Below are 115,343 nucleotides of genomic sequence, written 5' to 3' on the forward strand. Positions count from 1 at the left end.
ATCGGTAGCCACCGTCTCCCGGGTTATCAATAACTCCCCCAAGGCCAGCGAAGGCTCGCGCGCGGCGGTGCACGCCGCCATGGCGCAGCTGCGCTATCACCCCAACGCCAATGCGCGGGCGCTGGCTCAGCAGTCGACGGAGACCCTGGGGCTGGTGGTCTGCGACGTCTCCGACCCGTTCTTTGGCGCCATGGTCAAGGCGGTCGAGCAGGTAGCCTACGCCACCGGCAACTTTCTGCTGATCGGCAACGGATACCATGAGCAGCACAAGGAGCGGCAGGCCATCGAACAGCTGATCCGCCACCGCTGCGCGGCGCTGGTGGTCCACGCCAAGACCATTCCCGACGATGAGCTGGCGGCGCTGATGCAGCAGATCCCCGGCATGGTGCTGATCAACCGAACGCTACCCGGCTATGAGCAGCGCTGCGTGGCGCTGGACGACCGCTACGGCGGCTGGCTGGCGACCCGCCATCTGATCCAGCAGGGACATCGCCGCATCGCCTGTATCTGCTCCAACCATGCCATCTCCGACGCCCACGACCGCCTGCAGGGGTACCTGGAGGCCATGCGCCAGCACGATCTGCCGATCGATGAACGGCTGATCGTCCATGCCTCGCCCGATGAGCTCGGCGGCGAGCAGGCGATGACCGAACTGCTGGGACACGGGCGTAAGTTCAGCGCCGTCACCTGCTATAACGATCCCATGGCCGCCGGCGCGCTATCGGTGCTGAACGACAACGGCATTGAGGTGCCGGGTGCGGTCTCCCTGATCGGCTTTGACGACGTGCTGATCTCACGCTACCTGCGCCCGCGGCTGACCACCATCCGCTATCCGGTGGTGGCTATGGCGACCCAGGCGGCGGAGCTGGCGCTGGCGCTGGCCGCGGGGAAAACGCCGCCGGAAACCACCAACATGTTCAGCCCCACGCTGGTATGTCGCCATTCCGTCTCTCCCCTGCGGACGCTGTGATACACTGCTGCACGTCATCGCCGTCAGCCAAGGGAGAGAAGGAACTATGATCACCATGCTGGACGTCGCACGCCGCGCAGGCGTATCCAAAGCGACGGTATCCCGCGTGCTCAACGCCACCGGACAGGTCAAGCAAAGCACCCGCAGCGCCGTATTCCGCGCGATGGAGGAGCTGGGCTATCGCCCCAACCTGCTGGCCCAGGCGCTGGCCAACCAGACCTCCAACACCCTGGGACTGGTGATCTCCCACTTTGACGGCCCCTACTTTGGCCGCCTGCTGCGCCAGGCCGCCGCGCAGGTCGAAGCCAGCGGCAAACAGCTGATCGTGACCGACGGCCACGATACGCCCGACGGCGAGCGCCAGGCGGTGCAGATGCTCAGCGATCGGCGCTGCGACGCCATCGTTCTGTATACCCGCTTTATGGCCGAGGCCGATCTGATGAAGCTGGTCTCTCAGTACCCCTCTCTGGTGGTGATCAACCGAGCGCTGCCGCAGGCGGCGCAGCGCTGTATCTTCTTTGAACAGCGCGCGGCGGCGCGCCAGGCGGTGGAGTATCTGATCGGCCGCGGCCATCGTCGCATCGCCTGTATCACCCTGACCATCGACACCCCGACCGGACAGGCGCGCCTGCAGGGCTACCGCGACGCGTTGCAGGCCCATGGCCTCTGCGCACCCGCCCAGCGCGTCGCCCACGGCGATAACAGCGTAGAGGGCGGATACCAAGCCTGCCTGCGGCTGCTGGAGAACCGCGACGCGCCGTTCAGCGCCCTGTTCTGCTGCAACGATGATATGGCCATCGGCGCCCTGCGCGCCCTGCGCCAGGCCGGGCTGCGTGTCCCGCAGGATGTCTCCCTGTTCGGCTTTGACGACCAGCCCATCGCCGCCTACCTGATGCCGGCGCTCTCCACGGTCTACCTGCCCATCGATGCCATGATCGCCGCCGCGATCCAGCAGGCCCTGCGCCTGAGCCGCGGCGACCCCGTCGACGCTCTGCCGCCCTTTTGCGGCGAAATGCGTCTGCGTGAGTCGGTCGCTGACGCCCCCGCGGCGCAGTAACGCATCGTCATAAGTGTCGACATGCCGCATACGCTGTCGACATCGTCACCTTATCGAGCGATGTCGACAGCATCGTCATATTACAATCAATTGATTTAAAACAATAAGCACAGCAACAATCCTCTTGGCACGGTTTATGCTTATCCGGGGCGGATCTTTTTTATAGTCTGTCTTTGAGGACATAACATGAACCGCTTTGTGATTGCGGATCCCCGACTGTGCATCGGGTGCAATACCTGCATGGCCGCCTGCTCGCAGGAGCATGAGGCGCAGGGCCTGCAGGCACAGCCGCGCCTGACGCTGGTCAAGACCAGCCACGAGTCGGCGCCGCAGATGTGTCATCACTGCGAAGATGCCCCCTGCGCCCTGGTCTGCCCGGTCAATGCCATTACTCGCCAGGACGGCGCGATTCAGCTCAACGAAAGCCTGTGCGTCGGCTGCAAACTGTGCGGTATCGCCTGCCCCTTCGGCGCCATCACGCTGGGCGGCAGCAAACCGCTGCATATTCCCGCCAACAGCAATACGCCGCTGGCGCCGCCTGCGCCCCCGGCTCCCCTCAGCGTCGGCCCGTTCCTGGACTGGTACCCCGGCATCCGCAGCATCGCGGTGAAGTGCGACCTGTGTCAGTTTAGCGACGCCGGACCGGCCTGCGTCCGCGCCTGCCCAACCCATGCCATCGTACTGGTGGATGCGCGCCGCCTAGAGGACGCCAGCGCCGCCAAACGCCTGAACGTACTCGATGCCCAGCGCGCCGACCTGCTGGCTCTCGCTCGTATATCCGGGGGAAATGACGCCCTATGAGTATTCTGCAGCTGTTTAATCTGATGCTGGCGCTGTATCTGTGCAGCGCCGTCATCGCGCTGGCGTTCAGCGGCATCGGCCGACTGGGCGCCCGCATCGCCGCCGCCGGCGGGCTACTGGCCGGCCTCTGCGGCAGCGCCGCTGCCGCCGCCCTGTTACTGCAGGCGCCGCAGTTTCCTCCGGCGATCCTGCTGTTCAACCGCCTGCCGGTACTGTTCAGCCCGCTGAATAACCTGATGCTGCTGCTCACCTCGCTTATCAGCCTACTGTGCGCGCTGTCGGCCTTTAGCGTCTCCCGGCACGACACCGGTAAAGCCGCGCGCAGCGGCTGTCTGATGAACCTGCTGAGCGCCGCCATCAGCCTGCTGGTGGTATCGAACGATGCGCCGACTTTTATGGTGATGCTGGAGCTGATGAGCCTGAGCGCCGCGCTGCTGGTCTGCCAGGGCGGCAGCGCCAAGGCGCGCCGCGCCGCCGGACTGTACTGGCTGATGTCCCGCCTGGGCTCGCTGGCGCTGCTGCTCTGCTTCTGGCTGCTGTGGCGCGCCAGCGACACGCTGCTGCTGAGCGAGTTCCATCTGGCCAGCCTGAGCCACGCGCAGCAGAGCATCGTCCTGCTGCTCGGCCTGCTCGGCTTTGGCATCGTCACTGGCCTGGTGCCGCTGCACGGCTGGATCCCGGAGCTGCACGCCCACGCCCCGGCACCGGCGGCTACGCTGTTTGCCAGCGTCATGCTCAAGATAGGCCTGTTCGGCCTGCTGAAGCTCAGCATCGATTGGCTCGGCGTCCCGCCGCTGTGGTGGGGGCTGCTGCTGCTGTGCTGCGGCGCCCTCACCGCCTTTATCGGCGGGCTGTATGCCCTGGCGGAGCACGATCTGCGCCGCCTGCTGGCCTATCACACCGTGGAAAACAGCGGCATCATCCTGCTCGGGCTGTCGGCCTGCGTCATCGGCGTCGCGCTGGGCAGTCCGCTGCTGGCGGTGATGGGGCTGCTGGCCGGGCTGTTCCATCTGATCAACCACACGCTGTTTAAGGGCGGACTGTTCTTCGGCACCGGCGCCCTGACTCACGCCACCGGTCTGCACGACATCGATAAGATGGGGGGCCTACTGCGGCGCATGCCGCTGCTGGGGCTGATGATGCTGCTGGCGCTGATGGCCATGGCGGCCCTGCCGCCGCTGAGCGGGTTTGTCAGTGAATGGTACACCTACCAGTCCCTGTTCAGTCTGAGCCAGCGCGGCGCCGGCGCCCTGCGCCTGCTGGCACCGCTGGCGATGGTGGCACTGGCGATCGCCGGCGCGCTGGCGGTGATGTGCGTAGCCAAAATCTTCGGCATGACCTTCCTGGGGGCCCCGCGCAGCGAGGCGGCGGCCAATCCGGGCGCGACGCCGTGGAATATGCTGCTACCGACCCTGCTGCTCAGCCTGTGCTGCGTCCTGTTTGGGGTCGGCGCCCCCTGGGTGGTTCCCGCCCTGCTGCGCCTCAGCGCTCAGGTGCTGCAGCTGGCCATCGGCAGCGATGCGCTGACGATGGGCGCCATCATGTCGCCGGGCAGCGGTAACCTGACCCTGCTGTCGCCGCCGCTGATGACCCTGCTGCTGCTGGCCTTCCCGCTGCTGCCGCTGCTGCTGAGCGCCCTGTACCGCGGCAGCCGCCTGCCGGCGCGCCGCCACGGCGATGCCTGGACCTGCGGCTACGGCCATGAGGCGGGCATGGTGGTTACCGCCGGCGGCTTTGCCCAGCCGCTGCGCGTCCTGTTCTCCCCGCTGTTTGCCCTGCGTCGGGTCTGCAATCCGGCGCCGCTGTGCGGCGGACTGCTGAGCGAGGGCGCCCTGCGTGTCTACCCGGTACTGGCGCTGTGCGAACTGGCGCTGCTGCTGGTTGCCGTGTTCTCCTGAGGAGATGATGTGATGATGAGTTCACTTTCCATTTTCGCCCTGGCCCTGGGCCAGGCGCTGATCCTGCTGGCGCTGGCGCCGCTGGCCAGCGGTATCACGCGCGTGCTGCGGGCGCGCATGCACAGCCGACAAGGCCCCGGTCTCCTGCAGGAGTACCGCGATATCGCCAAGCTGCTGCGGCGCCAGAACATCGCCCCGCAGTGCAGCGGCGCGCTGTTCCAGATGATGCCCTACGTCATGGTTGGCACCATGCTGACCATCGCCAGCGCCCTGCCGCTGGTCACCCGCAGCACGCCGCTGCCGGGACTGGGTGACGTCATTACCCTGGTCTACCTGTTCGCCGTCGCCCGCTTCTTCTTCATCTTGGCGGGGCTGGACACCGGCAGCCCGTTCAGCGCCATAGGCGCCAGCCGTGAATCCCTGCTGGGCATTCTGGTCGAGCCAATCCTGATGCTGGGGCTGTGGGTGACCGCGCTGCTGGCCGGCTCCAGCAACCTGGGGCTGATGGGGGGCTATGTGTATGACTGGCATCAGCACGCCTCGCTGGCGCTCGGCCTGGCGCTGCTGGCCTGCGCCTTCGCCACCTTCATTGAAATGGGCAAGCTGCCGTTCGATCTGGCCGAGGCCGAACAGGAGCTGCAGGAGGGGCCGCTGACAGAGTACGCCGGCTGCGCGCTGGGCATCCTCAAGCTGGGCATCAGTCTCAAGCAGCTGGTGGTGCTGCAGCTGTTTATCGCGGTGTTCATCCCCTGGGGGCAGAGCGCCACCCTGAGCGGCGGCGCCCTGCTGCTGGCGCTGGTCATCGCGCTGGTCAAGCTGCTGATCGGCATCGTCGTCGTCTCCCTGCTGGAAAACAGCATGGCGCGCCTGCGTTTCCTGAAGACCGGCTACACCACCTGGGCCGGCTTTGGCCTGGCGCTGTTGGCGTTCTTCTCCTGGCTGATCGCGTGAGGCGAACCATGACATCTATCGCCACGACGACCCGTTTTCCCTTTTTTGGCACAACCCATGAGGCCGCAAAGTAAAATGACACAACACACCGGACAACACTACATTGCGGCGCTGCGTCAACAATTCCCCCACGCCATTATCGAGGAGAGCTGGCAGACCGATACCCAGGCCACCCTCACGGTGAAGACCGACATGCTGCCGGAGGTGGTCGAATACCTGTACTATCAGCAGGGCGGCTGGCTTTCCGTCCTGTTCGGCAACGATGAGCGCCCGCTGTGCGGCAGCTACGCGGTCTACTACGTTCTGTCGATGGAGCGCGGGACCAAGTGCTGGATAACCGTCAAGGCGCTGGTCGACGCCGCGACCCGCGAATACCCGTCGGTCACGCCGCGGGTGCCCGCCGCCGTGTGGGGCGAGCGCGAAGTCCGCGACATGTATGGACTGATCGCCGTCGGCCTGCCGGACGAGCGTCGCCTGGTGCTGCCGGACGATTGGCCGGACGATCTCTACCCGCTGCGCAAGGATGCGATGGACTATCGTCAGCGCCCGGCGCCGACCACCGATCGCGAGACCTACCCCTTCGTCAACGACAGCAGCAGCGGTAAAATCGTTCCCATCGGCCCGCTGCACATCACCTCTGACGAGCCAGGTCACTTCCGCCTGTTCGTGGACGGCGAGGACATCGTCGACGCCGACTATCGCCTGTTCTATGTCCACCGCGGCATGGAAAAGCTGGCGGAGACCCGCATGGGCTACAACGAGGTCACCTTCCTCTCCGACCGCGTCTGCGGTATCTGCGGCTTTGCCCACAGCACCGCCTACACCAGCTCGGTCGAAAACGCGCTGGGCATCCAGGTGCCGCAGCGCGCCCAGGCTATCCGCTCCATCCTGCTGGAGGTCGAGCGTCTGCACAGCCACCTGCTCAATCTGGGGCTCTCCTGCCACTTCGTCGGCTTCGATTCGGGTTTCATGCAGTTCTTCCGGGTACGTGAAAAATCGATGAAGATGGCGGAGATCCTCACCGGCTCGCGCAAAACCTACGGCCTGAACCTGATCGGCGGTATCCGTCGTGACATGCTCAAAGAGGACATGATCGCCACCCGCCGTCTGGCCGCAGAGATGCGCGCCGAGGTCAAAACCCTGGTCGATATCCTGTTCAGCACCCCCAATATCGAACAGCGCACCGTCGGTATCGGCCGCCTCGACCCGCAGATCGCCCGCGACTTCAGCAACGTCGGCCCGATGGTTCGCGCCAGCGGCCACGCGCGCGACACTCGCGCCGACCATCCGTTCGCCGGCTACGATCTGCTGCCGATGCAGGTCCACAGCGAGCAGGGCTGCGACGTCATCTCGCGCGTCAAGGTGCGCATTAACGAGGTGTTTACCGCCCTCAACATGATCGAATTCGGGCTGGATAACCTGCCGGGCGGCCCGCTGGCGGTCGAAGGCTTTACCTATGTTCCGCAGCGCTTTGCCCTGGGCTTTACCGAGGCGCCGCGCGGCGACGACATCCACTGGTCGATGACCGGCGACAACCAGAAGCTGTACCGCTGGCGCTGCCGCGCGGCGACCTACGCCAACTGGCCGACCCTGCGCTACATGCTGCGCGGCAACACCGTATCCGATGCGCCGCTGATCATCGGCAGTCTCGACCCCTGCTACTCCTGTACCGACCGCGTCACACTGGTGGACGTCAACCGCCGCAGGTCAGTGACCGTGCCTTACAAAGAGATTGAGCGCTACGGTCTGGAGCGCAAGGACTCACCGCTGAAGTGATCGCCGGAGACGAGAGACTATGCTGAAACTGTTAAAAACTGCCCTGCGTCATCGCCATGCTACCGTCGCCTATCCGGCGCGTCCGCTGGATGTCGACGCCAACTTCCGCGGCAAGCCGCAGTATGATGCCCAGCAGTGCATCGCCTGCGGCGCCTGCACCGCCGCCTGCCCGGCCAACGCCCTGACCATGCAGACCGACGCCGCCAGCGGCGTACGGACCTGGGCGCTCAATCTGGGGCGCTGCATCTTCTGTGCCCGCTGTGAAGAGGTGTGCCCCACCGCCGCCATCGTGCTGTCGCCGGAGTTTGAGCTGGCGGTGTGGCGCAAAGAGGATCTGCAGCAGCGTGCCGAGTTCCGCGTCTGCCGCTGCATCGAGTGCGGCGCGCCTTACGCCGCGCAGAAAGAGATCGACTACGCTATGGCCCTGCTGGTCCAGGCCGGTCACCTGACGGCCGACCAGGCCGAGGCGCGCCGGGCCCAGTTTGAAACCTGCCCGGCGTGCAAGCGTCAACACAACATGATCCCGACGGCGCGCATTGCGCTGGGCCGTCACCTGATGCCGGAGGCGTCACAATGAGCCAGATCATCACTACCCCGCCGGCGGGCGCATTAATCGGTCCGCGCGACGCCAACGGCCAGCCGGTGCCCATCACGCTGGATGCACAGGCCGCCCGCCTGAAGCAGACCCTGCTGAAGGACATCCGCCGCTCGGCCTATGTCTATCGCGTTGACTGCGGCGGCTGCAACGGCTGCGAAATTGAAATTTTCGCCGCCATCTCCCCGCTGTTCGACGCGGAGCGCTTCGGCATCAAGGTGGTCGCCTCGCCGCGCCACGCCGATATTCTGCTGTTCACCGGCGCGGTGACCCGCGCCATGCGCATTCCGGCGATCCGCGCCTACCAATCGGCCCCCGATCCCAAAATCGTGATCTCCTACGGCGCCTGCGGCTGCAGCGGCGGCATCTTTCACGATCTGTACTGCGTTTGGGGCGGCACCGACAAAATCGTCCCGGTGGATGTCTATATTCCCGGCTGTCCGCCGACGCCGGCGGCGACCCTGTATGGCTTTGCCGTCGCCCTCGGCCTGCTGGATCAAAAGCTCAAGGCGCAGCACCACAGCCAGCAGGACGATGAGCAGGCGGCCATCCTGCACCCGGATATCCCGCAGACCCTGCGGGTGCTGATCGATCGCGAGGCTCGGCGCATGTCCGGCTACCGCTATGGCCGCCAGCTGGCCGACAAGTTTATGGCCCTGCTGGCCAGCCGCGACGCCGATACCCTGGAGCAACGCCTCGACCGCTTCCTGGCGGCGGAAAACGATCCGCGCCTGAGCGAGGTCATGGGGCGGCTGATGCAGGTGTGCAGCGATGCGGCCCCCCAGGGAGATCGCCGATGACCGAACGCGCGTCCGCCTACTTTCCCGACCCGACGGTGGTGTTTCACATCCTCAACGCCAAGTTTGTACAGCAGGCTGAAGATGATGCGGCAACGCCGCCGGCGGCGCGAGAGGTTATCTACTACAGCCTGGCCATCGGTCACCACCTGGGGGTGATCGACTGCCTGAAGCCCTACCTCTCCCTGCCCCTGAGCGACTACCGGGCGTGGATAGCGCAGCTGGAGGCCGGCGAGGCGCGGCGCAAGCTGGAAGGCGTGCTGCGCTTTGGCGAGATCGGCATCGATATCAGCCATATTCACACGCTGGCCTGCGCGCTGGATCGGGCGCTGCCGGCGATGACGCCCCCGCAGCAGGCGTGGAGCCGCAGCCTGATCGACGCGCTGCAGCTGATCGAGAATGAACCGACAATCTATCTGATGGTGAAACGACACAATGGCTGACAATCTAATCCTGTGCGTAGGCAACAGCATGATGGGCGACGACGGCGTCGGCCCGCTGCTGGCGGAGAAGCTGTGCGGACACCCTATCCCCGGCTGGCAGGTCATCGACGGCGGCAGCAGCCCGGAAAGCTACGCCCACACCGTGCGCGAACTGCGCCCGCAGAAGCTGCTGATCGTCGATGCGACGGAAATGGGGCTGGAGCCGGGCGAAATCCGCATTATCGACGAGCGCGACATCGCCGAGCTGTTTATCGTCACCACCCATAACCTGCCGTTGAGCTACCTGATAGCCCAGCTGCGCGAGGACGTGGACGATATCACCTTTATCGGGATCCAGCCGGCCATCGTGGCTTTTTACGCGCCGATGATGCAGCCGGTCAAAGAGGCGGTCGAGACGCTGTATCAGCGCCTGCACCGCTGGGGAGACGACGGCGGCATCGCACGTCTGACGGTGCCCTCAGGCGAGATCTGACGCGCGGCGCCGAGCCGGGTGCCAAAATTGTGCGACAGTTTTGTCGAGTCCGTCGGCACTTTGATGCGGATCATCACGGGATTCCTACGCCAGCCTTTATAGTTCAGGCAATTAGGCCACCTGGCTTGATGGGAAAACCTGGCACGCATCATGCATATATAATCGGGAGAGCGCGGCGGACGGCCTCTGTGCCGCCGCCCGTACATGACAGGCGGGACGCACACCGATGCGCCAAGGCTCTCTGTAGATAGTTACGCCGGACGGGTACGCAACGTCCGGTGGTCATAAAAATAGGAGCAATGTTGATGAAGAAAGTCATCACGGTCTGCCCTTATTGCGCCTCGGGTTGCAAAATCAACCTGGTGGTGGATAACGGCAGAATTATTCGTGCCGAAGGGGCGAATGGCGTGACGAACCAGGGCGAGTTGTGCCTGAAAGGGTACTACGGCTGGGATTTTATCCACGATACCAAAATCCTGACCCCGCGCCTGAAGTCACCGATGATCCGCCGCGAGCGCGGCGGCAAACTGGAAGCGGTTTCCTGGGACGAGGCGATCGCCTTCGCCAGCTCCCGTCTGCTGGCGGTCAAAGAGAAGTACGGCCCGGATGCCATTATGACCACCGGCTCATCGCGCGGTCCCGGCAACGAAGCCAACTACGTGATGCAAAAGTTCGCCCGCGCGGCTATCGGTACTAACAATATCGACTGCTGCGCACGCGTCTGACACGGCCCTTCGGTTGCAGGTCTGCAGCGATCGGTCGGTAACGGCGCCATGAGCAACTCTATCGTCGAACTTGAAGATACTGACTGCATTTTTGTCTTCGGCTACAACGCCGCGGACTCTCACCCCATCGTCGCCCGTCGCATCCTCCATGCGAAGGCCAAAGGGGCAAAAATCATTGTCTGCGATCCGCGTCGCATTGAAACCACACGCATTGCCGACATCCACGTTCCGTTGAAAAACGGCTCTAACATTGCGTTCCTCAACGCGATGGCGCAGGTGATCATCGCTGAAAACCTGCACGATCGCGCGTTTATCGAACGGCATACCGAGGAGTTTGACACCTTCCGCGATCTGGTCGCCGCCTACACCCCGGAATCGGTTGAAGAGACCACCGGCATCAGCGCGCAGATGATCCGCGAAACGGCGCGGATGTATGCCAAGGCGCCCAGCGCCACCATCCTGTGGGGCATGGGGGTCACCCAGTTCTATCAGGGGGTGGAGACCGTACGTACCCTGACCAGCATCGCGCTGTTGACCGGCAACCTGGGCAAGCCCCACGTCGGCGTCGGCCCGGTTCGCGGGCAAAACAACGTACAGGGCGCCTGCGATATGGGCGCGCTGCCCAACACCCTCCCCGGCTATCAGTACGTGAATCAGCCGGGCGTACTGGAGAAGTTTGCCAAGGCCTGGGGCGTTGAAAAGCTGAACGACAAGATTGGCTACGCCCTGAGCGAGGTGCCGCACAATATCGATCACGGCCTGATCAAGGCGCACTACGTGATGGGCGAAGATCCGCTGCAAACCGAGCCGGATCTCGCCACGATTCGCCGCACCTTCGAACAGCTCGATCTGCTGATCGTGCAGGACATCTTCATGACCAAGACCGCGGCCATCGCCGACGTGATCTTCCCGGCCACCAGCTGGGGCGAACACGAAGGGGTGTACACCTCCGCGGATCGCGGTTTCCAACGCTTCTATAAAGCGGTGGAGCCGGTGGGCGACGTGAAGCGCGACTGGGAGATCATCGGCCTGATGTCAACGGCGATGGGCTACCCGATGCGCTACAGCGATACCCAGGAGATTTGGGACGAGCTGCGCGAGCTGTGCCCGATCTACTACGGCGCCACCTACGAGAAGATGGCGGATCTGGCCTATATCCAGTGGCCGTGCCCGACGCTGGAAAGCCCCGGCACCCAGTACCTGTACCAGGGCGGCAAGTTCGACACTCCCAATGGCAAAGGCCAGTTCTTTACCTGCGAATGGCGTCCGCCGATCGATCGCGTCAGCGACGACTATCCGCTGGTGCTGGCGACGGTACGCGAAGTGGGCCATTACTCCTGTCGCTCCATGACCGGTAACTGCAAGGCGCTGGCCGCGCTGGCCGACGAGCCGGGCTATATTCAGATCAACACCGAGGACGCCAAGACCTTTGGCATCCGCGATCAGGATCTGGTGTGGATCCGCTCGCGCCAGGGCAAGGTCATCAGCCGGGCGGCCGTCAGCGAGCGCGCCAACCGCGGGGCGGTCTATATGACCTACCAGTGGTGGATCGGCGCCTGTAACGAGCTGGTCGCAGAGAACCTGAGCCCCATTACCAAGACGCCGGAATACAAATACTGCGCGGTCACCCTGGAGGCCATCGCCGATCAGCCGGCGGCGGAAGCCTACGTGGAACGTGAGTATGACAGTATCAAGCGGCATCTGCGCGAAAGCGCAGAGGGGTAACGGGCTGCGGCTCTCAAAACAATAACGCGCCTTTGAACGCCTTATCAACGGGGTGCGCGGCGGATTATCAAACTAACACGCCGCGTATCACTTTTGATAACCGTCCGGCGGGGTCAGCAGCAGCGACTCCGCCGGGGTTCCCCGGCGCGACACTATAACGATATCGGGAGTAATTGAATGAATCGGTTTGTCATTGCGGACCCCAAAACATGCATCGGCTGCCGTACCTGCGAAATCGCCTGCGTCATGGCCCACCGGGAGGAGAGCGAGCTGCATAACCTCAGCCGCGATAACTTCACCCCGCGCATTCACGTCATTAAGGGAGACAACATCAGCACGGCGATCCTGTGCCGCCAGTGTGAAGACGCCCCCTGTGCCAATGTCTGCCCCAATGGTGCCATCAGCCGCCAGCAGGACTTCATCTGCGTTGACCAGGAAAAATGCATCGGCTGCAAGACCTGCGTGGTCGCCTGTCCTTACGGCACCATGGAGGTCGTCACCACCACGGTGACGCAGCGCTACGGCAGCAGCGGCTGTATCAGCAGCAGCAAGGCGGAGGCCAACAAGTGCGATCTGTGCAATCACCGCGCCAACGGCCCGGCCTGCGTGGAAGCCTGCCCGACCAAGGCCCTGAAGCTTATCGATCGCAACGCCATGCAGACGCTGATCCAGGAGCGACGCCAGCGCGCCGCCTTCGATAACCTGGGCGATCTGCTGTAACCGGGCATACGCCCCTCTCCACCGTTCTCGCGGGGGTCTCCCCCGCCACCGGCGCACCGCGGCAAAGCGAGAGCCAACGCTCAGATATGACATGCCGCGTTGCACGGCCCCCGGCCAATTTGCGACAATTTATTCACCGTTCGCTTTATTTAACGCGCTGCGATTTGCGTGTAGGCTGCCTGATATCAATGCGGCCTGGCGCCGCTGCCGCTAGTCTTATTCCCGGTCAACCAGCGCAGCGCCGCTATCCCCGGACAACCCAGGTATCAACGCCAGCCCCGCAGCGCGCTGGCACGGAGTTATTTTTTTGGAACACAACGCCATCGCATTACGGATAAAAGGAAAGGTTCAGGGCGTCGGCTTTCGCCCCTATGTCTGGCAGATAGCCCAGGCGCTGGGGCTACATGGCGAGGTCAGCAACGACGCCGGCGGCGTCTGGCTGGTGGTTCGCCTGCCGGCGGATCTGGACACGCTGATCCAGCGACTGCACGCAGACTGCCCGCCGCTGGCGCGTATCGATACCATCGAACGCCACCCCTGGGCAGAGACGCCCGCGGACGGTTTCCGGATCGTCGACAGCCGCCAGGGTGCCATGGATACCCAGATCGTGCCCGACGCCGCCACCTGCCCACGGTGCCTGGCTGAGATGCGCGATCCGGCCAACCGCCGCTACGGCTACCCGTTTATCAACTGTACCCACTGCGGCCCGCGTTTTACCATCATCCGCCGTATGCCCTACGATCGCCCCTTTACCGCCATGGCCGACTTTCCGCTGTGCCCGGCCTGCGCCCGCGAGTACCGCGATCCCGCCGACCGGCGCTTTCATGCCCAGCCGACCGCCTGCGCCCTCTGCGGCCCGACGATGTGGAGCTGCGGCGCCAACGGCGTCGACCGGCGCGAAGGCGAGGCGGCCTGGCAGGCCGTCACCCGGGCCCTGGATGCCGGACATATCGTCGCCGTCAAAGGGCTGGGGGGATTTCATCTGGCCTGTGACGCCGAAAACGACGCCGCCATCGCCCGCCTGCGCGAACGCAAGCGGCGCCCGGGAAAACCGCTGGCGCTGATGCTGCCCGACCTGAGCTGGCTGGCGCGCTACTGCCGCACCGCGCCGGACGACGGGCTGCAGGCCCTGCTGAGCAGTCCGGCGGCGCCCATCGTCCTGATCCCCGCCTCCAGCGCCGTACCGCCGCGGGTGGCACCCGGCCTGGATGAAGTCGGCGTCATGCTGCCCAGCACGCCGCTGCACCACCTGCTGATGGCGCGGATCGGGCGACCGCTGGTGATGACCTCCGGTAACGCCAACGGCCAACCGCCGGCGCTGGATAACGCCCAGGCGCTGACGGATCTGGTGGACATCGCCGATCTGTGGCTGCTGCACAACCGCGATATCGTCCAGCGCGCCGACGACTCGCTGGTGCGCTACGCGCCGGCGGGGAGTGAGATGCTGCGCCGGGCCCGCGGCTATGTGCCGGATACCCTTGCGCTGCCCGACTCCTTTAGCACGCTCCCAGACGTCGCCGCCGTCGGCGGCGACCTGAAAAATACCTTTTGCCTGCTGCAGCGCGGACGCGCCCTGCTCAGCCAGCATCTGGGCGATCTGGGCGAGGCGCGCATTCAGCAGCAGTTCCTGCAGACCTGGCAGCTACTGCTGCAAACGTACCAGTTCAGTCCGCGCGCTATCGCCTGCGATCGCCACCCCGGCTACCACAGCCACAGGCTCGCGCAGCAGCAGGCCGACGCGCGCGCGCTGCCGCTGATCGCGGTGCAGCATCATCATGCACACCTGGCGGCCTGCATGGCTGAACACGGGATTACGCCGCAGGAGACCCCGCTGATCGGCCTGGCGCTGGACGGCATCGGCTACGGTGAGTCGGGTGAATTCTGGGGCGGCGAGTGCCTGCGGGTCGACTACCGGGGGTACACCCGCCTGGGCGGGCTGCCGGCGGTGGCGCTGCCCGGCGGCGATCTGGCCGCCCGTCAGCCCTGGCGTAACCTGCTGGCCCAGCTGCTGCGCTTTGTCCCCGACTGGCAGCGTTACCCGGAAACCCAGCGGATACAGGCAAAAAACTGGCCGCTGCTGGCCCGGGCCATCGATCGCGACCTGAACTGCCCGCGCGCCTCCTCCTGCGGACGCCTGTTTGACGCGGCGGCGGCGGCGCTGGATCTCTGCCACGAGCAGATAAGCTTTGAGGGCGAGGCGGCCTGCCGTTTAGAGGCGCAGGCCTGGCAGGCTTGGCCCCAGGAGACGCCGGTCACCCTGAGCCTTGACGCGCAGGGTGAGCTGGCCATGGGCGATTTCTGGCGCGACTGGCTCGGCTGGCAGGCACCGGTGCCCCTGCGCGCGCTGGCCTTTCACCGGGCGCTGGCCGACGGTCTCGCGGCGCTGCTGCGCTACCACGCCGAACGCGAAGGGTGCCAAACGCTGGTATTGTCCGGCGGGGTGCTGCACAATCGACTGCTGCGTCAGCTGTTGCTGGCGCGGCTGGCGGACTACCGTCTGCTGCTGCCCCTGCGCCTGCCCGCCGGAGACGGCGCGTTGGCTCTCGGTCAGGCCATCATCGCCGCTCACTGCCTAAAAGAGGCGATAGATCCCGCGCAGGCGTCATGCAGCGCCGAGGAATCGGTGAACTGATGACGGTAATCAAGGTTCAGCCGTCCGCTTTCCCCGAGGATAAGCCCGGCACAACGAAAGAAGAATGACCATGCATGAATTATCCCTTTGCCAAAGCGCATTTGACATCATTGAACGCCAGGCGCGCGACAGCGGCGCCAAGCGTGTCACGTCGGTCTGGCTGGACATTGGCGCCCTCTCCTGCATTGAAGAGAGCGCATTAACCTTCTGTTTTGACATCGTCTGTCGCGGCACCCTGGCCGAGGGCTGCGCGCTGCGAATCAACACCGTTCCGGCCCAGGCCTGGTGCTGGAACTGCAGCCGCCCGATCACGGTAACCAGCCACGACGCGGGCTGCCCGCACTGCCAGAGCCACAATCTGCGCGTCGACGGCGGTGACAGCATGCAAATCAAACAGATTGAGATTGAGTAACCCTAACGCTCAGGAGATCCCCTATATGTGTACCACCTGCGGCTGTGCAGCCGGCGAACTGCATATTGAAGGCGACGAACACCCTCACGCCCACCGTCACGACAGCGACGGTCATGCGCATCACCACGGTCACCACCATCATGGCCATCACCATGAGAGCCAGGACGCCGCGCGCGTCGTGAATGTGCATCATCACTACCACCATAATGGCGATGTGCACCACCACTATCACTATGTCTTCGCTACGCCTGAACAGGCACAGCAGCATGCCCATAGCCATGATAGCCACCCTGCGCATACCCACAGTCATGACCATAACCATGACCATGACCATGACCACGACCATGACCACCATCATGACCATGCGCACGAGCATGAGCATAGCCATGCCCATCGCCATGCCGACGAGACGGCGTTCGCGCCCCACCAGCATCACGACGATCTGGACTATGGCCACGGCGAGGCGGGCGCCCACGCGCCGGGCATCAGCCAACGCCGCATGGTGCAGATCGAGCAGGACGTACTGAGCAAAAACAACGCGCTGGCCGAGCATAACCGCGAACACTTCACTCGCCAGCATATTGCCGCGCTGAATCTGGTCTCCAGCCCTGGCTCCGGTAAAACCACCCTGCTGACCGAAACCCTGAAACGCATCGCCAGCCGCTTCCCGTGCGCGGTGATCGAAGGCGATCAGCAGACCACCAACGACGCCGAACGCATTCGCGCCACCGGCGTCAGCGCGATTCAGGTCAACACCGGCAAAGGCTGCCACCTGGATGCTCAGATGGTACATGACGCCATGCACCGCCTGGCGCTGCCGGACCACAGCCTACTGTTCATTGAAAACGTCGGCAATCTGGTCTGCCCGGCCAGCTTCGATCTGGGTGAACGCCATAAAGTCGCGGTGCTGTCTGTCACCGAAGGTGAAGACAAGCCGCTGAAATATCCACATATGTTTGCAGCCTCCAGCCTGATGATCATCAATAAGATCGATCTGCTGCCCTACCTGCAGTTCGACGTCGACGCCTGCATTGCCAACGCGCGACGCATCAACCCGCAGATCCAGGTGATCCAGCTCTCCGCCACCAGCGGAGAGGGAATGGACGCCTGGCTGGCCTGGCTGGAAACCACGCTGGGAGAAAATCAATAATGTGTCTGGGAATTCCGGGAAAAGTGGTCGCCGTCGGCGACGATATCCACCAGCTGGCGCAGGTCGACGTCTGCGGCGTGAAGCGTGACGTCAACATCGCGCTGGTGTGCGAAGGCGACACCCGCGATCTGCTGGGTCAGTGGGTGCTGGTGCACGTCGGCTTTGCCATGAGCGTGCTGGACGAGCAGGAGGCGCAGGATACGCTGGAGGCGCTGAAGTCCATGGAAGCGGTAGAGGCCGACGTGGCGCACTTTATGCGCGTCGGCGCCGGCGCGGCGCGCAGCGGAGAGTGATAAATGCAGTTTGTTGATGAATTCCGCGATCCCCAGCTGGCGGAGGCGCTGCTGGCGAAGATCCGTCAGCGCGTCAGCCAGCTGCCGGCCAGCTGCCGTCTGCCGCTGCAGATCATGGAGGTGTGCGGGGGGCATACCCACGCCATCTTCAAATTTGGCCTCGATCAGCTGCTGCCCAAAGAGATCGAATTCGTACACGGTCCGGGCTGTCCGGTCTGCGTACTGCCGATGGGGCGTATCGACCAGTGCGTGGAGATCGCCCGCCGCCCCGGCGTGGTGTTCTGCACCTTTGGTGACGCCATGCGCGTGCCGGGTCGCAGCGGCTCCCTGCTCGACGCCAAGCGTCAGGGGGCGGACGTACGCATCGTTTACTCTCCCCTCGATGCGCTGAACCTGGCGCAGCAGATGCCGGATCGCGAGGTGGTCTTCTTCGGCCTTGGCTTTGAAACCACCATGCCCAGCACCGCCGTCACCCTGCAGCAGGCTCGCGCCCAGAACGTGAAAAACTTCAGCGTCTTCTGCCAGCACATCACCATTACCCCGACGCTGCGCAGCCTGCTGCAGCAGCCCGATGTGCGCATCGATGGCTTCATTGCGCCGGGACACGTCAGCATGGTGATCGGCGCCCATCCCTACGCCTTTATCTGCGATGAGTTTCACAAGCCGCTGGTGATCACCGGCTTTGAGCCGCTGGATATTCTGCAGTCTCTGGATATGCTGCTGGCCCAGGTGTGCGAAGGACGCTGCGAGGTGGAAAACCAGTACCGCCGCATCGTACCGGACAGCGGTAATGCCCTGGCGCAGCGGGCGCTGGATGAGGTGTTTGTCACCCGCGACAGCAGCGAATGGCGCGGACTCGGTGAAATCGCACACTCCGGGGTGGCCCTGAGCCCGGCCTACGCCGCGTTTGACGCCGAGCTGCGTTTTCACCCCCAGCGCCAGCGCGTGGCTGACGATCCGCTCGCCCGCTGCGGCGACGTGCTGACCGGCCGCTGCAAACCGGCGGAGTGCCCGCTGTTCGGCACCCGCTGTAATCCCCAGAATGCCTTTGGCGCGCTGATGGTCTCTTCGGAAGGGGCCTGCGCGGCGTTCTACCAGTATCGTCGAGGAATGGAGCAATAAGCATGAGCAAATGGTCTGAAGACGATGTGATTACCATGGCGCACGGTAGCGGCGGCCTGGCAATGCAACAGCTGCTCGATACCCTGTTTTTACCGCTGTTTGACAATCCGGCGCTCAACGCCCGTGAAGATCAGGCGCGTCTGCCGCTGTGCGGCTTCAACCAGCTGGGCGATCGGCTGGCCTTCACTACCGACAGCTACGTGATCGACCCTATCTTCTTCCCCGGCGGTAACATCGGTAAGCTGGCGGTCTGCGGCACGGCCAACGATCTGGCGGTCAGCGGCGCCTATCCCAAGTTTCTCTCCTGCGGCTTCATCCTGGAAGAGGGGCTGCCGCTGCGCGATCTGGAGCAGGTTGTTCAGAGCATGGCCCAGACGGCACGCGACGCCGGGATCCAGATCGTCACCGGCGATACCAAGGTAGTGCAGCGCGGTGCGGCGGATAAGATCTTTATCAATACCGCTGGCATCGGCGCCATTCCGGCGGATATCCGCTGGGCGGCCGCCGAGATCCAGCCGGGCGATCGTCTGATCGTCAGCGGCACCCTGGGCGATCACGGCGCCACGATCCTTAATCTGCGGGAAAAGCTGGGGCTAGAGGCCGAACTGAGCAGCGACTGCGCCGTGCTGGCGCCGCTGATCGCGCCGCTGCGTAACATCCCGGGCGTACGCGCCCTGCGCGATGCCACCCGCGGCGGCGTTACCGCCATTCTGCATGAGTTTGCCCAGGCCAGCGGCTGTGGCATGGATGTCGACGAGAAGTCGCTGCCGGTAAAAGACGCGGTGCGCGGGATCTGCGAACTGCTGGGGCTGGAGCCGCTCAACTTCGCGAACGAGGGCAAGCTGGTGCTGGCCGTCGCGCCCGAGGCGGAGCAGGCGGTGCTGGATTGCCTGCATGCCCACCCGCTGGGGGCGAATGCCGCCACCATCGGCGTCGCCACCGATCGGCGTCAGGTGCGCCTGGTCGGCCTGTTCGGCGCGGCGCGTCTGCTCGACCTGCCGCACAGCGAACCGCTGCCGCGCATCTGCTGAGCGCGGATCGACACCGGGCATCTCCGCCCGGTGTTTTCCCCTGGGGGTTAGGCGGGAACGTTGCCACCCCAGCGGGCGAACAGCACCTCATGCAGCGGACGGCTGTCCTGCATGGCATGGTACAGGGTGTCATACAGCGACTGAATTTTTTCCAGGTAGTGCTCCAGTACGCCGTCGCGATCGCGATTGCTCACCCGGCCATCCAGAATCCCCTCGTCGTCAAAGGTCGCCCGTCCCAGCTCGACAAAGCGATCCTCATCGCCGCCGTTCAGCCGCAGGCCGTACTGAATGGTCTTGCTGTAAAACTCCCCGGCCAGACGGATCTCCACCATAAAGTGGTCAAACACGGTAAAGTTGACGCTGTCGCCGTCACCGCAGCTGAACTCATGGAAAATCTTCAGTCGGGAAGAGGTGGTCGCCTTGATCAGGCTGCTTTTATAGGTCGCCCACTGCGCCATCAGCTTCTCATTTTTATTATGGATAAATAGCGACTTCTCGGTTAGTTCGCTGACCTTCATAGTAATTACTCCACCATACTCCAGAGATTGCGCGCATCGCGATGTGATGCGCCGTGCAGCCGACGCGCGATCGACATAACCGCCCGTCGGTCACCAAAATAAGCAGGATACGTGCCAGTTTTAATTATTAATTATTTGTATGATGTTTTACAGGAAATTAGTAACTTAAATAACGTATTTCAGCGCAGATGATGCGTTTATCGCCAAAGGGGATGCCGCGCGGCGCGGGGCACCCGCGAAAACGACGGCGGCATCGACACTAATGTCGATGCCGCCGTGACACCCCTGGCGACGCCTGAGGCTACAGGGTGGCGTCGTGGGCCGAGATCCCCAGACGCTGCATGCGCGAGATCAGCGTCGTGCGCTTCAGCCCCAGGCGAACCGCCGCGCCGCGCGGTCCAGCGACGATGCCGTTGCATTCGCGCAGCACCTGCAGGATACGCTCTCGCTCGCTCGCCTCCCCCGGCTCCGGCGCCGACGACGCGGACGCGGACGCGGACGCCATCGGCGCCGGGATCGGCATACTGCGGTTAGCCAGCGGCGGGGAAAGATGGTACTGCAGCTCATCCAGCGGTAGATTCAGCACCGGACCACGGCTCAGGATCACCGCCCGCTCGATAATATTCTCCAGCTCACGCACGTTACCCGGCCAGGGCAGCTGGCTCAGCATGCGGATGGTCTCCGTGGGAATGCTGTCGATAGTGCGGTTCATCCGCTTGGCTATCTTGCGGGTGAAGAACTTAACCAGCAGCGGGATATCCTCGGGGCGCTCCCGCAGCGGCGGAATAACGATAGGAAAAACGTTGAGCCGGTAGTAGAGATCGCTGCGGTACTGGCGATCCTGCACCATCTGCTTCAAATCGCGGTTGGTGGCGGCGATCAGCCGCACGTCCACCGGGATCACCCGGCTGCCGCCCAGGCGCTCGATCTCGCGCTCCTGCAGCACCCGCAGCAGCTTGGGCTGCAGCTCCAGCGGGATATCCCCGACCTCGTCCAGAAACAGCGTGCCGTGGTCGGCCAGCTCAAAGCGCCCCATGCGCAGGGCGCTGGCGCCGGTAAAGGCCCCCTTCTCGTGACCGAACAGATCGCTCTCCAGAAGTCCGCTGGGAATGGCGGCGCAGTTCATCTTGACCATTCGCTTCTGATTACGCAGGCTGAGGTTATGGATCGCCTGTGCGATCAGCTCCTTACCAGTGCCGGTCTCCCCCAGGATCAGAACGCTGCAGTCGCTGGCCGCCACCATCTCCACCTGCTCCAGCACGCTGCGCATCGCCTCGCTCTGGCCGACAATCTCGCCAAAGTCGCCCTCCTGGCGGATGCACTCCGTCAGATAGCGGTTCTCATGCACCAGGCTGTCCTTCAGGCGCGAAATCTCGCCGTAGGCCAGCGCATTATCGACGGCAATGGCGATGCGGGCGGCGATCTGACGCAGCAGCTTCAGGTTGCGCGGATTAAACACTCCCGCCTGGCACTGGGCCAGCTTCAGCACGCCCAGCACCTTATTGCCAAAGATCAGCGGCAGCTGGCAGACGGTACGGTTGCCAAAGCTCAGCATCTGAGCCAGCTGACGATCCTGCGGCGCCAGGCGGGCGGAATCGGAGAGATCCATCAGCAGCATGGTCTTATCCCGGATCACCCGCTGGGCCAACGAGCCGGCCAGCGGCAGCAGCTTTTGCTCGCGCAGCACCGCCTTGCCGCTCTGATAGCCGGTGATATAGGACTTAAGGCGCTCGTCACCCTGCTCGATCAGCGACAGCCCGATGTAGTCGATACCGAAGAAGCGGTGGATCTCCTTGGAGACCTCGGCCGCCAGCGCATCCATCTCCAGCTTGGAGGTCACCGCATTGGTCACGTCCACCAAAATACGGAAATGGTCACGCTCGCGGCGCAGCAGCTCCTCCTGCTGCTGGAACTGCTCCCGCTCCAGCAGACGCTCGAAGATCTGCGCCACGATCTCAGCCAGCGGCGCCGCCAGCGCCAGCTCTCCCTCGCTGAAGGCATCGGCTCGATACTTAATGAACTCAATACCGCCCAGACGCTGTCGCTCCGTGGTCAGCGGCAGCTGGCAATAGGCCGTAATCCCGGCATAGTGCGGCAGCGCGGCGACGGCGGCGAAGTCAACGCAGAAATCGGCGCCCGAGCAGCAGACCGGGCGCTGCTCGGTCCAGACTCGCCCGCCGGGGCCATCGGCCAGCAGGACATCGCCGTCCTGGATCACCCGATCCTGCTGCGGATCGTAGCGATACAGGGTGATGCGGTTATGCAGCGGATCCAAGCGCAGAATATTGACGCGATCGAAGCGGATCGCGGAGAAGGAGAGCTGATGCAGGGCACGCATCAGCTCGGGAAGCGAACGCTGAGCCAGCAGACTCTGCGTCGCCTGATGCAACAAATCCTGCCAGATCGGCTCCAGGCGCGATAACGAACAGGTTTTCGTGCTCTTCATACTCGACTGTATCCCATTGCTGTAACGGTGCGTGGCGTCGACGCTGAGCCAGAAATGGGGGGCAAGACGCGAAGGCCAGTGGCTCCGGTCCGACGGTGCAGCGTTCCCATTTCTGGCGCGCATCATGCAGCGGAGCCCGACGCCCAGCGCTGCGCTACTCACGGCGTATTGGGGGTGACGCATCTTGCCGCTCGCGCCTTGCGCTGGGCCAACATGACCGCCGCTGCCGCCCCGCTACGGGAGACGTCCCACCCCAATCACGCAGTAAGAAATCAGGCCGCTGAGTGTAGGCGATCCGCTCTGGGGGAAATATGATCTAATTAGTTAAATAACGTTATTGTTGGCTCGTGAAACATAAGGCAACAATTTAATATGTTTAATTTGAGAGCAATGGCGCAGAACGATTCCTGAAATCATTATATCTGCTCCAGCGCCAATAGCTCATCCATTCGCTGACGACGGCGGATCAGCCGGGCCTTATTCCCCTCCACCAGCACCTCCGGCAGCAGCGGACGGCTGTTATAGTTGGAGGACATCGAGGCCCCGTAGGCGCCGGTATCGTGAAACACCAGCCAGTCTCCCACCTGCGCCGCCGGCAGCGCACACGAGGTCACCTTGCCCCCCTCGCGCTGGGTAAACACATCACCCGACTCACACAGCGGTCCCCCCACCACCGTTTCGATGCACGGCGTCGCGACGTCGCGCCCATCCTGCGGCAGCAGCGAGATATGGTGATGGCTGCCGTACATCGCCGGGCGCATCAGATCGTTAAACCCGGCGTCCGCCAGGACAAAGTGGCGCTGTCCCATCGACTTCACCGCCCGCACCTGCGCCAGCAGCACGCCGGCCTGCGCCACCAGATAGCGTCCCGGCTCGATCTCCAGACGCACCGGATGCCCCAGATGCGCGGCGATACGCCGCCGCGCCGCATCCCACAGCCCATAGTAGTGCCTGACGTCCACCGCGGCGTCGCCGTCGCGGTAGGGTATGCTGAGCCCCCCGCCGGCGGAAATCGCCTGGATATCACGCCCCAGCGCGATCGCCTGGTTGGCCAGCGTATCGCAGACCCGGGCCAGGTGGTCGTAATCCACGCCGGAGCCAATGTGCATATGCAGGCCGACCAGACGCAGGCCGTAGGTATCGATCAGGGCCAGCGCCTGCGCCAAATCCTGATGCCAGATGCCGTGCTTGCTGTTTTCTCCGCCGGTATTGGTCTTCTGGCTGTGGCCGTGGCCAAAGCCCGGATTGATGCGCAGCCAGACCGGGTGCCCAGAGGCTCGGCGGCCCAGCTGGCGCAGCATGTCGCAGGATCCCGCGTTAACCGTGATCCCCAGCGCACAGATCCGATCCAGCGTCGCCTCATCGATCACGTCGGCGGTAAAGACGATCTCCTCATCGTCGCCGCCCGGGCGAAATCCCGCCACCAGCGCCCGCTCAATCTCCCCCAGCGATACCGCGTCTACCTTCACTCCGGCCTGACGCATCAGCCGCAGAATATGCAGGTTGGAGCAGGCTTTCTGCGCGAAGCGAATGGTGTCGAAGGCGCGCAGAGAGGCTATCTGGCGTTCGATCAGCGCCGCGTCATAAACCCACAGCGGCGTACCAAAGCGGCCCGGCAGAGCGGCGAGCAGCGAGTCATTCAGGGCATAACCGGCCTGATTCAGAGGATAGGGCATGGCAAAAGGCTCCGGAAAAATCAGCATTCCTCTTTATGTAGCAGCGCGCTGAGCGAATAAAAAATATCTATTTGTCACGAGTCTATTCATTTATGATATGGAACACGCCCGTTTCCTGTACCGCCGCGCGTCGCCGGAGCCCGCCATGCACCGTATTTCCCTGCGTCAGGTCGCCATCTTTCATGCCGTGATGACCAGCGGCAACCTCACCGAGGCCGCCGCGCAGCTGCACACCTCTCAGCCGACCGTCAGCCGCGAACTGGCCCGCTTTGAGCAGCTGCTGGCGCTAAAGCTGTTCGAGCGGGTGCGCGGTCGTCTGCGGCCAACCGCCCAGGGGCTGCAGCTGTTTGAAGAGGTTCAGCGCGCCTACTACGGTCTTGAGCGTATCGAAGATGCCGCCAGCCAGATCCGCCAGTTTCGTCGGGCCACGCTGGATATCGTCTGTCTGCCGGCATTCTCCCAGTCCCTGCTGCCGCAGGTCTGCCGCCGCTTTCTCGCCCGCTATCCAGAGGTCAGCCTGACCATTACCCCGCAGGAGTCCCCCCTGCTGGAGGAGTGGCTTTCGGCCCAGCGCTACGATCTGGGGCTGACGGAAGAGTGCAGCACGCCGCCGGGCTGCGATCGCCACGCCCTGGCGACGCTGAATGAGGTCTGCGTACTGCCGGACGATCACCCGCTGCTACGCCATGCCATCCTGACCCCGGCCCACTTTGCGGCGCAGCCCTATATCAGCCTGTCGGCCGGCGATAGCTATCGCCATACCTTGGATGCCCTGTTTCAACGGGCGGGGATCGCACGCCGGATGGTGGCAGAAACCCACAGCGCCGCCGCCGTCTGCGCGCTGGTGCGCCAGGGAATCGGGCTGTCTATCGTCAATCCTCTGACCGCGCTGGACTTCGCCGGCCGCGGACTGGCGTGGCGCCCCTTCAGCGTAGCCGTTCCCTTTACCGTCAGCCTGATCCGCCCCCGCCACCGCCCCGGCTCCGCCGCCGTAGAGACCTTTATCGCCTCGCTGCAGGAGGAGATCACGGCCGTCGCCGAACAGCTGCGCGAGCCCCACGACAACAACGAAAACCATTGAAAGCAAAAGATCATTTATTGCACAAACAAGCCACGCAAATACCTTTCGTTTTAGTTTTTATAAAACAGAATGAATGCAATAACATGATTTATCGTTATTTATCTATTAATCACGACGCTTTCGATTGCATGCGTTGCTATTTTCGGTGCGCGATGGTCACCCCCGACGCCGCGGCGGCTCGCCACGGAAATCCTCCCCCGTAACCATCACGATTTCCGTCTGGTCATCGCGCGGTAACGCCTTTAAAAACCGTATGCTACGCGGTAATACCTGTTAAGTACCTCACAGTTTTCTCCCCCCCTCGTCCCCCCCTTCACCGCGCCGTAGTGCATTTAGTGTGATCTTGCTTTTATTTCCATAATTTTCGTTAATTTATGATTTGAGCTGCACAAAAAGTATAAATAAGATGTGTAAAAACCAAACGAAAGAAAACACAAAAACAAGAAGGGGGGTTTGATGTCCGTTACTCGCAGGAGCTTTCTGAAAGGATTGGCCGCCGGAGGTGCAGCCATCTCTGCGCCGGCCGCCCTCGCCGCCACGCTGGGGCAGGAGCAGGGAAAAGGCGCACAGGCCAGACCGGCGGATGCGCCGAATCTGCTGATCGTGTTTCCCGACGAATTCCGCGCCCAGGCGCTGCAGTTTATGGGACAGGACCCCTCGCTGACGCCGAACTTAAACGCCTTCGCCAAGCAGTCTCGCGTGATGCGCCAGGCCGTGTCCAACTACCCGCTGTGTACGCCGTTTCGCGGCATGCTGATGACCGGGCAGTACCCGATCCGCAACGGCATCACCGGCAATGCGCATGACTTTGGCGGCAAGGTCGGGATTGAGCTGTCGCGCTACGCCCAGTGCTGGTCAGACGTACTGAAAAAGCTGGACTACAGCACCGGCTACATCGGCAAATGGCATCTGGACGCCCCCCAGGCCCCCTTTATTGAGAGCTACAACAACCCGATGGAAGGGCGCTACTGGAACGACTGGACCGCCCCGGATCGCCGCCACGGCTTTGACTTCTGGTACTCCTACGGCACCTACGATCTGCATATGCGCCCGATGTACTGGGGCAATAATACCCCGCGTGAATCGCCGATGTATGTCGATCAGTGGAGCGCCGAACACGAAGCCGATATGGCCATTAAGTTCCTGCGCAATGAGAAAGGCAGCTTCCGCGCCGCCGACAAGCCGTTCGCGCTGGTGGTGTCCATGAACCCGCCGCACTCCCCCTACGATCAGGTGCCGCAAAAATACCTGGACCGCTTCCCGGGCAAGAGCTCGCGCGATCTCAACACCCGTCCCAACGTCGACTGGCAGGCCAACTACCAAGAAGGCTATGGCCCGCAGTACTTCAAGGAGTACATGGCGATGGTCAACGGGGTCGATGAACAGTTTGGCCGTATTCTGGCCGAGCTGGACAAGCAGGGGCTGGCGGAAAATACCCTGGTGGTGTTCTTCTCCGATCACGGCTGCTGCCTGGGCGCCAACGGTCAGCCGACCAAGAACGTCCCCTATGAAGAGGCGATGCGCATCCCGATGATGTTCCGCCTGCCGGGCAAAATTGCCCCGGGCAACGATGACGCGCTGATGTCGGCGCCGGACATCTACCCGACCATCCTTGGTCTGATGGGACTGGAGCAGTGGATCCCCGGCACGGTCGAGGGCAGCAACCTGGCATCGCGCATCACCCACGGTAAGGGCGAAACGGCCAGCTCTCAGCTATACCTGTTTGTTCCCTACGGCGAGCCCTCTTTCGGCCGCCGCGGCGTACGCACCACCAGCCACACCCTGGTTATCGATCGCCAAGATGGCCAGCCGCTGAAATACACCCTGTACGATAATGTTAACGATCCCTATCAGATGAAGAATATTGCCGCTGGCAATGATGCACTGATTAAAAAACTCACCGATGAAGAATTAATTCCATGGCTGGAAAAAACCGGTGACTCTTGGCGCCCGGTTGAATTTACCACCGCCACCACCAATAAACTGAACAAAAAAGTGGCTGAGTGCGCTAAAGCCAGCTAACGCCACACATCGTACGTATTTACCCGTCCCCCTTACTGTCGACGCTGTCGACAGTAAGGGCAGCGTTTGGTTTGCGTTCGAAAAATAATCATAACAATACCAGCAAAAGCATTAATTCATCACGGTTGTTATTATCGTAAGGAATGCTATGAACAAGCACAATCAATTACTTCTGGGATCGCTTATTGCGCTGTCGCTGACCTCTCTGAGCGCGCAGGCAGCCAATATTAATACCATATTTTCTTGGGAAACCGCCGATTATGATACGCCGGCTAACTACTCCGGTTACCGCTTAGATATCAATATTAACCCCACGAAATCCAACTGGTATTTTGATGCCGGACTACGTCAGCGTGAAGCCGATAATAACAGTCGCTATCAGCGTCTGGATTTGCAGGCTGGCTATCGCTACAAGATCAATAATGGTTGGATCCAGCCCAGCTTCAAGGTGCGTCAGGACACAACCACGTATGACAACGGCAACCGTATTACCGTTGACTTCTACAGCACCAAGACATCCTATTACTACAACCTCTCGAACAATTGGGCTCTGGCGGGCAGCGCCATGTTCAGCATGGAGAAGAAAGAGAATCTGGCAAAGGGGCTGACCACCAATACCGACTATCTCTCCTGGGAGTTAGAGCCTGGCATCCGCTACTTTATCACCCCGAATATCAATACCACCGTCGCCTATTTCCAAAGTGGCAAGCACGCCAATAAGCAAAATGAGTTTGAGACCCGCGAACTCCAGCGCAACCAGCAGGTGCGTGTTTATCTCAACTGGAATACCCCCATCGGCCTGGTTATCTCGCCATCGACCCGTCAGTCGGTATTTGGTGAGATCACCGAGCGTAATGCCAAGGGCGACTTTATCAATAAAGACATGTCACGTTATACCCTGCAACTGGCCTATCCGATTAATAATCAGTGGCGCGTAATGACCGAGTACTATCACGAAAAAATCAAAACAAAAAATAGCGATTTGAAGACCGAATACGACTATTTCAAGGTCGCCGTACGCGCCAGTTTCTAATCCACTAATAAGAATGCCAACACCGAGGTTATCACGTGAATAAATATAAGCATCTTTTCCTCTATACCGCTATTGCCTCTGCACTCTACAACACCGCCTGGGCGGCAGAGGTTTGCGATCCTGCCAGCGATATCTGCGATACCATGATCATTGGCGGTGGCGGCGCAACGGTCAATAAAAACATCATCGTCAATACTCCAGATACCCCCGCAATGCTGGTTGAAAAAGGCACCACGGTCACCAACAATGTCTATATCAACGGCGTCAACGTTATCAGCAAACAGGGCACCGCTATTCAGGTCGATGGAAGTTTCTCCAGCGGGCGTATCTTCAGTGTCAAAGGCGGTGCGACCGTCCAAGGCGGCAATGGCATCGCCATGGACTTCCGTCAGGCAAGCGGTCCGATGCGCGCAGATATCGTCGATGGCAGTACCATTATCGGCGATATCTTAGGTAACGGTAACACCGAAAAAGGCAACAAGATCAACTTTGCCCTTAACAACAGCACCGCCATCTTCAACGGTAACAATATCAGTGGGTTTAATACGGTCGAAAACTGGGGCACGTTGACCATCATCGGGCAAGACAGCACCATCCACTTTGGCGGAACCTTTGTAAACCAGAAAGGCAGTAATCTGGTCTTTCAGCTCAACGATCGAACCAACCTGGACGAGGCCATCCTGCGGGTCGACAAACTCTCCCTGCATAAAGATGGCAGTACCGTCAGCATGGGCTACAACGGCAGTCAGATTTCGAACATTATCAATAAAGATATCGTGCTGATCGAAGCCACCGAGGGCATCACCAACGCCGACAAAGTCACTATCACCGGCATGGATGGCGCCAAGCTCGACATCTCCCCGCTGCTGACCCAGACCAACTCCTGGATAGAGCCCTCTCCGCCGCAGATGAACGGCGGCGTCAGCGGCAATCAGCTGATCGTCAACTACGGCGTCAGCTACGGCGGCGCCAGCACCTTTGCGGCCCTGGCTGAGCAGGGTGGCGCCTCGGCCAACGCACTGCGCACCACCGCCTTTATCGTCCCCAACGTACTGAATGAATTTAACGGTACCCACAGCGCCGCCTCTGACCAGGCGCTGGCGCTGCTGGTCTCCGCCGGCAGCAACGCCGAAGCCATCGCGACGCTGGCCAACCAGATGACCCCTAACGGCGACGGCAGCGAGATCCGCGCCGCCAACCAGCTGGTCGGCGACATGCGTAACAATATCGCCCAGCGCCAGCTCGGCTATCTGGGTCAGCTGCCGCTGCAGGAGCGCGACAGCGGCTGGAACCTGTGGGTCAACACCCTGTACGGCCACGGTACCCAGAGCGGCAATGACTATGCCAACGGCTTTCGCATGAACCGCTACGGTATCAGCCTGGGCGCCGATCAGGAGATCGACGACAGCGCCATGCTCGGCTTCGCCCTCGGCTATAGCCATAGCCAGGCCGACAGCCGCGGCGTGACCCAGAGTAAACGCATCGATGCGGTCGAGCTGATGCCCTACCTCGGCTGGCGCAGCGGCATACTGTTCGCCGACGGTAACCTCAACATCGGCTATCTGCGCGTCAACAGCGAGCGTCACATCGGCGGCGACAGCGGCTGGCAGGGCGAAACCCAGGCCAACGGCGACTATACCGGCATGCAGGCAGGCTACCAGCTCAACGCGGGCCTGAATCTGGAGCTGGGCGCCCTGCACCTGCGCCCGATGCTCACCTACCAGTACCAGTGGCTCAACTTTGACTCCTGGCGTGAAAATGGCTCCATCCTCTCCCTGAGCAACAGCAGCCAGAAATACAGCCTGAACCACCTGGGCGGCGGCCTGAGCGCCTGGGCACAGTACGCCACCGGCTGGGGCACGCTGACGCCATCGATGCAGGTCAGCTATCTGCACGATCTCGACGGCGATCGCCGCATCCGTCAGCAGCATACGCTGGTCTCCATCACCAACGGCGGCTCGACCTTAGAGACCGTTGGCGCCCGAGTGGGCGGCAATCAGCTGCGCGTCGATGCCAGCGCGCGCATGGATATCAGCGAGTCGCTCAACCTGGGGATCGGTCTGGGCTATAACCGTGATGACCGCTACGGCGAAGGCGTTATCGGCCTGACCCTGGGCAATCGTTTCTAATCGGCGCACTTGGGAAAGGGAATCTACCATGTTATCCATGCATCGCACCCTGCTAGCGGCCGCTATCGCCGCCCTGCTTCTCAACGCGGCGGCCACGGCGGCCCCGGACGCCAACGCCCGCGATCGCGCCGAGATGATGCGCTCGCAGATCTACAGCTTTGATCAGCCGGAAGATCTCCGCGACATCACCACCACGCCCGGCTCGCGCGTCGCCCTGAGCGATAAGCGCGCCATCATGGGGGAACGGGCGCTGGTCTGGGACTGGCAGCGCGGCGGCAGCCTGCTGCTGCGCCACGCCATGAATATTCCAACGGATGCCCAGGTCTCCAAGATCTGGGGACGGGCCGCCACGCCGGTGCTCTCCTTCTGGATCTATAACGAGCATCCCATCGATGATGTCCTGACCGTCGATCTCGGCAATGGCCTGAATGGCACCAATGAGGCCGACGCCGGTACCCAGGTCAAGCTGAACTTCCGCGGCTGGCGCGCCGTCGGCGTCTCGCTGAACAACGATCTGGCCAACCGGGAGATGAGCGGCGCCGGCGTCCGCAGCGACGAGGACGCGGCGGAGCCCAGCGTAGGCCGCACCCTCGGCGATCGTATCGACACCCTTCGTCTGCGCGCCCCCAGCGGGGAGAAATCTGGCCGCCTGTTCATTGACCGGGTGATGATCTCGGTGGATGACGCGCGCTATCAATGGTCCGATTACCACGTCAAAACCCGCTATACCGAGCCGGAGATCCAGTTCCATCGCGCCACGCCGACGCTGGCGATGACGCCCGCCAACCAGGCCGGCGTCGAGCTGATCCGCCAGCGCCTGATCGACGAATTCGTCAACGGCCCGCAGGACAGCACCCTGAAAGCCGAAGCGGATCTGAGCAAACTGCGCGCCGCCTTCGACGCCCTGCAGATCCATCAGGCCGCCGACGGCACCCTTAGCGGCCGTCACCTGATCACCGATAAGCAGAAGATCCTTTACCAGCCGGAGCACCTGAGCGCGCAGGATAAGGCCAAGTTCGATCGCTATGTCATCCTGGGTGACTACACCACGCTGATGTTCAATATCAGCCACGCCTATCGTCAAAGCCACGATCCTGCCGTGCAGCGCCAGCTGGCCGATATGTATCTGCTGATGACCCGCCACCTGCTCGACCAGGGCTTCGCCCAGGGCAGCGGTCTGGTCACCACCCACCACTGGGGCTACAGCGCCCGCTGGTGGTACATCTCGGCGCTGCTGATGAGCCCGGTGCTGGATCAGGCCAAGCTAACGCAGCCGGTCTACGACGCCCTGCTGTGGTACTCACGCGAATTTAAGGCCAGCTTCGACATGAAGGTCGGGCCCGAGAGCAGCAACCTGGACTACTTCAATACCCTGTCGCGTCAGCATCTGGCCCTGCTACTGCTGGAGCCCAATCCCCAGCAGCGCATCGATCTGCTGAACAGCTTCAGCCACTATATCAGCGCCGCACTGGCGCAAACGCCGCCGGGCAGCAATGACGGTCTGCGTCCCGACGGCACCGCCTGGCGCCACGAGGGGAACTACCCGGGCTACTCCTTCCCGGCGTTCAAGAATGCGGCCCAGCTGGCCTATCTGCTGCGCGGCACCCCCTTCGCCCTGCAGCAGGACGGCCTGGACAAGCTCAAACAGGCCATGGTGGCCGCCTGGATCTACAGCAACCCGCAGACCGGTATTTCGCTGGCCGGACGCCATCCGTTTAACTCCCCCTCGCTGGAGAGTCTGACCAATGCCTACTACTGGCTGGCCATGTCCTATGGCAAACGGCCTGACGCCACCCTGGCCGCCATCTACCTACGCCTGGCAAATAAAACGGCGGCGGATGCGAAGACCCTGTTCGGCGAATCGCTTCAACCGGCGGCGCTGCCGCAGGGGTTCTATGCCTTCAACGGCGGCGCCTTTGGCATTCATCGCTGGCGCGACAAGATGGTGACCCTGAAGGCGTTTAACAGCAACGTCTGGTCCTCTGAGATCTATCTTAAGGACAACCGCTATGGCCGCTACCAGAGCCACGGCGTCGTCCAGATCGTCTCTCACGGCCCCCAGGAGGAGCAGGGCTACCGCCAAGCGGGATGGGACTGGAACCGCATGCCGGGCGCCACCACGCTACACCTGCCGCTGGAGGCACTCAACAGCCCGAATCGTCACACGCTGATGCTGCGCGGCGAACATCCCTTCAGCGGCACCTCATCGCTGGATAATCGCTACGGCATGCTGGCCTTCGATCTGCGCCCGTCCCGGGAGCAGCCCAGCTTTGACCAGGGGCTGAGCGCCCTGAAGAGCGTCCTGGCCGTCGATGACCGACTGATCATGGTCGGCAGCGATCTGAACAGCAGCGATGGTAAACATGCGCTGGAGACCACCCTGTTCCAACTGGCCAACTCACCGGGACGCGACAGCGCCATCTGGGTCAACGGTCAGCGCATCGACGCGGCCGCCTGGCAGGGCAGCCTGCAGAACGGCGACTGGCTGATCGACGCCGATGGCAACGGCTACCTGCTGGTGCAGGGGCCGACGGCAGAGGTACGCCGCCAGCTGCAGCGCTCCGCCGACAATAAGAACATGGCCCCGACAGAGGGGGAGTTCAGCGTCGCTTGGCTCAATCACGGTACGGCGGTCAAGAACGGCGCCTATCAGTATCTGGTGGTGCTCGACGCCACGCCGCAGCGCATGCGCGATCTGGCTCAGCAGCTGAAGCAGGGGAATGCCCCCTTCACGGTCCTCCGTAGCCAAGACGGCGTACACGTGATCCGCGACAACGCCAGCCAGGTCACCGGCTATGTCTTTTACCGGACGCCAACCCTGAAGGAGGGCCCGGTGATCGGCGTCAACCGCCCGGCCATCGTGATGACCCGACCACAGGACGGCGGCCTGGTGCTCAGCGCCGTGACGCCGGATCTGAACATGACGCGCCAGAAGGCGGCTAAGCCGGTCACCATCGAGGTCACCCTGCGGGGACGCTGGCAGCCTGCCGCCCCGGTCGACGGGATCGCCTGCGCCGCGCGCGGCGACGAAACCCGCCTGCGGTTCAGCATCGACTTCGGCATTCCACAGCAGATTGCGCTGAAAAAAATGCCTTAACCGGATCGCGGACGGGGCTTCCCGTCCGCTCCGCCCACGTTTGATTACGGGATACCTGCCCATGCACAACCATCACGGCATCAATACCCTCACGCTGGGGCTGCTGACCTGTCTGTCGGCTCCCCTTTACGCCGCCCTGCCCTCGGTCAGCCAGGAGCCGGGCGCCGGCCACGTCTACCTGTTTGAACAGACGCTGCCGACGTCGATCTCCACCCATAATGCCACGCTACGCATCAGCGATCTGCGCGCCAAAGATGGACAGCATGCGCTGCAGTGGCACTATCAGCCCGGCGCCACCCTGACCGTGAAGACCCCGATCCGCTACCGCGACGCCGCCGACAGCGCGACCCCGCTGACCTTTATGGTCTGGGTGTACAACGCGCGGCCCGTGAACGATGCGCTCACCTTCCGCTTTGGCCAAGGCGAACGCAGCGACGCCCAGTTTCAGGCCAGCCTCAACTTTCAGGGCTGGCGCGGCATCGCCGTCCCCTACCGCGATATGCAGGGCACGCCGAGCGCCTCGATGGACCGTCTGACCATCACCGCGCCGGCTCAGGCCGGCACGCTCTATTTTGATCAGCTGATGCCGGCGGTACCGGTGGATAACCGCTGGCCGCTCCCCGACTACACGACGCCGTTTGCCAATCGCGCGGTCAACGACATGGTCAGCAAAAACTGGAGTGCGCTGCTGATGTATGACGAGATGCTGCGTCAGCGCTTCCCCACCCTGAACTTCGATGTCACCTTCAGCGACAGCAGCGGCCCGAGCGCCTCACTGTACCGTCGCTTCGACGACTACCAGGGGATCCGCAGCGACAGCCGCGTCACCCCCGAACAGGTCGAACAGAACCTTGAGGCCTACCGCCGCCTGGGCATCCGTACGCTGGCGGACGGCACCCTCGGCGGAACGCCGCTCGACCACCCAAACCGTCAACACTTTATGAAGGTGAAGGGGGTCTTCACCCCGCAGACCGTCGATGCCCTCACCGCGGGAAATCCCATTCGCGACGTCGGCAAAACGCTGCTGCAAAGCGCGCGCTACCTGCGCAGCGACAGCCTGACGGCACAGCAGCGCGACGCGCTGCAGCGCCAGTTCCTGGATACCACCCGCTATGTGCTCGATCAGGGCTTCGCCCGCGGCAGCGGCTACCAGATCATCACCCACGTCGGCTATCAGACCCGAGAGCTGTTCGACGCCTGGTTTATTCAGCGCAACCTGCTGGCCCAACACCACCTGTTGGCGCCGACGCAGCAGGCCATGATGTGGTACAACGCCACCGGGCGCATCTTTGAGCCTGAGGCCGACATTGTGGATGCCAATGTGGACATCCTCAACACCCAGCTGCAGTGGATGGTGAAGAGCATTCTGATGCTGCCGGATCCCGCCCAGCGCGACGCGCTGCTGGCCCAGACCCGCCAGTGGCTGGCGAAAACCGTCTTGAGCTCCAAGGGGGTCGGCGGCGGCTTTAAGCCCGATGGCGCTATCTTCCATCACTCTCAGCACTACCCGGCCTACGCTAAAGACGCCTTCGGCGGGCTGGCGCCGACGGTCTACGCCATGAGCGGTTCGCCTTTCCGCCTGCCGACGGACGCGCACCAGCGGCTGAAAGAGGTGCTGCTCAAAATGCGCATCTACACCAAAGAGACCCAGATCCCGCTGACCCTCAGCGGTCGACACCCCACCGGCCTGCACAGCATTACCATTGCGCCGTTTAAGTGGATGGCGCTGGCCGGCACCCCGGACGGCAGCCAGTCGGTCGATCCGGAGCTGGCCGCCGCCTATGCCCGCCTGGCCGGAGAGACGCAGTTCGCCGCGATCGCCGCCGAGGCCGAGCCCAGCGGCGCCTGGGCGATGAACTATGCGGCAATGGCCATACAGCGCCGCGCAGGGCAGCAGAACGACGGACGTTCCTGGCTGGCCATCGCCCGCGGCTTCAGCCGCTATCTGGTGGGGAACGAAAGCTATGAGAAGAACAACCGCTATGGCCGCTACCTACAGTATGGCCAGTTGGAGATCATCCCGGCCGATAAGGCACAACAGGGATTCCGCCACGCGGGCTGGGACTGGAACCGCTATCCGGGCACCACGACGGTGATCCTGCCCTATCCCCAGCTCAAGGCACAGCTGAACCAGCTGCCGGGGGCGGGTATTGAAGAGATGCTGCTGTCGACGGAAAGCTACGTCGGCGCCAACGCCCTGGACGGCAACAGCATGTTTGCGATGAAGCTGCACGGCCACAGCAAGTATGGGCAGGAGAGTCTGCGCGCGAATAAATCTTACTTCCTGTTCGATAATCGCGTGATCGCCCTGGGCTCCGGCATCAGCAACAGCGACCGCCAGCACCCGACGGAGACCACCCTGTTCCAGTTTGCCGTTCCGCAGCAGCAGCCGATCGGCGTCAACGGAGAGCAAATCAATCAGCCGGACAGCCTGCGGACGCTGCAGGGCGCGGCCCATCTGGTCGATCCGGCGGGTAACAGCTACTGGCTGCCGGCGGGTCAGCAGGTGCGGGTCAGCTACCGCCAGCAGCACTCTCTCGACGATCGCAACGATGCGCCGACGCAGGGGCTGTTTGCCGTTGCCAGCCTGCTGCACGGCAGCGCACCGCAGCAGCAGGGGTATGAGTATGCCATCGCCATCGATGACCCCGGCACCCAGGCACCCGCTTACCGGGTTCTGCAAAAGGACGACACGCTGCACGCCGTCCGTGACCAGAACAGCGGACAGGAGGGCTACGCCTTCTTCCGCGCCGCCCAGCGTCAGGGCGACGGTCTGCTGCTCGCCGCCGACGCGCCGCTGATGGCCATGCTGGCGCCGCGCGAAGACACCCTGCGCCTGAGCATCGTCAACCCGGACCTGGCGCTGTATCAGGGGGAAGATCCCGAGCAGCGCGACGCCGACGGTAAACAGAAAGAGGTGAGCATCTACTCCCGCCCCTGGCGCAGCAGTGAGCCGGCGCCCCAGCACGCACAGCTGACGCTGAAAGGCCACTGGCAGCTGGCGCAGCCGATCCACGGCGCCAGCCTGATCCGCCAGGGCGATAATACCCTGCTACGCGTCACCACCCGCGCCGCGCAGCCGCTGGTGCTCACGCTCAACCGCGGCTAACGTCCGCGCCGTCGGTAAGCGAGGGGCGACGCCGCCCCTCGCCATCCCGGATACGCTTAACCTGAGGCCCCACTCGGTAAATATATTTTATATATCACTGCCGCAACAATATTTATCAGACTAATCCTCTACGTCCAGCGCGTTATCCTGACAAAATAGAACTTGCTAAAACCCCCCGTGCGTGAGTTAATGCGATGCTGGTTTGCATCCATTGGGCAAACATTTCGCATTTATTCGACCTACGCTCCCGGGATCTTCCCGCCGGCATTCTTCTCTGATGCGCCGTTTACCCGCTAACAGTCGGTTTTATCTGAAAATCAGAGACCAGCGGACATGACCCCCTCCCCCGCGGCGTCGCCATGGCAGGAAACAGGCATAATACAAAAGAAACGTTATAAAACCTGTCAATATATATAGGAAATAAATGCACATTAATTAAATAGATCAAAACACCCAAAGACACAGATAAAAATAACATCAAAAAAGTCATGGCAGCACCATCCTGCTATCGCGATAAAAAGAATACGCAGTCCAATAGATAAAAATAAGGTTTTCCATGAAAAAGCCGTTTCACTTCCGCCAGGCGTTCCTGCATCCCCGCTACTTTAGCCTATGGCTGGGTATCGGCCTGCTCTACCTGCTGGTACAGATGCCCTACCGCTGGATCTGCGCCCTGGGACGCTTTCTGGGTCTGTGCGCCATGCGACTGATGGCCCGACGCGCCTCCATCGCCCGTCAAAACCTGACGCTATGCTTTCCACAGAAAACGCCGGCGCAGATCGAACACATCGTCCGGGAAAACTTTAAGTCCCTGGGGATCTCTCTGTTTGAGCTCGGCATCGCCTGGTTTTGGTCCGATCGCCGCATCCGCCGCTGGTTTGACGTTTCCGGCCTGGAGCATATGCAGGCGGCGCGAGCGAAGGGAAAAGGGGTCTTGGTCGTCGGCGTCCACTTTATGTCGCTCGATCTCGGAGGACGGGTCATGGGACTGTGCAACCCCATGATGGCGGTCTACCGCCCGCATAACAACCCGGTGCTGGAGTACCTGCAGACCCGCGGGCGCTCGCGCGGCAATAAGCAGATGCTGGATCGCAAAAACCTAAAAGGGATCGTCGGAGCGCTGAAAAGCGGCGAGGCGGTCTGGTTCGCCCCCGATCAGGACTACGGCCCGCGCGGCAGCTCCTTTGCGCCATTCTTTGCCGTCAGCAGCGCCGCCACCACCAACGGCACCGCGACCCTGGCCCGGCTATCCAACGCCGTGATACTGACCACCGTCCTGATCCGCAAACCCGGTGCTCAGGGCTACCAGCTGATTATCGAGCCCGAGCTGGAAGGCTACCCGGCGCACGATATGGTACAGGCCGCCACCTTCATGAACCGCATCGTCGAGCGCGAAATCCTGCGTGCACCGGAGCAGTACCTCTGGCTACACCGCCGCTTTAAGACCCGCCCAGAGGGTATGCCGTCGCTGTATACCCGTTAGGTCACACCGCTCACGACATCGTTTACCCGGCAGTCGATATCCTGATATACATCCGCTGCCGGGCCAACAAACGAAGGCTCAGAGCGACGCTCGGTAATGACGCTTAATACGCTAATTTATACAACATAAAATAACAACACGGAATATAATAGAAGAAACCACACAACAGCCATGTAATAAACTGAGAAAACCAAGCCAACATTAAACTAATTTTTATACTATTGCACCCTCCAGCTTGACCATCATCAAATAACCTAACAGTTTATCTATATTGCTAAATTCACGACAAACACATTAACTCTTTTTATATATTACACCTTACCTACCTCAGCGCGGCGAATTAACGCAAATCAATAGTCAGCAATAGCGCACTAAATCAAATGTTAAGTGTTTTCCAAAGCGCAATGCACCAATCTCAGGGTTTACAGCATGAAGCATCGGTCATAGAATCACTTCCGGAAGATAAAAAGCGTTAAATCCAATCAGTTATAAATTAATCTATCGTTCCTTGCGGGCACCAGGGACGATAATCAACGCCTAGAATGTAAATGCATCAGCTTTTATAATCAAACTGGCAGAATAATTCGATTGTCCAATTCCTCTTCCTCTCACTCACCGTCGCAGACGGCGAGAGAACTCTTGCGTAACGATATTCCGCCGCGGCGTCTTGCGCCGTCATGCGTTTTTTGACAGAGAATGGTATATTAAATGAAATTTAACACTTCCTGTGCACTGCTGGCAGTCACCTCCTCTTTATTCCTTTCCGGCTGTATGAATAATGCAGACCAATACGCCGCCGATGTCTATAATCCGACGCAGCTAAATCAGAAGCAGGAGAGTAAAACCGTCAATATTATTTCTATTCTGCCTGCTAAGGTTGCTGTAGATAATAAAGAGAACAAAGAGATGGCTCAGACCGTCGGCGCGATCCTGGGCACCGTTGCCGGCGCCGCCGGCGGCTACAACCTGGGGCATGGTTCCAAGGCCGGCGCCGTTGCCGGTGGTGCCGCCGGCGCCGCGACCGGCGCTGCGGCGGGCTCACTGGTAAAAGACAAGGTCCTGGTGCACGGCGTCTCCCTGACCTACAAAGAGGGCAGCAAGATCTACACCTCGACTCAGGTTGGCGAAACCTGTCAGTTCCAGCCGGGTATCGCACTGGTGATCTCGATGGAACAAGGGGAAACCCGTATCCAGCCGAACGCGGCCTGCCCGAAAAAGTCATAAGCGGGGTCTACCATGCGCAAGCCATTAATCGCCCTGCTGCTGGCTATACCGGCGCTGACCTGCGCCAATCCGCTTTCATCCCAGCTAAACGCGGTTGCCGCCGCCGAACAGCAGGGGGAGAGAGAGGAAGCCAGCAGACAGGCGCAGGAAGAAGCCGCCCGCCAGGCCCATCTACGCCATGAACAGGCCATCGCCGCACAGCGCCAGCGCGCCGCCGCGCAGGCCCGCCTCAAGCGAGAGCAGCAGCAGCTTGCCGCACAGCGAGAGGCGCATCAGGAACGGATAGCCGATAAGCAGCGCGAACAGTCCTACCAAGATCAGCTGCGACAGATAGAACTGGAGAACATGAAAATGGAGATGGACGCTCGCCGCGCAGAGCTGGAGCTGTCCAAAGCCCGTAATCATGCCCGCAGCAAGCTGGTTGATGAAGAGCAGAAAAACCAGATGCAGCTGGATGCGGCTGAACGGCGCGCTGAAATCAGCAACAAATCCGCCGTCGGCGATGCCATTCGCAACGAGAGCGAGGGCGATAAACACCTCAAGGAGCGGATGGGAAGCGGAATTGAGAATGCGGGCAAGGCCGCCGCAGACAAGGCCAGCGGATGGTTTAACTGATCCGCTCTGACGGTATGGGACAGGCGACGGCCTGTCCCTTTTTTTATCGCTTGAAAACCGCGGACTATAGCAGGGGCGGTTATTGAGCGCGCCTGGAACCCCAATAGCAAAAACCCCCGCCGAGGCGAGGGTTTGCAAATCTGGAGCGGGCGAAGGGAATCGAACCCTCGTATAGAGCTTGGGAAGCTCTCGTTCTACCATTGAACTACGCCCGCGATGTGTGAACCATTATAGTCACTTCCCTCGCCGCAGCAAGAGAAAACTGCGCTAAGTGATGAATATTTCAGCAGATATCTTATAAGCCCGCCTATGTGCCGCTTTCTTCGCCATTTCGCGCGCGCCCATCCTCTCCACGGTATACGCTCTGCCTTTTTGTCCCCGCCGCATGATGCCCTCGGCGCGCGGACGAGAGGATGATGATTGAAACATGACCTAAAACATCACCTGAAACAGTAATCACAACGTAATTCATCACCTGAAATAGCCAATAAATGTGTCAGAGAAAACCTTTGCAACCGAAAACTGACACTGGGGGAGCTTATCTAAAAATACAGAGCGCAATTTGCATAAGAAAACGGCAGATTACAAATACAACATCATAATATCTAACAGTTTTAATACTTGAGCCATCATTGATAAAAAAGAGGATATTACGATGTCCCTATTCCGCATCGGTATTATTTCTACAGCCGTTCTCTTGACCCTCTCACCGTTCGACGGCGCCGTCGCGGCGCCAGCGCCGGTACTCCCCAGCGTCGCGCCCGCCCACCGCGGGCTTCTGGATGTGCATTTGGGCAACGACAGTAACTGCGCGGGCGGTAACTATGATACGGCGCTCGGCGCCAGCAGTCGCACCCGCGGCGATGCCGCTACCGCCATCGGCGCCGAATCCTACTCCGGCGGCGCCAACAGCGTCGCCATCGGTAACGAAAGCCGCAGCCAACAGTCTGGGCTGGCCGCCGGTGCCGCCAGCCTGGCAGGACAGCACTCCACGGCGCTCGGCGATGGGGCGCGTGCCACGCCCGATAATGCGATAGCGCTGGGCGACGATGCCCAGGCCAGCGCCAACTACTCCACCGCCATCGGCGTCAGCGGGCGGGCATCCGGGTATAGCAGCATGGCGCTGGGCAACGATAGCCAAGCATCCTATATGAACAGCATCGCCCTCGGTGCCAACAGCCAGACCGCGCGCGTCAACAGCGTCTCTATCGGCGCCCCCGGCAGCACGCGCCAGCTCACCAACCTCAGCGCAGGCACGCAGGCGACGGATGCGGTCAACGTCAGCCAGCTGCAGGGATATAGCCGTAATTTAAGCAATACAGAGCGTAACGATATGCAGGCAGCCAATGCGCGCCTTAACCGATTCGGCCATGCGATAGAAGGACGGGTCAACCGGCTGCAGCAGCAGATGACCGACCAGCATAACGAGAGCAACGGCGGCATCGCCTCCGTCGCCGCGATGGCCGATATTCCCTATACCACCCGGCAGACCTTTAGCGTTGGGGTTGGCGTCGCCAACTATCAGAACGCCAACGCGGTGGCCGTCGGGGCGCAGTACCAGATCACGCCGCGCACCGACATTCGTCTGGCCTCTGCGTGGAACAGCGCCGAGGGGAATGTCGTGGGGGCCGGTATTGCCTATGGCTGGTAACCGGCGAAAACCGGCGTCAGCGGCAACGCGACGGCAAAAAAAAGCCCCGGCATAGCCGGGGCGGATAAGCGATTAAGACCGGCTTATTTCTGCGGACGCATCGCCGGGAACAGGATCACATCACGGATGGTGTGGCTGTTGGTGAACAGCATCATCATACGGTCGATACCCACGCCCAGACCGGCGGTCGGCGGCAGGCCGTGCTCCAACGCGGTCACGTAGTCTTCGTCGTAGAACATGGCTTCGTCGTCACCGGCATCTTTGGCTTTCACCTGATCCAGGAAACGCTCTGCCTGATCTTCGGCGTCGTTCAGCTCGGAGAAGCCGTTACCGATTTCACGGCCGCCGATGAAGAATTCAAAGCGGTCGGTGATGAACGGGTTCTCGTCGTTACGGCGCGCCAGCGGAGAAACCTCTGCCGGGTATTCGGTGATGAAGGTCGGCTGAATCAGCTGGCTCTCTGCCGTTTCATCAAAGATTTCGCACTGTACGCGGCCCAGGCCCCAGCTTTTCTCGATCTTGATGCCCAGAGACTCGGCGATCTTGCAGGCCTTCTCCATATCATCCAGATCGGCAGAGGCGATGTCCGGACGGTAGTGGCAGATGGCCTCTTTCATGCTCATCTTGATAAACGGCTTGCCGAAATCGAAGGTCTGATCGCCGTACTGCACCACGCTGCTGCCCAGAACATCCTGGCTGATGGTGCGGAACAGCTCTTCGGTCAGCACGATCAGGTCTTTGTAGTCCGCGTAGGCCATATAGAGTTCCATCATGGTGAACTCAGGGTTATGACGCGGAGAGACGCCTTCGTTACGGAAGTTACGGTTGATTTCGAACACGCGCTCGAAGCCACCGACCACCAGACGCTTCAGGTACAGCTCCGGCGCGATACGCAGGTACATATCGATGTCCAGCGCATTGTGATGGGTGATGAACGGACGGGCGGATGCGCCCCCCGGGATCACCTGCATCATCGGGGTTTCGACTTCCATGAAGCCTTTGTTGACCATGAAGTTGCGGATAGCGGCCAGGATCTTAGAGCGGGTACGGAAAGTCTCGCGGGAAGATTCGTTGGCGATCAGGTCCAGATAGCGCTGGCGATAGCGGGTTTCCTGGTCAGACAGACCGTGGAATTTGTCCGGCAGCGGGCGCAGGGCCTTGGTCAGCAGATGGATAGAGTGGCAATGAATAGACAGCTCGCCGGTCTGAGTACGGAACAGAGTACCGCGTGCGCCGATGATGTCACCCAGGTCCCACTTTTTGAACTGTTCGCTGTAAACATCGTCTTTCAGATCGTCACGGGCAACATACAGCTGAATACGGCCACCCATATCCTGCAGCGTAACGAAAGAGGCTTTACCCATGATACGGCGGGTCATCATGCGCCCGGCAACGGAAACTTCAACGTTCAGCGCTTCCAACTCTTCCTTGCTCTTACCGTCATACAGGCTGTGCAGCTTATCAGAGGTGGTGTCGCGGCGGAAATCGTTAGGGAAAGCGATGCCTTCCTTACGCAGAGCCGCCAGTTTTTCGCGGCGAGTCTGCATTTCGTTGTTTAAGTCCAGAGCCTGTTCGGCGCCTTGTTGCTGTTGTTCAGACATAGTGTTTCCTCATAACCCGGCTTTTAAACTTGCCTCAATAAACCTATCCAGGTCGCCATCTAACACGGCCTGTGTATTACGTGTCTCAACGCTAGTACGTAAATCTTTTATGCGGGAATCATCCAGCACATAAGAACGGATCTGACTCCCCCAACCGATATCGGACTTGGTATCTTCCATCTGCTGCCGCTCAGCATTTTTCTTTTGCATCTCAAGTTCATAAAGCTTGGCTTTCATCTGCTTCATGGCCTGATCTTTGTTCTTATGCTGAGAACGGTCGTTCTGGCACTGCGTTACCAGCCCGGTCGGAATGTGGGTAATACGCACGGCGGACTCCGTCTTGTTGACGTGCTGACCACCGGCGCCAGAGGCGCGGTAAACGTCGATACGCAGATCCGCCGGATTGATATCGATATCGATATCGTCATCCACTTCAGGATAAACAAAGGCGGAGCTGAACGACGTATGACGGCGGCCGCCCGAGTCAAACGGACTCTTGCGCACCAGGCGATGTACGCCGGTTTCGGTACGCAGCCAGCCGTAGGCATAGTCACCGCTGATTTTGATGGTGGCGGACTTCAGGCCGGCCACTTCACCCTCAGATTCTTCGATAATCTCGGTTTTGAAGCCCTTGGATTCAGCCCAGCGCAGATACATACGCAGCAGCATGCTGGCCCAGTCCTGCGCTTCGGTTCCCCCGGAGCCGGCCTGAATATCCAGGTAGCAGTCGGCGCTGTCGTATTCGCCGGAGAACATGCGGCGGAATTCCAACTGCCCCAGCTTCACGTCCAGCAGATCGAGTTCGGCAACGGCCTCGTTAAAGGTCTCTTCGTCGTCGGCCTCTACCGCCAGCTCCAGTAATCCGGATACATCCTCCAACCCCTGGTGCATTTCATCGATGGTGTTGACGATGATTTCCAGGGAGGAGCGCTCTTTGCCCAGTGCCTGCGCACGCTCCGGTTCATTCCAGACATCCGGCTGTTCCAGCTCGGCGTTTACTTCTTCCAGGCGCTCTTTCTTGGCATCGTAGTCAAAGATACCCCCTCAGAACATCTGTCCGCGCAGACAGGTCCTGAATACGGTGTTTTACCGGATTAATTTCAAACATAGATTGTTATCTTCTTTAAAAGTGCAACGGTCGGGAAACACGGTGCCGTCATACGGCCCCCCGGCCAAAAGGACAAACGCAAAGTAACGGGATATCGCGCCACACGCTGGCAAAGGCATAACTTAAATCCCCATCCCATTACCCCTACAGACTATAGCAACTCGTTTGCAGAAATGGCAGACCCTACGCAGAGATCCTGCACTGTTGCTGTAAAATCCGGCACTTAACGCGGAAGTTCAACGAATTTACTAATCTGCGCGCCCCAGTTATTAATTATGCTAATAAACAAGAGGGGTAACTTTCGTTACCCCTCTACAATACATGATTTTGCTGACCCTACCTCAGCGCGGCCAGAGGTGTTGGATCATTAACTGTACACTGCGATTGCCACGGTACTCATTGATGTCCAGCCGATAGGCCAGCTCCACCTCACGCACGCTGGCGTCCGGCCACAGGGCGGTATCCACATTAAACGCAATGCCGTCCAGCAGCGGGCCGCCGCCCAGCGGCTCCAGCATCAGCTTAAGGTGGCGCTCCCCGACCAGGCGCTGCTGCAGAATGCGAAACTGACCGTCAAAGGTCGGCTCCGGAAACGCCTGTCCCCAGGGCCCACCGTCGCGCAGCAGCTCCGCCACCGGCAGCGTCAGCTCATCGCTGCTCAGCGCCCCGTCCGACCACACTACCCCTTCCAGCTGGGCCGGATCGAGCCATTCGCCCACCAATTCATCAAAGTGATGACGGAAGTCGTCAAAGCGCGTCGCCTCAATGGTCAGCCCCGCCGCCATCGCATGGCCGCCAAATTTCTGCATCAGCCCCGGGTGCTGGGTGTCCAGGCGCTCTAGCGCATCGCGCATGTGCAGCCCTGGCAGCGAGCGCCCCGATCCCTTTAGCAGCCCCTCTCCGGCCGGAGCAAAGGCGATCACCGGACGGTAAAAGCGCTCTTTGATGCGCGAAGCCAGGATCCCCACGACGCCCTGATGCCATTCGGGATGGTAGAGCGCCAGCCCATAGGGCAGCTGCGTCAGGGTACGCTCCAGCCCGGCGCAGATCGCCAGCGCCTCGCTCTGCATCCCCTGCTCTATCTCGCGGCGCGTCTGGTTTAGCGTATCCAGATCGCAGGCCAGCGCACGCGCCTGCGGCATATCGTCGCTCAGCAGCAGCGCCACCCCCAGCGACATATCGTCCAGCCGCCCGGCGGCGTTGAGGCGCGGCCCCAGGGCAAAGCCGAGATCGCTGGCGGTCAGGCGCAGGGCGTCGCGCTTGGCCACCTCCAGCAGCGCGCGGATCCCCGGACGACAGCGCCCGGCGCGAATACGGCTCAGCCCCTGGTGCACCAGGATACGGTTGTTGGTATCCAGCGCGACCACGTCCGCCACGGTGCCCAGCGCCACCAGATCCAGCAGATCGGCCAGATTGGGCGCAGGGCGCCCCAGTTGCTCAAACCAGCCCTGCTCGACCAGGTGACGGCGCAGCGCCAGCATCAGATAGAAGGCGACGCCGACGCCGGCCAGCGACTTGGAGGGAAAATCGCAGTCGGCCAGATTCGGGTTGACGATAGCCTCCGCCGCCGGCAGCGTCTCTCCCGGCAGATGGTGATCGGTCACCAGCACGCGGATCCCGCGCGCGTGGGCCGCCTCGACCCCGGCGTGCGACGACACGCCGTTATCCACCGTCATGATCAGCTCCGCCCCCATGGCGGCGGCCTGTTCGACCACCTCTGGGCTCAGGCCATAGCCATCCTCAAAACGGTTGGGCACCAGATACTGCACGCTATCGCAGCCCATGGCGCGCAGCGCCAGCACCGACAGCGCGGTGCTGGTCGCGCCGTCCGCATCAAAATCACCGACGATCACCAGTCGCAGACGCTGCGCCAGCGCCTCCTGCAGCAGCGTCACCGCCCGCTCAATACCGTTCAGCTGCTGATATGACAGCAGCCCCTTCACTCCGCGCTCCAGCTCGGCGGCGCTGCGCACGCCGCGGTTGCCGTACAGACGGCGCAGCAGCGGCGGTATCTCGTCCGGCAGCTGACACTCCGCCGCCGCCTCTCGCCGGCAAAGCCGTGTCTTAATCGTCAAAACATTAACCTTTCTTCTGGCTCATCTGCGCCTGGGCATCCAGCATCGCCAGCATCTCTTTCGGCCCCTGATAGCCAGGGATCACCATCCCGTTGCTCAGCACGATCGCCGGCGTCCCCTGAATGCCAAACTGCACGCCCAGCTCATAGTGAGACTTGATGTTCACATCACAGGTCGCCGGTGAAATCGCCTCCCCCTTCAGCGCGTCGTCGAAGGCCTTGCGGCGATCCGCCATACACCAGATCGACTGCATATCCTTCTCCGCCTTGGAGTCCAGCCCCTGGCGCGGGAAGGCGAGGTAGCGCACGGTGATCCCCAGATCGTTGTACTCCTTAATCTGGGAGTGCAGCTTATGGCAGTAGCCGCAGGTAATATCGGTAAAGACGGTGATCACATACTTCTGCTTCGGTGCCTTATAGACAATCATCTCCGGCGCCAGCGCGTCCAGGCGCTTCATCAGCAGCTGATTGGTGACGTTTTCCGGCACCGCGCCGCTGACGTCATACATCGGCCCCTGCAGGATATGCTTACCATCGTCCGTGACATACAGCACGCCGCCCTCGCTGAAGACCGTCTTCAGACCGGCCACCGGCGACGCCTGGATCTGCGCCTGCTGGATCCCCAGCTTCTTCAGGGACTGCTGGATCGCGGCATCATCTGCCCGGGCCAGGCCGCTGAAGGATGCCGCCAGTAATGCCAACCAAATCACGCTTTTCTTCATAATGAATTCCTTTGAATTGCCCTCCGCTCAAGCGCGGGGATGATGCTGTTGATGTAGCTGTCTCAGACGCTCTGTCGCTACATGGGTATAAATCTGGGTCGTAGAAAGATCGCTGTGCCCCAAAAGCATCTGTACGACACGTAAATCGGCGCCATGGTTCAACAGATGGGTGGCAAACGCATGGCGCAGCACGTGCGGCGACAGACGCTCCGCATCGATCCCCGCCAGGACAGCATAGTGCTTAATCCGGTGCCAGAAGGTCTGGCGCGTCATCTGGCGGGCGCGATTGCTGGGAAACAGCGCCGCGACCGTCTGGCCGTTCACCAGCCACGGGCGGCCATACTCCAGATAGTACTCAATCCAGTAGATCGCCTCCTCCCCAAGGGGAACCAGGCGCTCTTTATTGCCTTTGCCGATCACCCGTACCACACCCTGGCGCAGGCTGATATCCTCCTGCGCCAGCCCCACCAGTTCGGACACCCGCAGACCGGTAGCGTACAGCAGCTCCAGCATCGCCTTATCACGCAGCTCCAGCGGCGTATCGATGGCGGGCGCCTGTAGCAGGGCATCCACCTGGGCTTCAGAAAGATCTTTCGGCAGCCGCTGCGGCAGCTTGGGCGAAGCCAGCAGCGCGCTCGGATCGTCGCTGCGCAGCTTCTCTCGGTACAGATACTGATAGCAGCGGCGCAGCGCGCTGAGCAGGCGGGCCGAGCTGGACGCCTTATAGCCCCCGTCCATGCGCTGGGCGAAAAAGTCCTGCAGATCGCCGTGCGCCGCCGTAAGCAGGGTGAGATCGTGATAGGCCAGCCATTCGGCCAGCGTGCGCAGATCCTGGCGATAGGAGGCCAAGGTATTTTCCGCCAGATTTTTCTCCAGCCACAGCGCGTCCAAAAACTGTTCGATCAGCGCCTGATCCTGCTCGTGCACCCCGACTCCTTATCCATCGTATCGCTGTCTGGTATCCCGCCTGCACGCTGCGTGCGGCGCCTTATCGACGGCCAGCCTACATGATGCGGTCAGTGGTTTCAAATCTGTTACACTGCCCGTATCCGCTTGGGCAATCATGGCAAATGCACAATGAAAATCGGTCTTTTTTATGGCTCCAGCACCTGCTACACCGAGATGGCCGCCGAGAGCATTCGCGACATTCTGGGCGCCGATCTGGTCACCCTGCACAACATCCGCGACACCCCGCCCGCGCTGATGACGGAGTACGACATACTGATCATGGGGATCCCCACCTGGGACTTCGGTGAGCTGCAGGAGGATTGGCAGGCCGCGTGGGACGCGCTGCCGCCGCTGCCAGGAAAAATCGTCGCGCTGTATGGCATGGGCGATCAGCTGGGGTATGGAGAGTGGTTTCAGGACGCGCTCGGCATGCTGCACGATCGCCTGATGACGCTCGGCGCCCGCCCGATCGGCTACTGGCCGACGGCGGGCTATACCTTCACCGCATCGCGGGCAACGCTGGACGACGGGCGCCTGTTTGCCGGCCTGGCGCTGGACGAGGTTAATCAGTTCGATCTCAGCGAGGCGCGGCTCCAGCGCTGGTGCCAGCAGATCATGCTAGAAACCGCCGATCTGCTATAGCGGCCGCGCCGACGGGGCGCCCCGCTATGCGCGATCGTCGCCCGCATCGAGCAGCGTGCGGCGCAGCTGCCCCCACTCTTCGCGGCTCATGCTGTCGGCCGCCAGCCACAGACGGCGGCGGCACGGCGCACCATGGGTACTCTGCAGGATCAGCAGCGCCCCCAGATCGCTAACCCAAGGGCGTCGGGCCAGGCGCCACTCGCGCAGCTGCCAGTGCCACACCTGCGGCGCCAGCAGCTGCAGCTCACCGCGGTTACGCGCAATCCGGCGCTGGCTGCGGATACACTCAAAGATCACCGCCACCAGCAGAATCAGCCAGAATACGCTGTAGTTTTCCGGCCAGGGCGCCAGCAGGATCGCCAGTACCAGCGCGCCGTGCCCCAGCAGAAACATCACCTGGGTACGCCAGGAGACGTGAACATTACAGCGCCAAAGGACCACGTTCTTTATTTCGCGTCTGAATCAGCGTAATCATGCGGGCCAGATCGGCGTCATCCGGCTTACCCTGGTTCATCAGCCATTTAAATAGCTCAGGATCGTCACAGGCCAGCAGGCGGACAAAGGTCTGTTTATCGGCATCGTTAAGCGCATCATACTCATGTTCAAAGAAAGGCATGATGGCGATATCCAGCTCGCGCATTCCGCGGCGGCACGCCCAGTGAACCCGCGCTTTATTATTGATATCCATGACTCATCCACTCCGGCTTCGGTTTCGGTTTCTATTTGGTAACTGACGGGACGCAGGCTCACACGCCGACGTCGCTGGCGGCGTCCCGCGCCAATGTGACTCTATTCTAGCGCGAAAACCCGTTTGATTTAGAAAATCCCTTAACACTCTGTCATATTTTGCCCGCTCTGCCACGGATAATATTTGTTATACGTGCTTTTTTATTTAGGATTTGCAATGTGTTACGCAACAACTCACGCCGAGAGCGTCTTATTTCTAAACCTGACCACATCGAGCGCAATTAACCATTGGCATTGTGGGCGACCTTTCTTACCATGGTCACTACGTCCGGTATGATCTTACAGGGAACTCTCATGAACCTTAACGCCCCCTTCTCCCCGCAGCCGCCTCTGGCCGCAGAGTACCTTCCCCTGACCCTGATGCGGTTGGATGACTGGCTGCCGATCAACGTCAGCGGCCCGGATGCGCAAAGCTACCTGCAGGGGCAGCTTACCGCCGACGTGCCGGCGCTGGCCGCCACGCAGCACACGCTGTGCGGCCACTGCGACGCCCAAGGCAAGCTGTGGAGCAGCCTACGCCTGCTGCGCCGCGGCGATGGCTTCACCTACCTGCTGCGCCGCAGCGTGGCCACCCTGCAGACGCTGGAGCTGAAAAAGTATGCGGTATTTGCCAAGGTCAGCATCGCCAGCGACGAGGCGGCGGTGCTGCTGGGCGTCGCCGGAGCGCAGGCAAGCGAGGCCCTCGGCGCCATCTTCCCGCGCCTGCCGGACGCCGACGCGCCGCTGCTGCAGGACGGCCGTAGCCATCTGCTCTATCTGGCCTGGCCGCAGCCGCGCTACCTGCTGATCTGCGATGATGCGGATGAAGCGGAGCGGATTTGCACCCCGCTGGCCGTGCACGCGCGCCTGGCGGACAGCGCCCAGTGGCTGGCGCTGGATATCGAAGCCGGGATCCCGCTCATCGATGAGCCCAGCTGCGATCGGTTCCTCCCCCAGGCCGTAAACCTGCAGGCGCTCGGCGGGATCTCGTTTAGCAAGGGATGCTACAGCGGCCAAGAGATGGTGGCGCGCGCCAAATACCGCGGCGCCAACCGACGGGCGCTGTTCTGGCTGCGCGGTAGCGCAGAGCGACTGCCGCACGCCAGCGAAGATCTGGAGCTGCGCCTGGGCGACAGCTGGCGACGCAGCGGTACGGTGCTGGCGGCGCAGCGGCTGGCCGACGGCGACGTCTACCTGCAGGCGGTGCTGAGCAGCGATCTCCCGGCAGACAGCGTACTGCGGGTACGCGACGATGCGCGGAGCCAGCTGACGCTGTCGCCCCTGCCCTATAGCATCGCAGATCAGCCGGAGTAATCCCCGCCGCGCCCGGCACAGCCTCTCCCCCGCGGCCGGGCGTCACTCTCCCCGGGCGTGGGCGGCGGCCTGCAAAAATAGCCCGTGCTCCGGTCGAATGCCGGTATACAGGACAAACTGCTCCACCGCCTGAATGGCGAACACCTCGGCCCCGGAGATCACCGTTTTCCCCGCCGCCCGCGCCGCCTGAACCAGCGGCGTCGCTATCGGTAGCGCCACCACCTCAAACACCGCGTGAGCCTGCGCGATGCGCGCGGGATGAAACGACAGCGCGTCGGCAAACTCGCCGCCGAGCATCCCCACCGGCGTGGCGTTGATCAGCAGATCGGCTGGCGCCTGCGCCGGCAGCTCATGGCACCAGGTATAGCCATACTGCGCCGCCAGACGCTGACCGGACTCGGCGTTTTTCGCCACGATATAGCCACGGGTAAACCCCGCGTCCCGCAGCGCGCAGGCGACCGCCTTGGCCATGCCGCCGCTGCCGTGCAGGGCAAAGCACATGGCGGGATCGAGCGCATACTGGCGCAGCAGCTGGGCGATGGCGATATAGTCGGTGTTATAGGCCTTCAGCCAGCCCTCCGTATTCACCAGGGTATTCACCGAGCCGATCCCGACCGCCGAGGCATCCATCTCATCCACCAGCGGGATCACTGCCTCCTTAAACGGCATGGAGATAGCGCAGCCGCGGATGCCCAGCGCCCTGACGCCGCCGATGGCGGCGACAATATCGCGGGTGGTGAAGGCCTTATACAGGTAATCCAGATCCAACGCGTCATACAGATAGTTATGAAAGCGGGTGCCGAAGTTACCCGGGCGCGCCGCCAGCGATATGCACAGTTGGGTATCCTTGCTGAGGTGTCGGGTCATGATAGCTCCTTAGGCCAGAAAAGTTCGCCGCACAGTCCCGACATCATGGCGCAAAACGCGGCACAGAAAAACGGCTCGTTTTCCTACGCGCCTTCCTCTTTTTTAGCCATGAAAAAGGCCCCGTCGCAGCGGGGCCTTGATGCACACAGGGCGTGGAATTAGAAGTTGTAACCCACCACCAGGTAGTAACCCCAGCCGGTCGGATGCAGATCGTCGCCCAGCGCGGCGCCCTCTTTCCACTGACCGCCGTTATGGAAGTAACGGGCCACCACGGAGTAGTGCCAATGGGTGTAGTTCAGCGCCAGAATATGGCTGGAGGCGATGGAGTTATTGGAGCGCAGCTGATTGCCGTTGCTGCCGACCCCGGACTTGTCGCCCAGACGGGAGCCGAAGTCAAAGTTAGTGAAGCCGATATAGTTCAGGTTGCCGCCCCACAGCTCGGTCAACGGCACGAAGTATTTCACCTTCACGCGGTAGCCGTCCCAGCTGTTTTCGTTGGCCGCACCGTAGTTTTCCCACTGGTACTTGCCGTACACGTTCAGCGACAGGCCCATCGGCAGACCGGTGTCAATGTCGGTCCCCAGACCCATATACCAGGTATTCTGGCGGCTATCGCTGTTACGCCCCATGTCAAAGACATAGTCGTTAGCGAAGTACCACTCTTTGAACGGACCGAAGCCCAGGTTCAAGCCGGTCAGCTTATCGATAGAGAAGCGCGGCTCGATCTCCATAAACAGCGGGGAGCCTTTATCCCAGATCCCCTTATCGACCGTGTTGCCGGCGCCGAAGAACTTCGGTACGTCAACATAGCCATAAAAATCGAGCCAGTCCTTCTTGGCAAAGGCTTCATACTCCAGGTACACATCATTGGTACGGAACGGCCCAAAGCGGGTATGGTAGCTACCCACCACGTTCACGCTCTGATGCCACCAGTCGGAAAGATACTCGCCGTTATTGTCCGCCGCCGTTGCCGTGACGCTGGTGGAGAGACAGGACAGCAGAGCGCCCGCAGCTAAAATTGTTTTTTTCATATGAGTGCCACTTACCTTAAAAAGCTCCCCGCGCAGAGGGAGACAACGACAACATGTCAACATCGCCACAAATCAGCCATCACTCGCGCGAACGCCCGCTCGTTGGCCTGGCGCATTATAGAAATAAACGGATACAGAAAACTGTGATCAAGTAAGAGTTTTTTAAAAGCGTAATCGATTGCGTTCACGATTGCGGAGAAAAACGACGCAGGAATAATACATTAATTGAGATTCTCATCAAATTAATAAGTTGGACGTTTTCCGTGCAGAAGATCTCTTTTTTGTTTAAAAATCAGTTTAGTAAATTCAACAAGATAGCCATAACCCCCGACAATCCCCCGCGCAGCGGCAAAAAGTGGCCCTGACGGCGGCGATCCGCTGTTGTAAAAGTAATAATCACGGTGATTATTTGTGATTTTAAGCACATCAACTCTCACTATATGGCCGCGCGCCGCGCCGCTTTTTTAGCGTACACGTGTACACTGGAATCATTCTCAGCTACTCTAGGTCGTTCCGTCGCTGGCGGAATGACCTAGAGTCGGGCGGCGTTTTCCCGGCTTACCCAAGCCCGGCGCGGGTCGGGCTTCGCTGCGTGAGATCATACGATGATGACAACCGCTTCCCCGCTGCAACCGGGGTACTCTCTGACCGAAGAGATCGCCAACAGCATCAGCCACGGCATCGGTTTTATTCTGGGGATCGTCGGGCTGGTTCTGCTGCTGGTACAGGCCATCGGCAGCGGCGCCAGCGCGATGGCGATTACCAGCTATAGCCTGTACGGCGGCAGCATGATCCTGCTGTTTCTGGCCTCAACCCTCTACCACGCCATCCCCAACCGGGCGGCCAAACGCTGGCTTAAAGTCTTTGACCACTGCGCCATCTATCTGCTGATCGCCGGAACCTATACCCCCTTTTTACTGATCGGACTGGATTCGCCGCTGGCGCGCGGGCTGATGGCGGTGATTTGGACGCTGGCGCTGCTGGGGATCCTGTTTAAGCTGGCCTTCGCCCACCGCTTTAAGATCGTATCGCTGATCACCTATCTGACCATGGGCTGGCTCTCGCTGATTGTTATCTATCAGCTGGCGATGCGCCTCTCCGGCGCGGGGATCGCGCTGCTGGCGCTGGGGGGGATCGTGTATACCCTGGGGGTTATCTTCTACGTCTGCCGGCGTATTCCCTACAATCATGCCATCTGGCATGCCTTTGTCCTCGGCGGCAGCGCCTGTCACTTCTTCGCTATCTATCTGTACCTCTAAGTAAAACGGCGGCAGGGGAGCCCCCTGCCGCCGTGATGCTAACGCCCGACGTTGTCATTCGCCTTCGGCGACTGCGCTACCGTGACGGCGCTGGCCGATCTCTCGAGTCAGACGGATCACCACCGGCGACAGCAGCAGCAGCGCAGCCAGGTTCGGCAGTACCATCAGGCCATTGAACATATCGGCCATATTCCACACTAACTCCACGTGGAAGAAAGAGGCGATGAAGATAAAGACGACCACCAGCATCTGATACACCCGCACCGCTTTCTGCGAGTTAAACAGATAGCGCACGTTGGTCTCCGCATAGTAGTACCAGCCAATGATGGTCGAAAACGCGAAGAAGAACAGTGAGGCGGAAATAAACAGGCTGCCAAAGTGGCCATAAACATAGGAGTACGCCTGCTGCGTCACGGCTATCCCCTGGCCTGAAAATACGCCGAGGAAAGAGGCCTGCGCCTGCCCGCCCTGCTGCCACATCGCCATGCCAGAGGTGATGATCACCAGCGCCGTCAGGGTGACGATCACGCACACCACAAACACCCCCATCATGGCGATAAAGCCCTGCTGTTCCGGGTGCTTCACTTTGGCCACCGCATGGGCATGCGGCGTTGACCCCATCCCGGCCTCGTTCGAGAACAGGCCGCGGGCAATACCGAAACGCATCGCCTGCTGGATAGCGATCCCCGCGCCACCGCCCAGCACCGCCTGTGGGTTGAACGCCGCCACGAAGATGGCCTTAAACGCCGGCAGAATATAGTGGGCGTTCAGGCCCAGGATCAGCAGCGCCCCGACCAGATAAAAGACCGCCATGGTCGGTACCACCTTCTCCGTGAAGGAGGCGATACTGCGTAGCCCGCCCATGATAACCCCGCCGGTCAGCACGGCCAGAACCACCCCGACGATCCAGCCCGGAACGCCCAGCGACCCCTCAAAAGCGGCGGCGATCGAGTTGGACTGCACCATATTGCCAATAAAGCCCAGCGCAAAAATAATCAGTACGGAAAACAGTGCGGCCAGCCATTTACAGTTCAGCCCTTTCTCAATGTAATACGCCGGACCGCCGACAACGTGCCCCTGTTTATCAAAAGACTTATATTTCTGCGCCAGAATGGCCTCGGCATAAATCGTCGCCATCCCCAGAAATGAGGAAACCCACATCCAAAAAATAGCGCCCGGCCCCCCGGCGACGATCGCCGTCGCTGGACCGGCCAGGTTCCCGGTACCCACCTGGCCCGCGATGGCCGTAGCGACCGCCTGAAATGAGCTCATTCCCTGCTTGTCTGCCTTATCGCCAGACAGAGACATACCACCGAACAGCGCGCGAAAGCCGGAGCCGAAATGACGGATCTGAATAAAGCCCAGACGCAGGGTGTAATAGATCCCCGTGCCGCAGAGTAAAAAAATCAATAGCTCATTCCACAACAGACTATTGATGCGGTTCACACACTGTGCCAAAAGTTCCATACCTGACATTACCCGTTTTTATTTTTGCCTGTCGGTGTATTGGGCGCTTAAACGGAAATAGCATGCCGCCGTCGCCCGGCAAACGGGCGCGGTAACATAAACCGGATAAACGCGGGAGCGGTACGCTGCCGGCGGGCGGAGAAAAACGCCTCTCCGCAATGGCAACATTTCACGATGAGAACTCTATCACACTTTACCCCCTGACCAGCCGGGGAAATCGCCGAACAACGCATGAATAAAAGTGATGATTAGCGCAAGTAATAACAAACAATCAAAATACAACAATATGATTTTAAACCAATTTTAATACAAAAGCGCCGGACACTCCGTTCGCTATCCGCCGGATAATGAATTAGAATATTTCATACATAAAATGGTCATAAAACGCGAGCGCGCCCCGGAAAACCGGGTGCGCAGTCGCTCCGACCCGCGGGACACGCGCAGAAAAAGCAGACGGGCGACCGTCACCGATCGCCCGCCCGTGGAGGATGACCTATGCCCAGTCGCTCAGCGGCGGGCAAGAGCACTGCAGATGACGATCGCCATAGACATCGTCCAGGCGCTTCACCGCCGGCCAATACTTGTTCTCCCGCGTCTGCGGCGTAGGAAACACCGCCAGCTCACGCCCATAGGGGTGATGCCACTCGCCCACCAGCTCACGCTGAGTATGGGGCGCATTGACCAACGGGTTATCCTGCAGCGGCCACTCACCGGCCTCGACGCGCGCGATCTCATCGTGAATCGCCAGCATGGCGGCGATAAAGCGATCCAGCTCGGCCTTATTCTCCGACTCCGTCGGCTCAACCATCAGCGTACCGGCGACCGGGAAGGACATGGTCGGCGCGTGGAAGCCATAGTCGATCAGACGCTTGGCGATATCCATTTCACTGATGCCGCTGCGCGCCTTCAGCGGGCGCAGATCCAGGATGCACTCGTGGGCCACATACCCCCCCTTCCCGCGGTACAGCACCGGGTAAACCGCCCCCAGACGGCGAGCGATATAGTTGGCGTTCAGGATCGCCACCGCGCTGGCGCCGCGCAGCCCCTCGGCCCCCATCATGCGAATATACATCCAGCTGATGGGCAGAATGGATGCGCTGCCAAACGGCGCGGCGCTGACCGCACCCTGACGGGGGGTCAGGCCGGGCAGCTGCACCACCCGGTGGCCGGGAACAAAGGGCGCCAGGTGAGCCTTAACGCCGATCGGCCCCATTCCCGGCCCGCCGCCGCCGTGTGGGATGGCGAAGGTTTTATGCAGGTTCAGGTGCGAGACATCGGCGCCGATATAGCCGGGCGTGGTGATCCCGACCTGCGCGTTCATATTGGCGCCGTCCAGATACACCTGCCCACCGTACTGATGCACTATCTGGCACACCTCGCGGATGGTCTCTTCATATACGCCGTGGGTCGAGGGGTAGGTCACCATGATCGCCGCCAGGCGCTCCCCCGCCTGCTGCGCACGTTCGCGCAGATCGTGCAGATCGATATTGCCCTGCTCATCACACGCCACCACCTCGACCTCCATCCCGGCCATCTGCGCCGAGGCCGGGTTAGTGCCGTGGGCCGAGGCCGGGATCAGGCAGCGGGTGCGCTGCCCCTCGCCCCGGCTTTCATGATAGCGGCGGATCGCCAGCAGACCGGCATACTCCCCCTGCGCGCCCGAGTTGGGCTGCAGGCAGACGGCGTCATACCCCGTCAGCTGCACCAGCCACTCCGCCAGCTGGCTCAGCAGAAGCCGGTAGCCCTGCGCCTGCTCCGGCGGACAGAACGGGTGCAGCGCGGCGAATTCGGGCCAGGTGATCGGGATCATCTCGGCGGCGGCGTTCAGCTTCATGGTACAGGAGCCCAGCGGGATCATCGCCTGATTCAGCGCCAGATCGCGCCGCTCCAGCCCGTGCATATAGCGCATCAGCGCGGTTTCGCTGTGGTAACGGTTGAACACCGGATGCGTCAAGATCGGCTCGCGGCGCAGTAGCGCCGTCGGAATACTGCCCTCGCTGGCCTCCTGGGCCAGCGTATCCAGGGTATCGATATCCAGCGCGTGGCCGTCACCGAGCAGGATGGTAAACAGCGCCTCCAGATCGTCACGCGTGCTGCACTCGTCAAAGCTGATGCCGACCGCACCATCCAGATCGCCGCGCAGGTTGATGCCAAAGCCGAGGGCCCGCGCCAGCACCGCCGCCTTATCGGGCACCGCCACCGTCAGGGTATCGAACCAGCGGTGGTTGCGCAGCGTCATCCCCTTTTGCTGCAGGCCGAGCGCCAGAATATCCGCCAGGCGGTGAACCCGTTCGGCAATGCGACGCAGCCCCTGCGGACCGTGATACACCGCATACATACCGGCAATATTGGCCAGCAGCACCTGCGAAGTACAGATATTGGAGTTGGCCTTTTCTCGCCGGATATGCTGTTCACGCGTCTGCATCGCCATGCGCAGGGCCGGCTCCCCGGCGGCATCGCGCGCGACGCCGATAATCCGCCCCGGCATGGCGCGCTTAAACGCATCGCGACAGGCAAAGAAGGCGGCGTGAGGGCCTCCGTAGCCCATCGGCACGCCAAAGCGCTGAGCGGAGCCAAACACCACATCGGCCCCTTGGCGCCCCGGCGCCTCCAGCAGCACCAGTGCCAGCGGATCGGCCGCCATGCAGGTGATCACCCCGCGCTCGCGCAGGGCATCCATCAGCGCACGATAGTCATGCAGATCGCCCTGCGTGCCGACCTGCTGCAGCAGCACCCCGAACAGATCGCGGTGATCCGCCGCCCGCCGGGCGTCATCGATGATCACCTCGATCCCGCAGCTCTCGGCCCGGGTGCAGACCACGTCGATAGTCTGGGGGTGCACATCCTGCGCGATAAAGAACACATTGGCCTGCTTCAGGCGGCTGGCGCGCCGCGCCAGCGCCATCGCCTCGGCGGCGGCGGTCGCCTCGTCAAGCAGCGACGCCGAGGCCAGATCCAGCCCGGTCAGATCCAGCGTCATCTGCTGAAAGTTAAGCAGCGCCTCCAGACGCCCCTGGGATACCTCCGGCTGATAGGGGGTATAGGCGGTATACCAGCCGGGGTTCTCCAGCATGTTGCGCTGGATGGCCGGCGGCGTCTGCACGCCGTAATAGCCCATGCCGATAAACGATCTGTAGCACTGGTTTTGCGCGGCGATCGCCCGCAGTTCGTCCAGCGCCTGCTGCTCGCTGCAGGCGGCGCCGATGGGCGGCGCGGCGGGCAGCTGAATATCCGCCGGGACGATGCGCGCCAGCAGCGTATCGAGATCCGGTGCGCCAATCTGCGCCAGCATCTGCTGCTGCTCCTCCGGCGTGGGGCCGATATGGCGGGCAATAAAAGCGTCACTGTTTTCAAGCTGGGTAAGGGTCTGAGTCATGGCTTACGCATTCCTGGATCGCGCCGCAGCCCGGCGCCCGGCAAATCATACGAAAAGGCCGCCTCAGGGGCGGCCCGGCGGTCACACGCTTATTCGTCCAGCGCGGCCAGATACCCTTCGGCGCTGAGCAGCGCCGCAAACTCGGCGGGATCGTCGGCCCGAATACGGAACAGCCAGCCCTCGTCATAGGGCGCCGCGTTGACCTGCTCCGGCGCCTCCTCCAGTGAGCCATTTACGGCCACGACCTCCCCCGCCAGCGGGCTATAGATATCCGACGCCGCCTTGACCGACTCGGCCACCGCGCACTCCGCGCCGGTATCGATATGCGCCCCCACCTCCGGCAGATCCACAAACACCATGTCGCCCAGCAGACTCTGGGCATGGTCGGTGATCCCGACGCAAAAGACCCCGTTTGCCTCTGCGCGTACCCACTCATGGGACGCGGTATACTTCAACTCTGTCGGCACATTGCTCATCGCCATCCTCTCCTGGAGTTATGTGTTGCTTCACTTGGTTAGTTGCCTACCGCCGCCGTATCGACGGACGGGATCAGGCTGTGGCCGTGACGGACAAAGCCCGGTTTCACCACGCTGAGCGCCAGCTCGCGACCGCGGATCTCGACCCATGCCTCGCCGCCGATCCCCTGCGGCACCCGCGCCAGCGCGATGCTGCACCCCAGCGTCGGCGAAAACGAGCCGCTGGTGATCGTCCCCTGACGGGCGTTACCCTGCTCATCGCAAAAGCGGATCGTCATGCCTGCCCGCAGCACCCCTTTCTCTCGCATCACCAGCCCGACCAGCTGCTCAGGATGCTGGCTCTGCTGACGCTCCAGCGCCGCCCGGCCAATAAAGTCACGCTCCGGCGGCGCCCAGGCGATGGTCCAGCCCATGTTGGCCGCCAGCGGCGAGATCCCTTCATCCATCTCCTGACCATACAGGTTCATTCCGGCCTCCAGACGCAGCGTGTCGCGGGCGGCCAACCCGCAGGGCCTGATGCCCGCCTGCGCCAGGCGCTGCCAGAAGGCCACCGCCTCATCCTGCGGCAGGGCTATCTCGTAGCCATCCTCCCCGGTGTAGCCGGTGGTGGCGATAAACAGCGATCCCGCCTGATGGCCGAAGAAGGGTTTCATCCCGGCGACCGTCTGACGCTGCGCCGGCGTCAGCAGCGCATCTACCCGCTGACGGGCCGTTGGCCCCTGTACCGCGATCAGCGCCAGATCGCGACGTTCGCGCAGCTCAACGCCAAAGGCGGGCGCATGCTCGCCGATCCAGGCTAAATCACGCTCGCGGGTCGCCGAGTTGACCACCAGGCGAAAATGCTGATCCGCCAGAAAGTAGACGATCAGATCGTCGATCACCCCGCCGCTGGCGTTCAGCATCGCGCTGTACAGCGCCTTGCCCGGCTGCGTCAGGCGCGCCACATCGTTGGCCAACAGATAGCGCAGAAAGTCCCGCGCCTTAACCCCGTGCAGATCCACGATGGTCATATGGGAAACATCGAACATCCCGGCATCGCTGCGCACCGCATGATGCTCCTCCAGCTGGGAGCCATAGTGCAGCGGCATCATCCAGCCATGAAAATCCACCATGCGCGCCCCGTCGGCCACATGCTGATCATAAAGCACCGTCTGTTTTGCCATTCTCATCCTCGCCTGAGTATGCGGCCGTCAGCCGCCGCGCTCGCGCCGCCGCGGACCCTCCACGGCGCGCAATCGATACCTCTCTGCCCGACGGTATCACTGAAACAGGGGATTAACCATAAGATAAAATAGGCGTAACAACGCGAAGTCCGCCGGGACGATGGGATGATAATGCAGAATATCTTGCTGTAAAAATGCGCACATCAGCACAAAATTAACATACTTGCTGCATTTTTATTGCCTACGTATAACCTGAACGGATTCAGGAAAGCAGAAAACAGCAGATATAAAAAACGGAGAGATGAGAAAAACTAATTCAAACGGCGGGGAGAGGATTAGAATATTTCACCCGCGGAGGGCCTCCGCGGGTGAGGTGCTCGACCTTTATTCGTCCGACGGCGCCGCCTGCAGCAGCGCCGGCAGATCCGCCAGCCCCATGGCGTGGCGTACCAGCTGAGGCTTCACCCCCGGCAGGCGATCGGCCAGCGTCAGCCCCAGGTCACGCAGCAGCTTCTTCGCCGGATTAGCCCCGGCGAACAGATCGCGGAACCCCTGCATCGCCGCCAGCATCACGGCGGCGCTGTGCTTGCGCCGACGCTCGTAGCGGCGCAGATACAGATGGTGTCCGATGTCCTTGCCCTGGGCCTGCAGGCGACGCAGCTCGCCCGCCAGCTCCGCCGCATCCATCAGCCCCAGATTCACCCCCTGACCGGCCAGCGGATGTACGGTGTGCGCCGCATCCCCCATCAGAGCCAAGCGGTGTCCGGCAAAGCTGCGGGCATAGCGCCCCTGCAAAGGAAACAGCGCCCGCTCGCCGACGCACTGACAGCGGCCAAGCCGATGATCGAAGGCGATGGTCAGCGCGCGCTCAAACAGCGGCGGCGCGGCCGCGTACATGCGCTGCGCCTCCTGCGGCGGCAGCGACCACACGATAGAGCACAGGGTGGGATCCTGCAGCGGCAAAAAGGCCAGGATCCCCTGCGGACGAAAGATCTGACGCGCGATATGGTCATGGGGCTGCTCACAGCGGATCGTCGCCACCAGCGCATGATGCTGGTAGTCCCAGAACGTCAGCGGCACGTCGGCCTGGCGGCGCAGGGCCGAGTGAGCGCCGTCGGCGCCGACCAGCAGCCGTGCGCTGAGCATCGTCCCGTTATCCAGCGTCACAAACGCCTCATTCTCTCCCCAAGCCACCTGCGCAAGGGTCGCCGGCGTCATCAGGGTAATCCCCTTATCCTGCTCGGCCCGCTGCCATAGCGCCGTCTGTACCGCCTGGTTTTCCACGATGTGGCCCAGGTGGAGATGCCCATAATCCGCGGCGTCAAAGGCGATACGGCCAAAGCTGTCCGCCTCCCATACCGCCATACCGCGGCAGGGCGCGGCGCCCTGCGCCAGGATCCGAGGCCAGACGCCCAGCTGCTGTAGCAGACGCTCGCTGGCGATATTCAGCGCGGACACCCGCCGCACGGCCGTTGACACCTGCGTCGGCGCCTGCGGCTCGACCACGGCGATGCGCAGCCCGCTGCCGGACAGGGCGTTGGCCAGCGCCAGACCGACCATACCGCCGCCGGCAACAATAATATCGAATGATTGCATAGCTTCCTGTTTCCCCAGCAACGGCCGACTAACGGGCGACCTGACCCAGCGTGCGCCGCACCAGCGGCGTGCGCAGCGGCGGCGCCAGCGCCAGCGCCATCAGTCCCAGATTGCGCCCGACCGCCAACGGCGGCAGGCGGTTGGCGAACAGCCGCACCAAACCGTCGGTCAGCGCAACGGTCGCCTCGCTATCGGGCTGACGCCGCCCTTGGTAGCGCGCCAGCGTCCGATAGGCGCCGGGATCGTCCCCGCGCCGCAGCGCATCACTCAGGGTCTCCGCCAGCGTCATCACATCGCGCAGCCCCAGGTTAAATCCCTGACCGGCAATCGGGTGCAGCGTCTGCGCCGCATTGCCGACCAGCGCCAGACGGTGACCGATATGTCCGTGCGCCCGACGCAGGCTCAGCGGATAGCTATCGCGCCGACCGCAGTGCGTAAAGCGCCCCAGACGCCAGCCAAAGGCCTGCTGCAGATGATGCAAAAACGAGGCCTCATCCCACTGCATCGCCTGCTCTGCCTGGGCCGGCGGCAGACACCAGACCAGCGTGCTCCGCCCCTCCGCCATCGGCAGCAGCGCCAGCGGCCCGTCCGGCGTAAAACGCTCAAAGGCGCGTCCACGGTGCGCCTCACGGGTGGCCAGCGTGGCGATCAGCGCCGTCTGCGCATACGCCTCGCTATGCCAGCGCATGCCGCACATCTGCGCCAGGGGCGACGAGGCACCGTCGGCGGCCACCAATAGCCGTCCCTGTAAGCAGCGACCATCCGCCAGCCAGGCCGTCACGCCGTCGACGCGACGCTCCACCCGCGCCAGCGTCGCCGGACAGAGCAGCGTCACGCCCGGGGCCGACGCCAGCAGCCGAAACAGACGGGCGCCGGCCTGATGCAACGGGATCACCTGTCCCAGCGCGGGGAGATCGTACGCGTCGGCGTCCAGCCACAGCGCTCCGCCGTGGCCGCGATCGCTGATCTGCACCTGACGGATCGCGGTCGCGCAGGAGGCCAGCGCCGGCCAGACGCCAATCTGCGCCAGCTGCTGACAGGTAGCGTGGGCCAGCGCGATGGCGCGGGCGTCAAAGCCGGGGTGCGCTTCGGCACCGGGAGCGACCGCCTCCACCAGCGTTACCGCACAGCGTCCGCCGCTCAGCGTCGACAGCGCCAGCGCCAGCGTCGCGCCCGCCATGCCGCCGCCGGCGATGATGATGCTCATTCCCGCGCCCGCGCCGCCGCCATCAGGGCCTCGATCGCCTCGACCGATTTCACGACGCCCTCGGTCAGGATCTCGCAGCCCGCCTCGGTGATCAGCACATCATCCTCAATCCGTACCCCAATACCGCGATAGGCCAGCGGTACATCGGCATCGGGCGCGATATACAGCCCCGGCTCACAGGTCAGCACCATTCCCGGCGCCAGCGTACGATCGCGCGCCGGCGTCGCGTAGTCGCCAACGTCGTGGACATCCAGCCCCAGCCAGTGCCCGAGCCCGTGCATAAAGAACGCCCGATACTTCTGCTCCGCGATCAGTTGCTCGACCTCTCCCTGCAGGATCCCCAGCTCCACCAGGCCGTTCACCATCACCTGCACCGTGGCCTCCTGGGCTTCACGCAGGCTGCTGCCGGGGCGGTAGTGCTCAAGCCCTGCCGCCATCGACGCCAGCACCAGCTGATAAATCTGACGCTGGGGCTCGCTAAAGCGGCCGCTGACCGGGAAGGTTCGAGTGATATCGCCGGCATAGTGGCGGAACTCGGCGCCGGCATCCACCAGCACCAGATCGCCCTCTTTCATTTCACTTTCGTTTTCTGTGTAATGCAGGATACAGGCGTTCTCGCCGCTGCCCACGATGGTATTGAAGGAGGGCGCACGCGCGCCGTGTCGGTTGAACTCGTGCAGCAGTTCGCCCTCCAGCTGATACTCATACATCCCCGGACGGCACTTCTCCATCGCCCGGGTATGGCCCTGTGCGGTGATCTCGGCGGCGCGTCGCATGACGGCGATCTCCTCCGCCGACTTGAACAGCCGCATCTCATGCACCCAGGGGCGCCAATCCGTCAGGGTCGCGGGCGCGCGCAGGCTCTGGCGGGCGCAGCGGCGCAGCGTCTCCAGCGCAGAAAAGAGCATCGCATCGGCAAAGTCATACATGCCCTGCGCGTGATACACCACGTCCAGACCGTTAAGCAGCAGCGGCAGCTGCTCCTCTACGTCGCCGTACGGCAGAGCGCGATCGATATTCAGCCGCGCCGGCGCCGCCTCTTGTCCCAGGCGACGGCCAAACCAAACCTCGGCCGTGACGTCGCGCACCCGATTGAACAGCACGCTGTGGCTGTGGTTGTCGGCGCTTTTGATCAGCACCAGCAGCGCCTCCGGCTCGTTGAACCCGCACAGGTACCAGAAATCGCTGTTCTGGCGATAGGGGTATTCGTTTTCGGCATTGCGGCAGCACACCGGCGCCGCGAAAAACAGCGCGGCGCTGCCCGGTTGCATTCTGGCCAGCAGCGCCTGACGGCGACGCTGATACTCTTGCGGGGTCATATCCATCTCCTGACTATAGGCGGGTCAAACGGCAGGGCAGCCCAGCGGCTGCACCCAGTCTCCATAACACAAACCGGTTATTAAAACGGGATACGTCCAGGCCGTATCCCGCAATAATGCGCGCGATCAATACGCATCCACAGCGGCGGCGCTCCGCCGACGGTCATCCGTCAAGCCACGTCGATCAGTGCAGACGCGGAGCCTCGGACGCCGGCGCCTCGCGGCGGCTAAACTCGCCGTGGCACAGCATGGCGGCCATGCGGACATACTCCGCCACCTCCTCCAGAGAGTGGGCCAGCGCCTCCTGATCTTCATCCTCATCGTAGCCCAGCTGAGCGATGCTGCGCAGATCGTCGATAGATTCGCCCACGTCGCCTTTAACCTGCCCCAGCTTGGCCTGCATCATGCCCAGCCCCAGCAGGAAATGGTTCACCCACCCGGCCAGCGCATCGGCGCGGACGAATACCGAGGCCTCATCCTCTCCCGGCAGCAGCAGTTGAAAGGCAAACTCATCGCCCTCCAGCGCGCTGCGCGTCTGCCCATACAGCGCCTGCAGCGGCTGCGACAGGCTCTGCGAAAACGCCGTGCCTTCGTTGGTCAGATCGTGCACCAGCGTCAGCCAGCTGTCATCGCGGTTGCCGCCGCACAGCAGACCGCTGAGCAATCCGTGCATTTCGGCGGCGGTCAGCGCCACGCCCTGCTGTTGCAGGGCCTGCGTCAGGGTGGCGTAATCCGCCGGGCTATTCTCTGTAGACATACGTATTGGTCATCGTTGGCTGATAAAGTTCGTGTTATGCTACCACCAAGATGAGTCGCTATACCAGAAAGGGCCGTATCGCAAGCCGAGGGCTTGTCACTGCATAGCGGGGTATATATAGTTAGCGCCCACAGCGTTCTACAGTGGAACGCGGCGCAAAACCTAGCAGGAAGATAGTATGTCTGCACAACCGGTAGATATTCAAATTTTTGGCCGCGCACTGCGTGTTAATTGTCCGCCAGAACAACTGGATGCCTTAAACCAGGCCGCAGAGGATCTGAATCAGCGGTTGCAAGATCTGAAAGTTCGCACTAGAGTCACCAATACGGAGCAGTTGGTCTTTATCGCGGCATTGAACGTATGTCACGAACTGGCGCAAGAGCGATTGAAAACCCGCGATTATGCCGCCAATATGGAGCAACGGATCCGCATGCTGCAGCAGACGATAGAGCAGGCGTTGCTGGAGCAAGGACGCATTACCGAGCGTCCCGGAACCTCTTTTGAGTAAAAATTAACTTACTGATTATACAACAATATTTACAAAGAAAGCCGTTCCATAAAGCGAAAGTTGTGTTAGTATAAACAGTAACAAAGCAGCAAGATTTCAAATTTCTCTGAGGTGTTCGTGCGCGGGCCAGTCCCCTGAGCCGATATTTCAAACCTTAAGAATGTGGCGCTCCACAACCGGTGAGCAGGCTCGGTCTCCGAGAAGCCTTAAAGTTGTGACGTTATGTTCACCTTGAACCCCGGGTTCAAGGGTTACAGCCTGCTACGGCACCTCGGAGATTCCCTAAAACGCCAGTCCTGCCGCGGAGTCAGCTCCATGTTCCAGGAATCTGCGCTCTCTTCCCGTCATCAGTTTCGCCATCGTCTGCGCACGCTGCGCCGTTCGCTTTCCCACGATCAGCAGAATCAGGCCGCCCTTGCGCTCAAAGATCGCCTGCTAATGCTGCCGCGACTGAGCCAGCCGCGACACATCGCGCTCTATTTACCCTTTGACGGCGAGCCGGATACCCAGCCGCTGATCCACGCCCTGTGGCAGCGCGGCCACCGGATCGCCCTGCCGCGTTTACATCCGTTCAGCCCCGGGCACCTGCTGTTTCTGGAATATACCCCGGATACCCCGATGTGCCACAACCGCTTTGGCATCGCCGAGCCGCGCCTGGACGTCACTCGGATTATTCCCCTGGCCCGGCTGGATCTGATCCTGACCCCGCTGGTGGCCTTCGACCGACGGGGACACCGGCTCGGCATGGGCGGCGGCTTTTACGATCGCACTCTGCAGGGGTGGCAGCAGCGCCACTGCCTCGGCGCCGGCCCCTACCCCATCGGTCTGGCCCACGACTGCCAACGCGTCGCGGCCCTGCCCGTTGCCGCCTGGGACGTGCCGCTGCCGGAGATCATCACCCCGCAGGCCCACTACCGCTGGCCCGACGCCGGCGCCGCTTAGTACAGCAGGCGAGCACGCACGGTGCCGGGGATCTCGCGCATGCGCTGCAGCGCCGCCTCCGCCCGCTCGGTCTCCGTCTCCACGTCGATCACCACATAGCCGATGGTCGGGGTGGTCTGCAGGTACTGAGCGGCGATATTCACCCCCTCTTCGGCAAAAATCTGGTTGATAGCATTCAGCATCCCCGGGCGATTTTCATGGGTATGTAGCAGACGGCTAACGTGATCCTCATGCATCGGCAGGGAGACCTGCGGAAAGTTCACCGCCGACAGGGTCGAGCCGTTGTCGGAGTACTTCGCCAGCTTGCCTGCCACCTCAATGCCGATATTCTGCTGGGCCTCCTGGGTCGAACCACCGATGTGCGGCGTCAGCAGGACGTTGTCAAAGCGGCACAGCGGCGAGGTGAAGGGGTCGCTGTTGGTCGCCGGCTCCGTCGGAAAGACATCGATCGCCGCACCGCTCAGGTGACGGCTCTCCAGAGACTGACACAGGGCATCGATATCCACCACCGTACCGCGCGCGGCGTTGATCAAAATCGCGCCGGGCTTCATTCGCGCCAGCTCCGCCGCGCCAATCATATTACGGGTGGAGGGCGTCTCCGGCACATGCAGCGAGACCACGTCGCTCATGTTCAGCAGCTCGGAGAGATGGCGCACCTGAGTCGCGTTGCCCAGCGGCAGCTTGCCCTCGATGTCATAAAAATAGACGTCCATCCCGATCCCTTCCGCCAGGATCCCCAGCTGCGTGCCGATGTGGCCATAGCCGATGATCCCCAGCTTCTTGCCGCGCGCCTCATAGCAGCCCACCGCCTGCTTGCTCCACTCACCGCGGTGAGCGCACGCGTTAGCCTGCGGGATATTGCGCAGCAGCAGCAGGGTCTCCCCCAGCACCATCTCCGCCACCGAACGGGTGTTGGAGAACGGCGCATTGAACACCGGAACGCCGCGGCGCTGCGCCGCAGCCAGATCGACCTGATTGGTGCCGATACAAAAGCAGCCCACCGCCACCAGCTTTTCCGCCGCGGCAAACATCGCCTCGCTCAGCTGCGTGCGCGAGCGCAGGCCGATAAAGTGGGCGTCGCGGATCGCCTCGCGCAGCGCATCGTCATCCAGCGCCCCCTTATGGTATTCAATGTTGTTATAACCGGCGGCGCGCAACGTATCGACGGCGCTTTGATGCACCCCCTCCACCAGCAAAAACTTGATTCTATCCTTGTCCAAAGAAACTTTTGCCATGATCTGCCCTACTGTCCGAAAGGAAATGGTGTGCAAGTGCGCTGTTCCGGCGCGTCTGCGGCGGCATCGCGCGCCCACGGCAGCGCGATGCCACCTTATCAACATAACAAAAATTACACTCGCGACAAGCGACGGGCGGGCGACGGGCATCGTCAGGGCGATAGCGCGATGGGCATAAACTGGCAAAAAATATTAATAAGATGGGATGTATCAGCGGGAAAAATTGAATCAGCGAAACTCCGTGATAGATGTCACCGAATTTCACCACTGCGGAAAAAAGTGTCCGCCGCGGGCACGGCGCCCCGCATCGGCGAGGCGCCCAGCGACGATTACAGGGTCAGCGTTTTGACCCCATCGGCGCAGCCGACCAGCGCAACGTCGGCGCCACGGTTGGCAAACAGCCCCACCGTCACGACGCCGGCGATAGCGTTAATGGCGTTCTCCAGCTTGCACGGCTCCATGATCTGCAGGTTGTGTACATCCAAGATCACGTTGCCGTTATCGGTCAGCACGCCCTGGCGATACACCGGCTGTCCGCCCAGCTTCACCAACTCACGGGCGACGTAGGCGCGCGCCATCGGGATCACCTCGACCGGCAGCGGGAAGTTACCCAGAATATCGACCTGCTTAGAGGCATCGACGATGCAGACGAACTTCTTGGCCACCGCCGCCACGATCTTCTCACGCGTCAGCGCGGCGCCGCCGCCCTTGATCATCTGCATGGCGCCGTTGATCTCATCGGCCCCATCCACGTAGATATCCAGCGCATCCACCTCGTTGAGGTCAAAGACCGGGATCCCCAGACTTTTCAGCTTGGCGGTGGAGGCATCAGAGCTGGAGACCGCGCCCTCGATCTGGCCCTTCATGGTCGCCAGCGCATCAATAAAGTGAGAGGCGGTGGAGCCGGTGCCTACCCCGACAATGGTCCCAGGCTGCACATACTTCAGCGCTGCCCAACCCACTGCTTTTTTCAATTCATCCTGCGTCATATCGTATCCTATGGACTTTGCTACGAAAACGTGTGCGTTATTATAGAGCAGCCCGCGTAAATACCCCACAGCAGCGGCGTAAATTTACGCCTACTCTCCGTTTTTTTCCCGTTGCACCCGCGTATTTTCTCCGCGACGTCCGCCAAAATGTGGCATATTGCGATAACGGTAGCGCCTCCAGCCGCCACGCGGCGCCTGAACAGGGCTCCCCCGCCGGGGGCGGGCCGTTCGCGCCGTTTTCCCGACGTGAGCAATAACGTTTTATACATAACAAAAATGGAACCAAGGGGACAAATACCATAATGAAACGCCCGGACTACCGGACCTTGCAGGCACTGGACGCCGTCATCCGCGAACGTGGTTTTGAGCGCGCCGCACAAAAACTTTGCATCACGCAGTCGGCGGTTTCCCAACGCATCAAGCAGCTGGAAAACCTGTTTGGTCAGCCGCTGCTGGTGCGCACCGTGCCACCGCGCCCGACCGAGCAGGGACAGCGTCTGCTGGCGCTGCTGCACCAGGTCGAACTGCTGGAGGAGGAGTGGCTGGGCAATGACAGCAGCAGCGATGGCCCCCTGCTACTGTCGCTGGCGGTCAACGCCGACAGCCTGGCAACCTGGCTGCTGCCGGCCTTGAAGCCGGTGCTGGCCGACTCGCCGCTGCGCCTGAATCTGCAGGTCGAGGACGAAAGCCGCACCCAGGAGCGGCTGCGCCGCGGTGAAGTGGTCGGCGCGGTGAGTTTGCAGCCCCAGCCGCTGCCGAGCTGCCTGGTGGATCGTCTGGGCGCGCTGGACTACCTGTTTTGCGCCTCTCCCGCCTTTGCCGCTCGCTACTTCCCCAACGGAGTCACCCGCTCATCGCTGCTGAAAGCGCCGGCGGTCGCCTTCGACCACCTGGACGACATGCATCAGGCATTCCTGCAGCAAAACTTCGAACTGCCGCCGGGCAGTGTGCCCTGCCATATCGTTAACTCATCGGAAGCGTTTGTGCAGCTGGCGCTGCAGGGCACCACCTGCTGTATGCTGCCGCACCTGCAGGTTGAGCGCGAGCTGCGTGAAGGGGTGCTGATCGATCTGACGCCGGGTATGGTGCAGCGCCGCATGCTGTACTGGCACCGTTTTGCCCCGGAGAGCCGCCTGATGCGTCGGGTCACCGATGCGCTGATAAGCCACGGCCACGACGTACTGCGTCAGGACTAGGCGCCCCCTACGCGCGGAGCGCGCGCCCCGGCAGAGCGGGATCGGCGATCGATCCCGCCCGCCATCGAGCCGTTATTTACTCAGGTTAAATACCACCTCAACCCGATCGTCGAAGTGAATCGTCTGCTGCTCATAGGTCTGCGCCGCCGAGGTTTGATTGGCGGACGGCGCCGCCGCGTACATGCGCGTCACCGGCTCCGGCTGGAAGTTGGAGACATGGTAACGGACGCTGTAGACCGGCCCCAGCGTCACCCCAAACCCCTGCGCCAGAGACTCCGCCTGGGAGATGGCGTTCTTGATCGCCATCTGACGCGCCTTGTCACGGTACACCTCAGGCTTGGCAACGCCCAGCTCGACGGAGCGGATCTCATTGAGGTTGGCCTTCAGCGCCCCGTCCAGCAGGCTGTTCAGCTTATCCAGCTGGCGCAGCGTCACCTGTACGGTACGCACGGCGCGGTACCCCTTCAGCTGGCTTTTCCCGTCTTTCTGATACTCATACTCCGGCATGGTATACAGATTGGCGGCGCTGATATCCTGCGCGTCGATGCCGTTACGCTTGAGAAAATCAAAATATTTGGCCACCCGCTGATCGACCTGCGACTTGGCACCGGCGGCATCTTTAGCGCTGGCGTTAACCTGAAAGGTCAGGGTAGCCATATCGGGAACGGCGTCCACGCTGGCGGTACCCGACGTCACGACGTGCGGCCCCTCCGGGACTTCCGCCGCCTGAACACTGGCGGCCATGCCACCGACTCCCATCATTGCAGCCAAGGCCAATACTGTTAATTTCACGGTTATCCTCCGGTTCACTACCACGTTGCCAGGGGCTTCCCCTCTGCCACGCGCCGGACCCTGTGGTCCGGCCCTCTCCCGCCGACCGATCGCCGACGAATGTATTGTTAGCATAGCGCGCCGATGGCGCGACGTGAATCGGATATTCCCTACATGACCAGCCCCTGACGCGCCAGCGCGATCGCAATAAACCACATCACCCCGCCGACGGCCAGGTTGATCGCCCGCTGGGCGCGCGGCCGGCTCAGCCAGGGGGCCAGCCAGGCAGCCAGCAGCGCCAGGCTGAAGAACCACACCACCGAGGCGCTGACCGCCCCAAAGGCAAACCAGCGTCGGGCGTCGGCCACCAGCTGTCCCCCCAGGCTACCGAGCACCACAAAGGTATCCAGATAGACGTGCGGATTAAGCCAGGTCACCGCCAGCAGCGTGACGATGATCCGCCAGCGCCCCTGCTGCATCAGGCTGTCGTCCAGCTGCGCCTGCACAGGGCGGAGCGCCGTTCGCCACGCGCCCCAGCCATACCACAGCAAAAACACCACGCCGCCCCAGGTCACCAGCTGCAGCAGCAGCGGCGAACGCAGCAGCAGCGCGCTGCCGCCGAAGACCCCGGCGCAGATCAGCGCCAGATCGCTCAGGGCGCACAGCGCGGCGATGGTCAGGTGATAGCGACGCTGGATACCGTGGCTAAGCACGAACATATTTTGTGGCCCCAGCGGCAAAATCAGCGCCGCGCCCAGGGCAAATCCCTGTGCAAAAACAGAAAACATAACGATGATCCTTCAGAAGAGGAGGTGCGGACGGCGGCCATGTGGCCGGATGGAGAGCATCATAAACAGCCGGGCGGCGGCGGGGAAATGGCGATTTCTTATCGCCGATAAGACGGGCTTATGACGTCTGGCCGGCGCGCCGGCCAGACGGGGAGAGATCACTCGACGCGGGCTTTGGCAGCCTGATACAGATGCACATCCATCTGCGGGAACGGAATACCGATGTTATTGGCATCCAGCGCGCGTTTGAAGTTCTCCATCAGATCAAAATAGATGGCCCAGTAGTCGGCGTTGTTGCCCCAGACTCGCACCACGAAATTGAGCGACGAGGCCGCCATTTCGTTCAGGCGGATAGTAACGCCGTCATCGTGCAGAATGCGCGTATCGGCCGCCACCACATCGCCCAGCACCCGCTTGACCACGTCGATATCGGCGTCGTAGGCCACGCCCACGACAATATCGATACGGCGCTTCGGCTCGCGAGAGAAGTTGATGATATTGCCAGCAATGATCTTGCCGTTGGGCACCACGATCACTTTATTGTCGGCCGTGGCCAGCGTGGTAGAGAAAATCTGCACCTCGCGTACCGTGCCGGTTACGCCGCCCAGATCCACCACCTCACCCGCGCGGAACGGGCGGAACAGCACCAGCAGAACGCCGGCGGCAAAGTTAGACAGGGAGCCCTGCAGCGCCAGACCGACGGCCAAACCGGCGGCACCCAACACGGCGATCACCGAGGTGGTCTGCACCCCGAGTCGCCCCAGCGCGGCGATAATGGTAAAGGCCAGAATGCCGTAACGTACCATCGCCGCCAGGAAATGTACTACCGTCACGTCCAGACCGCGCGCCTTCAGCAGGCGAATCAGCGTCGCCGAAATGCCGCGGGCGATCAGGGAACCGACGATCAGGATCACCACCGCCGCCACCAGATTGACGGCATAGCCCAGCAGCAAATCCTGGTTACGGACGATCCAACCGCCGGCGCTCTGAATGCCGTCAACTACATCCAAGTCTTTCATCTTATTGTTTACCCTCTTATTTTATTACCTGACTCTCTCACCGGAGCCTCCGGTGACACAGGCAAAACAGGCCGCAGATCGCGGCCAAAACGCCGTAAGGGTAACCCAACTACGGCGCTGGACTCCACATTTCATTAACGCCAAAAATCTGAAAATTAAATCCAATTAACACCACGTATTCATATGACCGATCGCGGCGGTGTTTCCCGGCGAGCCGCCGACATAAAAAAACCCCGCAATGCGGGGTTTATCCTGCTGATTGACGACGATTACAGCACGTCGATGCAGTTCAGCTCTTTGAATGCCAGCTCCAGGCGCTCGATCATCCCGGTCTGACCGGCGCGCAGCCATACGCGCGGATCGTAGTATTTCTTGTTCGGCTTGTCGTCGCCTTCCGGGTTACCCAGTTGGCCCTGCAGATAGCCTTCGTTCTTCTTGTAGTACTTCAGCACGCCTTCCCAGGTTGCCCATTGGGTATCGGTGTCGATGTTCATCTTCACCACGCCGTAGCTGACCGCTTCTTTGATCTCTGCCGCGGTAGAGCCGGAGCCGCCGTGGAAGACAAAGTTCAGACTGTTGTGCGGCAGGTTGTGTTTCTTAGAAACGTATTCCTGAGAGTTTTTCAGGATCACCGGCGTCAGCTGCACGTTACCCGGCTTGTACACGCCGTGCACGTTGCCGAAGGAGGCGGCGATGGTGAAACGCGGGCTGATGGCGCTCAGCTTGGTGAACGCGTAATCCACGTCTTCCGGCTGGGTGTACAGCGCGGAGTTGTCCAGATGGCTGTTGTCCACGCCGTCTTCTTCACCGCCGGTGCAGCCCAGCTCCAGCTCCAGGGTCATGCCGATCTTGGACATGCGGGCCAGGTACTGAGAGCAGATTTCGATGTTCTCTTCCAGAGACTCCTCGGAGAGGTCGATCATGTGGGAGGAGAACAGCGGCTTGCCGGTCGCGGCGAAGTGCTTCTCACCGGCGTCCAGCAGCCCGTCCAGCCACGGCAGCAGCTTCTTGGCGCAGTGGTCGGTGTGCAGGATCACCGGAACACCGTAGTATTCGGCCATCTGATGCACGTGGTGCGCACCGGAGATCGCGCCGAGGATAGCCGCCTGCTGGCCCTCCAGCTTCAGCCCTTTGCCGGCGATGAAGGCAGCGCCGCCGTTGGAGAACTGAACGATGATCGGAGCGCGTACCTTGGCGGCAGCCTCCATCACAGCGTTGACGGAGTCCGTACCGACGCAGTTAACGGCCGGCAGAGCGAATTTGTTCTCTTTCGCTACCTGGAATACTTTCTGAACGTCATCGCCAAAGATGACACCCGGTTTAACAAAGTCAAAGATTTTAGACATGTCTAATCGTCCTGTTTCGTGGGCGTGAGTGTTTTCCAATCGGATCAACATTACCGCGCCAGGGCGCGATAAAACAACGGGAGGCATGATGGCCTCCCGTGTCGGGCATTACTGCTTGGCGCGCTCTTCGAGCATCACCACAGCCGGCAGTTTCTTGCCTTCTACAAACTCCAGGAAGGCGCCGCCGCCGGTGGAGATGTAGGAGATCTTGTCGGCGATGCCGAACAGATCGATGGCCGCCAGCGTATCGCCGCCGCCGGCGATGGAGAAGGCGTCGCTGTTGGCGATGGCATTGGCCACGATCTCGGTCCCTTTACAGAAGTTCGGGAACTCGAAGACGCCGACCGGACCGTTCCACAGGATGGTCTTGGCGTTTTTCAGGATAGCGGCCAGCTGCTCGGCAGAGGCATCGCCCAGATCCAGAACCTGCTCGTCGTCTTTGATGTCGCTGACGGACTTCATGGTCGCCGGCGCCGTCTCAGAGAACTCGGTGGCTACGCGCACGTCGGTCGGTACCGGGATATCGCAGGTGCCCAGCAGCTTCTTGGCTTCCGGGATCAGGTCGGCTTCATACAGGGATTTACCCACGTTGTGGCCTTCCGCCGCGATGAAGGTATTCGCGATACCGCCGCCCACGATCAGCTGGTCAGCGATCTTGGACAGGGAGTCCAGAACGGTCAGCTTGGTGGAGACTTTGGAGCCGCCGACGATGGCGACCATCGGACGCGCCGGGTTGCTCAGGGCTTTGCCCAGGGCTTCCAGCTCGCCGGACAGCAGCGGACCGGCACAGGCGATCGGCGCAAACTTGCCCACGCCGTGGGTAGAGGCCTGGGCGCGGTGCGCGGTGCCGAACGCATCCATAACGAACACGTCGCACAGGGCAGCGTATTTCTTAGACAGGGTTTCGTCGTCTTTCTTCTCGCCCTTGTTGAAGCGGACGTTTTCCAGCACCACCAGCTCGCCCTGGGCAACGTCAACGCCGTCCAGGTAATCTTTGGCCAGACGCACCGGCGACTTCAGATGATCTTTGAGGTAATTCACCACCGGCAGCAGAGAGAACGCATCGTTGTACTCGCCTTCGGTCGGACGACCCAGATGGGAGGTTACCATCACGCGCGCACCCTGCTTCAGCGCCAGCTCAATGGTCGGCAGCGACGCGCGGATACGCGCATCGGAAGTCACTTTACCGTCTTTAACCGGAACGTTCAGGTCCGCACGGATCAGAACGCGTTTACCCGCCAGATCCAAATCGGTCATCTTAATTACAGACATGGTGAATCCTCTCATTGATTCTCTAAAAGTTGCTTTAAGCTGTGTCGCCGCACGCGGCTACGACGCATTAGAAACTGCCCGGGTCATCGCCAGCGTAGTATCCAGCATCCGGTTGGCGAAGCCCCATTCGTTGTCACACCAGACCAACGTTTTAATCAAATGCCGACCACTGACCCGCGTCTGGGTGCCGTCCACGATGGCGCTGTGCGGGTCGTGATTAAAGTCGGTCGAGACCAGCGGTAATTCTGTGTAATCAACTATACCATGAAATGCCGTCGATGCTGCCTTTTGCAGCAGGCCGTTTACCTCGTCGACCCGCACCGGCGTACGCACGCTGACGCTGAGATCGATGGCGGTCACATTCAGCGTCGGCACCCGTACCGAGATCGCCTCAAAGCGATCGCGAAACTGGGGAAGCACGCGCGCAATACCCGCCGCCAGCTTGGTATCCACCGGAATGATCGAGTGGCTGGCCGCTCGGGTCCGCCGCAGATCCGGATGGTAGGCATCGATCACCGGCTGGTCGTTCATCGACGAGTGAATGGTGGTCACCGCACCCGACTCGATGCCAAAGGCATCGTCCAGCAGTTTAATCACCGGGATGATACAGTTGGTGGTACAGGAGGCGTTGGAGACGATGCGATGCTCCGCCAATAGACACTCCTGATTCACCCCGTAGACCACGGTGGCATCAAGGTCATGGCCGCCGGGGTGGGAGAACAGCACTTTACCGGCCCCCGCCAAAATATGAGCCTCGCCATCAGCCCGGCTACCATAAACACCGCTACAGTCCAGCACCACATCAACCTGCAGCGCCTCCCAGGGCAGATCGGCGATCTGCGGCCGGTGCAGCAGACGAATGCGATCGTCGCCGACCCACAGCCAGTCATCCTGCTGACGCACCGGCCAGGCAAATCGGCCGTGGCAGGTGTCATACTGCAGCAGGTGCGCCATCCCCTCGGCGGCCGCCAGCTCATTGATCGCGACGACGCGCATCTGCGTCTGTCGTCCCGACTCATACAGCGCCCGCAGTACGTTGCGGCCGATGCGGCCAAAACCGTTAATGGCGATACGAATGGTCATCTTACTCTTTCCTCGTCCGGCAAACAGACGTTCAGAGTAATCCATGCCCGCGACGTCGGGGCGGATTCCGGCAGCAAAAACGCCACTGGCCCCATCAATTCGTCGCCGCTTTCCCCATCAACTGAAACGCTTCAGCCAAGAATAAACCAAACGCAGCGCAAAGAAAACACGGGAGAGAAAAAGCGGGAAGCACGGCGGTGAATTTGAATGGAAACGTGCATTGCATCACAATTTGATGCGAAATCGGTGCATAGATCGCGCCCGACGCGTTGGCAGAAAAAAACGGGGCAGGCGCCCCGTTCATCATTTTCTACCGCGGAAGGTTTACTTCAGCAGCGCGCGGGCCTTGGCCAGCACGTTGTCGACGGTAAAGCCGAACTCGACGAACAGCTGCTCGGCCGGCGCGGACTCACCGAAGGAGGTCATGCCGACGACAGCGCCGTTTAGGCCGACGTACTTGAACCAGAAGTCGGCGATACCGGCCTCCACCGCCACGCGGGCGCTGACGGCAGACGGCAGCACGGCTTCACGGTAGGCGGCGTCCTGCTTGTCGAACACTTCGGTCGACGGCATGGAGACGACGCGCACCTGACGCCCTTCGGCGCTCAGCTTGGCCGCGGCGTTCATCGCCAGCTCCACTTCGGAACCGGTGGCAATGAAGATCAGCTCCGGCTGACCGGCGCAGTCCTGCAGAACGTAGGCGCCGCGTTCAACGTTGGCCAGCTGCTCGGCGCTGCGATCCATCTGGGTCAGGTTCTGACGGGAGAAGATCAGCGCTGACGGGCCGTCCAGACGCTCGATGGCTTTCTTCCAGGCAACGGCGGACTCCACCTGGTCACACGGACGCCAGGTGTTCATGTTCGGCGTGGTGCGCAGGCTGGCCATCTGCTCGACCGGCTGATGGGTCGGGCCGTCTTCGCCCAGACCGATAGAGTCATGGGTGTAGACCTGAATGTTACGGATCTTCATCAGGGCAGCCATACGCATGGCGTTACGGGCATACTCCATGAACATCAGGAAGGTCGCACCGTAGGGGATAAACCCACCGTGCAGCGCGATGCCGTTGATGATGGCGGTCATGCCGAACTCGCGCACGCCGTAGTGGATGTAGTTGCCCGCGGCGTCTTCATTCAGCGCCTTGGAGCCGGACCACATGGTCAGGTTGCTCGGCGCCAGGTCGGCGGAGCCGCCCAGGAACTCCGGCAGCAGCTTGCCAAAAGCTTCCAGCGCATTCTGCGATGCCTTACGGCTGGCGATCTTGGCCGGGTTGGCCTGCAGCTGTTCGATAAACTGGCGAGATTCGCTGTCCCAGCTGGCCGGCAGTTCGCCGTTGATACGGCGTTTGAACTCGGCGGCCAGCTGCGGGAACGCAGCCTGATAGGCGGCGAAACGGGCATCCCAGGCCTGCTCTTTGGCCTTACCGGCCTCTTTGGCATCCCACTCGGCGTAGATTTCCTGCGGGATGACGAACGGCGGGTAGTTCCAGCCCAGCTGAGCGCGGGTTGCCGCGATCTCGGCATCGCCCAGCGGCGCGCCGTGGGAGTCATGGGTACCGGCCTTGTTCGGCGAGCCGAAGCCGATGACGGTTTTGCACATCAGCAGGGACGGCTTGTCGCTGACGCTGCGCGCCTCTTCGATAGCGGCCTTGATGGCGGCGCTGTCGTGACCGTCTACGCCGCGCACCACGTGCCAGCCGTAGGCTTCAAAACGCTTGGCGGTATCATCGGTGAACCAGCCGTCAACGTGACCGTCGATGGAGATACCGTTGTCATCGTAAAACGCGATCAGTTTGCCCAGCTTCAGGGTACCGGCCAGGGAGCAGACCTCGTGAGAGATGCCTTCCATCATGCAGCCGTCGCCCATAAAGGCGTAGGTGTAGTGGTCGACGATCTCGTGGCCCGGGCGGTTGAACTGCGCGCCCAGCGTGCGCTCGGCGATGGCCATGCCGACGGCGTTGGCAATGCCCTGACCCAGCGGACCGGTGGTGGTCTCAACGCCCGGGGTATAGCCATACTCCGGGTGACCCGGGGTCTTGGAGTGCAGCTGGCGGAAGTTTTCCAGCTCAGACATCGGAAGATCATAGCCGGTAAGGTGCAGCAGGCTATAAATCAGCATGGAACCATGGCCGTTGGACAGCACAAAACGGTCGCGATCGGCCCAGTGCGGGTTGACCGGGTTATGGTTCATGTAATCACGCCACAGGACTTCGGCGATATCCGCCATCCCCATCGGGGCGCCCGGGTGACCGGATTTGGCCTTCTGCACCGCATCCATGCTCAGGGCACGGATAGCATTGGCAAGCTCTTTACGAGAGGACATGTTCTACTCCAAGTCGGATTGTATGAAAACAAGGGTTCGCCATATTGTCTCAGACTCGGAGTGAAAACGGCAATCCTTAATCGCGGCGCCGCCACGGAGCCGCGCCGCAAAATCCGCGATGATATGCACTCACACCGTTCTCCCGGCGCCGCGGGACAGTATGACCTGACGGGGCAGGGTAGCACAAAACCGACGCCGTCCCGCCCCGCGGCGCGCAGCGTTTGCGCAATCAGCGTCCTTTTTTGACCTGCGTTGCGCAAAGGTTGATTTTTCACCGCGCGCCCCGCCGCGCGCATTTAGCGCGCAAAACCTTTCTTTTTCTTTTGATTGTGCGTTATGCGATCGATATCGCGGTGAAACATTGTTTCGAATTGTTATCTTTGCTTTCGAACAATAAAAAGGAACCGACTATGTCTCTTTCTCGACGCGAATTTTTACAGCGAACCGCTGGCGGGATGGCCGGGGTCGCCCTCGGTGCGCCGGCGCTGGCCGCTGGCGATGCCCCCGCCGGTACGGACACCGGCGCCAAGATGCCCCCGCGCAATATCGTCATCATCACCGCCGATCAGCTGGCGCGGCGCGGCGTGGGAGGCTATGGCAATCCCCAGGTCAACACCCCGGCCATCGACAGCCTGATCGCCCGCGGCACCCGCTTTGAACAGGCCTACTGCCCCTACCCGCTGTGCGCCCCGTCGCGCGCCTGCTACTGGACCGGCCGCCTGCCCCATCAGACCGGGGTGATCGCCAACGACAGCCCCAACGTCCCGCAGGACATGGTGACGCTGGGCGAACTGTTCAGCCAGGCGGGCTACGAATGCCGCCACTTCGGCAAGCGCCACGACTACGGCGCGCTCAAGGGGTTCACCTGCGCCGACCAGGTCGAGCTGCCCTACGATAGCCCGGCCGCCTATCCGGTCGATTACGATACCCGTGAGGATGTCTACTGCCTGCAGGAGAGCCTGAAGTACATCGATACCCTGAAGGGGCGAGACAGCGACGCGCCGTTTATGCTGGCGATCGAGTTCAATAATCCCCATAACATCAATGGCTGGACCGGGGCCTTTGCCGGCCCGCACGGCGATATCGACGGTCTGGGCCCCCTGCCGCCGCTGCTGGATAACTTTGACACCTCCGCCGATCTGCCCAACCGACCCCTGGCGATTCAATATGCCTGCTGCACCCATAACCGGGTGATGCAGGCCGCCAACTGGAACGAGCTCAACTTCCGCCAGTATCTCAAGGCCTACTATCACTTCACCGAACTGGCCGATGGCTTCATCGGCCAGGTGCTGAGCGCGCTGCGCGCCAGCGGCCACGCGGACGATACCCTGGTGGTCTTCTTTGCCGACCACGGCGATGCCATGGGCGCCCACCGCCTGGTGGCCAAAATGAACTGGTTCTATGAGGAGTCCACCAACGTGCCGCTGGTTTTCGCCGGCCCCGGCATCCGCCCCCAGGCCAGCAGCCGCCACCTGACCTCCCTGTGCGATCTGCTGCCGACCCTGTGCGACTACGCGGGTCTGACGCCGCCGCCCGGCCTGTACGGCCGCTCCCTGATGCCTATTCTGCGCGGAGAGCAGCCCGACGGGTGGCGAGATGAGGTCATTACCCAGTGGAATACCGATCGCAACGTCGACGTACAGCCGGCGCGCATGCTGCGCACCGAGCGCTACAAGTACATTCTGTATAAAGAGAATGAGGAAGAGGAGCTCTACGATCTGCAGCAGGATCCGGGAGAGACGCGTAACCTGGCGCACTCACCGGCGCACCAGGCCGAGCGTCAGGCGCTGCGCGCCCGCTTCGACGAATATGTGCGCAACCAGGTCGATCCCTTCTACAGCCAGGAGGCGATCATCGACCGACGCTGGCGCAGCCACCTGCCCGGCTACCATAACCACCAGGGGCAGACCAGCATTCAGGTCTACCAGAAGGAGATCCGCCCGCTGATCATGAATAAGGAGTTTGAGAAGGCGCGCGAAGTGCGTCTGGCGCTCTACCGGCAGGCCCGCGCCTCCTACAACGGCGGGGTGTGAGCGCAGCGCATAAACCGTCCCCCGGCGAGCCGGGGGATTCAAGACACAAAAAAGGCCAGGCGTCTGCCCGGCCTCGTGCGCTCAGCGAAGATTACTTCTTCGCAGCCTGGATATACAGCATCTCCAGCGCCAGGGTCGCCGCCGCCAGGGCGGTGATCTCCGACTGATCGTAGGCCGGCGCGACTTCCACCACGTCCATCCCGACGATGTCCAGATCCTGCAGACCACGCACCAGCTTCAGCGCGCGATCGGAGGTCAGGCCGCCGATCACCGGCGTACCGGTGCCCGGCGCGTGGGCCGGATCCAGGCAATCGATGTCAAAGGTCAGGTAGACCGGCATATCGCCGACGATGCGCTTCACCTCGGCCAGCACATCCTCTACGCTGCGATCGTTCACCTGCGCCGCGTCCAGCACGGTAAAGCCGTTGTCATGATCGTACTCGGTGCGAATACCGATCTGCACCGAATGGTGCGGATCGATCAGCCCCTCGTTCGGCGCATGGAAGAACATGGTGCCGTGATCGAACTTGCTGCCGTGAGCATAGGTGTCGGTATGGGCGTCGAAGTGCACCAGCGCCATTTTACCGAAGTGCTTGGCGTGAGCGCGCAGCAGCGGCAGGGTGATGAAATGGTCACCGCCAAAGGTCAGGCAGCGTTTCCCGCTGGCCAGCAGACGCTCGGCGTGAGCCTGCAGGTTATCGCTCATCTCCTGGGCGTCGCCAAAGCTGAAGACCACGTCGCCGCAGTCCACCACCTTCAGGCGGTCGCGCATGTCGAAGTTCCACGGCCAGCGCTTGCCTTCCCAGGCCAGGTTGGTCGAAACCTGACGGATCGCCGCCGGCCCGTGTCGGCCACCGGCGCGGCCGGAGGTCGCCATATCGAACGGCACCCCGGTAATCACCCAGTCGGCGTCGCCGTCATACGGCATGAAGTCCAACGGCAGGCGCAGAAAGCCAAAGGCGTTGGATACCAGAGAGTTATCAGGCTTATGCCCCAGAGTACACATACTCACTCCTCCTATAAATCCCGTCGCCGCGCCGCGTGTCGGCCAGGCTGACGGAGTCGCGATGAAAAAAAATCCCTCCCGCGTCGTTAACCCGACGAGGAAGGGATTATCAGTTCGTTTGGCCGTGCATTTCGCCGATTATGGCGACAACCCACCGCAACTGCAAGCCCGGTGGATCGCCCCGACGACGACGCGCCGCCGAGCGTCGATCACTCGTCTTCCAGGTAGGTGTAGCCGTACAGACCGGCCTCAAACTCTTCCAGGAACTGCGCCTGCAGCGCCTCGTCCAGATGGGCCGCGCGCACCTGATCGCGGAAGTGGGTCAGCAGCACCTGCGGGTCGAGCTGCACATACTCCAGCATCTCCGCCACGGAGTTGCCGTCGTAGGATTCGTCCACCTCGACGCTGCCGTCCTCGAACACATACACATCGATCGTGGCGGTGTCGCCGAACAGATTGTGCATATTGCCCAGGATCTCCTGGTAGGCGCCGATCATGAAGAAGCCCACCAGCGGCGGATCCTGCGGATCGTACTCCGGCATCGGCATGGTGGTCGCCACGCCGTCGCCATCGATGTAGTGATCAATGGTTCCGTCCGAGTCACAGGTGATATCCAGCAGCACGGCGCGGCGCGTCGGTACCTTATCCAGTCCGCTGAGAGGCAGCACCGGGAACAGCTGATCGATCCCCCAGGCGTCCGGCATCGACTGGAACAGGGAGAAGTTAACGTACAGCTTATCGGCCATTCGCTCCTGCAGCTCATCGATGATCGGACGATGGGCGCGGTTGCTGGGGTCCAGCTGGGTCTGCAGCTGGCTGCAGATGGCCAGATACTGCTGTTCGGCCCAGGCGCGCTGGCTCAGGCTGAGGATCCCGTGGGCATACTGGCTGTGCACGTCGTGCAGATCGAGCTGGCTATCGTGCAGCCATTCGCGCAGCGAACGACGGCCGCTAGGCACCTGCATCTCTTCCCAGGTGGCCCACAGGCTCTGCAGCGCACGCGGCGCGTCGGCGGCCGGCGGCTGCGGCGGCGGCAGTTCGTTGCGCTCCACCCCGATGATATTGGAGACCAGCACCGTATGGTGCGCCGTCACCGCCCTGCCCGACTCGGTGATCACCGTCGGGTGCGGCAGGCCGTGCTCGTTACAGGCGTCGCCTATCCCCCAGATCACGTTGTTGGCGTATTCGTTTAGGCCGTAGTTAACCGAGCAGTCGGACTGGGAACGGGTTCCCTCATAGTCGACCCCCAGGCCGCCGCCGACGTCGAAGCACTGGATATTGACCCCCAGCTTATGCAGTTCGACGTAGAAACGCGCCGACTCGCGCACCCCGGTGGCGATATCGCGAATGTTGGCCATCTGCGATCCCAGATGGAAGTGCAGCAGCTGCAGGCTCTCAAGGTGCCCGGCCTGACGCAGGGTTTCCACCAGCTGCAGGACCTGCACCGCCGCCAGGCCGAACTTGGACTTTTCGCCGCCGCTGGACTGCCACTTACCGGAGCCCTGGGAAGCCAGACGCGCACGCACGCCCAGGCGCGGCACCACGTCGAGGCGCTTGGCCTCTTCCAGCACCACGTCTATCTCGCTCAGCTTCTCGATGACCAGATAGACCTTGTGACCCAGCTTTTCACCGATCAGCGCCAGTCGAATGTATTCACGATCCTTATAGCCGTTGCATACGATCACGCTACGCGTCATGCCGGCGTGCGCCAGCACCGCCATCAGCTCAGCCTTAGAGCCGGCCTCCAGCCCCAGCGGTTCGCCGGAGTTGACCAGCGACTCGATCACCCGCCGCTGCTGATTGACCTTGATCGGATACACCAGGAAGTAATCCCCCTGGTAGCCGAACGACGCGCGCGCACGGCGGAAGGCGGCGTTGATCGAGCGCAAACGGTGCTGCAGGATCTGCGGAAAGCAGAACAGCGCCGGCAGGCGCTGCTGGCGATCGGCCTGGATCTGCAGCGCCAGCGCCGTCAGATCGACCCGCGCCTGCGGCACGTCGGGATCCGGGCACACGGAGATGTGGCCCAGCTCATTCACATCGTAATAGTTGCCACCCCAGTAGGCGACGTTGTAGGTGCTCAGCATCTTGCTGGCATTACTATCGCTCATCGCGACCTCCTGCATGGAACGCAAAGGGGAGCTGTCTGCCGAATCCTGCGGATACTGTGCAATCAGATCAGACACGGGCAGCTCCTTTTCCGGCGTGGCCAACCGTTGCGCCAGCCACTATTGCAGCATCATCTGCATAGAACAACCCACACGCCGGGATTTTTGGCGTGACCACAAAGCTCAGCGCCGGACATAATGCCGGGCCGATATCAGTATAAGAACAAAACACGTCGTTAACTCCGTGGGTCGGGGAGCGCATTGGAATCGCCGATCCCCTATGAATAAACCCCTGCGGCCGGACGCCACAGGCTACCCTTGTTCAGTCATCAGATGCCGTAAACGGCGCAAGAATCCTGAGGTACACCCAAGCCGTCATCCCAAGAGTGGGTAACATCGGGCAAATGCGAGAAAAGAGGATAAAAAGGAGGGAAGGCGCGTTGCGCAAAACGCGTCGCGATGACGCAGTACGCCGCAGGGAGCGGCACGTTTTACCACAGCCTTAGCACGGATCATTACCTGAACCACCTCCATCGCTGCCATATCACACGGCAGATCTTCAAAGTTAACAGCATGATAAAACTGACAGTATGGCGCTGCCATACCCTCCTCGGCCGGAAGTGGGACACATAGCCGCCCCGAAACGCCCCGTTTTACGCCACCCGCGAAGGGGGAAAACGGCAGCACTCCGGTTGAAGCGTTATGCACCGGTAAGCTGCGCGCCGTTTATACCGACAACGGGCTAAAAAAGCAAAATGAAATTGTATCCACCGGCTGCAATCGGATCACCGGGTGCGCAGCGGGATCCCCCAGAGTGCGTTTCCGACAAAAAAGGAGTGGAAAAATCCCACCGCCTTGGCCTAGAATAGCCGTCCAGATGTTAATCCATCTATACTTTTTAACCGATAAACTGCTTAACGGCTTTGCCTGAGGGGCGTTGCAGGAAGCATCAGGCACCAGAGGTCCTCAGCGGATAACGATGAGGGTGCCCCTGATGGCTACCCCCAAACAGCACGCAGCGTCAGCGCTGTGCAGCGCAGTAGAATCAACCCGTCTTTTGAAGGTAAAGAACACATATGGCTAAACACCTTTTCACTTCCGAGTCCGTGTCTGAAGGACATCCGGATAAAATCGCCGACCAAATCTCCGACGCCGTACTGGATGCCATCCTCGAGCAGGATCCGAAGGCGCGCGTAGCCTGTGAAACCTACGTCAAAACCGGCATGGTGCTGGTCGGCGGCGAAATCACCACCAACGCCTGGGTCGATATCGAAGAACTGACCCGTAAAACCGTGGCCGACATCGGCTACGTCAGCTCTGACATGGGCTTTGACGCCAACTCTTGCGCCGTACTGAGCGCCATCGGCAAGCAGTCCCCGGATATCAACCAGGGCGTCGACCGCTGCGATCCGCTGGAGCAGGGCGCCGGCGACCAGGGCATCATGTTCGGCTATGCCACCAACGAAACCGACGTACTGATGCCGGCGCCGATCACCTACGCCCATCGTCTGATGGAGCGTCAGGCCCAGGTGCGCAAAAACGGCACCCTGCCGTGGCTGCGTCCGGACGCCAAGAGCCAGGTGACCTTCCAGTATGACGACGGCAAGATCGCCGGTATCGATGCCGTGGTGCTCTCTACCCAGCACGCCGACACCATCAGCCAGAAAGATCTGCAGGAAGCGGTGATGGAAGAGATCATCAAGCCGGTTCTGCCTGCCGAGTGGCTGTCTGCCAGCACCAAATACTTCATCAACCCGACCGGCCGCTTCGTTATCGGCGGCCCGATGGGCGACTGCGGCCTGACCGGTCGTAAGATCATCGTCGACACCTACGGCGGCGCTGCCCGTCACGGCGGCGGTGCGTTTTCCGGTAAAGATCCGTCCAAGGTGGACCGCTCTGCCGCCTACGCCGCGCGCTATGTGGCCAAGAACATCGTCGCCGCCGGCCTGGCCGACCGCTGCGAGATCCAGGTCTCCTACGCCATCGGCGTGGCCGAGCCGACCTCTATCATGATAGAAACCTTCGGCACGGAGAAGGTCGATCAGGAGCAGCTGACCCAGCTGGTTCGTGAGTTCTTCGATCTGCGTCCGTATGGCCTGATCCAGATGCTGGATCTGATCCAGCCGATCTATCGCCAGACGGCAGCCTACGGCCACTTTGGCCGCGAGCAGTTCCCGTGGGAAAAAACCGACAAAGCCGCGCTGCTGCGCGAGGCCGCCGGTCTGAAGTAATCGCGAACTCCCTTGCATAAGGCAGGCCTTACGGCCTGTCTTTTTTTATCCCCCGCCGCCCCCCTGCCGCTGACGCCAATCCAAGCCAAGCCAAAGTGAAAACGATTACATTTCGTCGATACGGCACCGTCACCCGTCGGCGCCACGCCGCCTATTCGTAGGCTTACGCCGGCTTTTCATTGGCCAAAATAGGGATAAAACCGCGAAATAACGTCATGTCACAACACAAACAAAGCGAGTCATTAACAGCCTGGCTACGTGCATTGATGATGATTATTTATCGTGGCGTATGTAAACGATTACATTTATGTGATCATGCGCACTTTATAGTCAGCGGGCAATTCTTACCATGGCGACATCAGAGAAATGATCCTGTTTGGAGGCAGTATGAGTACTACCGTCAATACATCCGCCGTACCCCATGCCCGTTCCAACGCCGGCATGACGTTCTTTGTCTGCTTTCTGGCCGCGCTAGCGGGCCTGCTGTTTGGTCTGGATATCGGGGTGATCGCCGGCGCACTGCCGTTTATTACCGATACCTTTAACATCACCAGCTCGCAGCAGGAGTGGGTCGTCAGCTCGATGATGTTCGGGGCCGCCGTCGGCGCCGTCGGCAGCGGCTGGATGAACCACCGTATGGGGCGTAAATACAGCCTGATGATCGGGGCGATTCTGTTCGTCGTCGGCTCCCTGTGCTCCGCCTTCGCCCCTAACGTCGATATTCTGATCCTGTCGCGTATCCTGCTGGGGCTGGCCGTCGGCATCGCCTCCTACACCGCGCCGATCTACCTGTCCGAGATCGCCCCGGAGCGCATCCGCGGCAGCATGATCTCGATGTACCAGCTGATGATCACCATCGGGATCCTCGGTGCCTATCTGTCCGACACCGCCTTTAGCTATACCGGCTCCTGGCGCTGGATGCTGGGGGTGATCACCATCCCGGCCATCGTGCTGCTACTGGGGGTCTTCTTCCTGCCGGATAGCCCGCGCTGGCTGGCCTCCCGTAACCGCCACGAGCAGGCGCGTCAGGTGCTGGAAAAGCTGCGCGACAGCAGCCAGCAGGCCCAGGATGAGCTGAACGATATTCGTGACAGTCTGAAGTTAAAGCAGAGCGGCTGGGCGCTGTTCCTGCAGAACAGCAACTTTCGCCGGGCGGTCTATCTGGGGATTCTGCTGCAGGTAATGCAGCAGTTTACCGGGATGAACGTCATCATGTACTACGCACCGAAAATCTTCGATCTGGCCGGCTTTGCCAGCACCGAACAGCAGATGTGGGGAACGGTGATCGTCGGCCTGGTCAACGTATTGGCCACCTTCATCGCCATCGGCCTGGTGGACCGCTGGGGCCGTAAGCCGACGCTGATCCTGGGCTTTATCGTCATGGCCATCGGGATGGGCACCCTGGGCACCATGATGCACATCGGCATTACCTCTAGCGTGGTGCAGTACTTCGCCATCTTTATGCTGCTGCTGTTTATCGTCGGCTTCGCCATGAGCGCCGGCCCGCTGATCTGGGTACTGTGCTCCGAAATCCAGCCGCTGAAAGGGCGTGACTTCGGCATCACCTGCTCCACCGCCACCAACTGGATCGCCAACATGATCGTCGGGGCAACCTTCCTGACCATGCTGAACAATCTGGGCAGCGCCCACACCTTCTGGGTCTACGCCGCCCTGAACCTGATCTTCATCTTCATTACCCTGGCGCTGATCCCGGAGACCAAGAATATCTCCCTGGAGCACATCGAGCGTAATCTGATGGCCGGCAAATCGCTGCGCAACATCGGCTCGCGCTAAACACGTCGCCCCACGCTACCGCATGGCGCCTGCCATGCGGTTTTTTTTGTCCGCAGAGAGGCAAAACCCCGGCAGCGTCGGGGGCGATGAGATCCCCCTTACTCCCCGGCGATCTGCATGCTGTCCAGCAGCACCGAGCCGCACTGAATGTTGCTACGCGTCTCAATATCGTCGCCTATCGTGACCATGTTGGCCCACATATCGCGCAGATTGCCGGCGATGGTGACCTCGCTCACCGGGTACTGGATCTCGCCGTTCTCCACCCAGAAACCGGATGCGCCGCGCGAATAGTCGCCGGTCACCGCGCTCACCCCCTGCCCCATCAGTTCGGTGACCAGGAATCCGCGCCCCATCTCCCGCAGCATCTGTTCAAATCCCAGCCCGCGGCCGGCGATACGCCAGTTATGAATGCCGCCGGCGTGACCGGTGCTATGCAGCCCCAGCTTACGCGCCGAATAGCTGGTCAGCAGCCAGGTCTGCAGCACGCCGTCCTGTACAATGCGGCGCGGCGTGGTGCGAACCCCTTCGCTGTCGAACGGGGTCGACGCCAGACCGCGCAGCAGGTGCGGCTGCTCATCGATGGTCAGCCAGGAGGGCAGGATCTGCTGGCCCAGGCTGTCGAGTAAAAAGGTGGACTTGCGGTACACGCTGCTGCCGCTAATGGCCCCGACCAGATGGCCGAACAGCCCGGTAGCGGCCTCTGCGGCGAACATCACCGGCGCCTGCATAGTGGGCAGACGACGCGGCGCCAGGCGCGCCAGCGTTCGGCGGGCGCACTCCTCGCCGATCCAGCGCGCGGAGCGCAGATCGTCCATATCACGGGCGATGGTATAGGCGTAATCGCGCTCCATATCGCCGTTCTGCTCGGCAATCACGCAGCTGGAGAGAGAGTGACGACTGGAGCAGTAGCTCTGCAGCATGCCGTGGCTGTTGCCGAAGACGCGGATGCCATAGTGGCTGTTGAAGCTACCGCCCTCGGTATTGGTGATGCGTGCATCGGCGCTCAGGGCCGCCTGCTCGGCCTCCGCCGCCAGTGCAATCGCCTGCTCAGCGTTCAGCTCCGCCGGGTGAAACAGATCCAGATCCGGCGCCTCAAACGCCAGCAGATCGCGCGGCGCCGGCCCGGCGCAGGGGTCCGGAGAGGTGTAGCGCGCAATGTCCAACGCCGCCTGCACCGTACGCGCGATGGCCTGCCGGCTGAGATCGGTCGAGGAGGCGCTGCCTTTACACTGCTGATGGTAGACGGTGATCCCCAGCGCGCCGTCGCTGTTAAACTCGACGTTCTCGACCTCACCAAAGCGGGTGCTGACGCTGATGCCGGTGGTCCGGGTCACCGCCACCTCTGCCGCATCCGCTCCGGCCTGCGCCAGCGTCAGCGCCTGCGCCACGGCCTCTTCCAGCGCCTTGCGCTGCTCTGCTACCTGATTGATGACTTTCATTAATCCGCCATGATTGCAAAACGGTTAAACCGGACGACACCGCGCCGTCGGCTATGACAACAGGCCGCAGCCTGAGTAATACAGGGCCGTATCTCCCGCGGACAGCCGGCAGCGGTACAGGCCAGCGCGATCGCCGACAACCGCCCAGGGACAACGGCGCCCAATGAGGGAACAGCAGCTAAGAGTGTAACAGGAAGCGCAGCGAATTTCGTTGCCGGCGCAGACCCGCCGCGGTGCGGGCGCCGTGCCGAAGGCGCAGCGCGACCCGGCGAAAGGATGAGATAAGAAAAGACGGGACGCGCGGAGCCGCCGCAAATAACGGCGCGACCGTCATGCCCCTGCGCTAACGGGGAGCATCATGACGGTCGGAGAATTTATTTGATCAGGAAATCATCCAGGGATTTACCGGCATCAACTTCAATCTTGATCATTTTCGGCATGCGGCCCTGACCGGTCCACTGCTTAATTTCGCCGTTCTCATCCAGATATTCATATTTAGCCGGACGCGGCGCACGCTTAGCTTTACGCTCGGTGACCTTTTCCATCTCCAGCAAATCATCCAGAGAGATCCCTTCGGCCATCAGCATTTCGCGGTAGGACTTCAGCTTCTCTTCACGCTCGCGACGGCTGCTCTCAGCCTGCTCGATCTCTTCACGGCGCTCGCTTACCACGGCGCGCAACTTATCCAGCATCTCTTCCAGAACGGAAATCTGGGTTTCGCGTGCATAGGCACGCAGCGTACGAATATTATTCAGTGACTTCAACAAATCTGACATAACTAACCTATATTAATTTAGACCGCGGCATTATAATTATATTGTCTTTCGAGTCAAAACCTATGACAAATTAATTTTCCCTGACCGACGTTCCGTGTTCGGTCCCTCTTTCCGCCACCGTTAACAGATCAAAAAAAACGATTTAGCAAAATATTATATATCCCCAATCAGATCACAATCCGCCAATTAAATATTAATATGTATTATTAATCAGAGAATTAATTTCAACGCACTGCGTCGAGCCGTCCTCGTCGTCGCGCGACAGACCACGCGTAACGCGCTCTTTTTCGTCGCCACAGCGCGGCGCACGGGGGGCGATGGCGAACATTCCCTGCCGTAAAACGGGCGCCGGGTATATACTTCTGCACGGGAAACCGTCTTACGGGTCATCCATCGGCCGCGGCCGGCCGCGGCGTCGGCGCGGGCCGATAATTGCGCGACACGCGCGCGTACACCTGTTAGGATGTGCGCCATTTTTTAAGGAAACTGCCATGCACAAACATCCAGACGAAGAGTGGCTGGACGAGATCCCAGGCCAACAAGAGAACGAAGATGATGATGAAATCATCTGGGTCAGCAAAAGCGAAATCAAACGCGATGCCGAAGCCCTGAAAGCCCTGGGGGCCGAACTGGTAGACCTCGGGAAAAATGCGCTGGATCGCATCCCGCTGGATGAAGATCTGCGCGCCGCAATTGAACTGGCGCAGCGCATCAAGAAAGAGGGGCGTCGTCGCCAGCTGCAGCTGATCGGTAAACTGCTGCGCCAGCGCGATCCCGAGCCGATCCAAACGGCGCTGGATAAGCTGAAAAACCGCCACAATCAGCAGGTTGCTCTGTTCCATAAGCTGGAGCAGCTGCGCGACCGTCTGATCAACGATGGCGATGAGACGATCACCGAGGTTCTGAACCTCTATCCCCACGCCGACCGCCAGCAGCTGCGTGCCCTGATCCGCAACGCCAAAAAAGAGCGGGACGGTAACAAGCCCCCCAAATCCGCACGTCAGATCTTCCAATATCTGCGCACGCTGGCAGAAACGAACGACTGATACAACGCGCCTGCCGGCCGCTTGGCCGGTAGCGCCGTTTTCCACCGCGCTAGGCCGCCCTATCGTAGGTGTTAAAGCGCAGCTCGCCCTCCAGCTCCTCTTCGGCGGCTTCAAACAGCAGCACCAGCGCCGCAAAGCGTCGCTTCTTCGCGGCGTCGAAGTTGACGAACGTAATCTCCAGCGGCATCCCGATATCGCCGGTCAGCACATCCCACAGCGCATCAAGGTTATTGCCAAACCTCGGCGCCAGCGTAAAGGCCTGGGAAAACTGGCGATAGAACGCCGCTAAATCAGCTATCTGGTTAAAATCAAACTGGACTTTTTGCATGGCGATCACTCCATACGGGTAAAGTGTCGATAGTGATCACGGGTGACATAAATCAGACCGTCGTTAGAGTACAGTACACGATCCGCCTGACGACGGCCACAGCGATAGTTTATATCGGCTTCACGCCAGATCCGGTGCGCCTGCTGCGGCAGACGCCCCTCGCGGTTGGCGAAACGATCGCCGCCGATGGCCCGCCCGGGCACCACCTGGCACAGGTTGCCGCGAGCGGGATCCCAGCCCGCCGCTCGCGCCTGACGCTTGGTTATATAGTAGTCAGGCAGCCGCTGGTTCGCCTGAAGATAGGCCACCACCCGTGCCTGGCGCGTCAGCTGCTCGATCGACGCTTCCGTCTGTTGCGTCGGCTCATCGCTGACCCCGCGCGCAGGGTGCTGCGCCAGCGCCACGCCACCCACGATCATGACACTCAGGGCCAGGATCAGGCCAAAGAAACCTCTGCTCCGTCCGTTCATCGTTACTGAGAGACCACTCCTGCACTGCGACGGCAACGCGACCGTCTCTGTCTGCCGCCAACGGCGGCCCTATCCCTTTATCATAAACGCTGAGGCGGGAAAAACCAGCCGGGCGCTGCCGTCAGGAGGCCAGGATTTAACGCTGAGCGCCGTTGCTGCGGATCACCTGCTGATACCAGTAGAAGCTGCGCTTCTTGCGCCGTGCCAGATCCCGCTGCCGATCGACATACACGAAGCCATACTGCTTCTGGTAACCGTTTAGCCACGAGAGCAGATCGATAAACGACCAAGGGTAGTAGCCGCGCACGTCGGCGCCTTCGGCGATGGCCTGCTCGACGGCGGCGATATGGTCGCGCAGGTAGTCGATACGGGGCTGGTCGGCTATCTCATCGTCGATGATGGGATCTTTGGCCCCCAGCCCGTTTTCGGTGATGTAAATGGGGATCTCGCCGTAGCGCCGACAGATGCGCGCAATCGCCTCCGTCAGCCCCTGCGGATAGATCTCCCAGTCCCAGTCGGAGTAAACACCATCGGGGTTGCGTACGATCTTAAACAGCCCCTTAAACCCCATGCCGCCGCCGCTGCCCTTCTCTCCGCTGGTATTGAGATCAAAGCCCTGTATATCCTCATTGGCGGCGATCATCTCGCGTTTGTAGTAGTTCAGCCCAATAAAATCGACGGTGTTCTCCCGCAGCAGCGCCGCATCGCCCGGGGCAAACTGCGGTACGCCAAACGCCTGCTGCGCCATCGCCAGCAGCTCCGACGGATAGCTACCCTTCAGCACCGGATCGAACAGCCAGTGGGTGTAGATCCCCTCGGCCAGTGCGCAGGCGCGCAGATCCTCGGGACGCTGGCTGATGGGATCGTTCGGCTGCATCACGTTAACGAAGCCGATCTGCCCAGCCACGCCCATCTCGCGAAAACGCTTTACCGCCCGCGCGTTGGCCAGAAATACATGGTGACAGGCCTGAATACCGACGCGCGGATCCTTCAGCCCCGGAGGATGCTGGCCGGTAAAGTACCCCATACCGATAAAGACAATGGTTTCGTTAAAGGTCGACCACAGATCGACCCGATCGCCGAAGCGGGCGTAACACAGGCTGGCGTACTCCTCAAAGGCATCCACGATACGACGATCGGCCCAGCCGCCGAAGCGATCCTGCAGCGCCTGCGGCAGATCCCAGTGGTATAGCGTGATCATCGGGCGGATATTGTGCTGCAGCAGCGCATCGATAAGCTCGCTGTAAAAGCGCACGCCCGCCTCATTGACCCGCCCGGTTCCCTCCGGCAGCAGCCGCGACCACGAGAGCGAGAAGCGGTATGAGGTCATCCCCAGCTCGGCCATCAAGGCGATATCCTCACGAAAGCGGTGATAGTGGTCGGCCGCCACATCACCGTTGCTGCCCTGGTAGGTCGTGCCAGGCTGATGCGAGTAAACGTCCCACACGGACAGTCCCTTGCCGTCGGCTTCATGCGCCCCTTCAACCTGATAAGCCGCCGTCGCCGCCCCCCACAAAAACCCCTCGGGAAATCCCATGACCATTACTCCTCGGCGTCACGCCATCGCTTGCTCTGCGCCCCGCGGGCGCCCCGATCCGCAGTATAGTCTGTGACAAAAAAAGACTGCAACCGGTTTCAGAAACCGGTTGCAGTCTACGTGATCGCCGCCACACCGCAGGGCGGCGGCGCCGCGACGCGCCTGTCCCCTATCGGCGATGCCCGCACGCGTATAACGCAGGCGCAGAGGTAAAGGTAGAGGCCGCGGAGATGGGGGTGAACGCGGAGGTGGGGGTAGAGGCGGATATAAACGCAGAGGTGGACGAGAACGTTCATCGGAGCAGAAACGTGGAATGTATACGCGGACGCACGGGCGACGGCGAGGAAGACGACAGGGGATAGAAAGGCGAAAGCAGAGGGGGGAGAGCCTCTCTGCTTTCTGAACCCGATCTGTCAGAATCGGGAGTCGTTCAGCGGAATTTTAGCCGAATCCCGCGAACCGGCTCATTATCTCACAGGCAGCCGACGGCGCAATTCTCCGCGTCGCTAAATCTACTTTTTGTGAGCTGCTAGACCAGATAATTCGGTGATAACGAAGCCCCCCGTTGGTTTTTCTGAAACATCCCGTCAGGTCGCGCCAACCGGCTATCACCATGTCCGTTTCCCCCCTCGCCCCCCGACCGCGCTGCCGTGTCATTTCGCTGACATACCAGCGTTATAGGGTACGAGGGCGTGCTCCGTAACCGTGCGTGGCGTCGGCGCTCAGACCCGTTATCCCACGTTGTTCCGTGACGCGCGGGATGTTTCTATCCGACGGCGGGTGACAGAACGCAAAAAGGCAGAGATAAACTCTGCCTTTTTGGGGGGTGACTCCGCTTACATCAGGCCGAACAACCGCGGCACAAACAGGGAGATCTGCGGGATATAGGTGATCATCATCAGCGCGACGATCAGCGCCAGGTAGAAGGGCAGCAGCGGCTTAATCAGCTGCTGGATCTTCACGCCGGAGATAGAGCAGCCGACGAACAACGCGCTCCCGACCGGCGGCGTCAGCAGACCGATACACAGGTTGGCGACCATCATGATACCGAAGTGTACCGGATCCATCCCCAGCTCCTGCGCAATCGGCAGGAAGATCGGGGTAAAGATCAGGACCGCCGGGGTCATGTCCATAAAGATGCCGACGATCAGCAGCACAATGTTGATCAGCAGCAGGATGACGATCGGGTTTTCCGAAATCCCCATCAGCGCATCGCTGATCATGTAAGGGATATCCGCGTTGGTCATCGCCCAGGACATGCCGACGGAGAAGCCGATCAGCAGCAGGACGATCGAGGTCGTCACCACCGACTCCAGGATCAGCCGCGGCAGATCGCGCCACTTCACCTCGCGATAAATCAGCACCGACAGTACAAAGGTGTACACCACGGCGATCGCCGAGGCCTCGGTCGCGGTAAATACGCCGCCGAGGATCCCGCCCATCACGATGAACACCAGCAGCAGGCTGGGCCAGGCATCCCACAGGGCTTTACCCGCCTGACGCAGGGTCGGACGCGCGCTGACCGGGTAATTACGCGCCTTGGCGATAAAGGCGCACACCACCATGATCGACAGCCCCATCAAGATCCCCGGCAGATAGCCGGCCAGGAACAGCGATGCCACGGACACGCCGCCGGCGGTCAGGGAGAAGACGATCAGCACGTTGGACGGCGGGATCAACAGCCCGGTGATACAGGACGACACGTTCACCGCCGTACAGAAGGCCGGATCATAGCCTTCGCGGGTCTGGATCGGGTGCAGGGTGCCCCCCACCGCCGCCGCCGCCGCCACCGCCGAACCGGAGATGGAGCCGAACATCATGTTGGCCAGCACGTTAACGTGCCCCAGCGAGCCGGGAACGCGCCCCACCATCACCTGGGCCAGGTTGATCAGCCGGATGGCGATGCCGCCGCTGTTCATCAAGGTGCCGGCAAAGATAAAGAACGGGATCGCCAGCAGCGCAAAGTTATCCAGCCCGTTGGCCAGGCGCTGTGCGACGGTAATGGTGGCGATTTCCCACGGGAACATCAGCAGCATGGAGGCAAAGGTGGCGATACCGATAGAAAATGAGATCGGCACGCCGACAAACACCAGAAAGAAGAAGCTGCCAAACAGGGTCAGGGCGATATAGCTATCCATCAGTTATTCACTCCTTGCGGACCGGCCAGTTTCTTCATTCCGCTGATCACAAAATACAGACTATAAAAAATGATGATGGCGCCGCTCAGCGGCAGAATAAAATAGACATACCCCATCGGGATCTGCATCGCCGCCGACAGCTGCGCCGTCTCCAGGGTCTTTTCGATCAGCATCCGTCCGCCGACGATCATCACCAGGAACGAGAACACCATCACCAGCAGATTGACCAGTACGCTCAGCGCAGCCTGGGTGCGGGCATTGACCGACATCGCCAGCAGATCGATAGAGAGGTGGCGCTGGGCGCCCACGGTATAGGCGGCGCCCAGCAGGCCGACCCAAATCATCAGAAAACGCGCCAGTTCATCGGTCAGGGTACTGGGCTGACTGAGCACATAACGGCTGAACACCTGCCAGACGACGCAGGCCACCAGCGCCACCATCACCACCACCGCAAACGAGGCGATACTGCGGTCGACGATTTTTTTGATCCGATCGAGAATCATACGGTCTATCCAAATAGCGGGATGAAACGGCGCGGGCGTATCTCTCGCCCGCGCATAACGGCATTACTGCGCAGCGGCTTCAAACTTGTCCAGCAGCGCGGCCTGCTTCGGATCCTTACGGAACTCGTCATACAGCGGCTGTACGGCGGCGCGGAACGGTGCCTTGTCTACGCTGACGATGCTAGCGCCCATCGCTTTGGCCTGCGCACGGGACTCGGCATCGACCTGATCCCACAGCTTCTGCTGGTAGGCCTCAGAATTACGGGCGGCTTTGGTCAGGATGTCCTGCTGCTCCGGGGTCAGCTTCTCCCAGGTTTTGGTGGCGATGACCAGGTAGTCCGGAATCGAGGCGTGCTCATCTTCAGACAGGACGTTGGCGATTTCGATGTGGCGGGTCTGCACCCAGGACGGCACGTTATTCTCCGCGCCATCCACCACGCCCTGCTGCATGGCGGTATACACTTCACCGAAGGAGATCGGCGTCGGAGAGCCGCCCATCAGCTCCACCATCTTGATGGTGGTCGGGCTGGCCTGTACGCGGATTTTCATCCCTTTCAGATCGGCAGGCGAGGTGATCGGCTTCTTGGCATAGAAGCTGCGGGTACCGGCGACGTAGGCGGACATGGCGAAGAAGCCCTTATCCTTGGTGGAGTCCATAATCTCTTTGCCGACCGGACCATACACGACGTTATCAAAGTGCTGCTGATCCTTAAACAGGTACGGCATATTATAAATGGCGTAGACGTTATCGAATGATTCCAGATCGCTGGCGGAGCCTTTCGTCATATCCAGCGCGCCGTTCTGCAGCAGTTCGAGGGTTTCGCGGGCGCTGCCCATCTGGCTGCTGGGGTAAATGCGGATGCGCATATTGCCGTTAGAAAGTTGTTGTACCTCTTTCGCCATCTGCTCGAAGGCCTGGTGCACAACGTGGCTGCGCTCAAGGTTATGAGCCAGTTTCAGCGTGACTTTCTCTGCTGCCTGTGCGCCGCCAGCGATCAGAGAAAGCACGGCTGCGCAGAGGATATGACGGGAAAAAGTTTTCAGTTTCATATAGCAAGGCTCCCTGATATTGGTTGAATATGTGTTACTTTTGGTCTGAACAAATAAGTGATTACGCCAATTTCTGTATGACATCTTATTTTAGCTATCGGATAAGTAGGCAGTACATGCCTCACATTTCCGGTAATTCCCTTATCAGAGATACAATTCTGCGCTTTCGATCACCAAATAATTCGAATTGAACAGCTTAATAACATCGTAAATACCGATGATTTAATCTCCATATTTATCACTCAAATTATTTTTCCTACATATATGTTCGGGAAAAATATATTATTCGCCGAGAATCGCGCGGCGGGGTTGTCATACCACTGGCCGAGAGGGCAGGATAGCGGGGGAGCATCCGGAAAACCGCGGAAGGGGAGCAGAGATGGAGATAGGCTGGCTTGAAGACTTTCTGGCACTGGCAGAGCTGCGTAACTTTTCCCGCGCCGCCGCCAGCCGCAATATCACTCAGCCGGCCTTTGGCCGCCATATCCGGGCGCTGGAGCAGAGCGTCGGCCAGCAGCTGGTCGATCGCAGCACCACGCCGGTGACCCTGACCCCCGCCGGCTATCAGTTTCGCCTGCTGGCCCACGCGATGACCAACCAATGGCGCGAGGGGCTGAACAACATCAACGGACGCCCGCAGGCCCTACTCCACCCGGTGCGTTTCAGCGCCCCCCACAGCCTCTCCTTCCCTTTTCTGCTCGACCTGATCGCCGCGGTCACCGCGGACGACCCGGCGCCTTTACCCTTCGGCGTCGATATTCTGCGGGTGGACTTCGCCGTCGAGGCGCTGATGGAGGGAGAGAGCGACTTCCTGCTGGCCTTTGATAACCACGCCCTGCTGCAGCCGCCGTTTGACAACCTGCTGCTCGGACGCGGCGATCTGCTGCTGGTCAGCGCCCCCGATGCCAACGGCAAGGCCCGCTTTCAGCCGGGGGAGCACCCGGTACCGGTGCTGCGCTACACCCCGGACTCCTACAGCGCCCGCATGGTAGAGCGTCTGATGCCCCAGTATCCCTTCCCCGCCCAGCCGCTGTTTGAGGCCTCGCTGTGCGATCTGCACCGTCAGATGGCGCTGCGCGGCCACGGTCTGACCTGGCTCGCCGACTGCCAGATCGGCGCGGAGCTGGCGGAGGGCCGGCTGGTGGCCGTGGATCGCCAGCGCTGGCGCGTCCCCTATCAGATCCGCCTCTATCGCAACCGCGCCCGCCTGCACCAGCGCGCCGAGGCCTTCTGGCAGCGACTGGCGCAGCGCATCGACGCCGGCCACGCCTTCTGGCCGCCCCCCGCCCCGGCGCGCTAAGCGCTTCGCACGCCGGCGGAAAACCGGCCCCGGTGCCGAATCGGCCTGAGCCATGCCGGAATAGCATTTCACGCCCGACGTGCGCTCCCCTATGATGCGCCTTTCCCTTTTTCTGCCGCGGGATACGTCAATGTCAGCGACGCAAACGATTACCTGGCCGGACTTTCTGGCCCAATTCCCCAAACTGGATCTGCACTACCACCTGCTGGGTGGCGTTCGCCTGGAGACGATGCGCGACCTGGCGAAGCAGGCGGGCGTGCCCCTCACTGAACGCGATGCCAAGAGCTTCTACCGCCGCTATCAGGCTCAGACCGGTCAGGTCAAAGGCGGCATCGCCGCCCTTAACTTCCTCTACCCGCTGCTGACGCGCCCCCAGGATTACTGCCGGGTAATGCAGGAGGTGGCCGAGGACGCCGCGGCGACTGGCGTACGCCACCTGGAGCTGTTCTGGAACCCGTCTGACACCGCGCTGCCCTATGCCGAGGTCACCGCCGCGCTGGCGGAGGGGCTGGCCTGCGCCGCCCAACGCTGGGATATCCACGCGCTGTTCCTGCCGGCCATCAACCGCGAAAAGAGCCCCGAAGAGGCCGTGCGCATGGTGGAGACGGTGCTAGCGCACCCGCACCCGCTGGTGCCCGGCATCGGCATCGACTACCGCGAACACGATGCGCCGATAGAGCACTTCTGGAAAGCCTACCGCCTGGCGCGCCAGGGCGGGCTGCGCCTGACCGGCCACTGCAGCGAGTTTGGTCTGCACTGGCGTAACGTGGAGAGTGGACTGGATCTGCTGCACCTCGATCGCATCGATCACGGCTACAGCATCGTCGATAACCCCGAGCTGATGGCGCGCTGCGCCCGCGACGGCGTTCCCTTTACCGTGGTGCCCAGCAACACCTTCTTCCTCACGCGCTGGCCCGATCGCGACGCGTGGCGCCAGCACCACCCGATCCGCCGCATGGCGGCGGCGGGCATCAACCTGATCCCAGCCACCGACGACTGGCATATGCACGACACCAACGGCGCCGAATGCTATCGGGTCATGGTGGAGGAGTTCGGCTTCGATCTCGACGGGGTGCGAATCATGCTGGCCAACGCCATCGATGCCTGCTGGCAGCCGGCGCCGCTCAAGGCGCGCTGGCGCAGCCAGTGGCTGGCCGAATTCGATGCCCTGCGCGCTCGGCTGGCGCAGGAGCCGCCCTGCGATGCGCAGCGCCATGTCATCTACCAACGCCCTGTCTCGGGAGACTAAACCATGTTAGTTATTGCCGGTATTGTGATCCTGATCCTGACGGTGATCCTGCTGATCAAACGCCAGGATACCCGCACCGTGCTGCTGTTCTCCGGCCTGCTGATGTGCCTGCTGGCCGCCGACCCGATGGCGGCGATGAACAGCTTTGCCCAGAAGATGGTCTCCGAGGGGCTGATCCAGGCGATTCTGTCGGCCATCGGCTTCGCCACCGTGATGAAGTTTACCGGCTGTGACCGCCACCTGGTACGCCTGCTGAGCGTACCGCTGCGGCGCGTCGGCCTGCTGCTGATCCCCGGCACCATTCTGCTGACCACCTTCGTCCAGCTGGCGCTGCCCAGCGCCGCCGGGGCCGCCGCCGCCGCCGGTATCACCATGATTCCGCTGCAGCTGGCGGCGGGTATCCACCCGGTAATGGCCGGCGCCGCGGTGCTGGCGGGCACCTTCGGCGCCAGCCTGCTCAATCCGGGCAGTCCGCACATGGCCCTGGTGGCCAAAATCGTCGGCGGCGACGTGATGACCATCATCGGTTCACGCGCCATGACCGTGGTGTGGCTGGGGCTGCTGATCATGGTCGGCATGACGCTGACCGCCCTGCTGCGCCGTGAGCATCGCGGCTATCATTCAACGCTGGAAAGCGAGATGCAGGCCGACCACCAGCCGATCAACCTGCTGGCCGCGCTGATGCCGCTGCTGCCGGTCACCCTGCTGATGCTCGGCGCCTTCGGCGGCGTCAGTTGGCTGAAGATGGGGGTGCCGCAGGCGGTCATGTGGGGGATCCTCGCCACCCTGCTGGTCACTCGGACCCACCCGGGCAAAGCGATTCCGGCCTTCTTCGACGGCATGGGCAAAGCCTACAGCGACGTGTTCGGCATTATCATCTGCGCCGGGGTCTTCGTGGCCGGTCTGAGCGCCATAGGGCTTATCGATGCCGCCAAAACGCTGCTGATCGACTACCCGCAGGCCGCCCGCTTCGGCGGCACCGTCGGCCCATTCCTGATGGCCATCGTGATAGGCTCCGGCGACGCCGCGGCCTACGCCTTCAACGAGGCCATAACCCCCCACGCCGCTGCCTTTGGCATGGATGGCACCAGCCTGGGGACCGCCGCCGCCTTCGCCAGCTACCTGGGGCGCACCGCCTCGCCGCTCTCCGCCGCCGCCATCGTGGTCGCCGGCATGGTCGGCGTCTCGCCGCTCGATCTGGTCAAGCGCACCGCGCCGGTGATGCTGGTGGGACTGCTGCTGCTGATCGTCCTGATCTGAGTCCGTCCGCGGCGCATCCAAACGAGATCGTCGTCACATATCCCGCCACAACACACCCGCCCGGGACATTTGTCCCGGGCGGGTGTGTAATATCAGAGCCCGTCGGCAGTTTTTACGCCCCCGTCGCTGCCGCACCGGACGCCCGTCCTGTCCCGTAACCGAAGGAATATCTATAGTGTTCAAAGCTAACTGCGGCATGCACAGCGAAGCGTGGCAGGCCATCATTGCGCAGGTCACCGCCAACGCCGCCCTCTACGATTGGGTAAAGCACTGTCCGCTGAGCGTCATGCGCCGCTGGTCCGCGCGCACCGTCGCGCAGAACGAACTGATCTGCCGGCAGGGCGATATCTGCCAGCATTTCCGACTGATACTACGGGGAGAGGCCGACATCTTTTTTGAAGCTGACGACGGACGCCGTTATCAGCAGGCTCGCTACCACCAGGGAGACATCTTGGGGGAGCTGGAAATATTTGAACAGCGCCCCTATATTTGCTCGGTCGAAGCCACCCGCGAGACGCGTCTACTGGAGCTCACCCGCGATGACTTCCACCGTTGGCTGGCGCTGGATAACCATTTTAATCAACGCATACTGCGTACCTGCAGCCAGCAGTATTATCACCTGTCCGCCAAGGCCGGTGCCGACAGCCTGTATACCCTGCAACAGCGGGTATCGCTGGCGCTGTGGCAACGCTTTGCGCAGCAGGAGAGCACGCGCATCGCGCTGGATAAACAGCAGCTCAGTCACGAGTTCGCCGCCGCCGTGCGCAGCATTAACCGAATCCTATTCACCCTGAAGGAGCAGCAGATTATCGCGGTTGATGGGGAGCATATTACCCTGCTTGATCCCGACAGCCTGCAGCGTGAAGCCGGTCTGTAATACAGACGTATGAGGAGCCCGATGGAACTACAACCGCACATCCGCCTGAGCCGCGCGATGACCCAGGCACGCTATGCGCTGCTGCCCGGCGATCCGCAGCGCGTTGAGCACGTCGCCCGCTTTCTGGCGAAGGTCGAGCCGCTGGGGCAAAACCGTGAATTCCGCGCGCTGCGCGGCGAGTTCCACGGCATCGAAATCCTGGCCGTCTCCACCGGCATCGGCGGCGCATCGACCGCCATCGCCGTGGAGGAGCTGCGTCGCATCGGCGTCACCACCCTGATCCGTATCGGCAGCTGCGGCGCCCTGCAGGATCACATGGCGATGGGCGATCTGGTGATCGCCAGCGGCGCGGTGCGCGATGAGGGGACCAGCCGCGCCTATGCGCCCGCCGGCTACCCGGCCTGCGCCGACAGCGGTCTGGTGCACCTGCTGCGCGCCGAGGCCGAGCGCCTGGCGTTCCCTGCGCACTGCGGCTATGTGCGCAGCCACGACAGCTTTTATACCGACCGAGAGGCCGAGCTGGACGCCGCGTGGTCGGCGCGCGGTATTCTGGCCGCCGATATGGAAACCGCGCCGCTGATGGTGGTCGGCGCGCTGCGCGGCCTGCGCACCGCCTCGGTGCTCAACGTGGTGGTCACCCACAACGGGGGGCTGGAGCAGGGCATCAACGACTACCAACAGCAGGAAGCGCACAGCCAGCGCGGCGAAGCCCGCGAGATCGAGCTGGCCCTCAACGCCATCCGACAGGATTATAACAAGGGGAACTGATCATGGATTTTTTCAGCATTAACAACGTAATGGCAAACATTCCCCTCGGCGAAGGCGGATATGCCCTGTCATGGATCGAGGCCATCGGCACGCTGTTTGGCCTGCTGTGTATCTGGTTTGCCAGCAAAGAGAAGATCATCAACTACCTGTTTGGGCTGATCAACGTCACCCTATTTGCCGCCATCTTTTTCCAGATCCAGCTGTACGCCAGCCTGCTGCTGCAGGTGTTCTTCTTCGCCGCCAACCTGTACGGCTGGTACGCCTGGAGTCGGCAGAACGGCGATAACGAGGCGGCCCTCAGGGTACGCTGGCTGTCGCGCGGCAAGGCGCTGACCCTGATCCTGGTCTGCCTGGTCGCCATTGCCCTGATGACCCGCTTTATCGATCCGGTGTTCGCCGTCCTCACCCGCATCGCCATCGATCTGCTGCAGGGCATGGGCGTCGCCGTCGTCATGCCGGATCTGCAGCCGGATGCCTTCCCGCTGTGGGACTCCACCATGCTGGTGCTCTCCATCGCCGCGATGGTGCTGATGACCCGCAAATACGTTGAGAACTGGCTGCTGTGGGTGGTGATCGACATCATCAGCGTGGTGATCTACGCCATCCAGGGAGTCTACGCCATGTCGCTGGAGTATATCCTGCTGACCGCGATCGCCGTCATGGGCTCCGTGACCTGGATCAACAGCGCGCGCCGCCACGGCTCCCGCCCGCTGGCGCCGGCCACCGTATAATCGCCCTGTCCGCGTCCCGCCTGCCGGGACGCTATTCTACCGCGCGCCGCCCCGGCGCGCGGCTTATCTCACAGCGGTAGACGGTAGGTCACCTGCCGCACCTGCTCGGTCAGCCCCAGCGCAGTCAGCATACGCTGCTGCGCCCTATCCTCCAGCGCCACCGCCGTCACCATCTCCGCGCATCCGCGCTGCCGTCCCCAGGCCGCCGCCGCCGCCATCAGCGCCGTCGCCACCCCGCGCCGGCGCCGGTCGGGCGACACGAACAGGCAGCACAGCCGCAGCCGGGCAGGCGCACCGCGCGATAACGTCTCCGGCTGCAGCGCAATCTCCACAAACCCCTGCGCCTCGCCTTCGGCGTCCAACGCCAGCAGGGCGGCGTAAGGGGCGGCATCCAGCAGCGCGCAGCCCTCAAGCCAGTGGCGGCTCAGCGGCGTCTGCGGTGCCAGCTGGGCGCGCAGCGCGACCCAGCGGCGCATCATGGTTTCATCCAACGGTACTATCGTCATGCGGCCCCCTGCGTGGGTAAGATTCGACAGTGGAAAAGGCTAGCCTAACGGCCGGGATCGCGACAGACAACGGATGCGCCAAGGCCAACGGAGGCGCGCGCGGAGGGCATTCCCATGGCAAAAAAAACGGGCCGCACCCTGCGGTGCGACCCGGTATATCTGCGAGGATCAGGCCCCCTGGCGAACGGCGGCGCTCTGCTCCTGCGGTCGGACATAGCGATAGCGGAACAGGAACAGGAAGATGACGGCCAGCAGCAGCGAGTAGCCGGCGAAGATCAGCCATACGGTCGGCCAGTCGGTCACGCCGCCCTGGGTGTAATACTCCACCACCTTACCGCTGACGATACCGCCCAGAATACAGCCGAATCCGTTGGTCATCATCAGGAACATGCCCTGTGCGCTGGCGCGGATGGACGGTTTGACCTCCTGATCGACAAAGACCGAGCCGGAGATGTTAAAGAAGTCAAAGGCGCAGCCGTACACGATCATCGACAGCACCAGCAGCACGGTGCCGAACGGCGACGGATCGCCGTAGGCAAACAGGCCGAAGCGCAGCATCCAGGCCACCATGCTCATCAGCATCACGTTCTTGATACCGTAACGCCCGAGGAAGAACGGGATGGTCAGAATGAACGCGGTCTCAGAGATCTGCGATACCGACAGCAGCACCGAGGCGTGCTCGACGATAAAGCTGCCGCTGAACAGCGGGTTCTGATCGAAGCTGTGCAGGAACGGGTTACCGAACATGTTGGTAATCTGCAGCTCGGCGCCCAGCAGCATGGAGAAAATAAAGAAGATCGCCATACGGGGGGTCTTGAACAGGCTAAAGGCATTCAGCCCCAGCATCTCCGCCCAGCCCTGCTTCTCTTGGTGCTTCGCCACCGGAATATGGGGCAGCGTCATGGCGAACAGGCCCAGCAGCAGCGAGGCCACGGCGCCGATATACAGCTGCATGTAGCTCAGCTCAAAGCCGGAGAAGCTGACCGCCCACATGGCCAGAATAAACCCAATGGTGCCCCAGATACGGATCGGCGGAAAATCTCTGACGATATCCATGCCCGCATTCTGCAGCCGATAATAGGAGATGGTATTCACCAGCCCCAGGGTCGGCATATAGGCTAGCGAGTTCAGCAGGATAACCACGAACATGGCGCTTGGCGTCGTCACCTGGGCCGCCAGGAACAGGGTCAGCGCCCCCACCAGATGACAGGCGGCATAGACCCACTTGGCGCTGATCCATTTATCCGCCACGATCCCCAGCAGGGTCGGCATAAACAGCGCCGCAATCCCCAGCGAGCTGTAGACCGCCCCGATGGCCGCGCCGTCAAACTTCAGGGTAACAAACATGTAGGAGCCGAGCGTCGTCAGCCAGCTCCCCCACAGGTAGAACTGCAGAAACGACAGTATCTTCAGCTGCAGCTTGAGATTCATGTTATTTTCCTCACACATAGGAGCCGGGATAAGATGGGATAAAAACATTTTTAATTTATTATGATTTAATCCTATCACCACGCTGGGGAAATATTTTGCTACCGCGCTCAAAAAATGAAAAAGCATATTAATTGCGGCATGAATTAGTGATGGAGATAACATTTATGCCGCAAAGCAAGGTGCGCCGACGCCGGACGAGAGGGGGCGCCAAACCGGGATCTCAGCCCCACGCCGCCCCGCCGTCCAGGTGCAGAACCTCGCCGTTAAGATCGGGATTCGCCATGGCAAACAGCGCGCTGCGCGCGTAGCTCTCCGGCTGCCCCAGCCGCCGCAGCGGCAGTCTCGCGGCGATCGCCCGCAGCGCCTCGGGGTCGCCGCCCGTCGCCTGCGCCAGCAGCGGCGTATCCATCGGACCGGGGCTAATCACATTAATCCGGCGCGGCGCCAGCTCACCGACCAGACTATGGGCCAGCGTCTCAACCGCGCTCGCGGCGGCGGCGGCGATGGACTTACCCGGCGACGGCCGCCGCGTGATCATCCCCGAGGTCAGCACCAGCGATCCCTCGGCGGCCATCTTCGGCACCGCCGCGCGCAGGGCATACACCGCGCCCCAAAACCGGCTCGCCATATTGACCCGCAGCGCCGCCATATCGCCGTGCAGCAGCGGCGCCGGCGCGATCTGTGCCGCGGTGATAGCGACATGATCGATCCCATCAAGCGGGGCAAAGAAGGCGTTGACCGACGCCTCGCTGGCCACATCGATCGTCTCACCGCGGGCCCCTCTCCCTAGCGTGGCCAGCGCGGCCATCAGCCGCGCGGGCGAACGCCCGCCGAGATACACATGCGCCCCGGCCTCCAGCGCCATGCGGGCCGTCGCCAGCCCCAGTCCCGACGTACCGCCGATAATAACGATCTGTTTCCCGCGCAGGGTATGAAAAGGCATCGCGTGATATTTCCCCATGGTGTGCCGCCCGGCGCCAACGCGGCGCAGGCGTAGTGAATATGCTGTAGGGTAAACGCGATACTGTTTATTATTTAGCGCAAAGATATCCCCGATTTGGGGAGTTAAATTCCCCAATGTCGTCACCGGCGGGAGTGCGAAAACGATGATGTCAGACGAACAGCTTAATGGTATTCAGGCCTTTATCGCCGTCGCCCAGAGCGGGAGCTTTACCCTGGCCGGTGAACGCCTGTGCCGCTCACGCTCGGCCATCGGCAAGGCCGTGGCAAAGCTGGAGAGCCGCCTCGGCGTGCGCCTGCTGCAGCGAACCACCCGCCGCGTGGCGCTGACCGACGAAGGCGCCGCCTTCCTGCAGCACAGCCTGCGGGCCTTTAACGCCCTGGAGCAGGCAGTGGATGTGGCCCATGCGCAGCGCGGCGAGGTTCAGGGGACGATCCGCCTCTCCGTCCCCGTCGCCTTTGGTCGCTGCTGGATCCTGCCCGTTATTCAGCGCCTGGTGCAGCGCTACCCGGCGCTGCGCCCGGAGGTCAGCTTCGCCAATCAGCCCATCGCTCTCGACGACGAACGGGTAGATATCGCGGTCAGAATCGGCCCGCCGCCCAATGCCCCGACGCTGATCGCCCGTCAGATTGGCGTTCAGCACGCCTGCCTCTGCGCAGCTCCGGCCCTGCTGGCGCGCTGTCCCGACATCGACGCGCCCGAGGCGCTGGCGCACACGCCGTGCCTGGTCAGCCAGCCCTATCAGCGCTGGCCGCTGCGCGATCGGGACGGGGAGACCCGGCACTACGCCGTGCGACAGGCGATGGTATTGGATGACGTCATGGCGCTGCGCGACGCCGCGCTGGCCGGGCTGGGGGTCGCCCGGTTGCCCGACTGGCTGGCCGCGCCGCTGATCCGGCGCGGCGCGTTGATCGCGCTGCTGACGTCGGCGGCCCCCGCCGGACGGCCGATCCATCTTCTCTGGCCGAGCGATAAATACGCGCCCCGACGCCGACGGGTGACGATCGATGCGCTAACGGCGCACTTCTCGCCGACGCCGCCCTGGCTGCGCGACCCGCCGGACGACCGCGGCGATGCATAGTCGCCAACGCCGCGCAAAACCGCCTACCCCTTCCGCGCGGCGCGGCGATGCGGGCCGAGCGACGGGCGCAGACGGCGATCCTCCCGGGCCTTATCGCACAGGAAGGTCAGCGATACCCCATTCAGCATCGCGGCCACGTCATGCTCTATCGACAGCAGCAGCGCCGACACCTGCGCCCGGCGCTCGCCGTCCTCTCCCGGCGCGGCCAGGGCCTGCCCCCCGATCAGCCGATTAATCCGCTCCAGACGCCGCAGGCGACGGCGCGCCAGATCGAGCCGCAGCGCCACGATAGCGTCGATAACACGGGTCAAGGCCACGCTGTTTAGGCACAGCGCGCGATACCAGGGATCATCCACGGCCAGATGCAGACGGGTCGTCAGGCTGTGCAGCAGGTTCAGCGTCAGCATCAGGCGGCTGATGCGGTGGGTAAACAGCTGAAAGCGCGCGTAGATATAGCGATCGAACAGCAGATCGTAGGACCAGATGGGCAGGTTGCCGTGCACATAGTGCTCCAGCTCCTCAAAATGGTGAAAGAAGGCCCCCTCCGGCACCCGCCACTCTCCCCCGGCCGCCAGTAGGCAGGTCCGGTTAAATCCGGCGATGCGGCGCAGCAGGCCGCTCAGGGTCGCAAAGACCTGATCATGCTGGTGACGCGGCATTATCAGCAGCGAACAGAGATAGGCCACCAGGGCGCCGCACAGCGTATCGATCAGGCGGTAGCTGAGCAGCGTCCACAGCAGCAGACGCTGATGATTAAAAAAGCTGGCCAGCAGCATCGCCACCAGGGTGGTGATCAGGCAGACAAACAGGCCGTAGTAGCGGCTCAGGCACTTGCTCCAGTAGGCCAGCGTCCCGGTCAACACCAGCAGAATCTGGAAGATAAGCGTATGATCGATCAGCAGGATCCCACAGCTGCCCAGCGCGACCCCGCACAGCGTTCCCAGCACACGCTGAAAACCACGGCGAAACGCCGCCGATGAGGAGGTGATGGTCAGGCTGACCACCAGCGCCGTCAGCGGAACCCAAAATCCCTGAACCAGCGGCACCCACGCGATCAGCAGCTGGGCCACCACCATGGAGACCGCGGCGCTGGCCATCTGGTGCAGCACCAGCGGCGGCAGCGACGTCTTAACAACACTCAATCGCATGTCACCTCCTGCGGCGTCGGGCGCGCCAGCGGCGCGCATTGCTCCACCAGCGCCAGCAGCAGGGAGACCAGCAGGCGCAGCGTGGGATGCGCCCCTTCAGGCAGTGCGGTCGACAGCCACTGGCGCAGCGCCGTCAGCCGCTGCGCGCGCTGCCGGTAGTCCAGCGACTCCACCCGACACAGCAGCGAGGCCAGCGCCAGAAAGCAGCGCCGACGCAGTGCGTTGACCCGGCGCAGATCGTCCCGCCCCAGCGGCTCCACCGGCCAGTAGCTCAGGGTGATCACCCCCTCCACCAGCGCCATCAGCATCGCGGTGCGGGGCGACGGCGGCGCACCGCCGCCGTCACATCCCGCGTGGTATGCGCTCAGCAGGCGCTGCAGCGTCGCCTGACGATTGAAGGTGCCCTTTTTCAGCGCCGGCGCCAGCTGGTTAAAATCGCGGACGGCGGGCAGGTAGGCCAGCCAGCGGCAGGTCTCCCCCAGCTGGTGCAGCAGTACGCGCGGCAGGCGCCGCCGGTAGCGGCGACTGGTGCGGGCGGGAAGCACGAGAAAGGCGACCAGCGCGCAGGCGCCGCCGGCCAGCAGCGCCGGGATCAGCTGTCCCATCACCGGGGGCCGCGCCTGCGCCAGCCCATTGGCGATAATGGCGAACAGCGTCACAAACAGTGACACCATGGCCATCGCGGGCCGACGGGAGAACAGATACAGCGTCAGGGCCGCCAGCAGCGCCACCATCACCACCTGCAGCGGGATACTGCACAGGCTGCCCAGCAGCACCGCGCTACCGATCAGCAGGGTATTGATCAGGACGCTCAGCATATGGCTGACGAGGCGATCGCCCATCACCACCTGCACGGAGAATACGCCCAGCAAAATGCTGTAGATCCCCCATTCGGCGAACGGAGCGCACTGATCGACCACGATCCCCAGCGTCAGCCCTATCGCGGTACGCATGGCGTTGAGCATAAAGCGGCCGTCGGGATCGGCCAGAATAACGCGATCGCATCCCCTCATCGCGAGCGCTCCAGCGCAGGACGAGGGGAAATGCCCCGGCCGTGCGGCCGCGGCATCCTTAACGGAGACAAGCAGGAGAGGCTATCCCGAAACACCATAAAATCGCTGACCTAAAAAGAGAGTAATCTATTATTAAATAGCATATCAATCTGGTCATTGGGGTGGAATATTTACCCTGGAATGATTTTATTCTATTAATTTATTCTAAATGGGAATTTTTATATGCTTTGTTATCAATAATAAACGCCGGATATTATGCGAAAAAAATTCATCTCCGGAATAAATATGAGCACCGTTGTCAGCGAAATAGATTATCAGTCCCGCAGTTACCATATCCTGCAGCCGTTACTGCAGCAGGCCGGCATTGGCCTTGAGGGGCAGCAGCCCTATGACCTGCAGATCCATAACCCGCAGCTGTTCTCCACCGTGCTCAAGGCCGGCTCCCTGGGGCTGGGCGAGAGCTATATGGACGGCTGGTGGGACTGCGAGCGTCTGGATATGTTTTTTGACCGCGCCCTGCGCCACGGCCTGGACAAGAAGCTGCCCAGCAACCTCAACGATCTGATCTATGCCGTCAGCGCCCGCCTGTTTAACCTGCAGTCGCGCCGCCGCGCCGGTCAGGTCGCCCGCGAGCACTACGATCTGGGCAACGATCTGTTTGAGGCCATGCTCGATCCCCATATGCAGTACTCCTGCGCCTACTGGAAAGAGGCCAAAACGCTGGAGCAGGCCCAAGAGGCCAAGCTGGATCTAATCTGCCGCAAGCTCGATCTGCAGCCGGGTCAGCGGGTGCTCGACATCGGCTGCGGCTGGGGGGGACTGGCGGCGTACATGGCCCGTAACTACGGCGTGGAGGTCACCGGGATCACCATCTCGCAGGAGCAGTGCGAGCTGGCTCGCCAGCGCTGCGCCGGTCTGCCGGTGACCCTGCGCCTGATGGACTACCGCGATCTGGACCAGCCGTTTGAGCGCATCGTCTCCGTCGGCATGTTTGAGCACGTCGGCCCCAAAAACTACGCCACCTACTTCAACACGGTCAAACGCTGCCTGCACCCGGAGGGGCGTTTTCTGCTGCACACCATCGGCAGTAATATCTCCGATCACGGTGTCGATCCCTGGATTAACCGCTATATTTTCCCTAATGGACGTCTACCCTCCATGCGCGATATCGTCAGCTGCAGCGAGGGGATGATGGTCATGGAGGACTGGCACAATTTGGGGAGCGATTACGATAAGACGCTGATGGCATGGGAGGCTCGCTTCCGCGCCGCCTGGCCACGACTGAAGGATCGCTACGGCGAACGTTTTTACCGTATGTTCCGCTACTATCTCTGTGCCTGCGCCGGCGCCTTCCGCGCCCGGGATATCCAGCTGTGGCAGGTGCTGTTTAGTCCCCACGGCGTCAGCGGCGGCGTACGGGCCGCACGCTAACCACGCCCCTATTTTCTCCGGTCGGCCGCCGCGGCGGTCGGCCTGTCTATGATCGCTAACGGTGAATACGACACCGCAACAGGTGACGCCATGTCGCACGATAATTTTCTGAAGTCCATGTATGACACCCACTACGGCGCCCTGATCGCCCTGGCCGCGCTGAACGAAGAGCAGAGCGTCAGCCGCGCCGCCGAGTGCCTGAGCATCAGCCAGCCCTCCATGAGCAAGCTACTGATGGAGCTGCGCAAAGAGTTCAACGATCCGCTGTACACCAAGTGCAATAATCTGTTTACCCTGACCCCGGTCGGCGAGACCCTGTGCACCATCGTGCGCAACACGCTGTACGCCAGTCAGTCGATGATCGACCAGCTGCGCTGCGGGGTGAAGCACCGCTATAACATCTGCCTGCCGCACTGGTTCAATATTCAGGAGGTCTCCGCCCTGATCGGCAACGTGCGCACCCTGTATCCCAACCTGGTGATCAACTTCCGGCCGCCCAGCGCCACCACCGCAGAAGACATCGTGCAGAGCCTGAAGCAGGGTAACGTGGACGTCGCCGTACGCCACTTTCCCCACGCCTGCCCCAGCGGAATTCACCTGAAGACGCTCGGATCCTCCGAATTCATGTTCCTGCGCCGCGTCCGCGCCATCGGCCAACGGCCGACGCAGATGCTGACCATGACCCGCGAGCAGCTGCTCTGCACGCCGCTGATTATCTACAATATCAGTCCCTACCTGCAGGACAGCTTCCTGCAGGCCAACCGCCTGGATGAGGGGCTGCTGAACATCACCATGACCCTAACCAACAACTTCCGCCGCTGGCTGGATGAGCTGGTGGACGATGATACCCTGCTGATAACGCTGCGCAGCGTCGGCGACGCGCTGGTCGAAAGCGGAGAGTACCGGGCGGTCGCCATTCCCGGCATGGCCATTCACTTCCCGTATCATCTGATGTGGCACGAGCGCTCGTCGCAGGATCCGGTTCATCTCCTGATCCGCAAGGCGCTGATCGCCATGAGCAGCGCCAGCCTTCCCTCGCCGACGGAGCGCTGAGGCGCGCGCCAGATCCCAACGGCAGCCAGCGGCTGCCGTTTTTACTGCGTCCAGCCTAGATCAGCGCCGCCCGGTGGCGGCCATGCACCACCCAGATGCGCAGGGTAAACAGCAGCAGCGCCAGCAGCGCCAGACTCAGGCTGTAGAAACCGATGTGCCGGCTCAGCAGCGCGGTCACCAGCGCCCCGACAAAGAAGTGCGCGATCACCATCAGGTAGTGCAGACCCTCATGGTACAGGCATAGCCGCTCGCGTCGATTACGCTGGCGATCGAACACGCTGAACAGACGGCTCATCATCAGCACGTACACCGTGGTCACCACCGAGGTCGCCGTCGGCTGACGGGTTCCCCCGTGCTTAATCACAAAGTTCTGGATATACATGAAGATCAGCCCGATGGTCACCAGCGGCATCACCAGCGGCGTCGGCTTGGCCCCCAGCAGCCCATAGCGACTCATCGCCGCCCCCAGCAGCATAAACGCCAGCAGCAGCAGGCAGTTGATGCTCATGGCGATGGCATAGCCGTGCCACGGACTGTGCAGGCGGGAGTGATAGCGGTTGACGAGCAGCTGATGCAGCGCCGCCAGCACCATCCAGATCAGGATGATGGAAATATGGTAGACCGACTCAAAGTCCATCCCCCCATTGGCCAACGCCGCAATGCCGAAGATCATGTTAGAGGTCATATAGCCGATTAAGGCCTTGTATAAATACATAAAACTGACGATTTCCAGGCAGCCGCCAATAAAGCTCATCATATAGTGAATTTCATGATTGAGCGTGCGGTAGACCCGGGATAGGGGCTTATTACGCATTACGTCACTCGATAAAAATTAACACGCAGAAATTTTATCACTCGATAATAATATCTGGTGGTTATGATGATTATATTATAGGCGGGAATAAAAATGGCGTCGGACGACGCCGGTGGGACGGTGACGGGGGCGGCATCGATCCGCCCCCGGTTAACTCAGGCTATTTCAGCCGCGGCTCAAGCCATACCAGGATCAGGGTAGACAGCGAACACATCAGCAAAATGCCGACAAACCACAGTAAATACCACATCGCGCCCGCTCCTCAGTACAGTTCGTGATCGTGACGGCGGATCGTCTCCGGGTTAATCCGCCCCAGCATCTTATAGTAGCTCCACAGGGTGTAGAGCAGCACGATCGGCAGAAAGATCAGCACGATCACCAGCATGATACTCAGCGTCATCTGGCTGGAGGTGCTATCCCACAGCGTCAGACTGGAGACAGGGTTAATGCTGGAGGGCATCACAAACGGGAACAGCGTCACCCCGGCGGTAAACACCACCCCGGCCTGCGCCAGCGACGCCAGCAGGAAACCCCACCCCGCACGACCACGGGCGCTGGCGAACAGGGTCAGCAGCGGACACAGTACGCCGAGCAGCGGGAAGATCAGCAGCAGCGGCGAATGGATGAAGTTACTCATCCAGGCGCCGGGCAGCACCGCAACCGCCTTCAGCAGCGGGTTGGAGGGACCATTGGCGTCCTGGCTGAGCAGCACATAGCCATCGATGCCGACCCACAGCCAGTAGCCGGCCAGCAGGAAGCAGAGCACCACCAGCAGCGCGCTGCGGTTGGTCGCCGAGCGGGCCCGCTGGCGGATCACGCCATCGGTCTTCAGCTGTAGCCAGACGCCGCCCTGCATGATCACCATACACAGGCTGAGCAGCCCGCACAGCAGGGCAAAGGGCGACAACAGCTGCCAGAAGGTGCCGAAGTACTCCACGCGCAGCTGCGGGGTGAAGGCAAAGGGAACCCCCAAGATCAGGTTGCCGAACGCCACGCCGAACACCAGCGGCGGTACCAGGCTGCCGATCACCAGCCCGATATCCCACAGGGTGCGCCAGCTCGCATCGGCGATCTTGCCCCGGTAGTCAAAGGCCAGCGGACGAAAGAACAGGGCGCATAGCACCAGGATCATCGCCACATAGAAGCCGGAAAAGGCGGCGGCATAGACCCGCGGCCAGGCGGCGAACAGCGCGCCGCCGGCCAGGATCAGCCAGACCTGGTTTCCCTCCCAGTGAGCGCCGACGCTATTGATCAGCACGCGTCGCTCGTCGTCGCTGCGCGCCACCAGCGGCAGCAGGCAGCCGACCCCCATGTCAAATCCGTCGGTCACCATAAAGGCCACCAGGATCACGCCGATCAACAGCCACCAAATAAACCGCAGCGTTTCATAATCAAACATAACAGTCTCCTTTACCCCTGCTGCGCCGGTTGTTCACTCTGCATCGCGCTCGGCCCAAGACGCGCGTACTTTTGCATCAGATAGACCTCGGCGATTAAGAACAGGGTGTAAAGCCCCAGGATCAGCCCCATCGAGAAGGCCAGCTGGCCGACCGTCAGAGCGGAGTGGGCGGAATAGGTCGGCAGGATATCCTGAATAGCCCAGGGCTGACGGCCAAACTCCGTCATAAACCAGCCGGCCTCAATGGCAATCCACGGCAGCGGCAGGCTATAGAACACCATCCGCAGCACCCAGCGGTGCTGATCGATGCGCACCCGCAGCGTCTGAACCAGCGCAATCAGCATCACCAGCAGCAGCAGCGAGCCGCAGCCCACCATGATGCGGAAGCTCCAGAACACCGGCGCCACCTGCGGAATCAGGCCGCGCTGCGCCGCCTGATACTGCGCCGGCGTCACATTGTTCATATCCGGCGCATACTGCGTCAGCAGCATGCCGTAGCCCAGATCGCTTTCAACGGCGCGGAACGCGCTCAGCACCTGCGGCGAACGGTTACCCTGTGAAAGGGTATTCATCAGCAGCCAGGCCTCACGCCCGCGCTGCAGACGCGGCAGGGCGTCGGCCATCAGATTCTTCAGACCCGGAACCGGCGTATCCAGCGAGTGGGTCGCCAGGATCCCCAGCAGCGCGGGAACCTTCACGGCAAAGTCATTCCGCTCCTGCGCCTGCTGTGGCCAGGCGACCAGGTGGAACGGCGCGGGCGCGGGCTCGGTCTCCCACTCCCCTTCCATCGCCGCCAGCTTCACCGGCTGAACCTTGGCCACCTCATAGGCGGAGCTGTCGCCCAGCTGCAGCGTCCCCAGAATGGCCAGGGTGCCGAACACCGACCCGATGGCGAAGGAGCGCAGCGCCACGTCACGCTCGCGGCCGCGCAGCAGATACCAGGCGCTGATGGACATGATGAACATCGCCCCGGCGACATAGCCGGACATCACGGTATGGACAAACTTCACCTGACTGACGGGGTTGAACACCAGCTCGCTGAAGCTGGTCATCTCCATACGCAGGGTGTCGATATCAAAGTGGGCCC

The 115,343-nt window shown here is 61.7% G+C and carries 95 protein-coding genes, 1 tRNA gene and 1 other RNA gene (2 of these 97 only partly in view); 48 read left to right on the forward strand and 49 right to left on the reverse strand.

Going from position 1 to position 115,343, the window contains the following annotated elements; translation table 11 throughout:
- From galR to hypE, 18 genes are all read left to right on the forward strand, one after another.
- Positions 1-970 carry the 3' portion of an HTH-type transcriptional regulator GalR gene (galR, locus tag L1P05_RS13895; protein WP_012849713.1) on the forward strand. Its footprint begins 38 nt before the window's first position, so 970 of the gene's 1,008 nt are visible here — the last part of the coding sequence; its start codon lies off the left edge, out of view; it ends in the stop codon at positions 968-970.
- A gap of 46 nt (positions 971-1,016) precedes the next feature.
- A complete protein-coding gene (locus tag L1P05_RS13900; protein ID WP_012849714.1) occupies positions 1,017-2,027 on the forward strand; it encodes a LacI family DNA-binding transcriptional regulator in 1,011 nt (336 codons plus the stop codon).
- Positions 2,028-2,213: 186 nt separating this feature from the next.
- Positions 2,214-2,828, forward strand: a complete 615-nt coding sequence (locus L1P05_RS13905) for a 4Fe-4S dicluster domain-containing protein (protein ID WP_012849715.1) — start codon at positions 2,214-2,216, stop codon at positions 2,826-2,828.
- Entirely contained in the window at positions 2,825-4,726 is a 1,902-nt protein-coding gene (locus L1P05_RS13910) for a proton-conducting transporter transmembrane domain-containing protein (protein WP_012849716.1), read from the forward strand. Before L1P05_RS13905 ends, L1P05_RS13910 begins: the two co-directional genes overlap by 4 nt.
- A 12-nt stretch (positions 4,727-4,738) precedes the next feature.
- Positions 4,739-5,677, forward strand: coding sequence for a respiratory chain complex I subunit 1 family protein (locus L1P05_RS13915; protein WP_012849717.1), 939 nt, complete (start codon positions 4,739-4,741; stop codon positions 5,675-5,677).
- A gap of 75 nt (positions 5,678-5,752) precedes the next feature.
- Positions 5,753-7,453, forward strand: a complete 1,701-nt coding sequence (locus L1P05_RS13920; protein WP_012849718.1) for a hydrogenase large subunit — start codon at positions 5,753-5,755, stop codon at positions 7,451-7,453.
- 19 nt (positions 7,454-7,472) lie between these two features.
- Positions 7,473-8,030 carry a formate hydrogenlyase complex iron-sulfur subunit gene (locus tag L1P05_RS13925; protein ID WP_012849719.1) on the forward strand — a complete coding sequence of 186 codons (558 nt, stop codon included), beginning with the start codon at positions 7,473-7,475 and terminating at the stop codon, positions 8,028-8,030.
- Positions 8,027-8,848 (forward strand): NADH-quinone oxidoreductase subunit B family protein, encoded by an 822-nt coding sequence (locus L1P05_RS13930; protein ID WP_012849720.1) that lies wholly within the window; start codon positions 8,027-8,029, stop codon positions 8,846-8,848. Before L1P05_RS13925 ends, L1P05_RS13930 begins: the two co-directional genes overlap by 4 nt.
- On the forward strand, positions 8,845-9,288 hold the full coding sequence (locus L1P05_RS13935) for a formate hydrogenlyase maturation HycH family protein (RefSeq protein WP_012849721.1): 444 nt from the start codon (positions 8,845-8,847) through the stop codon (positions 9,286-9,288). Before L1P05_RS13930 ends, L1P05_RS13935 begins: the two co-directional genes overlap by 4 nt.
- Complete coding sequence (hycI, locus tag L1P05_RS13940) at positions 9,281-9,760, forward strand: hydrogenase maturation peptidase HycI (RefSeq protein ID WP_012849722.1); 480 nt, start codon at positions 9,281-9,283, stop codon at positions 9,758-9,760. The genes L1P05_RS13935 and hycI overlap by 8 nt, the downstream gene beginning before the upstream one ends.
- 305 nt (positions 9,761-10,065) lie before the next feature.
- The gene (gene fdhF / locus L1P05_RS13945) at positions 10,066-12,210 is read left to right on the forward strand and encodes a formate dehydrogenase subunit alpha (protein ID WP_080514648.1); all 2,145 of its coding nucleotides are present in this window, start codon (positions 10,066-10,068) and stop codon (positions 12,208-12,210) included.
- A gap of 177 nt (positions 12,211-12,387) precedes the next feature.
- A complete protein-coding gene (hydN, locus tag L1P05_RS13950) occupies positions 12,388-12,930 on the forward strand; it encodes an electron transport protein HydN (protein WP_012849725.1) in 543 nt (180 codons plus the stop codon).
- Between the two features lie 307 nt (positions 12,931-13,237).
- Positions 13,238-15,562: a carbamoyltransferase HypF gene (gene hypF / locus L1P05_RS13955; protein ID WP_012849726.1), complete on the forward strand. Its 2,325-nt coding sequence runs from the start codon at positions 13,238-13,240 to the stop codon at positions 15,560-15,562.
- A 70-nt stretch (positions 15,563-15,632) separates the two neighbouring features.
- A complete protein-coding gene (gene hypA / locus L1P05_RS13960; RefSeq protein WP_015462258.1) occupies positions 15,633-15,974 on the forward strand; it encodes a hydrogenase maturation nickel metallochaperone HypA in 342 nt (113 codons plus the stop codon).
- 25 nt (positions 15,975-15,999) lie between these two features.
- Positions 16,000-17,124, forward strand: a complete 1,125-nt coding sequence (gene hypB, locus L1P05_RS13965; protein WP_012849728.1) for a hydrogenase nickel incorporation protein HypB — start codon at positions 16,000-16,002, stop codon at positions 17,122-17,124.
- Entirely contained in the window at positions 17,124-17,417 is a 294-nt protein-coding gene (gene hybG, locus L1P05_RS13970; protein WP_012849729.1) for a hydrogenase maturation factor HybG, read from the forward strand. Before hypB ends, hybG begins: the two co-directional genes overlap by 1 nt.
- 3 nt (positions 17,418-17,420) lie before the next feature.
- Entirely contained in the window at positions 17,421-18,539 is a 1,119-nt protein-coding gene (gene hypD / locus L1P05_RS13975) for a hydrogenase formation protein HypD (protein WP_012849730.1), read from the forward strand.
- 2 nt (positions 18,540-18,541) lie between these two features.
- On the forward strand, positions 18,542-19,570 hold the full coding sequence (gene hypE, locus L1P05_RS13980) for a hydrogenase expression/formation protein HypE (RefSeq protein ID WP_012849731.1): 1,029 nt from the start codon (positions 18,542-18,544) through the stop codon (positions 19,568-19,570).
- Between the two features lie 47 nt (positions 19,571-19,617).
- On the opposite strand, the gene hycA is transcribed toward hypE, so the two are convergent.
- The 3 genes from hycA to lysA all read right to left on the reverse strand — a co-directional run bounded on the left by hycA (position 19,618) and on the right by lysA (position 24,210).
- On the reverse strand, positions 19,618-20,088 hold the full coding sequence (gene hycA / locus L1P05_RS13985; RefSeq protein WP_012849732.1) for a formate hydrogenlyase regulator HycA: 471 nt from the start codon (positions 20,086-20,088) through the stop codon (positions 19,618-19,620).
- 301 nt (positions 20,089-20,389) lie between these two features.
- Positions 20,390-22,534, reverse strand: coding sequence for a formate hydrogenlyase transcriptional activator FlhA (gene flhA, locus L1P05_RS13990; RefSeq protein ID WP_012849733.1), 2,145 nt, complete (start codon positions 22,532-22,534; stop codon positions 20,390-20,392).
- A gap of 416 nt (positions 22,535-22,950) precedes the next feature.
- On the reverse strand, positions 22,951-24,210 hold the full coding sequence (gene lysA / locus L1P05_RS13995) for a diaminopimelate decarboxylase (protein ID WP_015462263.1): 1,260 nt from the start codon (positions 24,208-24,210) through the stop codon (positions 22,951-22,953).
- Positions 24,211-24,355: 145 nt separating this feature from the next.
- Between lysA and L1P05_RS14000 the strand changes: the two genes are divergently transcribed.
- The 9 genes from L1P05_RS14000 (at position 24,356) to L1P05_RS14040 (ending at position 40,003) form a co-directional block, all read left to right on the forward strand.
- Positions 24,356-25,291: a LysR family transcriptional regulator gene (locus L1P05_RS14000; protein ID WP_034167934.1), complete on the forward strand. Its 936-nt coding sequence runs from the start codon at positions 24,356-24,358 to the stop codon at positions 25,289-25,291.
- A gap of 456 nt (positions 25,292-25,747) precedes the next feature.
- Entirely contained in the window at positions 25,748-27,313 is a 1,566-nt protein-coding gene (locus L1P05_RS14005) for a sulfatase family protein (protein ID WP_034167933.1), read from the forward strand.
- A 148-nt stretch (positions 27,314-27,461) separates the two neighbouring features.
- Complete coding sequence (locus L1P05_RS14010; RefSeq protein ID WP_012849738.1) at positions 27,462-28,346, forward strand: OmpG porin family protein; 885 nt, start codon at positions 27,462-27,464, stop codon at positions 28,344-28,346.
- Positions 28,347-28,381: 35 nt separating this feature from the next.
- Positions 28,382-30,475: an autotransporter family protein gene (locus tag L1P05_RS14015; RefSeq protein WP_012849739.1), complete on the forward strand. Its 2,094-nt coding sequence runs from the start codon at positions 28,382-28,384 to the stop codon at positions 30,473-30,475.
- Positions 30,476-30,503: 28 nt separating this feature from the next.
- A complete protein-coding gene (locus L1P05_RS14020) occupies positions 30,504-33,572 on the forward strand; it encodes a chondroitinase family polysaccharide lyase (RefSeq protein WP_012849740.1) in 3,069 nt (1,022 codons plus the stop codon).
- Between the two features lie 61 nt (positions 33,573-33,633).
- On the forward strand, positions 33,634-36,681 hold the full coding sequence (locus L1P05_RS14025; RefSeq protein WP_012849741.1) for a chondroitinase family polysaccharide lyase: 3,048 nt from the start codon (positions 33,634-33,636) through the stop codon (positions 36,679-36,681).
- A gap of 556 nt (positions 36,682-37,237) precedes the next feature.
- A complete protein-coding gene (gene lpxL, locus L1P05_RS14030) occupies positions 37,238-38,164 on the forward strand; it encodes an LpxL/LpxP family Kdo(2)-lipid IV(A) lauroyl/palmitoleoyl acyltransferase (RefSeq protein ID WP_012849743.1) in 927 nt (308 codons plus the stop codon).
- Positions 38,165-38,872: 708 nt separating this feature from the next.
- Positions 38,873-39,388 carry a hypothetical protein gene (locus L1P05_RS14035; protein ID WP_012849744.1) on the forward strand — a complete coding sequence of 172 codons (516 nt, stop codon included), beginning with the start codon at positions 38,873-38,875 and terminating at the stop codon, positions 39,386-39,388.
- 12 nt (positions 39,389-39,400) lie between these two features.
- Positions 39,401-40,003, forward strand: coding sequence for a DUF5384 family protein (locus L1P05_RS14040; RefSeq protein WP_012849745.1), 603 nt, complete (start codon positions 39,401-39,403; stop codon positions 40,001-40,003).
- Positions 40,004-40,144: 141 nt separating this feature from the next.
- On the opposite strand, the gene L1P05_RS14045 is transcribed toward L1P05_RS14040, so the two are convergent.
- Positions 40,145-40,218, reverse strand: a tRNA-Gly gene (locus L1P05_RS14045).
- A gap of 440 nt (positions 40,219-40,658) precedes the next feature.
- On the opposite strand from L1P05_RS14045, the gene L1P05_RS14050 reads away from it, so the two are divergent.
- Entirely contained in the window at positions 40,659-41,654 is a 996-nt protein-coding gene (locus L1P05_RS14050; RefSeq protein ID WP_012849746.1) for a YadA-like family protein, read from the forward strand.
- An 83-nt stretch (positions 41,655-41,737) separates the two neighbouring features.
- Here L1P05_RS14050 and lysS read toward each other — a convergent pair whose 3' ends face one another.
- The 5 genes from lysS to xerD all read right to left on the reverse strand — a co-directional run bounded on the left by lysS (position 41,738) and on the right by xerD (position 48,086).
- Positions 41,738-43,255 (reverse strand): lysine--tRNA ligase, encoded by a 1,518-nt coding sequence (lysS, locus tag L1P05_RS14055; protein ID WP_012849747.1) that lies wholly within the window; start codon positions 43,253-43,255, stop codon positions 41,738-41,740.
- 9 nt (positions 43,256-43,264) lie between these two features.
- A protein-coding gene (gene prfB, locus L1P05_RS14060; protein ID WP_109745893.1) for a peptide chain release factor 2 occupies positions 43,265-44,363 on the reverse strand; the annotation gives its coding sequence in 2 pieces (ribosomal slippage) (positions 43,265-44,287 and positions 44,289-44,363; 1,098 coding nt in all).
- Positions 44,364-44,704: 341 nt separating this feature from the next.
- The gene (recJ, locus tag L1P05_RS14065; protein WP_012849750.1) at positions 44,705-46,438 is read right to left on the reverse strand and encodes a single-stranded-DNA-specific exonuclease RecJ; all 1,734 of its coding nucleotides are present in this window, start codon (positions 46,436-46,438) and stop codon (positions 44,705-44,707) included.
- 4 nt (positions 46,439-46,442) lie between these two features.
- A complete protein-coding gene (gene dsbC, locus L1P05_RS14070) occupies positions 46,443-47,159 on the reverse strand; it encodes a bifunctional protein-disulfide isomerase/oxidoreductase DsbC (protein ID WP_012849751.1) in 717 nt (238 codons plus the stop codon).
- 27 nt (positions 47,160-47,186) lie between these two features.
- Positions 47,187-48,086 carry a site-specific tyrosine recombinase XerD gene (xerD, locus tag L1P05_RS14075; protein ID WP_012849752.1) on the reverse strand — a complete coding sequence of 300 codons (900 nt, stop codon included), beginning with the start codon at positions 48,084-48,086 and terminating at the stop codon, positions 47,187-47,189.
- A gap of 150 nt (positions 48,087-48,236) precedes the next feature.
- Between xerD and fldB the strand changes: the two genes are divergently transcribed.
- The gene (gene fldB / locus L1P05_RS14080; protein WP_012849753.1) at positions 48,237-48,749 is read left to right on the forward strand and encodes a flavodoxin FldB; all 513 of its coding nucleotides are present in this window, start codon (positions 48,237-48,239) and stop codon (positions 48,747-48,749) included.
- Positions 48,750-48,773: 24 nt separating this feature from the next.
- Here fldB and L1P05_RS14085 read toward each other — a convergent pair whose 3' ends face one another.
- Both L1P05_RS14085 and sdhE read right to left on the reverse strand, forming a co-directional pair.
- Positions 48,774-49,190, reverse strand: a complete 417-nt coding sequence (locus tag L1P05_RS14085) for a protein YgfX (protein WP_034167931.1) — start codon at positions 49,188-49,190, stop codon at positions 48,774-48,776.
- Positions 49,171-49,437: an FAD assembly factor SdhE gene (gene sdhE / locus L1P05_RS14090; RefSeq protein WP_012849755.1), complete on the reverse strand. Its 267-nt coding sequence runs from the start codon at positions 49,435-49,437 to the stop codon at positions 49,171-49,173. The genes L1P05_RS14085 and sdhE overlap by 20 nt, the downstream gene beginning before the upstream one ends.
- A gap of 353 nt (positions 49,438-49,790) precedes the next feature.
- Between sdhE and ygfZ the strand changes: the two genes are divergently transcribed.
- The gene (gene ygfZ, locus L1P05_RS14095) at positions 49,791-50,789 is read left to right on the forward strand and encodes a tRNA-modifying protein YgfZ (protein ID WP_012849756.1); all 999 of its coding nucleotides are present in this window, start codon (positions 49,791-49,793) and stop codon (positions 50,787-50,789) included.
- A gap of 42 nt (positions 50,790-50,831) precedes the next feature.
- Here ygfZ and L1P05_RS14100 read toward each other — a convergent pair whose 3' ends face one another.
- Positions 50,832-51,656, reverse strand: a complete 825-nt coding sequence (locus L1P05_RS14100; RefSeq protein ID WP_012849757.1) for a shikimate 5-dehydrogenase — start codon at positions 51,654-51,656, stop codon at positions 50,832-50,834.
- Between the two features lie 158 nt (positions 51,657-51,814).
- Entirely contained in the window at positions 51,815-52,687 is an 873-nt protein-coding gene (locus L1P05_RS14105; RefSeq protein WP_012849758.1) for a nucleoside-specific channel-forming protein Tsx, read from the reverse strand.
- Positions 52,688-53,292: 605 nt separating this feature from the next.
- Between L1P05_RS14105 and trhA the strand changes: the two genes are divergently transcribed.
- On the forward strand, positions 53,293-53,946 hold the full coding sequence (gene trhA, locus L1P05_RS14110) for a PAQR family membrane homeostasis protein TrhA (RefSeq protein WP_012849760.1): 654 nt from the start codon (positions 53,293-53,295) through the stop codon (positions 53,944-53,946).
- A 54-nt stretch (positions 53,947-54,000) separates the two neighbouring features.
- Here trhA and L1P05_RS14115 read toward each other — a convergent pair whose 3' ends face one another.
- From L1P05_RS14115 to L1P05_RS14150, 8 genes are all read right to left on the reverse strand, one after another.
- Positions 54,001-55,413 carry an alanine/glycine:cation symporter family protein gene (locus tag L1P05_RS14115; protein WP_034167930.1) on the reverse strand — a complete coding sequence of 471 codons (1,413 nt, stop codon included), beginning with the start codon at positions 55,411-55,413 and terminating at the stop codon, positions 54,001-54,003.
- Between the two features lie 493 nt (positions 55,414-55,906).
- Positions 55,907-58,789: an aminomethyl-transferring glycine dehydrogenase gene (gene gcvP, locus L1P05_RS14120; RefSeq protein WP_012849762.1), complete on the reverse strand. Its 2,883-nt coding sequence runs from the start codon at positions 58,787-58,789 to the stop codon at positions 55,907-55,909.
- Positions 58,790-58,878: 89 nt separating this feature from the next.
- Positions 58,879-59,265, reverse strand: coding sequence for a glycine cleavage system protein GcvH (gcvH, locus tag L1P05_RS14125; RefSeq protein WP_015462282.1), 387 nt, complete (start codon positions 59,263-59,265; stop codon positions 58,879-58,881).
- Positions 59,266-59,303: 38 nt separating this feature from the next.
- Positions 59,304-60,428, reverse strand: coding sequence for a glycine cleavage system aminomethyltransferase GcvT (gcvT, locus tag L1P05_RS14130; protein ID WP_012849764.1), 1,125 nt, complete (start codon positions 60,426-60,428; stop codon positions 59,304-59,306).
- A 384-nt stretch (positions 60,429-60,812) separates the two neighbouring features.
- Positions 60,813-62,024: an FAD-dependent 2-octaprenylphenol hydroxylase gene (gene ubiI / locus L1P05_RS14135; RefSeq protein ID WP_012849766.1), complete on the reverse strand. Its 1,212-nt coding sequence runs from the start codon at positions 62,022-62,024 to the stop codon at positions 60,813-60,815.
- A 28-nt stretch (positions 62,025-62,052) separates the two neighbouring features.
- On the reverse strand, positions 62,053-63,231 hold the full coding sequence (ubiH, locus tag L1P05_RS14140; protein ID WP_012849767.1) for a 2-octaprenyl-6-methoxyphenyl hydroxylase: 1,179 nt from the start codon (positions 63,229-63,231) through the stop codon (positions 62,053-62,055).
- Positions 63,228-64,550, reverse strand: a complete 1,323-nt coding sequence (gene pepP / locus L1P05_RS14145) for a Xaa-Pro aminopeptidase (protein ID WP_012849768.1) — start codon at positions 64,548-64,550, stop codon at positions 63,228-63,230. The genes ubiH and pepP overlap by 4 nt, the downstream gene beginning before the upstream one ends.
- 184 nt (positions 64,551-64,734) lie before the next feature.
- Positions 64,735-65,307, reverse strand: coding sequence for a YecA/YgfB family protein (locus L1P05_RS14150; protein ID WP_012849769.1), 573 nt, complete (start codon positions 65,305-65,307; stop codon positions 64,735-64,737).
- Between the two features lie 178 nt (positions 65,308-65,485).
- On the opposite strand from L1P05_RS14150, the gene zapA reads away from it, so the two are divergent.
- The 3 genes from zapA (at position 65,486) to L1P05_RS14165 (ending at position 66,757) form a co-directional block, all read left to right on the forward strand.
- The gene (gene zapA, locus L1P05_RS14155) at positions 65,486-65,815 is read left to right on the forward strand and encodes a cell division protein ZapA (protein ID WP_005282128.1); all 330 of its coding nucleotides are present in this window, start codon (positions 65,486-65,488) and stop codon (positions 65,813-65,815) included.
- A 100-nt stretch (positions 65,816-65,915) separates the two neighbouring features.
- Positions 65,916-66,097, forward strand: a non-coding RNA gene (ssrS, locus tag L1P05_RS14160) — 6S RNA.
- 33 nt (positions 66,098-66,130) lie between these two features.
- The gene (locus tag L1P05_RS14165; RefSeq protein WP_012849770.1) at positions 66,131-66,757 is read left to right on the forward strand and encodes a 5-formyltetrahydrofolate cyclo-ligase; all 627 of its coding nucleotides are present in this window, start codon (positions 66,131-66,133) and stop codon (positions 66,755-66,757) included.
- Here the strand turns inward: L1P05_RS14165 and serA are convergent.
- Both serA and rpiA read right to left on the reverse strand, forming a co-directional pair.
- Positions 66,754-67,992, reverse strand: a complete 1,239-nt coding sequence (gene serA, locus L1P05_RS14170; protein ID WP_012849771.1) for a phosphoglycerate dehydrogenase — start codon at positions 67,990-67,992, stop codon at positions 66,754-66,756. The genes L1P05_RS14165 and serA overlap by 4 nt on opposite strands.
- Positions 67,993-68,321: 329 nt before the next feature.
- Positions 68,322-68,981 (reverse strand): ribose-5-phosphate isomerase RpiA, encoded by a 660-nt coding sequence (rpiA, locus tag L1P05_RS14175; RefSeq protein WP_012849772.1) that lies wholly within the window; start codon positions 68,979-68,981, stop codon positions 68,322-68,324.
- A gap of 302 nt (positions 68,982-69,283) precedes the next feature.
- Between rpiA and L1P05_RS14180 the strand changes: the two genes are divergently transcribed.
- On the forward strand, positions 69,284-70,177 hold the full coding sequence (locus L1P05_RS14180) for a LysR family transcriptional regulator ArgP (RefSeq protein WP_012849773.1): 894 nt from the start codon (positions 69,284-69,286) through the stop codon (positions 70,175-70,177).
- A gap of 72 nt (positions 70,178-70,249) precedes the next feature.
- On the opposite strand, the gene L1P05_RS14185 is transcribed toward L1P05_RS14180, so the two are convergent.
- The 7 genes from L1P05_RS14185 to tkt form a co-directional block, all read right to left on the reverse strand.
- Complete coding sequence (locus L1P05_RS14185; protein ID WP_012849774.1) at positions 70,250-70,969, reverse strand: oxidative stress defense protein; 720 nt, start codon at positions 70,967-70,969, stop codon at positions 70,250-70,252.
- 149 nt (positions 70,970-71,118) lie between these two features.
- A complete protein-coding gene (argO, locus tag L1P05_RS14190) occupies positions 71,119-71,736 on the reverse strand; it encodes an arginine exporter ArgO (protein WP_012849775.1) in 618 nt (205 codons plus the stop codon).
- A gap of 158 nt (positions 71,737-71,894) precedes the next feature.
- Complete coding sequence (mscS, locus tag L1P05_RS14195) at positions 71,895-72,755, reverse strand: small-conductance mechanosensitive channel MscS (protein WP_012849776.1); 861 nt, start codon at positions 72,753-72,755, stop codon at positions 71,895-71,897.
- A 269-nt stretch (positions 72,756-73,024) separates the two neighbouring features.
- Positions 73,025-74,101 (reverse strand): class II fructose-bisphosphate aldolase, encoded by a 1,077-nt coding sequence (fbaA, locus tag L1P05_RS14200; RefSeq protein ID WP_012849778.1) that lies wholly within the window; start codon positions 74,099-74,101, stop codon positions 73,025-73,027.
- Positions 74,102-74,209: 108 nt separating this feature from the next.
- Positions 74,210-75,373: a phosphoglycerate kinase gene (pgk, locus tag L1P05_RS14205; protein WP_012849779.1), complete on the reverse strand. Its 1,164-nt coding sequence runs from the start codon at positions 75,371-75,373 to the stop codon at positions 74,210-74,212.
- Between the two features lie 57 nt (positions 75,374-75,430).
- The gene (epd, locus tag L1P05_RS14210) at positions 75,431-76,456 is read right to left on the reverse strand and encodes an erythrose-4-phosphate dehydrogenase (protein ID WP_012849780.1); all 1,026 of its coding nucleotides are present in this window, start codon (positions 76,454-76,456) and stop codon (positions 75,431-75,433) included.
- Positions 76,457-76,780: 324 nt separating this feature from the next.
- Positions 76,781-78,775, reverse strand: a complete 1,995-nt coding sequence (gene tkt, locus L1P05_RS14215; protein WP_012849781.1) for a transketolase — start codon at positions 78,773-78,775, stop codon at positions 76,781-76,783.
- A 410-nt stretch (positions 78,776-79,185) separates the two neighbouring features.
- Here tkt and L1P05_RS14220 point away from each other — a divergent pair, with 410 nt between their 5' ends.
- Positions 79,186-80,808 (forward strand): sulfatase family protein, encoded by a 1,623-nt coding sequence (locus L1P05_RS14220; RefSeq protein ID WP_015683463.1) that lies wholly within the window; start codon positions 79,186-79,188, stop codon positions 80,806-80,808.
- Positions 80,809-80,899: 91 nt separating this feature from the next.
- Here L1P05_RS14220 and speB read toward each other — a convergent pair whose 3' ends face one another.
- Positions 80,900-81,814, reverse strand: coding sequence for an agmatinase (speB, locus tag L1P05_RS14225; protein ID WP_012849784.1), 915 nt, complete (start codon positions 81,812-81,814; stop codon positions 80,900-80,902).
- A gap of 209 nt (positions 81,815-82,023) precedes the next feature.
- A complete protein-coding gene (speA, locus tag L1P05_RS14230; protein ID WP_226064258.1) occupies positions 82,024-83,940 on the reverse strand; it encodes a biosynthetic arginine decarboxylase in 1,917 nt (638 codons plus the stop codon).
- A 1,058-nt stretch (positions 83,941-84,998) separates the two neighbouring features.
- On the opposite strand from speA, the gene metK reads away from it, so the two are divergent.
- Together metK and L1P05_RS14240 are read left to right on the forward strand one after the other, a co-directional pair.
- A complete protein-coding gene (gene metK / locus L1P05_RS14235) occupies positions 84,999-86,153 on the forward strand; it encodes a methionine adenosyltransferase (protein WP_012849786.1) in 1,155 nt (384 codons plus the stop codon).
- 387 nt (positions 86,154-86,540) lie between these two features.
- On the forward strand, positions 86,541-87,947 hold the full coding sequence (locus tag L1P05_RS14240) for a sugar porter family MFS transporter (RefSeq protein ID WP_015462294.1): 1,407 nt from the start codon (positions 86,541-86,543) through the stop codon (positions 87,945-87,947).
- A gap of 98 nt (positions 87,948-88,045) precedes the next feature.
- Here L1P05_RS14240 and pmbA read toward each other — a convergent pair whose 3' ends face one another.
- Together pmbA and L1P05_RS14250 are read right to left on the reverse strand one after the other, a co-directional pair.
- Complete coding sequence (gene pmbA, locus L1P05_RS14245) at positions 88,046-89,386, reverse strand: metalloprotease PmbA (RefSeq protein ID WP_012849789.1); 1,341 nt, start codon at positions 89,384-89,386, stop codon at positions 88,046-88,048.
- A gap of 374 nt (positions 89,387-89,760) precedes the next feature.
- Positions 89,761-90,162 (reverse strand): H-NS family histone-like protein, encoded by a 402-nt coding sequence (locus L1P05_RS14250; protein ID WP_012849790.1) that lies wholly within the window; start codon positions 90,160-90,162, stop codon positions 89,761-89,763.
- Between the two features lie 491 nt (positions 90,163-90,653).
- Between L1P05_RS14250 and yjgA the strand changes: the two genes are divergently transcribed.
- Entirely contained in the window at positions 90,654-91,208 is a 555-nt protein-coding gene (gene yjgA, locus L1P05_RS14255; protein WP_012849792.1) for a ribosome biogenesis factor YjgA, read from the forward strand.
- Between the two features lie 49 nt (positions 91,209-91,257).
- Here the strand turns inward: yjgA and L1P05_RS14260 are convergent, their stop codons facing one another.
- The 6 genes from L1P05_RS14260 to L1P05_RS14285 all read right to left on the reverse strand — a co-directional run bounded on the left by L1P05_RS14260 (position 91,258) and on the right by L1P05_RS14285 (position 97,234).
- Entirely contained in the window at positions 91,258-91,536 is a 279-nt protein-coding gene (locus L1P05_RS14260) for a barstar family protein (protein ID WP_012849793.1), read from the reverse strand.
- A 5-nt stretch (positions 91,537-91,541) separates the two neighbouring features.
- Positions 91,542-92,006 (reverse strand): ribonuclease domain-containing protein, encoded by a 465-nt coding sequence (locus tag L1P05_RS14265; RefSeq protein WP_012849794.1) that lies wholly within the window; start codon positions 92,004-92,006, stop codon positions 91,542-91,544.
- A gap of 136 nt (positions 92,007-92,142) precedes the next feature.
- Positions 92,143-93,543, reverse strand: coding sequence for a GH1 family beta-glucosidase (locus L1P05_RS14270; protein ID WP_012849795.1), 1,401 nt, complete (start codon positions 93,541-93,543; stop codon positions 92,143-92,145).
- 836 nt (positions 93,544-94,379) lie between these two features.
- Entirely contained in the window at positions 94,380-95,681 is a 1,302-nt protein-coding gene (locus tag L1P05_RS14275) for a TRAP transporter large permease (protein ID WP_012849797.1), read from the reverse strand.
- Positions 95,681-96,184 (reverse strand): TRAP transporter small permease, encoded by a 504-nt coding sequence (locus L1P05_RS14280; RefSeq protein WP_012849798.1) that lies wholly within the window; start codon positions 96,182-96,184, stop codon positions 95,681-95,683. Before L1P05_RS14280 ends, L1P05_RS14275 begins: the two co-directional genes overlap by 1 nt.
- 63 nt (positions 96,185-96,247) lie before the next feature.
- A complete protein-coding gene (locus L1P05_RS14285) occupies positions 96,248-97,234 on the reverse strand; it encodes a TRAP transporter substrate-binding protein (RefSeq protein WP_012849799.1) in 987 nt (328 codons plus the stop codon).
- A 379-nt stretch (positions 97,235-97,613) separates the two neighbouring features.
- Between L1P05_RS14285 and L1P05_RS14290 the strand changes: the two genes are divergently transcribed.
- The 6 genes from L1P05_RS14290 (at position 97,614) to pnuC (ending at position 103,419) form a co-directional block, all read left to right on the forward strand.
- The gene (locus L1P05_RS14290) at positions 97,614-98,534 is read left to right on the forward strand and encodes a LysR family transcriptional regulator (RefSeq protein WP_012849800.1); all 921 of its coding nucleotides are present in this window, start codon (positions 97,614-97,616) and stop codon (positions 98,532-98,534) included.
- Between the two features lie 130 nt (positions 98,535-98,664).
- On the forward strand, positions 98,665-99,783 hold the full coding sequence (locus L1P05_RS14295) for an adenosine deaminase family protein (protein WP_012849801.1): 1,119 nt from the start codon (positions 98,665-98,667) through the stop codon (positions 99,781-99,783).
- A gap of 3 nt (positions 99,784-99,786) precedes the next feature.
- Positions 99,787-101,043 (forward strand): C4-dicarboxylate transporter DcuC, encoded by a 1,257-nt coding sequence (gene dcuC, locus L1P05_RS14300; RefSeq protein WP_012849802.1) that lies wholly within the window; start codon positions 99,787-99,789, stop codon positions 101,041-101,043.
- Positions 101,044-101,218: 175 nt separating this feature from the next.
- Complete coding sequence (locus L1P05_RS14305; RefSeq protein ID WP_012849803.1) at positions 101,219-101,920, forward strand: Crp/Fnr family transcriptional regulator; 702 nt, start codon at positions 101,219-101,221, stop codon at positions 101,918-101,920.
- Positions 101,921-101,941: 21 nt separating this feature from the next.
- Entirely contained in the window at positions 101,942-102,688 is a 747-nt protein-coding gene (locus tag L1P05_RS14310) for a nucleoside phosphorylase (protein WP_012849804.1), read from the forward strand.
- 2 nt (positions 102,689-102,690) lie between these two features.
- Positions 102,691-103,419, forward strand: coding sequence for a nicotinamide riboside transporter PnuC (gene pnuC, locus L1P05_RS14315; RefSeq protein ID WP_012849805.1), 729 nt, complete (start codon positions 102,691-102,693; stop codon positions 103,417-103,419).
- Positions 103,420-103,487: 68 nt separating this feature from the next.
- Here pnuC and L1P05_RS14320 read toward each other — a convergent pair whose 3' ends face one another.
- The 3 genes from L1P05_RS14320 to L1P05_RS14330 all read right to left on the reverse strand — a co-directional run bounded on the left by L1P05_RS14320 (position 103,488) and on the right by L1P05_RS14330 (position 106,317).
- Positions 103,488-103,925 carry a GNAT family N-acetyltransferase gene (locus L1P05_RS14320; RefSeq protein ID WP_226079106.1) on the reverse strand — a complete coding sequence of 146 codons (438 nt, stop codon included), beginning with the start codon at positions 103,923-103,925 and terminating at the stop codon, positions 103,488-103,490.
- A 168-nt stretch (positions 103,926-104,093) separates the two neighbouring features.
- Positions 104,094-105,356, reverse strand: a complete 1,263-nt coding sequence (locus L1P05_RS14325) for a nucleoside permease (RefSeq protein ID WP_041692539.1) — start codon at positions 105,354-105,356, stop codon at positions 104,094-104,096.
- Between the two features lie 220 nt (positions 105,357-105,576).
- Positions 105,577-106,317 carry an SDR family oxidoreductase gene (locus L1P05_RS14330; protein WP_226064134.1) on the reverse strand — a complete coding sequence of 247 codons (741 nt, stop codon included), beginning with the start codon at positions 106,315-106,317 and terminating at the stop codon, positions 105,577-105,579.
- A gap of 145 nt (positions 106,318-106,462) precedes the next feature.
- Between L1P05_RS14330 and L1P05_RS14335 the strand changes: the two genes are divergently transcribed.
- The gene (locus L1P05_RS14335) at positions 106,463-107,398 is read left to right on the forward strand and encodes a LysR family transcriptional regulator (RefSeq protein WP_012849809.1); all 936 of its coding nucleotides are present in this window, start codon (positions 106,463-106,465) and stop codon (positions 107,396-107,398) included.
- A 23-nt stretch (positions 107,399-107,421) separates the two neighbouring features.
- Here the strand turns inward: L1P05_RS14335 and L1P05_RS14340 are convergent, their stop codons facing one another.
- Both L1P05_RS14340 and L1P05_RS14345 read right to left on the reverse strand, forming a co-directional pair.
- A complete protein-coding gene (locus tag L1P05_RS14340; RefSeq protein WP_012849810.1) occupies positions 107,422-108,546 on the reverse strand; it encodes an FUSC family protein in 1,125 nt (374 codons plus the stop codon).
- Positions 108,537-109,559 carry a hypothetical protein gene (locus L1P05_RS14345; RefSeq protein ID WP_012849811.1) on the reverse strand — a complete coding sequence of 341 codons (1,023 nt, stop codon included), beginning with the start codon at positions 109,557-109,559 and terminating at the stop codon, positions 108,537-108,539. Before L1P05_RS14345 ends, L1P05_RS14340 begins: the two co-directional genes overlap by 10 nt.
- A 285-nt stretch (positions 109,560-109,844) precedes the next feature.
- On the opposite strand from L1P05_RS14345, the gene cfa reads away from it, so the two are divergent.
- Both cfa and L1P05_RS14355 read left to right on the forward strand, forming a co-directional pair.
- Positions 109,845-110,990, forward strand: a complete 1,146-nt coding sequence (gene cfa, locus L1P05_RS14350) for a cyclopropane fatty acyl phospholipid synthase (protein ID WP_015462304.1) — start codon at positions 109,845-109,847, stop codon at positions 110,988-110,990.
- Between the two features lie 90 nt (positions 110,991-111,080).
- Entirely contained in the window at positions 111,081-112,043 is a 963-nt protein-coding gene (locus L1P05_RS14355) for a LysR family transcriptional regulator (protein WP_015462305.1), read from the forward strand.
- A gap of 55 nt (positions 112,044-112,098) precedes the next feature.
- On the opposite strand, the gene L1P05_RS14360 is transcribed toward L1P05_RS14355, so the two are convergent.
- The 4 genes from L1P05_RS14360 to appC all read right to left on the reverse strand — a co-directional run.
- A complete protein-coding gene (locus L1P05_RS14360) occupies positions 112,099-112,857 on the reverse strand; it encodes a YoaK family protein (protein ID WP_012849814.1) in 759 nt (252 codons plus the stop codon).
- A 160-nt stretch (positions 112,858-113,017) separates the two neighbouring features.
- Positions 113,018-113,107: a cytochrome bd-II oxidase subunit CbdX gene (gene cbdX, locus L1P05_RS14365; protein ID WP_015462307.1), complete on the reverse strand. Its 90-nt coding sequence runs from the start codon at positions 113,105-113,107 to the stop codon at positions 113,018-113,020.
- A 12-nt stretch (positions 113,108-113,119) separates the two neighbouring features.
- Entirely contained in the window at positions 113,120-114,256 is a 1,137-nt protein-coding gene (appB, locus tag L1P05_RS14370) for a cytochrome d ubiquinol oxidase subunit II (protein ID WP_012849815.1), read from the reverse strand.
- An 11-nt stretch (positions 114,257-114,267) separates the two neighbouring features.
- Positions 114,268-115,343, reverse strand: the 3' portion of a protein-coding gene (appC, locus tag L1P05_RS14375) for a cytochrome bd-II oxidase subunit 1 (RefSeq protein ID WP_012849816.1). The gene runs 466 nt beyond the window's last position; only the last 1,076 of its 1,542 coding nucleotides appear in the window; its start codon lies beyond the right edge, outside the window; the stop codon is at positions 114,268-114,270.

Source organism: Edwardsiella piscicida, from assembly GCF_021733145.1.
Lineage (GTDB): Bacteria > Pseudomonadota > Gammaproteobacteria > Enterobacterales > Enterobacteriaceae > Edwardsiella > Edwardsiella piscicida.

Coding starts and splice junctions, on each gene's coding strand:
- gcvH (WP_015462282.1), bottom strand. CDS start 59,265: ATGAGCAATGTGCCGACAGAGTTGAAGTATACCGCGTCCCATGAGTGG.
- flhA (WP_012849733.1), bottom strand. CDS start 22,534: ATGAAGAGCACGAAAACCTGTTCGTTATCGCGCCTGGAGCCGATCTGG.
- speB (WP_012849784.1), bottom strand. CDS start 81,814: ATGTGTACTCTGGGGCATAAGCCTGATAACTCTCTGGTATCCAACGCC.
- ygfZ (WP_012849756.1), top strand. CDS start 49,791: ATGAACCTTAACGCCCCCTTCTCCCCGCAGCCGCCTCTGGCCGCAGAG.
- ubiH (WP_012849767.1), bottom strand. CDS start 63,231: ATGAGCATCATCATCGCCGGCGGCGGCATGGCGGGCGCGACGCTGGCG.
- L1P05_RS14345 (WP_012849811.1), bottom strand. CDS start 109,559: ATGAGGGGATGCGATCGCGTTATTCTGGCCGATCCCGACGGCCGCTTT.
- L1P05_RS14335 (WP_012849809.1), top strand. CDS start 106,463: ATGATGTCAGACGAACAGCTTAATGGTATTCAGGCCTTTATCGCCGTC.
- appB (WP_012849815.1), bottom strand. CDS start 114,256: ATGTTTGATTATGAAACGCTGCGGTTTATTTGGTGGCTGTTGATCGGC.
- L1P05_RS14250 (WP_012849790.1), bottom strand. CDS start 90,162: ATGTCAGATTTGTTGAAGTCACTGAATAATATTCGTACGCTGCGTGCC.
- hypD (WP_012849730.1), top strand. CDS start 17,421: ATGCAGTTTGTTGATGAATTCCGCGATCCCCAGCTGGCGGAGGCGCTG.
- L1P05_RS14290 (WP_012849800.1), top strand. CDS start 97,614: ATGGAGATAGGCTGGCTTGAAGACTTTCTGGCACTGGCAGAGCTGCGT.
- pmbA (WP_012849789.1), bottom strand. CDS start 89,386: ATGAAAGTCATCAATCAGGTAGCAGAGCAGCGCAAGGCGCTGGAAGAG.
- L1P05_RS14355 (WP_015462305.1), top strand. CDS start 111,081: ATGTCGCACGATAATTTTCTGAAGTCCATGTATGACACCCACTACGGC.
- speA (WP_226064258.1), bottom strand. CDS start 83,940: ATGCAGGAGGTCGCGATGAGCGATAGTAATGCCAGCAAGATGCTGAGC.
- mscS (WP_012849776.1), bottom strand. CDS start 72,755: ATGAAAGACTTGGATGTAGTTGACGGCATTCAGAGCGCCGGCGGTTGG.
- L1P05_RS14275 (WP_012849797.1), bottom strand. CDS start 95,681: ATGGATAGCTATATCGCCCTGACCCTGTTTGGCAGCTTCTTCTTTCTG.
- L1P05_RS14340 (WP_012849810.1), bottom strand. CDS start 108,546: ATGCGATTGAGTGTTGTTAAGACGTCGCTGCCGCCGCTGGTGCTGCAC.
- pgk (WP_012849779.1), bottom strand. CDS start 75,373: ATGTCTGTAATTAAGATGACCGATTTGGATCTGGCGGGTAAACGCGTT.
- dcuC (WP_012849802.1), top strand. CDS start 99,787: ATGTTAGTTATTGCCGGTATTGTGATCCTGATCCTGACGGTGATCCTG.
- L1P05_RS13900 (WP_012849714.1), top strand. CDS start 1,017: ATGATCACCATGCTGGACGTCGCACGCCGCGCAGGCGTATCCAAAGCG.
- L1P05_RS14050 (WP_012849746.1), top strand. CDS start 40,659: ATGTCCCTATTCCGCATCGGTATTATTTCTACAGCCGTTCTCTTGACC.
- L1P05_RS14360 (WP_012849814.1), bottom strand. CDS start 112,857: ATGCGTAATAAGCCCCTATCCCGGGTCTACCGCACGCTCAATCATGAA.
- hycA (WP_012849732.1), bottom strand. CDS start 20,088: ATGAAGGTCAGCGAACTAACCGAGAAGTCGCTATTTATCCATAATAAA.
- L1P05_RS14280 (WP_012849798.1), bottom strand. CDS start 96,184: ATGATTCTCGATCGGATCAAAAAAATCGTCGACCGCAGTATCGCCTCG.
- L1P05_RS14260 (WP_012849793.1), bottom strand. CDS start 91,536: ATGCAAAAAGTCCAGTTTGATTTTAACCAGATAGCTGATTTAGCGGCG.
- L1P05_RS14320 (WP_226079106.1), bottom strand. CDS start 103,925: ATGACGATAGTACCGTTGGATGAAACCATGATGCGCCGCTGGGTCGCG.
- L1P05_RS14020 (WP_012849740.1), top strand. CDS start 30,504: ATGTTATCCATGCATCGCACCCTGCTAGCGGCCGCTATCGCCGCCCTG.
- L1P05_RS14310 (WP_012849804.1), top strand. CDS start 101,942: ATGGAACTACAACCGCACATCCGCCTGAGCCGCGCGATGACCCAGGCA.
- L1P05_RS14180 (WP_012849773.1), top strand. CDS start 69,284: ATGAAACGCCCGGACTACCGGACCTTGCAGGCACTGGACGCCGTCATC.
- pepP (WP_012849768.1), bottom strand. CDS start 64,550: ATGACCCCGCAAGAGTATCAGCGTCGCCGTCAGGCGCTGCTGGCCAGA.
- L1P05_RS14270 (WP_012849795.1), bottom strand. CDS start 93,543: ATGGGATTTCCCGAGGGGTTTTTGTGGGGGGCGGCGACGGCGGCTTAT.
- L1P05_RS14100 (WP_012849757.1), bottom strand. CDS start 51,656: ATGACCCGACACCTCAGCAAGGATACCCAACTGTGCATATCGCTGGCG.
- L1P05_RS14040 (WP_012849745.1), top strand. CDS start 39,401: ATGCGCAAGCCATTAATCGCCCTGCTGCTGGCTATACCGGCGCTGACC.
- lysS (WP_012849747.1), bottom strand. CDS start 43,255: ATGTCTGAACAACAGCAACAAGGCGCCGAACAGGCTCTGGACTTAAAC.
- gcvP (WP_012849762.1), bottom strand. CDS start 58,789: ATGACTCAGACCCTTACCCAGCTTGAAAACAGTGACGCTTTTATTGCC.
- L1P05_RS13910 (WP_012849716.1), top strand. CDS start 2,825: ATGAGTATTCTGCAGCTGTTTAATCTGATGCTGGCGCTGTATCTGTGC.
- rpiA (WP_012849772.1), bottom strand. CDS start 68,981: ATGACGCAGGATGAATTGAAAAAAGCAGTGGGTTGGGCAGCGCTGAAG.
- epd (WP_012849780.1), bottom strand. CDS start 76,456: ATGACCATTCGTATCGCCATTAACGGTTTTGGCCGCATCGGCCGCAAC.
- lpxL (WP_012849743.1), top strand. CDS start 37,238: ATGAAAAAGCCGTTTCACTTCCGCCAGGCGTTCCTGCATCCCCGCTAC.
- L1P05_RS14005 (WP_034167933.1), top strand. CDS start 25,748: ATGTCCGTTACTCGCAGGAGCTTTCTGAAAGGATTGGCCGCCGGAGGT.
- hypE (WP_012849731.1), top strand. CDS start 18,542: ATGAGCAAATGGTCTGAAGACGATGTGATTACCATGGCGCACGGTAGC.
- L1P05_RS14295 (WP_012849801.1), top strand. CDS start 98,665: ATGTCAGCGACGCAAACGATTACCTGGCCGGACTTTCTGGCCCAATTC.
- L1P05_RS13930 (WP_012849720.1), top strand. CDS start 8,027: ATGAGCCAGATCATCACTACCCCGCCGGCGGGCGCATTAATCGGTCCG.
- hycI (WP_012849722.1), top strand. CDS start 9,281: ATGGCTGACAATCTAATCCTGTGCGTAGGCAACAGCATGATGGGCGAC.
- lysA (WP_015462263.1), bottom strand. CDS start 24,210: ATGCCCTATCCTCTGAATCAGGCCGGTTATGCCCTGAATGACTCGCTG.
- L1P05_RS14150 (WP_012849769.1), bottom strand. CDS start 65,307: ATGTCTACAGAGAATAGCCCGGCGGATTACGCCACCCTGACGCAGGCC.
- zapA (WP_005282128.1), top strand. CDS start 65,486: ATGTCTGCACAACCGGTAGATATTCAAATTTTTGGCCGCGCACTGCGT.
- cfa (WP_015462304.1), top strand. CDS start 109,845: ATGAGCACCGTTGTCAGCGAAATAGATTATCAGTCCCGCAGTTACCAT.
- fldB (WP_012849753.1), top strand. CDS start 48,237: ATGAAAATCGGTCTTTTTTATGGCTCCAGCACCTGCTACACCGAGATG.
- L1P05_RS13935 (WP_012849721.1), top strand. CDS start 8,845: ATGACCGAACGCGCGTCCGCCTACTTTCCCGACCCGACGGTGGTGTTT.
- L1P05_RS13920 (WP_012849718.1), top strand. CDS start 5,753: ATGACACAACACACCGGACAACACTACATTGCGGCGCTGCGTCAACAA.
- fbaA (WP_012849778.1), bottom strand. CDS start 74,101: ATGTCTAAAATCTTTGACTTTGTTAAACCGGGTGTCATCTTTGGCGAT.
- metK (WP_012849786.1), top strand. CDS start 84,999: ATGGCTAAACACCTTTTCACTTCCGAGTCCGTGTCTGAAGGACATCCG.
- L1P05_RS13915 (WP_012849717.1), top strand. CDS start 4,739: ATGATGAGTTCACTTTCCATTTTCGCCCTGGCCCTGGGCCAGGCGCTG.
- tkt (WP_012849781.1), bottom strand. CDS start 78,775: ATGTCCTCTCGTAAAGAGCTTGCCAATGCTATCCGTGCCCTGAGCATG.
- L1P05_RS13925 (WP_012849719.1), top strand. CDS start 7,473: ATGCTGAAACTGTTAAAAACTGCCCTGCGTCATCGCCATGCTACCGTC.
- argO (WP_012849775.1), bottom strand. CDS start 71,736: ATGTTTTCTGTTTTTGCACAGGGATTTGCCCTGGGCGCGGCGCTGATT.
- sdhE (WP_012849755.1), bottom strand. CDS start 49,437: ATGGATATCAATAATAAAGCGCGGGTTCACTGGGCGTGCCGCCGCGGA.
- ubiI (WP_012849766.1), bottom strand. CDS start 62,024: ATGCAATCATTCGATATTATTGTTGCCGGCGGCGGTATGGTCGGTCTG.
- L1P05_RS14240 (WP_015462294.1), top strand. CDS start 86,541: ATGAGTACTACCGTCAATACATCCGCCGTACCCCATGCCCGTTCCAAC.
- hydN (WP_012849725.1), top strand. CDS start 12,388: ATGAATCGGTTTGTCATTGCGGACCCCAAAACATGCATCGGCTGCCGT.
- hybG (WP_012849729.1), top strand. CDS start 17,124: ATGTGTCTGGGAATTCCGGGAAAAGTGGTCGCCGTCGGCGACGATATC.
- L1P05_RS14025 (WP_012849741.1), top strand. CDS start 33,634: ATGCACAACCATCACGGCATCAATACCCTCACGCTGGGGCTGCTGACC.
- pnuC (WP_012849805.1), top strand. CDS start 102,691: ATGGATTTTTTCAGCATTAACAACGTAATGGCAAACATTCCCCTCGGC.
- gcvT (WP_012849764.1), bottom strand. CDS start 60,428: ATGGCAAAACAGACGGTGCTTTATGATCAGCATGTGGCCGACGGGGCG.
- L1P05_RS14035 (WP_012849744.1), top strand. CDS start 38,873: ATGAAATTTAACACTTCCTGTGCACTGCTGGCAGTCACCTCCTCTTTA.
- L1P05_RS14285 (WP_012849799.1), bottom strand. CDS start 97,234: ATGAAACTGAAAACTTTTTCCCGTCATATCCTCTGCGCAGCCGTGCTT.
- L1P05_RS14105 (WP_012849758.1), bottom strand. CDS start 52,687: ATGAAAAAAACAATTTTAGCTGCGGGCGCTCTGCTGTCCTGTCTCTCC.
- L1P05_RS14330 (WP_226064134.1), bottom strand. CDS start 106,317: ATGGGGAAATATCACGCGATGCCTTTTCATACCCTGCGCGGGAAACAG.
- hypB (WP_012849728.1), top strand. CDS start 16,000: ATGTGTACCACCTGCGGCTGTGCAGCCGGCGAACTGCATATTGAAGGC.
- L1P05_RS14115 (WP_034167930.1), bottom strand. CDS start 55,413: ATGGAACTTTTGGCACAGTGTGTGAACCGCATCAATAGTCTGTTGTGG.
- L1P05_RS13905 (WP_012849715.1), top strand. CDS start 2,214: ATGAACCGCTTTGTGATTGCGGATCCCCGACTGTGCATCGGGTGCAAT.
- trhA (WP_012849760.1), top strand. CDS start 53,293: ATGATGACAACCGCTTCCCCGCTGCAACCGGGGTACTCTCTGACCGAA.
- L1P05_RS14010 (WP_012849738.1), top strand. CDS start 27,462: ATGAACAAGCACAATCAATTACTTCTGGGATCGCTTATTGCGCTGTCG.
- L1P05_RS14325 (WP_041692539.1), bottom strand. CDS start 105,356: ATGAATCTCAAGCTGCAGCTGAAGATACTGTCGTTTCTGCAGTTCTAC.
- hypA (WP_015462258.1), top strand. CDS start 15,633: ATGCATGAATTATCCCTTTGCCAAAGCGCATTTGACATCATTGAACGC.
- dsbC (WP_012849751.1), bottom strand. CDS start 47,159: ATGAAGAAAAGCGTGATTTGGTTGGCATTACTGGCGGCATCCTTCAGC.
- L1P05_RS14000 (WP_034167934.1), top strand. CDS start 24,356: ATGCACCGTATTTCCCTGCGTCAGGTCGCCATCTTTCATGCCGTGATG.
- L1P05_RS14220 (WP_015683463.1), top strand. CDS start 79,186: ATGTCTCTTTCTCGACGCGAATTTTTACAGCGAACCGCTGGCGGGATG.
- serA (WP_012849771.1), bottom strand. CDS start 67,992: ATGGCAAAAGTTTCTTTGGACAAGGATAGAATCAAGTTTTTGCTGGTG.
- cbdX (WP_015462307.1), bottom strand. CDS start 113,107: ATGTGGTATTTACTGTGGTTTGTCGGCATTTTGCTGATGTGTTCGCTG.
- yjgA (WP_012849792.1), top strand. CDS start 90,654: ATGCACAAACATCCAGACGAAGAGTGGCTGGACGAGATCCCAGGCCAA.
- L1P05_RS14165 (WP_012849770.1), top strand. CDS start 66,131: ATGTTCCAGGAATCTGCGCTCTCTTCCCGTCATCAGTTTCGCCATCGT.
- L1P05_RS14265 (WP_012849794.1), bottom strand. CDS start 92,006: ATGAACGGACGGAGCAGAGGTTTCTTTGGCCTGATCCTGGCCCTGAGT.